Source organism: Pseudomonas sp. 8 R 14 (genome assembly GCF_900005955.1).
Classification (GTDB): domain Bacteria; phylum Pseudomonadota; class Gammaproteobacteria; order Pseudomonadales; family Pseudomonadaceae; genus Aquipseudomonas; species Aquipseudomonas marginalis.
In genome coordinates this window covers 223,554-305,828 of sequence record NZ_CVTH01000092.1, presented here as the reverse complement: position 1 = coordinate 305,828, position 82,275 = coordinate 223,554, and the positions used below count along the sequence as shown (strand labels likewise).

General features: G+C 61.4%; 80 protein-coding genes, 1 tRNA gene and 1 pseudogene (1 of these 82 cut by a window edge). 37 read left to right on the top strand and 45 right to left on the bottom strand.

The window, feature by feature from the left end; all coding sequences use genetic code 11:
• Positions 1-6: 6 nt before the first annotated feature.
• The 3 genes from BFQ01_RS31010 to BFQ01_RS31000 form a co-directional block, all read right to left on the bottom strand.
• Complete coding sequence (locus BFQ01_RS31010; RefSeq protein ID WP_065924102.1) at positions 7-1,212, bottom strand: ISL3 family transposase; 1,206 nt, start codon at positions 1,210-1,212, stop codon at positions 7-9.
• A 179-nt stretch (positions 1,213-1,391) separates the two neighbouring features.
• Positions 1,392-2,867, bottom strand: coding sequence for an inorganic phosphate transporter (locus BFQ01_RS31005; RefSeq protein ID WP_065928286.1), 1,476 nt, complete (start codon positions 2,865-2,867; stop codon positions 1,392-1,394).
• Between the two features lie 312 nt (positions 2,868-3,179).
• Complete coding sequence (locus tag BFQ01_RS31000; protein WP_003172389.1) at positions 3,180-3,380, bottom strand: hypothetical protein; 201 nt, start codon at positions 3,378-3,380, stop codon at positions 3,180-3,182.
• 558 nt (positions 3,381-3,938) lie between these two features.
• On the opposite strand from BFQ01_RS31000, the gene pcaR reads away from it, so the two are divergent.
• The 11 genes from pcaR to pcaC all read left to right on the top strand — a co-directional run bounded on the left by pcaR (position 3,939) and on the right by pcaC (position 14,835).
• Positions 3,939-4,781 (top strand): pca regulon transcriptional regulator PcaR, encoded by an 843-nt coding sequence (gene pcaR, locus BFQ01_RS30995; protein ID WP_025855315.1) that lies wholly within the window; start codon positions 3,939-3,941, stop codon positions 4,779-4,781.
• Between the two features lie 145 nt (positions 4,782-4,926).
• Positions 4,927-6,267 carry an MFS transporter gene (locus BFQ01_RS30990; protein ID WP_065928285.1) on the top strand — a complete coding sequence of 447 codons (1,341 nt, stop codon included), beginning with the start codon at positions 4,927-4,929 and terminating at the stop codon, positions 6,265-6,267.
• A gap of 146 nt (positions 6,268-6,413) precedes the next feature.
• Positions 6,414-7,271: a CoA transferase subunit A gene (locus BFQ01_RS30985; protein ID WP_065928284.1), complete on the top strand. Its 858-nt coding sequence runs from the start codon at positions 6,414-6,416 to the stop codon at positions 7,269-7,271.
• Positions 7,271-8,050, top strand: a complete 780-nt coding sequence (locus BFQ01_RS30980) for a CoA-transferase subunit beta (RefSeq protein ID WP_065928283.1) — start codon at positions 7,271-7,273, stop codon at positions 8,048-8,050. The genes BFQ01_RS30985 and BFQ01_RS30980 overlap by 1 nt, the downstream gene beginning before the upstream one ends.
• Positions 8,047-9,249, top strand: a complete 1,203-nt coding sequence (gene pcaF / locus BFQ01_RS30975) for a 3-oxoadipyl-CoA thiolase (RefSeq protein ID WP_176718774.1) — start codon at positions 8,047-8,049, stop codon at positions 9,247-9,249. The genes BFQ01_RS30980 and pcaF overlap by 4 nt, the downstream gene beginning before the upstream one ends.
• 17 nt (positions 9,250-9,266) lie before the next feature.
• Entirely contained in the window at positions 9,267-9,971 is a 705-nt protein-coding gene (pcaH, locus tag BFQ01_RS30970) for a protocatechuate 3,4-dioxygenase subunit beta (protein ID WP_065928281.1), read from the top strand.
• A gap of 1 nt (position 9,972) precedes the next feature.
• Positions 9,973-10,539 (top strand): protocatechuate 3,4-dioxygenase subunit alpha, encoded by a 567-nt coding sequence (gene pcaG / locus BFQ01_RS30965; RefSeq protein ID WP_065928280.1) that lies wholly within the window; start codon positions 9,973-9,975, stop codon positions 10,537-10,539.
• Between the two features lie 154 nt (positions 10,540-10,693).
• A complete protein-coding gene (locus BFQ01_RS30960) occupies positions 10,694-11,989 on the top strand; it encodes an MFS family transporter (protein WP_065928279.1) in 1,296 nt (431 codons plus the stop codon).
• Positions 11,990-11,999: 10 nt separating this feature from the next.
• Entirely contained in the window at positions 12,000-13,364 is a 1,365-nt protein-coding gene (locus BFQ01_RS30955; RefSeq protein WP_065928278.1) for a 3-carboxy-cis,cis-muconate cycloisomerase, read from the top strand.
• 10 nt (positions 13,365-13,374) lie between these two features.
• Positions 13,375-14,166 carry a 3-oxoadipate enol-lactonase gene (gene pcaD / locus BFQ01_RS30950; protein WP_065928277.1) on the top strand — a complete coding sequence of 264 codons (792 nt, stop codon included), beginning with the start codon at positions 13,375-13,377 and terminating at the stop codon, positions 14,164-14,166.
• Positions 14,167-14,436: 270 nt separating this feature from the next.
• Entirely contained in the window at positions 14,437-14,835 is a 399-nt protein-coding gene (gene pcaC, locus BFQ01_RS30945; protein ID WP_065928295.1) for a 4-carboxymuconolactone decarboxylase, read from the top strand.
• Positions 14,836-14,840: 5 nt separating this feature from the next.
• Here the strand turns inward: pcaC and BFQ01_RS30940 are convergent, their stop codons facing one another.
• The 5 genes from BFQ01_RS30940 to BFQ01_RS30920 all read right to left on the bottom strand — a co-directional run bounded on the left by BFQ01_RS30940 (position 14,841) and on the right by BFQ01_RS30920 (position 22,230).
• A complete protein-coding gene (locus tag BFQ01_RS30940) occupies positions 14,841-16,406 on the bottom strand; it encodes a M91 family zinc metallopeptidase (RefSeq protein ID WP_083244961.1) in 1,566 nt (521 codons plus the stop codon).
• 119 nt (positions 16,407-16,525) lie between these two features.
• On the bottom strand, positions 16,526-17,425 hold the full coding sequence (locus BFQ01_RS30935; protein WP_065928276.1) for a polysaccharide deacetylase family protein: 900 nt from the start codon (positions 17,423-17,425) through the stop codon (positions 16,526-16,528).
• An 84-nt stretch (positions 17,426-17,509) separates the two neighbouring features.
• Positions 17,510-18,760: an OprD family porin gene (locus BFQ01_RS30930; protein WP_065928275.1), complete on the bottom strand. Its 1,251-nt coding sequence runs from the start codon at positions 18,758-18,760 to the stop codon at positions 17,510-17,512.
• Between the two features lie 148 nt (positions 18,761-18,908).
• Positions 18,909-20,522, bottom strand: coding sequence for a J domain-containing protein (locus BFQ01_RS30925; RefSeq protein WP_065928274.1), 1,614 nt, complete (start codon positions 20,520-20,522; stop codon positions 18,909-18,911).
• Between the two features lie 10 nt (positions 20,523-20,532).
• Positions 20,533-22,230, bottom strand: a complete 1,698-nt coding sequence (locus BFQ01_RS30920) for a molecular chaperone HscC (protein ID WP_065928273.1) — start codon at positions 22,228-22,230, stop codon at positions 20,533-20,535.
• A 342-nt stretch (positions 22,231-22,572) separates the two neighbouring features.
• Here BFQ01_RS30920 and BFQ01_RS30915 point away from each other — a divergent pair, with 342 nt between their 5' ends.
• The gene (locus tag BFQ01_RS30915; RefSeq protein WP_065928272.1) at positions 22,573-23,556 is read left to right on the top strand and encodes a hypothetical protein; all 984 of its coding nucleotides are present in this window, start codon (positions 22,573-22,575) and stop codon (positions 23,554-23,556) included.
• Between the two features lie 85 nt (positions 23,557-23,641).
• Here BFQ01_RS30915 and adeC read toward each other — a convergent pair whose 3' ends face one another.
• Genes adeC through BFQ01_RS30900 form a run of 3 tightly spaced genes read right to left on the bottom strand, consistent with a single transcriptional unit; the run spans position 23,642 to position 29,409 of the window.
• The gene (gene adeC, locus BFQ01_RS30910; protein ID WP_065928271.1) at positions 23,642-25,099 is read right to left on the bottom strand and encodes an AdeC/AdeK/OprM family multidrug efflux complex outer membrane factor; all 1,458 of its coding nucleotides are present in this window, start codon (positions 25,097-25,099) and stop codon (positions 23,642-23,644) included.
• Positions 25,096-28,257 carry an efflux RND transporter permease subunit gene (locus BFQ01_RS30905; RefSeq protein ID WP_065928270.1) on the bottom strand — a complete coding sequence of 1,054 codons (3,162 nt, stop codon included), beginning with the start codon at positions 28,255-28,257 and terminating at the stop codon, positions 25,096-25,098. The genes adeC and BFQ01_RS30905 overlap by 4 nt, the downstream gene beginning before the upstream one ends.
• Before the next feature lie 3 nt (positions 28,258-28,260).
• Positions 28,261-29,409, bottom strand: a complete 1,149-nt coding sequence (locus tag BFQ01_RS30900) for an efflux RND transporter periplasmic adaptor subunit (protein ID WP_065928269.1) — start codon at positions 29,407-29,409, stop codon at positions 28,261-28,263.
• A gap of 285 nt (positions 29,410-29,694) precedes the next feature.
• On the opposite strand from BFQ01_RS30900, the gene BFQ01_RS30895 reads away from it, so the two are divergent.
• On the top strand, positions 29,695-30,327 hold the full coding sequence (locus tag BFQ01_RS30895; protein WP_027604391.1) for a TetR family transcriptional regulator: 633 nt from the start codon (positions 29,695-29,697) through the stop codon (positions 30,325-30,327).
• A gap of 294 nt (positions 30,328-30,621) precedes the next feature.
• Here the strand turns inward: BFQ01_RS30895 and BFQ01_RS30890 are convergent, their stop codons facing one another.
• From BFQ01_RS30890 to BFQ01_RS30880, 3 genes are read right to left on the bottom strand one after another with little or no spacing between them, the layout of a single operon-like run.
• Positions 30,622-31,677, bottom strand: a complete 1,056-nt coding sequence (locus tag BFQ01_RS30890) for an alkene reductase (RefSeq protein WP_027604390.1) — start codon at positions 31,675-31,677, stop codon at positions 30,622-30,624.
• Between the two features lie 28 nt (positions 31,678-31,705).
• The gene (locus BFQ01_RS30885) at positions 31,706-32,872 is read right to left on the bottom strand and encodes an MFS transporter (protein WP_065928268.1); all 1,167 of its coding nucleotides are present in this window, start codon (positions 32,870-32,872) and stop codon (positions 31,706-31,708) included.
• Between the two features lie 13 nt (positions 32,873-32,885).
• Entirely contained in the window at positions 32,886-33,212 is a 327-nt protein-coding gene (locus BFQ01_RS30880) for an ArsR/SmtB family transcription factor (RefSeq protein WP_027604388.1), read from the bottom strand.
• Between the two features lie 154 nt (positions 33,213-33,366).
• Here BFQ01_RS30880 and BFQ01_RS30875 point away from each other — a divergent pair, with 154 nt between their 5' ends.
• Positions 33,367-33,951: an acyl carrier protein phosphodiesterase gene (locus tag BFQ01_RS30875; RefSeq protein ID WP_065928267.1), complete on the top strand. Its 585-nt coding sequence runs from the start codon at positions 33,367-33,369 to the stop codon at positions 33,949-33,951.
• Positions 33,952-34,001: 50 nt separating this feature from the next.
• Here BFQ01_RS30875 and BFQ01_RS30870 read toward each other — a convergent pair whose 3' ends face one another.
• Together BFQ01_RS30870 and olsB are read right to left on the bottom strand one after the other, a co-directional pair.
• On the bottom strand, positions 34,002-34,793 hold the full coding sequence (locus BFQ01_RS30870; protein WP_065928266.1) for a lysophospholipid acyltransferase family protein: 792 nt from the start codon (positions 34,791-34,793) through the stop codon (positions 34,002-34,004).
• Positions 34,793-35,548 carry an L-ornithine N(alpha)-acyltransferase gene (gene olsB / locus BFQ01_RS30865; protein WP_027604385.1) on the bottom strand — a complete coding sequence of 252 codons (756 nt, stop codon included), beginning with the start codon at positions 35,546-35,548 and terminating at the stop codon, positions 34,793-34,795. Before olsB ends, BFQ01_RS30870 begins: the two co-directional genes overlap by 1 nt.
• A 184-nt stretch (positions 35,549-35,732) precedes the next feature.
• Between olsB and BFQ01_RS30860 the strand changes: the two genes are divergently transcribed.
• The 4 genes from BFQ01_RS30860 to BFQ01_RS30845 all read left to right on the top strand — a co-directional run bounded on the left by BFQ01_RS30860 (position 35,733) and on the right by BFQ01_RS30845 (position 38,957).
• Positions 35,733-36,806 carry a serine hydrolase domain-containing protein gene (locus BFQ01_RS30860; protein ID WP_065928265.1) on the top strand — a complete coding sequence of 358 codons (1,074 nt, stop codon included), beginning with the start codon at positions 35,733-35,735 and terminating at the stop codon, positions 36,804-36,806.
• Complete coding sequence (locus tag BFQ01_RS30855; protein ID WP_065928264.1) at positions 36,803-37,117, top strand: amidase; 315 nt, start codon at positions 36,803-36,805, stop codon at positions 37,115-37,117. Before BFQ01_RS30860 ends, BFQ01_RS30855 begins: the two co-directional genes overlap by 4 nt.
• A 90-nt stretch (positions 37,118-37,207) precedes the next feature.
• Positions 37,208-37,798, top strand: coding sequence for a YceI family protein (locus BFQ01_RS30850; RefSeq protein ID WP_065928263.1), 591 nt, complete (start codon positions 37,208-37,210; stop codon positions 37,796-37,798).
• Between the two features lies 1 nt (position 37,799).
• Positions 37,800-38,957 carry a phospholipase D-like domain-containing protein gene (locus BFQ01_RS30845; protein WP_065928262.1) on the top strand — a complete coding sequence of 386 codons (1,158 nt, stop codon included), beginning with the start codon at positions 37,800-37,802 and terminating at the stop codon, positions 38,955-38,957.
• Between the two features lie 83 nt (positions 38,958-39,040).
• Here BFQ01_RS30845 and bglX read toward each other — a convergent pair whose 3' ends face one another.
• Positions 39,041-41,332 (bottom strand): beta-glucosidase BglX, encoded by a 2,292-nt coding sequence (bglX, locus tag BFQ01_RS30840; RefSeq protein ID WP_065928261.1) that lies wholly within the window; start codon positions 41,330-41,332, stop codon positions 39,041-39,043.
• Positions 41,333-41,570: 238 nt separating this feature from the next.
• On the opposite strand from bglX, the gene BFQ01_RS30835 reads away from it, so the two are divergent.
• From BFQ01_RS30835 to BFQ01_RS30820, 4 genes are all read left to right on the top strand, one after another.
• Positions 41,571-42,182 (top strand): LemA family protein, encoded by a 612-nt coding sequence (locus BFQ01_RS30835; protein WP_065928260.1) that lies wholly within the window; start codon positions 41,571-41,573, stop codon positions 42,180-42,182.
• A gap of 18 nt (positions 42,183-42,200) precedes the next feature.
• On the top strand, positions 42,201-42,929 hold the full coding sequence (locus BFQ01_RS33225; protein ID WP_065928259.1) for a TPM domain-containing protein: 729 nt from the start codon (positions 42,201-42,203) through the stop codon (positions 42,927-42,929).
• A 28-nt stretch (positions 42,930-42,957) separates the two neighbouring features.
• Positions 42,958-43,575: a TPM domain-containing protein gene (locus BFQ01_RS30825; RefSeq protein ID WP_065928258.1), complete on the top strand. Its 618-nt coding sequence runs from the start codon at positions 42,958-42,960 to the stop codon at positions 43,573-43,575.
• A 210-nt stretch (positions 43,576-43,785) separates the two neighbouring features.
• A complete protein-coding gene (locus BFQ01_RS30820; RefSeq protein ID WP_065928257.1) occupies positions 43,786-45,003 on the top strand; it encodes a class I SAM-dependent methyltransferase in 1,218 nt (405 codons plus the stop codon).
• An 8-nt stretch (positions 45,004-45,011) separates the two neighbouring features.
• Here the strand turns inward: BFQ01_RS30820 and BFQ01_RS33155 are convergent.
• The 7 genes and pseudogenes from BFQ01_RS33155 to BFQ01_RS30790 all read right to left on the bottom strand — a co-directional run.
• Positions 45,012-45,101, bottom strand: a pseudogene (locus tag BFQ01_RS33155) (outer membrane lipoprotein carrier protein LolA); the annotation flags it as partial.
• On the bottom strand, positions 45,082-45,996 hold the full coding sequence (locus tag BFQ01_RS30815; protein ID WP_065928256.1) for a DMT family transporter: 915 nt from the start codon (positions 45,994-45,996) through the stop codon (positions 45,082-45,084). The pseudogene BFQ01_RS33155 and the gene BFQ01_RS30815, both read right to left, overlap by 20 nt.
• Positions 45,997-46,098: 102 nt before the next feature.
• Entirely contained in the window at positions 46,099-48,669 is a 2,571-nt protein-coding gene (locus tag BFQ01_RS30810) for a TonB-dependent receptor (RefSeq protein ID WP_065928255.1), read from the bottom strand.
• 127 nt (positions 48,670-48,796) lie between these two features.
• Positions 48,797-49,765, bottom strand: coding sequence for a FecR family protein (locus BFQ01_RS30805; RefSeq protein ID WP_065928254.1), 969 nt, complete (start codon positions 49,763-49,765; stop codon positions 48,797-48,799).
• The gene (locus tag BFQ01_RS30800; protein WP_027604372.1) at positions 49,762-50,301 is read right to left on the bottom strand and encodes an RNA polymerase sigma factor; all 540 of its coding nucleotides are present in this window, start codon (positions 50,299-50,301) and stop codon (positions 49,762-49,764) included. The genes BFQ01_RS30805 and BFQ01_RS30800 overlap by 4 nt, the downstream gene beginning before the upstream one ends.
• 137 nt (positions 50,302-50,438) lie before the next feature.
• Positions 50,439-51,311 (bottom strand): dihydrodipicolinate synthase family protein, encoded by an 873-nt coding sequence (locus BFQ01_RS30795; protein ID WP_065928253.1) that lies wholly within the window; start codon positions 51,309-51,311, stop codon positions 50,439-50,441.
• A 28-nt stretch (positions 51,312-51,339) separates the two neighbouring features.
• Positions 51,340-52,122, bottom strand: coding sequence for an aldolase (locus BFQ01_RS30790; RefSeq protein WP_065928252.1), 783 nt, complete (start codon positions 52,120-52,122; stop codon positions 51,340-51,342).
• Between the two features lie 158 nt (positions 52,123-52,280).
• Here BFQ01_RS30790 and BFQ01_RS30785 point away from each other — a divergent pair, with 158 nt between their 5' ends.
• Positions 52,281-52,808, top strand: coding sequence for a helix-turn-helix domain-containing protein (locus BFQ01_RS30785; protein WP_027604369.1), 528 nt, complete (start codon positions 52,281-52,283; stop codon positions 52,806-52,808).
• A 61-nt stretch (positions 52,809-52,869) separates the two neighbouring features.
• On the opposite strand, the gene BFQ01_RS30780 is transcribed toward BFQ01_RS30785, so the two are convergent.
• Positions 52,870-53,886 carry a DUF4917 family protein gene (locus tag BFQ01_RS30780; protein ID WP_065928251.1) on the bottom strand — a complete coding sequence of 339 codons (1,017 nt, stop codon included), beginning with the start codon at positions 53,884-53,886 and terminating at the stop codon, positions 52,870-52,872.
• 125 nt (positions 53,887-54,011) lie between these two features.
• Here BFQ01_RS30780 and yiaY point away from each other — a divergent pair, with 125 nt between their 5' ends.
• A complete protein-coding gene (gene yiaY, locus BFQ01_RS30775; protein WP_065928250.1) occupies positions 54,012-55,160 on the top strand; it encodes an L-threonine dehydrogenase in 1,149 nt (382 codons plus the stop codon).
• Here yiaY and BFQ01_RS30770 read toward each other — a convergent pair.
• A complete protein-coding gene (locus BFQ01_RS30770; protein ID WP_065928249.1) occupies positions 55,127-56,314 on the bottom strand; it encodes an MFS transporter in 1,188 nt (395 codons plus the stop codon). The two genes, yiaY and BFQ01_RS30770, sit on opposite strands and share 34 nt — an antisense overlap.
• A gap of 901 nt (positions 56,315-57,215) precedes the next feature.
• Here BFQ01_RS30770 and BFQ01_RS30765 point away from each other — a divergent pair.
• From BFQ01_RS30765 to BFQ01_RS30745, 5 genes are all read left to right on the top strand, one after another.
• Complete coding sequence (locus tag BFQ01_RS30765; protein ID WP_065928248.1) at positions 57,216-57,890, top strand: NAD(P)H-binding protein; 675 nt, start codon at positions 57,216-57,218, stop codon at positions 57,888-57,890.
• Positions 57,890-58,819 (top strand): LysR family transcriptional regulator, encoded by a 930-nt coding sequence (locus BFQ01_RS30760; RefSeq protein WP_065928247.1) that lies wholly within the window; start codon positions 57,890-57,892, stop codon positions 58,817-58,819. The genes BFQ01_RS30765 and BFQ01_RS30760 overlap by 1 nt, the downstream gene beginning before the upstream one ends.
• Positions 58,820-58,887: 68 nt before the next feature.
• Positions 58,888-60,081 carry a CaiB/BaiF CoA transferase family protein gene (locus BFQ01_RS30755; protein ID WP_065928246.1) on the top strand — a complete coding sequence of 398 codons (1,194 nt, stop codon included), beginning with the start codon at positions 58,888-58,890 and terminating at the stop codon, positions 60,079-60,081.
• A complete protein-coding gene (locus BFQ01_RS30750; protein ID WP_065928245.1) occupies positions 60,078-61,019 on the top strand; it encodes a hydroxymethylglutaryl-CoA lyase in 942 nt (313 codons plus the stop codon). Before BFQ01_RS30755 ends, BFQ01_RS30750 begins: the two co-directional genes overlap by 4 nt.
• 59 nt (positions 61,020-61,078) lie before the next feature.
• Positions 61,079-62,410, top strand: coding sequence for an MFS transporter (locus BFQ01_RS30745; RefSeq protein WP_065928244.1), 1,332 nt, complete (start codon positions 61,079-61,081; stop codon positions 62,408-62,410).
• Here BFQ01_RS30745 and BFQ01_RS30740 read toward each other — a convergent pair whose 3' ends face one another.
• Positions 62,411-62,899: a DMT family transporter gene (locus tag BFQ01_RS30740; RefSeq protein WP_065928243.1), complete on the bottom strand. Its 489-nt coding sequence runs from the start codon at positions 62,897-62,899 to the stop codon at positions 62,411-62,413.
• A gap of 77 nt (positions 62,900-62,976) precedes the next feature.
• On the opposite strand from BFQ01_RS30740, the gene BFQ01_RS30735 reads away from it, so the two are divergent.
• A complete protein-coding gene (locus tag BFQ01_RS30735) occupies positions 62,977-63,885 on the top strand; it encodes a LysR family transcriptional regulator (protein ID WP_256097803.1) in 909 nt (302 codons plus the stop codon).
• Between the two features lie 7 nt (positions 63,886-63,892).
• Here BFQ01_RS30735 and BFQ01_RS32040 read toward each other — a convergent pair whose 3' ends face one another.
• Positions 63,893-64,177: a type II toxin-antitoxin system RelE/ParE family toxin gene (locus BFQ01_RS32040; RefSeq protein WP_074844384.1), complete on the bottom strand. Its 285-nt coding sequence runs from the start codon at positions 64,175-64,177 to the stop codon at positions 63,893-63,895.
• On the bottom strand, positions 64,167-64,406 hold the full coding sequence (locus BFQ01_RS30730) for a CopG family ribbon-helix-helix protein (protein ID WP_065928241.1): 240 nt from the start codon (positions 64,404-64,406) through the stop codon (positions 64,167-64,169). The genes BFQ01_RS32040 and BFQ01_RS30730 overlap by 11 nt, the downstream gene beginning before the upstream one ends.
• Before the next feature lie 100 nt (positions 64,407-64,506).
• On the opposite strand from BFQ01_RS30730, the gene fos reads away from it, so the two are divergent.
• From fos to BFQ01_RS30715, 3 genes are all read left to right on the top strand, one after another.
• On the top strand, positions 64,507-64,917 hold the full coding sequence (gene fos, locus BFQ01_RS30725) for a fosfomycin resistance glutathione transferase (RefSeq protein ID WP_065928240.1): 411 nt from the start codon (positions 64,507-64,509) through the stop codon (positions 64,915-64,917).
• Positions 64,918-64,971: 54 nt separating this feature from the next.
• Positions 64,972-65,613, top strand: coding sequence for a LysE family translocator (locus BFQ01_RS30720; protein ID WP_065928239.1), 642 nt, complete (start codon positions 64,972-64,974; stop codon positions 65,611-65,613).
• 118 nt (positions 65,614-65,731) lie between these two features.
• The gene (locus tag BFQ01_RS30715; protein ID WP_064451275.1) at positions 65,732-66,259 is read left to right on the top strand and encodes a DUF4142 domain-containing protein; all 528 of its coding nucleotides are present in this window, start codon (positions 65,732-65,734) and stop codon (positions 66,257-66,259) included.
• A 54-nt stretch (positions 66,260-66,313) separates the two neighbouring features.
• On the opposite strand, the gene BFQ01_RS30710 is transcribed toward BFQ01_RS30715, so the two are convergent.
• Complete coding sequence (locus BFQ01_RS30710; protein WP_027604355.1) at positions 66,314-66,739, bottom strand: low affinity iron permease family protein; 426 nt, start codon at positions 66,737-66,739, stop codon at positions 66,314-66,316.
• A gap of 175 nt (positions 66,740-66,914) precedes the next feature.
• On the opposite strand from BFQ01_RS30710, the gene BFQ01_RS30705 reads away from it, so the two are divergent.
• On the top strand, positions 66,915-67,697 hold the full coding sequence (locus BFQ01_RS30705) for a GNAT family N-acetyltransferase (protein WP_065928238.1): 783 nt from the start codon (positions 66,915-66,917) through the stop codon (positions 67,695-67,697).
• Here the strand turns inward: BFQ01_RS30705 and BFQ01_RS30700 are convergent, their stop codons facing one another.
• The 5 genes from BFQ01_RS30700 to BFQ01_RS30680 all read right to left on the bottom strand — a co-directional run bounded on the left by BFQ01_RS30700 (position 67,698) and on the right by BFQ01_RS30680 (position 70,398).
• A complete protein-coding gene (locus BFQ01_RS30700) occupies positions 67,698-68,198 on the bottom strand; it encodes a methylated-DNA--[protein]-cysteine S-methyltransferase (RefSeq protein ID WP_065928237.1) in 501 nt (166 codons plus the stop codon).
• A gap of 93 nt (positions 68,199-68,291) precedes the next feature.
• Positions 68,292-68,633 carry a hypothetical protein gene (locus BFQ01_RS30695; RefSeq protein WP_065928236.1) on the bottom strand — a complete coding sequence of 114 codons (342 nt, stop codon included), beginning with the start codon at positions 68,631-68,633 and terminating at the stop codon, positions 68,292-68,294.
• Between the two features lie 88 nt (positions 68,634-68,721).
• Positions 68,722-69,132, bottom strand: coding sequence for a type II toxin-antitoxin system HicB family antitoxin (locus BFQ01_RS30690; RefSeq protein ID WP_027604351.1), 411 nt, complete (start codon positions 69,130-69,132; stop codon positions 68,722-68,724).
• A gap of 22 nt (positions 69,133-69,154) precedes the next feature.
• Positions 69,155-69,337 (bottom strand): type II toxin-antitoxin system HicA family toxin, encoded by a 183-nt coding sequence (locus BFQ01_RS30685; RefSeq protein ID WP_003189411.1) that lies wholly within the window; start codon positions 69,335-69,337, stop codon positions 69,155-69,157.
• A 164-nt stretch (positions 69,338-69,501) separates the two neighbouring features.
• Positions 69,502-70,398, bottom strand: a complete 897-nt coding sequence (locus BFQ01_RS30680; RefSeq protein ID WP_065928235.1) for a LysR family transcriptional regulator — start codon at positions 70,396-70,398, stop codon at positions 69,502-69,504.
• A 95-nt stretch (positions 70,399-70,493) separates the two neighbouring features.
• On the opposite strand from BFQ01_RS30680, the gene BFQ01_RS30675 reads away from it, so the two are divergent.
• The 3 genes from BFQ01_RS30675 to BFQ01_RS30665 all read left to right on the top strand — a co-directional run bounded on the left by BFQ01_RS30675 (position 70,494) and on the right by BFQ01_RS30665 (position 73,368).
• A complete protein-coding gene (locus tag BFQ01_RS30675; protein WP_065928234.1) occupies positions 70,494-71,657 on the top strand; it encodes an MFS transporter in 1,164 nt (387 codons plus the stop codon).
• On the top strand, positions 71,654-72,841 hold the full coding sequence (locus tag BFQ01_RS30670; protein ID WP_065928233.1) for an MFS transporter: 1,188 nt from the start codon (positions 71,654-71,656) through the stop codon (positions 72,839-72,841). The genes BFQ01_RS30675 and BFQ01_RS30670 overlap by 4 nt, the downstream gene beginning before the upstream one ends.
• Before the next feature lie 287 nt (positions 72,842-73,128).
• Positions 73,129-73,368: a DUF6124 family protein gene (locus tag BFQ01_RS30665; RefSeq protein ID WP_027604347.1), complete on the top strand. Its 240-nt coding sequence runs from the start codon at positions 73,129-73,131 to the stop codon at positions 73,366-73,368.
• A 68-nt stretch (positions 73,369-73,436) separates the two neighbouring features.
• Here the strand turns inward: BFQ01_RS30665 and BFQ01_RS30660 are convergent, their stop codons facing one another.
• The 10 genes from BFQ01_RS30660 to BFQ01_RS30615 all read right to left on the bottom strand — a co-directional run.
• A complete protein-coding gene (locus BFQ01_RS30660; protein WP_027604346.1) occupies positions 73,437-73,742 on the bottom strand; it encodes a DUF6482 family protein in 306 nt (101 codons plus the stop codon).
• Between the two features lie 20 nt (positions 73,743-73,762).
• On the bottom strand, positions 73,763-74,287 hold the full coding sequence (locus BFQ01_RS30655) for a DUF3833 domain-containing protein (protein WP_065928232.1): 525 nt from the start codon (positions 74,285-74,287) through the stop codon (positions 73,763-73,765).
• 197 nt (positions 74,288-74,484) lie between these two features.
• A tRNA-Gly gene (locus BFQ01_RS30650) sits at positions 74,485-74,558 on the bottom strand.
• A 110-nt stretch (positions 74,559-74,668) separates the two neighbouring features.
• The gene (locus BFQ01_RS30645) at positions 74,669-75,553 is read right to left on the bottom strand and encodes an alpha/beta fold hydrolase (RefSeq protein WP_065928231.1); all 885 of its coding nucleotides are present in this window, start codon (positions 75,551-75,553) and stop codon (positions 74,669-74,671) included.
• A gap of 304 nt (positions 75,554-75,857) precedes the next feature.
• Entirely contained in the window at positions 75,858-76,550 is a 693-nt protein-coding gene (locus tag BFQ01_RS30640; RefSeq protein ID WP_065928230.1) for a 16S rRNA pseudouridine(516) synthase, read from the bottom strand.
• Positions 76,540-76,746 carry a cysteine-rich CWC family protein gene (locus BFQ01_RS30635; RefSeq protein ID WP_065928229.1) on the bottom strand — a complete coding sequence of 69 codons (207 nt, stop codon included), beginning with the start codon at positions 76,744-76,746 and terminating at the stop codon, positions 76,540-76,542. The genes BFQ01_RS30640 and BFQ01_RS30635 overlap by 11 nt, the downstream gene beginning before the upstream one ends.
• A 47-nt stretch (positions 76,747-76,793) precedes the next feature.
• Positions 76,794-80,399, bottom strand: coding sequence for an urea carboxylase (uca, locus tag BFQ01_RS30630; protein ID WP_065928228.1), 3,606 nt, complete (start codon positions 80,397-80,399; stop codon positions 76,794-76,796).
• Positions 80,400-80,562: 163 nt separating this feature from the next.
• Positions 80,563-81,192, bottom strand: a complete 630-nt coding sequence (locus BFQ01_RS30625) for an urea amidolyase associated protein UAAP2 (RefSeq protein ID WP_065928227.1) — start codon at positions 81,190-81,192, stop codon at positions 80,563-80,565.
• A gap of 9 nt (positions 81,193-81,201) precedes the next feature.
• Complete coding sequence (locus BFQ01_RS30620) at positions 81,202-81,927, bottom strand: urea amidolyase associated protein UAAP1 (RefSeq protein WP_065928226.1); 726 nt, start codon at positions 81,925-81,927, stop codon at positions 81,202-81,204.
• Positions 81,924-82,275, bottom strand: the end of a protein-coding gene (locus BFQ01_RS30615; protein WP_065928225.1) for an ABC transporter ATP-binding protein. It continues 413 nt past the right edge of the window; only the last 352 of its 765 coding nucleotides appear in the window; its start codon lies beyond the right edge, outside the window; it ends in the stop codon at positions 81,924-81,926. Before BFQ01_RS30615 ends, BFQ01_RS30620 begins: the two co-directional genes overlap by 4 nt.

The following is an 82,275-nucleotide window of genomic DNA, read 5'->3' as shown; positions in this document are numbered from 1 at the left end:
GGTTCATCACGGATTACCGGGAAAGACGCTCTTGATCTTCATGAAGAAGAATTCGCTATCCCGGTAACCGTACGCCATCCGTTTGATGACCTTTATTCGATTGTTTATTCCTTCCAACTGACCGGTGTGCATCGGCCAGCGAACCCGACTGACGATGCCCCGCCAATAACCCTTTAGCCGTTTGGCAAACTGGATCAGAGCCGGTATTTCACTTTCATATGCATGGCGCAGCCATTGCTTCCAGGCCGATCTCCAGGTCCAGGCAGTGCTCGGTGTCCAGAGCGTTTTGAGTTCAGCCTTCATCAAATAAACTGTCATCAGCGATTGGTTGGCCTCCAATAAATCCTGCAAATGGACCTGTTGTTCCGGCGTTTTCAGGTTCTGTGGGTTACGCAGCAACAGCCATCGTGCCTGCTTGATGACCTTGCGAGCCGGCTTGTTATGACGCAGCCGATTAGCTTCGTCGACGCGGACCCGATCAATCACCTCTCGGCCATATTTGGCCACCACATGGAAAAGGTCGTAGACCACTCGCGCTTTCGGGCAATGCTGGCGAACCTCCAGATCAAAAGCAGTATTCATGTCCATCGCCACCGCTTCGATTCGAGCGCAGCCCTCCGGCCCCAGCTCCTCGAAGAACGGCCTGACTGCCGCTCGGCTACGGCCTTCACCGATCCACAGCACTCGTCGTGTATCGGCATCCAGCACAACGCTGGCGTAACGATGACCTTTGAATAACGCGAACTCGTCCATGATCAGGCGTCGTGGTTGCGCCTTCGGCAACTCACTCAACACCGCCTGCAAGGCTCGACGCTCCAGCAACCGAACAGTGTCCCAATGCAGTCCAAACATCTGGGCCACGTGCAGGGTGGGAAGGCGCTCGCAGGCCTGAATGACCGCCTCGGCCAAGCGGCGCGTCATGCGGGCATAGCGATCCAGCCAACTGACGGCCTCCATGCGTTTTCCACAGTCGCGGCAGCCAACACGCCTGAGCAAAATGCTGAGGCGCACCGCGCGACCGAGAATGGGCAGATCACGAACGGTTCGCTCGCAATACTCATGAGTGGTTGAACAAGGTTTTTGGCAGCCGCCGCAGGAAGGGAATCGGGTGGCGTGGGGAATCAGATCGATCTTTAGAACGTCACCATCGGGCTTGATCGTGACGACAGAAAAGCCCTCCCAAAAAGGAAGGAAAGTATTAATATCACGCATAAGAACGCCGGTTTTTTAGATGTGTTTGCTCGCACGAACATCATCAATCAAATCGGCGTTCTTGTTTCTGTGTTTCCCGGGATTCCGTGATGAACCTTTTTTTTGGGTGTTCATTTCAGGTTCATAAAAAAAGGTGCGGTCCTCACAGAGGCCGCACCTTTTTTGTCAGCGCCTGGCTATCAGTTGCCCAGTGCCTTGGAGGCCAGCCAGAACAAGCCGGCCGAGAGGCCTACGGTCGCAGGCAGGGTCAACACCCAAGCCATCAGGATGGTCTTGACCGTGCCACCTTGCAGGCCGCTCTTGTTGGCGACCATGGTGCCCGCCACGCCGGAAGACAGTACGTGGGTAGTGGAGACCGGCAGGGCGAAGATATTGGCAAAGCCAATCATCGTGGCGGTGGTGATCTGTGCCGACATGCCCTGGGCATAGGTCATGCCCTGCTTGCCGATCTTCTCACCGATCGTCAGTACCACACGCTTCCAGCCCACCATGGTGCCCAGGCCCAGGGCCAGTGCGACCGCGAGGATCACCCAGAACGGCGCGTACTCGGTGGTGGCGGTCAGGTCTTTGCGTAGCTTGTCGAGGTCGGACTTCTCACGCGCATCAAGGCCTGGCAGCTTGCCAACTTTCTTTGCGGTGTCGTCCAGGCACAGCAGGTAGCGGCGAACTTCGATACGTTGATCGGCGTTCAGGGAGTGGTAGTCGGAGACACCTTTCAAGGTGCTGACGAGCGCATTGATGGTGGGCTCGGTCTGCTGCGGGTTGCACTGAAACTTGCCTGGCAGATCGTCTTTCACGCTTTTGCCCAGTGCCAGGAATTCGCCGAGCGTGGCGTTGTTACGCTGGTAGAACTGGCTCAAATGCACGGTAGCGTCGCGAGTGCGCTCGATCTGGTAGGTGGTGCTGCCCAGGTCGAGTACGAACTGCGCCGGCACGATACCGATCAGCACCAGCATGATCAGGCCGATGCCCTTCTGGCCATCGTTGGAACCGTGCACAAAACTCACGGCCATGGCCGAAATCACCAGGACCAGGCGATTCCAGAACGGCGGGTGCTTCTTGTCGTCGAGCTTGCGGCGCTGGTCCGGGGTCTTGTGCATCTTCGACAACGGGCGCCACCATTTCAGGCCGATCAGCACCAGGGCTGCGACCAGGAAGCCGGCCATCGGCGAGAACACTAGGGACGCGCCGATATCGACGGCCTTCTGCCAGTTCACACCGTCAGCCAGGGGGATGTCGTTGATCAGGGCATTGGCCAGGCCGACACCGAGGATCGAACCGATCAGGGTGTGGGAGCTGGAGGCGGGGATACCGAAGTACCAGGTGCCCAGGTTCCAGGTGATCGCCGCGGCTAACAACGAGAAGACCATCGCCAAGCCATGGCCGGTGTTCACATTGATCAGCAACTCCACGGGCAGCAGGTGCACGATGGCGTAGGCGACACCGACACCACCGAGCAACACGCCGAGGAAGTTGAACACCCCGGAGAAGAACACGGCCAGATGCGGCGGCATGGCTTTGGTATAGATGACTGTGGCCACCGCGTTAGCGGTGTCATGAAAGCCATTGATGAACTCGAAGGCGAGGACAAAGGCCAGGGCGAGCAACAGGCTCACGAGAACCCAAGCATCCAGTCCGCTGAATAAATCGATCATGAAGGTTTTCTGACCCGGTCGTAAGGGGGCGCGATTATGCCAGAAAACCTCGGTAATCGATGCACTAGCTGCTCATCGGTATCAATCTTCATCGAATCGCCATGGGCGAAAGCTGGCGATCCCAGGGTTTTCGGGGCTTTGGCAAGTCTTTGATTTATAAAGCCCAGGGCTGAAAGGACAGGGTTTTGTCACCAAATCGTCATGCCTGAAACATTTGTATGAAATTTTACAGACGATGGTGGGATTCAGGTCGGCTGGAGGATGGCTAAATGGCATCGCTGCAGGCAGGGCCCTGGACTCGCTCCGAAGCGCTTATGGCTCTTCGGCCTTGAGTTCCTGTTCAATCTTTTGGATTTCCTGGGCAAATGCCTGGTCGAGCAGGCTGGCTCGCTTGCGCCATGGTTTGCGTTCAGGTTCAGGCTGGGCGGCATAGGTGGTGACTTCCCCGCCGTAAACGTCCTTGTAACGTTGCTCCTGGCGCTCAAGTTCCGCGCGCAGTTCATCTTTCGTCACGTTGTTACCTAATTGAGTTGGGTGTAAGTACATGGCAGTGTTTGGCCTGAATGTCGCCCTCGGGTTGTTCCAACTTGAACCCACGAAGTGTTCAAGTTTGAATGAAAACGGGAGGCCACTGTTGGGCGGTCATTCCAGGCAGGTAGTTGCGATCGTCCATGCACGACCTGTGCATGGTTTGGCGAGTTCCAGCCTCAATATGAAACCGGGCTCTCCTCCGCACAGGATGCATTATAGCGGCGCATTTGAATAACACTATCGGCATAAAGTTAAAAAGCGTCAACTTTGTGTGAGTGTTTTGTTACGTCGACGCGTCAGTATTTGCTGAAATTCTGGCGTCATAAACTCAACAAGGAAACAAGCTATTAAATTAACGGCTTAACATCGCCGGGGACGTGGTTGATAGATCGCCCTCAGGCGTAGCGCTAAATTGCGATAATCGCATGATTGTCCGATAATCGCCCAATGTTGCGGGGCCTGCCTTGTGCATCACGGCCGGCCCGGCTTGTAATAGCAGCCCAATCCCCTGCGGTTGACAATAAGAGAAAGGAACCTGGCATGAACGATCAATTGCGCAACTCTTTCGCGTCAGTGGCGCCGCCGATCGTTGCCTCGCCGGCCAAGCGTATCCAGGCGTTTACCGGTGACCCCGACTTCATGACCTCCCTGGCTCGCGGCCTGGCGGTGGTGCAGGCGTTCCAGGAGCGCAAGCGCCACCTGACCATCGCCCAGATCAGCCACCGCACCGAGATCCCCCGCGCCGCCGTACGCCGTTGCCTGCATACCTTGATCAAGCTCGGCTACGCCACCACCGATGGGCGCACCTATTCATTGCTGCCCAAAGTCCTGACCCTGGGGCATGCCTACCTGTCCTCCACGCCATTGGCGGTATCGGCCCAGCCTTATCTGGACCGTATGAGCGAGCAACTGCACGAAGCCTGCAACATGGCCACCCTCGAAGGCGACGACATCCTCTACATCGCCCGTTCAGCCACCACCCAGCGCCTGATTTCCGTGGACCTGTCGGTGGGCGGACGGTTGCCGGCCTATTGCACCTCCATGGGCCGCATCCTGCTCGCGGCATTGGATGACGCCTCGCTGCAGGACTACCTCGACCATGCCGACCTGCAAACCAAGACCAGCCGCACCCTGACCACCCCTGAAGCCTTGTTCGAATGCCTGCAACAAGTGCGTCAGCAGGGCTGGTGCATTGTCGACCAGGAACTGGAACAGGGCCTGCGCTCCATCGCCGTGCCGGTGTATGACGCGTCCGGCCAGGTGCTGGCGGCGCTCAATGTCAGTACTCACGCTGGACGGGTCAGCCGCAGCGAGCTGGAGCAGCGTTTCCTGCCGAGCATGCTCAGTGCCAGCCGTGAGTTGAGTGCGCAGTTGTTTGCCTAAGGTGTTCGGTGACCGCACAGATCCCCGCTTGATCAATTGACGATGTTTCCCCCGGCTTATTACTGTGCGGCAGCGCTCTTGAGGGCGCCCCAATAATAATGACGGCCCCAGGCCGTTGGCCCGCCATCGGTGTGGAATAAGAATAATGAATCAGCCTTCTGTCGGTACCACCCTGGACGTGCAGTCCTTTATCAACACCCAGCCACTGTCCCGTTACCAGTGGCGCGTGGTGATCCTGTGTTTCCTCATTGTTTTCCTCGATGGCCTCGACACCGCCGCCATGGGCTTTATCGCGCCCGCGCTGTCACAGGACTGGGGCATCGACCGCGCCAGCCTTGGCCCGGTGATGAGCGCTGCGTTGATCGGCATGGTATTCGGCGCCCTGGGTTCCGGACCGTTGGCTGACCGTTTCGGGCGCAAGGTTGTGCTGGTGGGCGCGGTGCTGGTGTTTGGTGCGTTCAGCCTGGCCTCGGCCTACAGCAGCAGCGTGGATCAATTGCTGGTGCTGCGTTTTCTCACCGGGCTGGGCCTGGGTGCCGGCATGCCGAACGCGACGACCCTGCTCTCCGAATACACCCCTGAACGCCACAAGTCGCTATTGGTGACCAGCATGTTCTGTGGTTTCAACCTGGGCATGGCCGGTGGCGGGTTTATCTCCGCCAAGCTGATCCCGGCGTTCGGCTGGCACGCCTTGTTGATGATCGGCGGCATCCTGCCGTTGATCCTGGTGGTGGTGCTGATGCTGTGGCTGCCGGAGTCGGCGCGTTTCCTGGTGGTGCGCAACCGAGGCACCGACAAGGTGCGCAAAACGCTGTCGCCCATCGAACCCTCTATTGTTGCCCAGGCCACCGCCTTCAGCGTGCCCGAACAAAAAACCGTCAAGGCGCGCAACGTGTTCGCGGTGATTTTCTCGGGCACCTACAGCGTCGGCACCTTGCTGCTGTGGCTGACGTACTTCATGGGCCTGGTGATCGTGTACCTGCTGACCAGTTGGCTGCCGACCCTGATGCGCGACAGCGGCGCCAGCATGGAGCAGGCTGCGTTTATCGGCGCGCTGTTCCAGTTTGGTGGCGTATTGAGTGCCGTCGGCGTGGGATGGGCGATGGACCGGTTCAATCCCCACAAGGTCATCGGCACTTTCTACCTGCTGGCCGGGGTGTTTGCCTACGCGGTCGGGCAGAGCCTGGGCAATATCACCCTATTGGCCACCTTGGTGCTGGTCGCCGGGATGTGCGTCAACGGTGCGCAATCGGCGATGCCGTCCCTGGCCGCGCGCTTCTACCCAACCCAAGGCCGCGCCACCGGCGTGTCGTGGATGCTCGGCATCGGCCGTTTCGGCGCGATCCTCGGCGCGTGGATGGGCGCCACCTTGCTCGGCCTGGGCTGGAACTTCGAGCAGGTGCTCACCGCCCTGGTCATTCCGGCCGCTTTGGCCACAACAGCCGTGGTCATCAAAGGCATGGTCAGCCATGCGGATGCGACCTGAGATCAATCGATAGCCTGCCAACAATCCGTTCGATAATCGAACGCGGAGTCGATTATCGGATTGTTTGGCCGATTTCCCCGGCTTAATCTTCAAGCACTTCGGCGCCACCTCAGCGCCTTTTCGATCCACACCGGGAGCCTAACCCCATGGCTGAAATTCTTGCGCTGCGTGACGCGGTGAAGCAATTCGTGAACGACGGCGACACTGTCGCACTGGAAGGCTTCACCCATCTGATCCCTACGGCAGCGGGTCATGAAATCATTCGTCAGGGCAAGAAAGACCTGACGCTGGTGCGTATGACGCCTGACCTGATCTACGACCAGTTGATCGGTGCCGGGTGTGCGCGCAAGCTGATTTTCTCCTGGGGCGGTAACCCGGGTGTAGGTTCCCTGCATCGCCTGCGTGACGCGGTCGAGAAGCAATGGCCGCAACCGTTGGAAATCGAAGAACACAGCCACGCCGACCTGGCCAATGCCTACGTCGCCGGCGCATCGGGCCTGCCGTTCGCGGTGCTGCGCGCCTACGCGGGTTCCGACTTGCCCAAGGTCAACCCGCTGATTAAGACCGTGACGTGCCCGTTCACCGGTGAAGTGCTGGCAGCGGTACCGTCGGTGCGTCCGGACGTCACCGTGATCCACGCGCAAAAGGCTGATCGCAAGGGCAACGTGTTGCTCTGGGGCATTCTTGGGGTGCAGAAGGAAGCGGCCCTGGCGGCCAAGCGCTGCATCGTCACCGTGGAAGAAATCGTCGATGACCTGAACGCGCCGATGAACAGCTGCGTGCTGCCGACCTGGGCCCTCACTGCGGTGTGCCACGTACCCGGTGGTGCCCATCCGTCCTACGCCCACGGCTACAACGAGCGTGACAATCGCTTCTACCAGGCGTGGGACCCCATCGCCCGCGACCGTGGGACCTTTACCGCCTGGATGGATGAATACATCCACGGCACTGCCGATTTCAGTGAATTCCAGGCCAAGCTGACCACGCAGCAGGAGGCCAAGTAATGGCTTACTCGACCAATGAAATGATGACCGTCGCCGCCGCGCGCCGCCTCAAGAACGGCTCCGTGTGCTTTGTGGGCATCGGCCTGCCGTCCAAGGCCGCCAACCTGGCACGCCTGACTTCGTCGCCGGATGTGGTGCTGATCTATGAGTCCGGCCCGATTGGCGCCAAGCCCAGCGTATTGCCACTGTCGATCGGTGATGGCGAGCTGGCGGAAACCGCCGACACCGTGGTGCCGACCGGCGAGATTTTTCGCTACTGGCTGCAGGGCGGGCGTATCGACGTGGGCTTCCTCGGTGCCGCGCAAGTCGACCGTTTCGGCAACATCAACACCACGGTGGTCGGTGATTATCATCAACCCAAGGTGCGCCTGCCGGGCGCTGGTGGCGCGCCGGAAATCGCCGGCTCGGCCAAGAGCGTGCTGATCATCCTCAAGCAGTCGTCCCGTTCGTTTGTCGACAAGCTGGACTTCATCACCTCGGTCGGCCACGGCGAAGGTGGGGATTCGCGTAAACGCCTGGGTCTGCCGGGTGCCGGTCCTGTCGGAATCATTACCGACCTGTGCATCATGGAACCGGAAGAGGGCACCCACGAATTCGTGGTCACCGCCCTGCACCCAGGGGTGACCCGCGAGCAAGTCGTAGCGGCCACCGGTTGGGCGGTTCGATTTGCCGAGCAGGTCAGCACCACCGCCGAGCCGACCGAGGTCGAGTTGACCGCCCTGCGTGACCTCGAAGCACGCACGGCCGCCGCCCACGGCCAAGCACCGGGAGAAGCCTGATGCGCGAGGTGTTTATCTGCGATGCGATTCGCACCCCCATCGGCCGCTTTGGCGGGGGCCTGTCCAGCGTGCGCGCCGATGACCTGGCAGCCGTGCCGATCAAGGCGCTGATCGAGCGCAACCCTTCCGTGGACTGGTCGGCCGTTGACGAGGTGTTCCTCGGCTGCGCCAACCAGGCCGGTGAAGACAACCGCAACGTCGCCCGCATGGCGCTGTTGCTGGCCGGCCTGCCGGAGAGTATTCCGGGGGTGACCCTCAACCGTTTGTGCGCCTCGGGCATGGATGCGATCGGCACCGCGTTTCGCGCTATCGCCAGCGGCGAAATGGAGCTGGCGATTGCCGGTGGCGTCGAGTCGATGTCCCGTGCGCCGTTCGTGATGGGCAAGGCTGATGCGGCGTTTTCGCGCAACATGAAGCTGGAAGACACCACCATCGGCTGGCGTTTTATCAATCCGTTGATGAAAGCCCAGTACGGCGTGGACGCCATGCCGCAGACCGCCGATAACGTCGCCGACGACTACCAGGTCTCCCGCGCCGACCAGGACGCCTTTGCCCTGCGCAGCCAGCAACGCACCGCCGCCGCCCAGGCGGCCGGATTCTTCGCCGAAGAAATCGTGCCGGTACGGGTCGCCCATAAAAAAGGCGAAACCGTGGTGGAGCACGATGAGCACCCCAGGGATACCACCCTTGAAGCCCTGGCCAAACTCAAACCGGTCAACGGCCCGGACAAGACCGTCACCGCCGGCAATTCCTCGGGTGTGAATGACGGCGCGGCCGCGCTGATTCTGGCGTCTGCCGAAGCGGTTAAAAAACACGGCCTGACTGCCCGCGCCCGCGTGCTGGGCATGGCCAGCGCCGCTGTCGCGCCACGGGTGATGGGCATGGGCCCGGTGCCGGCGGTGCGCAAGCTGGTGGAGCGCCTGGGCCTGGCCGTCACTGACTTCGATGTGATCGAACTCAACGAAGCCTTCGCCAGCCAAGGCCTGGCGGTGCTGCGTGAACTGGGCATCGCCGACGACGCACCCCAGGTCAACCCGAACGGTGGCGCCATCGCACTGGGCCACCCCTTGGGCATGAGCGGTGCGCGGCTGGTACTGACGGCCCTGCATCAGTTGGAAAAAACCGGCGGCCGTAAAGGCCTGGCGACCATGTGCGTGGGCGTCGGCCAAGGCCTGGCCCTGGCGATTGAACGCATCTAATAAGAGAGGACTGCTCCATGAGTGACAAGCCCGGTTACCGGCGCCCGCAAGCGGGCACTCAGCCTGATTACCTGCACCCGGCCTACCAGTCGACGAACCTGCGTTCGCCGTCCCAGCCGTTGGTGTTCCTGCCTCATTCCTTGTCGGAAATCACCGGCCCGACCATCGGCGCCGAACGCCTCAGCGAGAAGGACAACGACCTCACCGCCCAACACGACGGCGAGCCCCTGGGCGAACGCATCATCATTCACGGCCGCGTGCTGGATGAAAACGGCCTGCCGGTGCCGGGCATCCTCGTGGAGATCTGGCAGGCCAACGCCGCCGGTCGCTACAACCACAAACGTGACCTGCACGATGCGCCGCTGGACCCGAACTTCACCGGCACCGGGCGCACCGTCACCGACGCCGATGGCTGGTACCAGTTCCAGACCATCAAGCCCGGCGCCTACCCGTGGGGCAACCACCACAACGCGTGGCGCCCGGCGCATATCCATTTTTCGCTGTTTGGCCCGAGCGTACTGACGCGCCTGGTGACGCAGATGTATTTCCCCGGCGACCCGCTGCTGGAATACGACCCGATCTACAACTGCGTACCGGATACCAGCGCCAAGGAACGCCTGATCGCCCGTTTCGATCTGGAAAAGACCATTCCTTCCTATGCCCTCGGCTACCGCTGGGACATCGTCCTGCGCGGCCGCGACGCCACGCCGATGGAGAAATGAGATGACACTCAACGCGACCACGTCCCACACCGTCGGGCCGTACTACCACATCGGCCTGACCTGGCTGAACCGCGAAGACTTGACCGTCGCCGCCACCCTTGGCGAGCGCGTGGCGATCAGCGGGCAAGTGGTGGACGGCAACGGTGATGTTGTCAACGACGCCATGCTCGAAGTCTGGCAGGCCAACGCCGCCGGCAAGTACGACCACCCTGAAGATGAGCAGGACAAGGCGCTCGACCCGAACTTCGAAGGCTTTGGCCGGGTGCCGGTGGATGCCGAAGGGCGCTTCCGCTTTACCACGATCAAGCCGGGCAGCGTGCCGGGCCTGCAAGGCACGACCCAGGCGCCGCACCTGGTGGTGCTGGTGTTTGCCCGTGGGCTGGTGAAGCACCTGCTGACGCGGATTTATTTCGAGGGCGAGGCGTTGAACGGGGACGACCCGTTACTGGCCTGTGTGCCTGCCGAGCGGCGCGGCACGTTGATTGCCAAGCGGGATGCGGCGGGTGTACATCAGTGGAATGTGATTTTGCAGGGCACAGATAAGGAGACGGTGTTCTTCGATTATTGATCGGTAGCAGCGGTAAGTTTCAAGCTGCAAGCTACAAGGAAGAGCAGTGACCGCGTCGGTTTTTCTCTTGCAGCTTATAGCTTGCTGCTTGCAACTACCTCCGGTTGTTGCAAAGTATGTCTAGGCTATAACCGTTCCCACTGAGTGAAAAACCATGACAACAACCACCAGTCACTACACCGGAGAAGAGCGCAGCAAACGGATCTTTGCGATTGTCGGTGCCTCCTCCGGCAACCTGGTCGAATGGTTCGACTTCTACGTCTATGCCTTCTGCGCCATTTACTTCGCCCCGGCGTTTTTTCCGTCGGATGACCCCACGGTCCAACTGCTCAACACCGCTGGCGTGTTCGCTGCCGGCTTCCTGATGCGCCCCATCGGCGGCTGGCTGTTCGGCCGGGTCGCCGACAAGCACGGACGCAAGAATTCGATGATGATCTCGGTGCTGATGATGTGCGCCGGCTCCCTGGTCATCGCCTTTTTGCCCACCTACAAAGACATCGGCGCCTGGGCCCCGGCCCTGCTGCTGGTGGCGCGGCTGTTCCAGGGCCTGTCGGTGGGGGGCGAATATGGCACCACCGCCACCTACATGAGTGAAGTCGCGCTCAAGGGCCAGCGTGGGTTTTTTGCCTCGTTCCAGTACGTGACCCTGATCGGTGGCCAACTGTTGGCGGTGCTGGTGGTGGTGATCCTGCAACAGATCCTCACTGAGGAAGAACTGCGGGCCTGGGGTTGGCGGATTCCGTTCGTGATCGGCGCCATTGCCGCGGTGATCTCCTTGTTGCTGCGCCGTACCCTCAAGGAAACCACCAGCAAGGAAATACGTGAAGACAAGGACGCCGGCAGCATCGTCGCGCTGTTTCGCGACCACGGCAAAGCGTTCGTTACGGTGCTCGGCTACACCGCCGGCGGCTCGCTGATTTTCTACACCTTCACCACTTACATGCAAAAGTACCTGGTGAACACCGTGGGCATGCACGCCAAGACGTCGAGCTACATCATGACCGGCGCACTGTTCCTCTATATGTGCATGCAGCCGCTCTTCGGTATGTTGGCGGACAAGATCGGCCGACGTAATTCGATGCTCTGGTTCGCAGGCCTTGGCACCCTGTTCACCGTGCCGATCCTGCTGACCTTGAAAACCGTCACCAGCCCGTTCCTGGCGTTTGTACTGATCACCCTGGCCCTGGCGATTGTCAGCTTCTACACCTCCATCAGCGGGCTGGTCAAAGCGGAGATGTTCCCGCCTCAGGTGCGCGCTTTGGGCGTGGGGCTGGCGTATGCGGTTGCCAACGCGGTGTTTGGTGGTTCGGCGGAAGTCGTCGCGCTGAGCCTGAAATCCATCGGCATGGAAAACACCTTCTATTGGTACGTCACCGCGATGATGGCGGTGGCCTTCCTGTTCAGCTTGCGCCTGCCGAAACAGGCGGCGTACCTGCATCACGATTTGTAAGGGATGAGTTATGACACTGCGCACGAGCAATCAACTGTTCGACGCTTACTTCACTGCTGACAGCATGGCCGAGGTGTTCTGCGACCAGGGACGCCTGCAGGGCATGCTCGATTTCGAAGCCGCGCTCGCCCGGGCGCAGGCCCGGGTCGGGTTGATCCCGCAGGCGGCCGTGGCGCCGATTGCCCAGGCCTGCCTGGCGTCGCTGTACGACGTGGATGCCCTCGGTGTGGCGATTGCCACGGCGGGGAATTCGGCGATTCCGCTGGTGAAGGCGCTGGGCAAGTTGATTGCCAGCGGGGATGCCGGGGCCGAGCGCTACGTGCACTTGGGCGCGACCAGCCAGGATGTGATGGACACCGGGCTGGTGCTGCAACTGCGCCGGGCCCTGGGGTTGATCGAAACGGATCTGGCGCGTCTGGGCGATGTGCTGGCCGCCCAGGCCCAGCGTTATGCGACGACGCCGTTGGCCGGGCGTACTTGGTTACAACACGCGACGCCGGTCACCCTGGGGATGAAGATTGCCGGTTGGCTGGGCGCGGTGACGCGCAGTCGCCAGCGTTTGAAAGAACTGCAACCGCGTTTGCTGGTGCTGCAATTCGGCGGCGCGTCCGGGACGTTGGCGGCACTCGGTGAACACGCCATGCCGGTTGCCGAGGCGCTGGCGTCGGAGTTGCAACTGAGCTTGCCTGAACAACCCTGGCACACCCAACGGGATCGTCTGGTGGAGTTCGCCTCCGTCCTGGGCCTGATCGCCGGCAGCCTCGGCAAACTGGGTCGCGATATCAGCCTGCTGATGCAAACCGAAGCGGCCGAAGTGTTCGAGCCGTCGGCGCCCGGCAAGGGCGGTTCGTCGACCATGCCGCACAAACGCAACCCGGTGGGCGCCGCTGTGCTGATCAGCACCGCCACGCGCGTGCCCGGCCTGGTGGCGACGATGTTCAGCGCCATGCCCCAGGAACATGAACGCAGCCTGGGCCTGTGGCACGCCGAATGGGAAACCTTGCCGGAGATTTGCCGCCTGGTGTCCGGGGCCCTGAAACAAGCGCTGCTGGTGAGCGAAGGGTTGGAAGTCGACCCCGGACGCATGGCCCACAACCTCGACCTGACCCAAGGGCTGGTGCTGGCCGAAGCCGTCAGCATCGTGCTGGCTCAACGCCTGGGCCGGGAAACCGCGCACCACCTGCTGGAGCAATGCTGCAAACGCGCCGTCGCAGAAGGGCGCCACTTGCGCGCGGTGCTGGCGGACGAACCGCAGGTCACCGCCGAGTTGTCCGCCCCTGAGTTGGACCGCCTGCTCGACCCGGCCCACTACCTGGGCCAGGCGCACACCTGGGTCACTCGCGCTGTCACCGAACACTTTGCATTGACCGCCTAAGGAGAACGCTGTGGCTTTCGTACAACTCGCCGAGGGCGAACTGCATTACCAACTCGATGGCCCCCTGGACGCACCGGTGCTGGTGCTGTCCAACTCGCTGGGTACCGACCTGCATATGTGGGACATCCAGATCCCGGCGTTTACCGAGCATTTCCGGGTGTTGCGTTTCGACACCCGTGGCCACGGCAAATCCCTGGTGACCGAGGGACCGTACAGCATCGAGCAGTTGGGCCTCGACGTGATCGCACTGCTGGATGCGCTGGATATTCAGCGTGCACATTTTTGCGGGCTGTCCATGGGTGGCTTGATCGGCCAATGGCTGGGGATTAATGCCGGTGAGCGCCTGCAGCGCCTGGTGGTGTGCAACACCGCCGCCAAAATCGGCACGCCGGAGATCTGGAACCCACGGATCGAGATGGTCCAGCGTGATGGCGCGGCGGCCATGGTGGCCTTGCGCGATGCGTCGATTGCGCGTTGGTTCACCGCCGATTTTGCGGCAGCCAACCCGCACCAGGCCAAGCAGATCACCGACATGCTTGCCGCGACTTCGCCCCCAGGTTACGCGGCCAACTGCGCCGCCGTGCGTGATGCCGATTTCCGTGAGCAGTTGTCGAAGATCAAGGCGCCAACCCTGGTGATTGCCGGCACTGAAGATGCCGTCACGCCACCGGCCGGTGGTCACTTTATCCAGCACCATGTGCAGGGCGCCGAGTACGCCGAGTTCTACGCGGCGCACCTGTCCAATGTGCAGGCCGGTGCTGCGTTCAGTGATCGGGTTATCAAATTCCTGCTGGCCCGCTGAGGCCGCTGTTGTGGCAACTGGCTTGTTGTGGCAAGTGGGCTTCCTGTGGTGAGCGCGCTTCTTGTGGTGAGCGGGCTTCCTGTGGTGAGCGGGCTTGCCCCGCGTTGGGGCGCGAAGCGGCCCCAAATCAGGCGCCACGGTCTGTCTGAAATAATTCGGCGTCCGTATTGGGGCTGCTTCGCAGCCCAGCGCGGGGCAAGCCCGCTCACCACAAGAAGCCCGCTCGCCACAGGTCATCGAGTTGAAATCTTATTGAACCAGGAGTTTTTTGTGGACGAGAAACAACGTTATGCCGACGGCCTGCAGGTGCGCCGCGAAGTGCTGGGCGATGCCCATGTCGACCGCAGCCTCAACGCGCTGACCGAGTTCAACAGCGAGTTCCAGGACATGATCACCCGCCACGCCTGGGGTGACATCTGGACCCGCCCCGGGCTGCCTCGCCACACCCGCAGCCTGATCACCATCGCCATGCTGATCGGCATGAACCGCAGCGAAGAACTCAAGCTGCACCTGCGCGCCGCCGCCAGCAACGGCGTTACCCGTGCCGAGATCAAGGAAGTGCTGATGCAGAGCGCGATCTATTGCGGGATCCCGGCGGCGAATGCAACGTTCCACCTGGCTGAATCAGTGTGGGATGAACTGGGGGTAGAATCCCGCCCGCCGAAGTAACAGGCTCAGGCCAGCCTTGTCGTGTAGACCCTCTTGCGCAACGGAAGCCCCATCTCTTCTTTCAGGCCGTTTTCGGTAAATTCCCGTGGATTGGTGGTGGTTTTCGCGGTGCTGGGGTCGCCGTCGAAATCAACCGGGGGGACTGCCGTTTGCAGACCGATCGCCTGCCGCTCTATGTTGGGTTCGCGTTCCTGGTGAGTGTCGGGTGTTGCAGTTTCTCCCTTTAGATTTTGACCTGTGGCACCCGCGAATGCGTGTCCCCTCTCATGAGCGAGGCTGGTGATCGGGGGAGATCTGTCGTCATACATATACATCGGGTTGTAATTGATCGTGCCCAGGTCAGCCGTTTCTCCCGGTTCACCCTCCACGATGTAACCCAACTGTGAATCGGTCAGTGATTCGACGTCGCCGCCTGCTTGAAGATACCGTTGAATGGCTTGGGTGTTGAAGCCGTAGGTCATGTCATCACGGGTGTCCAGCTCGCGCAGGGTGACTGGCGCGTTGTTGCGTGCCGCCAATTCGTCCTCTTTCTTCAACGACTGCTGGCCTATGGGCGACATTCTCAATAGCTCCAGATCGTCTTCGACCCGCTGTCTGAACTCGGCGGAACCCTCGACCAGATAGGCTGTTTTGCCGGCGTCACTGGGCGTTACATCAAACCTGCGTGAGCTGAGTGAGCGGATCACATTATCCGAAGGTTTGGCGTAGATAACCGTGTTGTCATGGTGAGACCTCACGTTGTTATGACCTCTGCCGGTGTAAATGACCGAGCTGCCAAGACTGACCATCAGGTTGTCACCACCGCCACCGTGCATCACGGTGTGGCCATTTTTGGCGATCATGAAGTCATGACCACGACCTCCATCCATATGCACGATTCGACCGACAGGTCCTTCCAGGGCCTGCAGACGGTCATTACCATTGCCGCCATAAAGCGCACTGCTACCACTGCCCGCGACCAGCGTGTCGTTGCCTTCTCCGCCCGATGCGACTCCACGGCCCTTGCCCATTTCGATAAAGTCGTCGCCCGCGCCGCCCTTGATTTGGGTGGTACCACCACCGCCACGGGCGTAGTCGTCACCGTCTCCGAGGTCGATCCTGATGGGCGTCGTCACGTCCGGAGCCACCACCACACAGTCGTTGCCGCCGTGGGTCTTGATATACAGGGGCTGGACCATGCCCAGCTCGGGGCGATTGAGCAGCTCAAGGGTGTAGGCTTTATCGTTGACGGTAGCGAGCAGCTTTCCATCGGAGGTACGGGTGATGTTCACCCGGTCTGCACGGTTGCCGGTTTCCAATACGATTTGACTGAATATTGTGCCGACGTCGCCGTTTTGTGCGGCGCTGAATTCAACCTCCTGGGAGATTTTTACGTGTTTGTCCTGAAACAGGACCTCGCTGTTTACGTAGCTTTTGTGTCCCAGGGCGACTTCGGGAGACGGCCGGGAGGAGGGAGTCAGGGCATCGGAGTCAGGGCGTTTGTATTTGATGTGGACGGGGGGTTCTGGCGTTGCCGGTGATGGGCTGTTGGTGTAGTTCGTCAGCACGGGCATGGACGCAGAGATAGTCATGGTTGGACTCGATCGTGGTTGGCGGGCGTTCCTTTGAGTGGCGGGAGGGGAAATGCTGTTCCAAGGAAAAAGCAGTCAAACGCTGTCTTGATATTGCATGCCTTAAGAACGGCCTGGAGTTAATGGGAGTCGGCGTCCCACACCCAATTCCACACGCCCGGCAGATGCACTGCTTCATTCACGTCTTTGACCGTACGCGCCAATGCCGCGCGTTGCAGGGCGGCCGTATCGGTGTAGAACGGTTCGGTTGCGGTCTTCATGCCATTGACTCGTGCGCTGTCCAGCAGGATCTGCAGGTATTCCTGCATATGCCGCGCGGTATAGCGGTTGATATCGTGGAAGGTCACCACCACCGGAATCACACCGTCCACCGTCGGTAGCTCCCCCAGCGCGATGCGCTCGCGCACCACCGACAGTTGTCGATACAGGTTGGCGCGGCGCCTTGGGCTGCCATTGAAGCCCCAGATCTTGCCGTCATTGGCGCTCAGGTCGGTCAGCAGGACCTGCATGTCATGGCGCTGGTAGGCGGCGAAGGTGCGCCGGTCGTAGTTCCAGAACGGCGGGCGGACCAGCACGGGCGGCGCGCCGGTGATCGAGGCGATATCGCTCGCGCCCTGACTGAGGGTGCGTTCCAGCTCGGCATCATTCAGCCAGCGGTGGTTGGTATGAAAGGTCGTGGCAGTGTGAAAAGCCAGCACATGCCCGCCGGCGTATTCACGCTCCATCGTCTTGCGCCCCCGCGAGCTGCCGCCGGAACGCGACGATTCGGTCTGCAGGAAGAACACCGCCTTGATCCCCGGCAGCACCGGGTTGTGCGCCAGGTCGGCGATCACTGAACGGCTGGGGTTGTCGTAGCCCGAGGCGCTGGGGCCGTCATCGAAGGTCAGCAAAAAACGGATCGGCGCCTGGGCTTGCAGGCGTTGCTCGGTCTGCGCGGTCAGGGCAATGGGCGCGCCGATACAGCCGCTGAGGCTCAAGGCCAGGGCCAGCACGGCGGATGCGATGGCAAAGGATTTCATGGTGTGCGCAGGCTCGGATAAGAGGCCGCTGCTGGGCGGATCAGCAGCGGCAGGCGCGCACGATACAGTAAGTGCGGCGCCGGATTACAGCAGACTTATCGGGTAACTGACGATCAACCGGTTTTCATCGAACTCATTGTTGCTGTAGTCGCGGCGCATGCTCGAATTGCGCCAGCGCACCATAAGGTTTTTCACCACGCCGCTCTGTACGGTGTAGCCCAATTCGCTTTCGCGACCCCATTCCTTGCCGTCGGTGATGGTGCCGGTGTGCACGTTGCTGCCGCTGATATAGCGGTTCATCAGGGTCAGGCCCGGTACGCCGAGGGCGGCGAAGTTGTAGTCGTGGCGCACCTGCCAGGATTTTTCCTCGGCGTTGTCGTAACTCGAGTTGTAGCTGTCGTTGGCCAGGGTGCCGCCGCTGGTGCCGTTGACGCGCATCCACGCGCTGTTGCCGGTGAGTTTTTGCAGGCCGACGTAAAAGGTGTTGCCGCCATACTTGGCCGAGAACAGACCGGACCAGGTTTTGTTGTCCAGGTCGCCGGCGCGGGCGCTGCCGTCGTCCTTGCCGTAGAAGAACCCGAGGTTGGCGCCCAGGGTCCAGTCGCCCAGGGGCTGGCTGTGGATCAGGTTGACGAACTGCTGGCTGTAGATGTCCTTGAGCTGGGCGTTCCACACGCCGACCTGGGTGCGTTTGTCGTTGAAGGCGTACTCGCCGCCCTGGAAGTTGAAGCGGTCCGAGGTGAACGCGGTTTTGCCGACCATCGACATGTCCGACATGCTGCTGTCGTCGCGCGGGCTGTTGGCGCGGAACTGGCCGCCGTACAGGGTCAGGCCGTCGATTTCCTTCGAGGTGATCTGCCCGCCGCGCAGGGTTTGCGGCAGGGAGCGGCCATCGTCGGCACGCAGGATCGGCAGCACCGGCATCCATTCGCCGACCTTCACTTCGGTCTTGGAAATACGCGCCTTGAACGCCACGCCGAGACGGCCGAATTCATCTGCAGGGCGGCCATCGTGGTCCAGCGGCAGCAATTGGGTGCCACCGGTACCGCGCCCGCCATCGAGCTTCAACGAGTACAGCCCGAGCACATCCACACCGAAACCGACGGTGCCTTGGGTAAAGCCGGACTTGGCGTCGAGGATGAAACTCTGTGTCCACTCCTGCGCGCCACCCTGGGTTTTGGTGGGGTTGGTGAAATTGCGGTTGAAGAAGAAATTACGCAGGTTGAGGTTGGCGCTGGCGTCCTCCAGAAAACCGTGTTCTTCGGCGACGACGGGCATGGCAAGACTGGCGATAGCGGTGGCCAGCAGGAGCCGGCGCGGGTGAAAAGTGCTCATGGTGGTGGACCTGTTGTTATTGGGTTTATGCAGGTGGCGGCCATGGTGCGGGGCGGTGCGGGGGCGGTTCAATCGGGGCAGGGCGGGTTGTGGGCGATGATCGAACGCAAGTTGCCGGGCGCACAGGCCCGGCCTCGGCATTGCGGGGTTATCGCTTGGGCAGGTCGAAGTGGGTCCAGGGCACAGTCGGCAGGTAGTGTTGCGCAGCTACGATCAGCGCCACCATCACCACCAGGAACACCCCTTGCAGAGGGCTCCAGAAGGCCCAGTGCAGGCCGTTCAGCCAGGGGTAGCCTTCGGCGAACTTCTGGCTCATATGACCGATGCGTTTTTTGTGCAGCAGGTTGATCAGCAGCGCGCCGGCATAGGTCACCGCACCCAGTACACCGAGCATCAAGCCGCAGGCCACCAGCATGATCGCCTGCGGTACGCCGTGGCGAATCACCAGCCAGTAGTCGTTGGGGTTGATTCGCTTGGGGATCAGGTACTGGCTCAGCCACACATCCAGCACCCGATAGGTTGAACTCATCCCGGCCCACATTTGGGTGACGCGAAAGCCAACGGCCGCCGGCACGAACGCCATCAGCATGAAAATGACCAGCGACATCCCGTCCATTCTGTCTGGCTTATCGTGGGCGATGCTCAGGCCAAGCCCCAGGGCGAAGACGGCCCATAGCCGGATAAACACCTGGGTGTAGATCGGCCGGGGCACGAATTTGCGCCAAAAGAACAGGTCTGTTTGAGGCAGGCGCTCGACCAGTTGCGGATAGCGCCAGGTCAGTGTTTGCGCCAGGTGCTGGCAGGCGTTCCACTCGTTCTCGCCAAACCCATCGATCAGGCGTTTGTGTTGCGTGGCGGACATCGGCGTCAGCAGCAGGCGCGCGGCCAGGGCATCGGCTGATGTGCGCCGCGTGTCCTGGGCCTTGTCCTGCAAGTTGGCGTAGAAACTTTCCTGCTCGCAACGCGACACCAATTCGCGCCACATCCACGCCGGTTCCGGGTAGACGCCTTTCTGGTCGTCCCAGCCGAATGCCTGGCACACCCGCTCGAACAGCGGCACGCTCCACTGGGTGTCATGCAGCAGGTGCAGGACGATGCGCTGCCACTGCTGTTGCAGGTCGAACACCCGGAGCCAGGGTTGGTCGTTGTACTGCGTGAGCTGGGTGATGAACTCGCGCTCGGCCTTTTGCTCCAGCAGTTCCTGCAGGGTGCGGCGGTAGTCTTGCAGCAGCTCGCCGGTCAGCGCTTCGTATTGCCAGGACGTCATCGCCACCTGCTGCCAGGGGGTCAGCCATTCCAGGTGTTGCGCGGCCCAAGCGGCGATGGCGCTGCGTTCGCCCGGTGCTTCGAAACAATGGCGCAACAGGCCGGCCTGGAACGCATCGGTGCAGCCCTGTTGCCGAGCCTGGGCCCAGCGCTCGTCGAGGTTACGCGCGTTAAGGCCGTCGAGCAGTGCCTGGGCCGGGTCCGGTGTGGGGGCGTCGAAGGGCGCCGGGCTGACGGGGCTGATGTCCAGCAGTTCGGCCAGGTCATTCAGGTTGGCGTAGGCCGCTTCGGCCACGGGCGCCTGGACGGGTTCTGCCTCTTCGTTATCCGCTCGCCAGCGTGCTTCATTCAGCGCGTGTTCATAGGCCTCGCGCAGGCGTTGGAAGCCTTGGGCGTCGTCGTCCGGGCGGCAGTTTTTCAGCAGACGCGCATAGCTGCGCTTGATGGTGCGCTCGTCGGCGTCCTCCGGCAGTTGCAGTACGGTCCAGCAATCCATCGGTGTGCCCTCAGCGCCAGAACCCGTTGTCGAGTTGCTCAAGTTGACGGCTCAGTTCGCTGCGGGCGTCGCGGATGCGGCGTTCGTCCTGGGTGTCGAGTACCTGCTGGAACTGCGCCGCCCAATGGCCGAGCTGTTCGCGCAGCTCGCCGAGGTTTTCCTGGTAGAGCCGTTCGAGGCGGGCGACGAGCACGGTATTGACCTGCTGGTCGCGTGGGTGGACCTTCAATTGCGCCAGGGCCTGCAGGCGTTGCTGGATCTCCTGCGGGTTGAGCACGCCGGGGTTGTTCTCGATCACCAGCGAATGCTGCTCGCCGGTCAGCGGGATATTCACCTGGGCTTCCAGCAGGCCGTTGTTGTCGTAGGTGAAACGCACGTCCAGGGAGACTTCACCGGCCTTGCGCTTGGGCACCGGAATATCCAGTTGGCCCAGCTCGATGTTGTCTTTGACCAGGCGGCTTTCGCCCTGGTAGATCTTCAGCAGTACGTGGGCCTGGTCGTCGTGCAGGGTGACCACGCTTTTGACCCGGCTGACCGGCACGCTGCTGTTGCGTTCGATCAACGGCAGGTAATGGCCGCTTTCGATATGGCCGCCGTATTGGTTGGAGGTTTCGATGCCCAGGGTGTAGGGGCAGACGTCGGTCAGCACCACTTCTTCGAGGGCCGCGGAACGGGCCTTGAGGGCGGCCTGGATCGCCGCACCGTGGGCGACCACCTGGTCGGGATCGAGGCTGATGGAGGGAAAGCGCCCGAACAGGCCGGCGGCGAGTTTGCGCACCAGCGGCATGCGTGTGGTACCGCCCACCAGCAGGATTTCATCCAGGTCGCCGACCCGAATCCGTGCATCGCGCAGGGCGCGTTCGATCGGCGCGCGCAGGCGTTCCAGCAGCGGCGTGTAGAGCTTGGCCAGTTCCTGTTGGGTGATGGTTTTCAGCCATTGCTGGCCGTCGACACGCAGGGCGAACTCGGCGCTGTCGTCCTGGCCCAGGGCTTTGCGTACGCGCTCGGCTTCGCGGCGCAGGGCTTGCAGCACCGTGCTGGTGGGCGGGAAACCCGTGGCGTTACGTTGGCTGTCGACAAAGTGTTCGAGCAACAGGGTGTCGAAGTCTTCGCCACCGAGAAAGTTGTCGCCGGCGCTGGCACGCACTTCCATTACCCCATCGAACAGCTCGATGATCGACACGTCGAAGGTGCCGCCGCCAAGGTCGAAGACCAGGAATGAGGTTTCTTTATCCCGCTGATGCAGGCCGTAGGCCAAGGCCGCGGCGGTCGGTTCGTTGATCAGTTTCTCAACGCTGAGCCCCGCCAGTTCACCGGCGATGCGTGTGGCCTTGCGTTGGCCGTCGCTGAAATAGGCGGGCACGCTGATCACCGCGTCGGTGACGGTTTGACCGTAGGTACGCTCGATGTCCTCCTTGAGGCTCTTGAGCACCAGGGCAGAGAGTTCTTCGGGGCGGAACGAGCGGTCGCCCAGGCGCACTTCGGTGGCGCTGCCCATGTAGCGCTTGAACAGCGAGGTGGTCAGGTGCGGGTGGGTGTGCAGGCGCTCCTTGGCGGCCTGGCCTACCAGGACACGGCCTTGGTCATCCAGCCCGACCACGCTGGGGGTCAGCAACTGGCCCAGGGCATTGGGCACCATTTCGGCGGCATCGCCGCGCCAGACGGCTGCGAGACTGTTGGTGGTCCCCAGGTCGATTCCTACGATCATTACGACAAGCTCCCTCTGTGGTCTGTAAGAATCTGTTACCAATTTTACCCTGAAAGCTTGAGCGGAAAGCAAGGCGGGAGACTGTTCTTACAAGCGGGCTTATTGTAGTTGGCAGGCTTGTTGTGGTGAGCGGGCTTGCCCCGCGCTGGGGCGCGAAGCGGCCCCAAATCCTGCCAATGCGTTCTGCCTGAAAGAACGTGGCGCCTGCATCAGGGCCGCTTCGCGCCCCAGCGCGGGGCAAGCCCGCTCACCACGGAGAGTGTCCAACCTGTCAGCCTTATGCTTAACCGCTTCTGCGTCTACTGTCAGGGTTGACAGTAGATGACCCGTTTTTGAAAGCCTATGTTCAAGGCGGTGGCAGTATTTTTGCTGGTGCTCAAGGGAGAAGTGCTCATGAGCTTTGGAACAGAAATGGGTGAGTTTTCAACCTCGTCGAATACGTTCAACGCGGACCTGATCTTTGGGAATAAAAAGAAGATCCCGATTACATTCGACACATTCGAGTTGATCTATATCGAGGGTTCTCAGTTTTTCATTCGTTTAGGGTTTGAGGGCAATCCGGGGTCCAGAAATGAACTGACTCTTGAGGCTAAAGAGTTGAAAGCAGGCCAGACCTACCCGATCCGGCCGCAAGACCCTGGAATCAGGGCAACCTTTGCCTTCGGAGCACGCATCGAGTATTTCCCGGCGGAATATTCGGGGTTCCTGACCGTTGACCGTCTTGAATACAAGGACGGCCATCTGGCGCTGAGCATGCAGTTCTCCATCTACTTCGAGCCACAGGGCAAGGGCGATATGGAAGTTGTTTGCCATGCCCTTCAAATCACCTGCGCGTTAGCAAACCACCGCGCAACGGGTAAGTTTGTACCCAAGCACCGAGCGCAAGCGAAGGTTCCAGTTTTTTGTGAGATCGACGCCAGTGTCGATGGTAGTTATGACCCCATCGACCTGGGTGATGTATTTTTCGTGATCTACTCAGACTCGAGTTATTTTATTCAGTGCTTGCCCCGTCATGGAGGTGATCGTGCGTCCCTTGAGTTTGCAGGGAGTGCCTTGAAAACCTTTACTGATTATCCAATCACAGCGCCTGGGGGGGCGCCAGAAAGTGTTGATACGCTTCTTATTATGCGGCCTGAATTCTCATACGGGTTTTCTGATCCGACGGGTACATTCCGCGTAAGGCGCACTGAAGATTCAGAGGAAGGGTTCTGGTTTATCGCTGAGTTTAATTTCTCACTCACTGCCCGCAACGCCGATGGAAGAGAAATCGAATATAAAATTACGAGCCTTAGGTTTCAGGTGCAAGTCAGTGAATTGAGAACTTAACCTTGGCACCCAGCCTTTAAAATATCGCGGGCCATAAAAAACCGCCTCCTGATAAGGGAGGCGGTTTTTGTTTATTGCGGCGCTATCAGAACAACTTCAACGCCGGTGCTTCTTCTTTCAACGGCTCGTTCTTCGCGGTCTGCTCGTTCCAGCCGCCGCCGAGGGCCTTGTACAGGTTGACCTCGCTGGTCAGCTGCGCCAGGCGGTCGGTGATCAGCGATTGCTGGGCACTGAACAGTTGGCGCTGGGCGTCGAGGAAGGTCAGGTTGCTGTCGACACCGATGCGGTAGCGACGCTCGGCCAGGCGGTAGTAATCCTGGTTGGCCGCGACGAAGCCACGCTGGGCCTCCAACTGCTGCTTGTAGGTCTCACGCGCGGCGAGGCCGTCGGAGACTTCCTGGAAGCCGGTCTGGATCGCCTTCTCGTAGTTCGCCACGTTGATCTCTTTCTGGATCTTCGAATAGTCCAGGCTGGCGCGCAGGCTGCCGGCGTTGAAGATCGGGATGTTGATCTGCGGGGCGAACGACCAGGTGCCCGAACCGCCTTTGAACAGGCCGCCCAGGGTAGGGCTGGCGGTACCGGCGCTGGCGGTCAGGCTGATGCTCGGGAAGAACGCTGCACGGGCCGCACCGATGTTGGCGTTCGCGGCCTTGAGGTTGTACTCGGCCTGCACGATGTCTGGACGACGTTGCAGCAGGTCGGAGGGCAACCCGGCTGGTACGTCGCTGAGCAGGTCATCCGACAGCGGCTTGCTGGCGATATTCGCCGGCAGGCCGGTGCCCAGCAGCAGGGTCAGGCTGTTTTCGTCCTGGGCCACCTGGCGGGTGTAGCGTGCCAGTGCCACGCGGGCATTTTCCACCGAGGTGCGCGCCTGGCTGAGGTCGAGGGCCGAAGCCACGCCGACTTCATTGCTGCGCGAGGTCAGCTTGAAGCTCTGCTCGTACGCGCCGAGGGTGTCCTGGGTCAGCTTGAGCAGTTCCTTGTCGGCCTGCCAGGTCAGGTAGGCATTCGCCACGCTGGCCACCAGGCTGATCTGGGTGCTGCGCCGTGCTTCTTCAGTGGCGAAGTACTTTTGCAGCGCTTCTTCACTCAGGCTGCGCACACGACCGAACAGGTCCAGTTCATAAGAACTGATCCCGAGGCCGGCCGAGTACTGGCTGGTGATGGTCGATTCGCCGGTCTGTGACAGCTTGGCCGGGGTGCGCGAACGGCTGCCGCTGCCCGTGGCCGATACGGCCGGGAACAGGTCGGCACGCTGGATCTGGTACTGCGCCGCATACGCGTCGATGTTCAGCGCCGCGACACGCAGGTCACGGTTGTTCACCAGCGCGGTCTGGATCAGCTGTTGCAGGGCAGGGTCATGGAAAAACTGCTTCCAGCCCTGCTCGGCAGCGGCCTGGCCCGGCGCCTGGGCCGACGAATACGCCGGCCCCTGTGGGAACTGAGCTGCCACCGGCGCTTCAGGGCGCTGGTAGTCAGGGATCAGCGAGCAGCCACTGAGCACGAATGCGGTGACGGCTAAGGAAAGTAGCGACTTGCTCATTGGCCAGCCTCTTGAGGAGTTTGCTTAGGTTCAGTCTTGTTACGTTCGCCCATGGCGGACACGCTCGCGAAGAACAGTGGCACCCAGAAGATCGCCAGCACCGTGGCCGTGATCATACCGCCAATTACACCGGTACCGATTGCGTGCTGGCTGCCTGAGCCGGCGCCCGAGGAGATCGCCAGCGGCAACACGCCGAGGACGAACGCCATGGAGGTCATGATGATTGGCCGCAGGCGCATCCGCGAGGCCTCGATGGCCGCCTCGACGATGCCTTTGCCTTGCTCGTGGAGTTCCTTGGCGAACTCCACGATCAGGATGGCGTTCTTCGCCGCCAGGCCCACCGTCACCAGCAAGCCCACCTGGAAGAACACGTCGTTGGACAAGCCGCGCATGCTGGTGGCGATCAACGCACCCACCACGCCCAGTGGAACCACCAGGATCACTGCGATCGGGATCGACCAGCTTTCGTACAGCGCCGCGAGGCACAGGAACACCACCAGCAGCGACAGCGCATACAGTGCCGGCGCCTGGGAGCCGGACAGGCGTTCTTCATACGACAGGCCCGTCCAGGCGTAGCCCACACCCGCCGGCAGCTCCTTGGCGATGCGTTCGACTTCGGCCATGGCGTCACCGGTACTGTAGCCCGGTGCCGGGGTACCGAGGATTTCCATCGCCGCTACACCGTTATAACGCGAGAGCTTCGGCGAGCCATAGATCCACTTGCCCGAGGCGATGGCCGACAACGGCACCATCTTCCCGGAGTCGCTGCGCACGTACCATTTGTTCAGGTCTTCCGGGGACATCCGGCTGGCGGCTTCACCCTGCACGTAGACTTTCTTCACCCGACCACGGTCGATGAAGTCGTTGACGTAGCTGCCACCCAAGGCAATCGCCAGGGTCTGGTTGATGTTGGACAGCGTGATGCCCTGGGCGCTGGCCTTCTCGTCGTCGACGGTGAGCTCGTATTGCGGCTCATCGTTCACGCCGTTGGGGCGCACACCGGCCAGGATCTTGCTCTGGGCAGCCATGCCCAGGAACTGGTTACGCGCCGCCATCAGCTTTTCATGACCGACACCGCCCTGGTCTTGCAGGAACACGTCGAAACCGGTGGCGTTACCGAGTTCCAGTACAGACGGCGGCACAATGGCAAACACCATGGCGTCCTGGAAGGTCTGCATGAAGTAACCCTGGGCACGCTTGGCAATCTCGAACACCGAGGTGGACGAGTCGCGCTCATCCCACGGCTTGAGCATCACGAAGGCCAGGCCCGAACTCTGGCCACGACCGGCGAAGTTGAAGCCGTTCACGGTAAACACCGATTTCACGCCTTTGCCTTCGCCTGGTTCGCCTTCCTTGTCATTGAGCAGATAGGCGCGCATGTCGTCGATGACTTTTTGCGTGCGTTCAGCCGAAGAACCTACCGGGGTCTGCACCTGGGCAAAGATCACGCCCTGGTCTTCATCGGGCAGGAACGCAGCCGGGATGCGCATGAACAGCCAGATCATGCCGGCGATGATCAGGGCGTACACCAGGAACGCCGGGATCTTGTGCTTGATCATGTTACCCACGCCGCGCTCGTAGCTCAGTACGCCACGGTCGAAGGTGCGGTTGAACCAGCCGAAGAAACCACGCTTGGGTTGGCCGTGTTTTTCCGGGTCGATCGGCTTGAGCATGGTGGCGCACAGGGCCGGGGTGAAGATCAGGGCAACCAGTACCGACAACGCCATGGCCGAAACGATGGTGATGGAGAACTGTTTGTAGATCACACCGGTGGAGCCGCCGAAGAACGCCATCGGCAACAGTACCGCCGACAGTACCAGGGCAATACCCACCAGGGCGCCCTGGATCTGGCCCATGGACTTGACCGTCGCCTCTTTCGGCGACAGGTGCTCCTCGGCCATTACCCGCTCGACGTTTTCCACCACGACGATGGCGTCATCCACCAGCAGGCCGATGGCGAGGATCATGCCGAACATGGTCAATGTGTTGATGGTGAAACCGAACGCCGCGAGGATCCCGAAGGTACCCAGCAGTACCACCGGTACGGTCATGGTGGTGATGATGGTGGCGCGGAAGTTCTGCAGGAACAGGAACATCACCAGGAACACCAGCACGATCGCTTCGATCAGGGTGTGCACCACACCGGAGATCGATTCGGTCACGACCGGGGTGGTGTCATACGGCACCACCGCCTTCATGCCAGGCGGGAAGAACGGTTCCAGGGACGCCACGGTGGCACGGATGGCCTTGGCGGTGTCCAGGGCGTTGGCGCCCGACGCGAGCTTGATCGCCATGCCGGAAGCCGGGTTGCCGTTGAACTGCGCGCTGATGCTGTAGTTCTGGCCGCCGAGTTCGATACGCGCCACGTCACGCAGGCGAACCTGGGAACCGTCGGCATTGACCTTCATCAGGATGTTGCCGAACTGCTCAGCCGTCTGCAGGCGGGTCTTGCCGATGATGGTGGCGTTCAGCTGGTTGCCGGGCAGGGCAGGCAGGCCGCCCAATTGACCGGTGGCCACCTGGACGTTCTGTGCCGAGATGGCCGTGCTGACATCCACCGGCGTGAGCTGGAAGTTGTTCAGCTTGGCCGGGTCCAGCCAGATACGCATAGCGTACTGCGAACCGAACACCTGGAAGTCACCCACACCTGCGGTCCGGGAAATCGGGTCCTGGATGTTGGAAACGATGTAGTTGGACAAGTCATCCTTGGTCATGCTGCCGTCTTCCGACACCAGGCCGATCACCATCAGGAAGTTCTTTACCGACTTGGTTACGCGGATACCCTGTTGCTGCACTTCCTGCGGCAGCAGTGGGGTCGCCAGGTTTAGCTTGTTCTGCACCTGCACCTGGGCGATGTCCGGGTTGGTACCTTGGTTGAACGTCGCGGTGATGGTCATGCTGCCGTCGGAGTTACTGTCCGAGGCCACATAACGCAGGTTGTCGATACCGTTGAGCTGTTGCTCGATGACCTGCACCACGGTGTCCTGCACGGTTTGTGCGGACGCGCCTGGGTAGGTTACCTGGATGTCGATGGCGGTTGGCGCGATGGCCGGGTATTGGTTGATGGGCAACTTCAGGATCGACAGTGCCCCGACCAGCATGATCACCAGGGCAATTACCCAGGCGAAAATGGGACGGTCGATAAAAAATTTCGACATGGATTACTCCCCTTGGCCAGGCGCGGCAGCAGGAGCAGCGGCGGAACCGGCGGGCTTGGCGTTGTCAGCCTCCTTGACCTTGACCTCCACACCCGGCTTGACGTACTGCAGGCCTTCGGTGATCACGCGGTCACCGGCGTTCAGGCCTTTCTCCACCAGCCAATAGGCGCCAGCGGTGCGGTTGGCCACCAGTACACGCTGCTCGACCTTGTTGTCGGCGTTGACCACCAGCGCCGTCGGGATGCCCTTGAGGTCGCGGGTCACGCCTTGCTGTGGCGCGAGGATCGCCTTGCTGTTCACGCCGGCTTGCAGTTGGGCGTGTACGAACATGCCCGGCAGCAGGGTGTGGTCAGGGTTGGGGAACACTGCGCGCAGGGTCACGGAGCCGGTGGTCTGGTCGACCGAGACTTCGGAGAATTCCAGCTTGCCGTCCTGGCCGTAGTCGCTGCCGTCTTCCAGGGTCAGCTTGACCTTGGCGGCATTGGCGCCGGCTTTTTCCAGTTGGCCGCTTTCCAGGTCGCGGCGCAGTTTCAGCATTTCAGCCGAAGACTGCGTGACGTCGACGTAGATCGGGTCCAGTTGCTGGATTACCGCCATGGCATCGGTCTGGCCATTGCTGACCAGCGCGCCTTCGGTCACCGAAGAACGACCGATACGCCCGGAGATCGGCGCGAACACCTTGGTGTAGCGCACGTTGATCTGGGCGGTTTGCACGTTTGCTTCCGCAGTCATGCGGTTGGCCACGGCGGTGTCGTATTCCTGGCGGCTGACGGCTTGCTCATCGACCAACTGCTTGTAGCGGTCGGAGATGGACTTGGTCTGGGTCAGGCTGGCTTGTGCGCTTTTCAGCGTGGCTTCATAGACCGACGGATCGATCTGATAGAGCTGCTGGCCTTCCTTCACATCCGCGCCTTCCTTGAACAGGCGCTTGAGGATGATGCCGTTGACCTGCGGGCGAACTTCCGCGATGCGGTAGGCGGTGGTGCGGCCTGGCAGCTCGGACGTCAGGGTATAGGCTTGCGGTTGAATGGTGACCACGCCGACCTGAGGGGCTTGAGCGGGCGGAGCCGCTTCTTCCTTTTTACATCCGCTGAGCAGCGATGCCAGGGCGACGGCAGTGACCAGAGCGGTAACAGCTGGCTTAAGTTGCATGAAGATCCTCGGGTCAGGCGCGCAGGGTGCGCACAAGAAGTGTGGAAGGGTAAAAAACAAGCTGTGAGTGGATAAGTAGCTTGCTACGCAATATACTTACGTTCATGGTTGTTTGTAAACTCTTGACAGGCTTCGCGGATTGTTGACAACGCAGGCCAAAAGTCTCGATTCCATTACGTTCGGCGCCCATGACGGTGTCGTCCCACAAATATTCGGATGATCGTTAACATCTATTAACACTGCGTTAACGATAGTCTCAGGTGTCCTGATTGAGGTTGTACTGCCATGGTTCGTCGCACTAAAGAGGAAGCTCAGGAAACGCGCAGCCAAATTCTCGAAGCCGCCGAGCAAGCCTTTTATGAGCGCGGCGTTGCACGGACGACGCTGGCGGATATCGCTGCGCTGGCCGGTGTCACGCGGGGCGCGATTTATTGGCACTTCAGTAATAAATCCGATCTGTTGCAGGCCCTGCTGGACACGCTGCATGAGCCACTGGACGAATTGGCCAGGGCCAGTGAAAGCGAGGACGAGGTCGACCCGTTGGGGTGCATGCGCAAGCTGCTGATTCATTTGTTTCATCAGGTGGCCCTGGACCCGAAAACCCGGCGCATCAATGAGATTTTGTTTCATAAGTGCGAATTCACCGATGAAATGTGCGACATGCGCCGTCAGCGCCAGACCCACAGCCTGGAATGCAACCTGCGCATCGGCCTGACACTGCGCAACGCGGTCCATCGCGGGCAACTTCCGGAAAACCTCGACACCACCCGTGGCGCAGTGTGCATCCATGCCTACATCAACGGGCTGATTGGCCAGTGGCTGCTGGTACCCGACAGCTTCCAGCTACATCAGGAAGCCGAACGCTGGGTGGATGCAGGGCTCGATATGCTGCGCCTGAGCCCCAGCCTGCGCAATTGAGACAAAATGCGTAATTGCATCAGGTTGTGTCAACAGTAAAGCCTAAGGACCGTCAATCGTCCTTCTGCCTGATGGGTGGGGTGACTTTATATACGGGCTGGCGGGCGGTTGATACATAGCCGCCTAAGTATTTTGTAGGGATTTTGTTGCAAGGCTGTTAAGGAGTGTTTCCCAGGGCAACAATGTGGGAGGGGGCTTGCCCCGATGGCAGTGGTTCAGTCAACACATACAGTGACTGACGCACCGCCATCGGGAGCAAGCCCCCTCCCACATTTGGTTTCGCGTGTCGGGCGATTACAGCGGCAGCGTCGGGTAATCGATGTAGCCCACCGGGCCCTGGCCGTAGAAGGTTTCCGGATGCGCTTCGTTCAGTGGCGCATCGGCTTTCAGGCGTGCTGGCAGGTCCGGGTTGGCAATGAACGGCACACCCCAGGCCACGGCGTCCGCTTTGCCTTCGGCCAGCCAGGCATTGGCGCTGTCCTTGGTGAAACGTTCGTTGGCGATGTACACGCCGCCAAAGGCTTTTTTCAATTGAGGACCGAGGCTGTCCGCACCTGCCTTTTCACGGGAGCAGATGAAGGCGATACCACGCTTGCCCAGCTCGCTGGCGACGTAGGTGAAGGTCTCCTTCAGGTTGTCGTCGCCCATGTCGTGGGCATCGGCGCGCGGTGCCAAATGCACACCCACACGGCCAGGGCCCCAGACCTCGATGGCCGCATCGGTCACTTCCAACAGCAGGCGTGCACGGTTTTCCAGGGAGCCACCATAGTTGTCGGTGCGCTTATTGGTGCTGCTTTGCAGGAACTGGTCGAGCAGGTAGCCGTTGGCGCCGTGGATCTCCACGCCATCAAAGCCTGCGGCCTTGGCGTTCTCGGCACCGGTGCGGTAAGCGTCGACGATGTCGGCGATTTCAGCGGTTTCCAGGGCGCGCGGCGTCGGGTAGTCGGCCAATGGGCGCACCAGGCTGACGTGGCCTTTAGCCTGGATCGCGCTCGGCGCCACCGGGGTTTCGCCGTTCAGGTAGGACGCGTGGGAAATGCGGCCGACGTGCCACAGTTGCAGGAAGATCTTGCCCCCTGCGCCATGCACGGCCTTGGTGATATTGGCCCAGCCGCGCACCTGGTCGTTGGACCAGATGCCCGGCGTGTCCGGGTAGCCCACGCCCAGCGGTGTCACCGAAGTGGCTTCGCTGAGGATCAGCCCGGCGGAAGCGCGTTGCACGTAGTACTCGGCCATCAGCGCGTTGGGTACGCGGCCGGCATCGGCACGGCAGCGGGTCAGCGGTGCCATGATGATGCGGTTCGACAGCTCCAGGTCGCCCAGTTTGATCGGATCGAAAATAGTCGTCATGGGAAAACACCCTTCTCTTTGAAGTTGATCAGTGGGTCGCAGGGGCCAGGTCGGCATCGCCGCCCTGACGGAAAGTAATCAGGGTTACCAGCAGCGCCAGGATCGCCAGGGCCGCTGCCGCCAGAGGCACGCTGCTCAGGCCGAAACCGTGGGCAATCACGCTGCCGCCCACCCAGGCGCCGAGGGCGTTGCCGATGTTGAAGGCGCCGATGTTCAGGGTGGACACCAGGTTCGGTGCAGCCTTGCCGAAGGTCACCACGTTGATCTGCAGCGCGGGTACGGCGGCAAATGAAGCGGTGGCCCAGAGGAACAGGGTGATCTCGGTCGGGATCACGGCGATGCTGGTCCAGGTCAGCGCGGTGGACACCACCGCCATACTGATAAACACGCCGATCAGGGTGGCTGCCAGGCGTTTGTCCGCCAGCTTGCCGCCGATGATATTGCCCACGGTGAGGCCCAGGCCGATCAGCAGCAGGGTCCAGGTCACGCCTTTGGGCGACACGCCGGTGACATCGCCGAGCAGCGGCGCAACATAGGTGAAGAGGGTGAACATGGATGCGGCGAACAGCGCGGTCATGCTCAGCGACAACCAGATGCCGGCACCCTTGAGGGCGGCCAGTTCGGCGCGCATGTCGAGTTTTTCTTCGTCACGCTTGGCCGGCAGGAAGCGGATCAGGCCGATCAACGCCACCACCCCAATCACCGTCACTGCCCAGAAGGTCGAGCGCCAGCCGGCTTCCTGGCCCAGCGCGGTGCCCAGTGGCACACCAAGCACGTTGGCCAGGGTCAAACCGGTGAACATCAGGGCCACGGCCGAAGCGCGCTTGTTGGCCGGCACCAGGTTGGCGGCGACCACCGAACCGATGCCGAAGAACGCGCCGTGGCACAACGCGGTGACCACACGGGCAAGCATCAGCACGTTGTAGTCACTGGCCAGGGCGCAGAGCAGATTGCCGATAATGAAGATGCCCATCAACGCTACCAGGGCCGCCTTGCGGGGCAACCTGGCGGTGGCCAGTGCCATAAATGGCGCACCGATGGCCACGCCCAGGGCATAGCCGGTGACCAGCCAGCCGGCGCCGGGAATCGACACGGCGAGGTCCGCCGCCACATCGGGCAGCAGGCCCATGATCACGAACTCGGTAGTGCCGATGGCGAAGGCGCTCAGGGCCAGGATGAGTAGCGAGAGGGGCATTATCGTTTCCTTGTTACAACGTCGCGCTGATTTCAGCGCTGAGTTCAGTGGTAAGCGCCGCGAGGAAGGCTTGGATCACTTCCTCATTGCGCTTGAAAAAGTGCCACTGCCCGGCCTTCTGGCTGCTGATCAATCCCGCCCGTTGCAAGGTGGCCAGGTGGGCCGACACGGTCGACTGGGACAAGCCGCAGCGCTGGTCGATCTGCCCGGCACAGATGCCGTATTCGTGGTTGTGCACTTGCTCGGGGAACTGCACTTTCGGGTCTTTCAGCCAGGTGAGGATGTCTCGTCGTACTGGGTGCGCCAGGGCTTTTATTATTTCGTCGAGGTCGATGGACATGGCAGGTGCTCGGTGTCGTAAAGCGTTATATCGCGATGAGGCGAACTTTAAATCGTTATATCCCGATATACCAATATGAATTTGCTCTGAGCTCAGGCTGAATCGGTATATCGGGTTATAACGATACGTTGGCGCCAGTGCTAGACTGCGCGGCATGAATTATCTCGCACATCTGCACCTGGGCGGCCAACTTCCTGCGCAACTGCTGGGCAGCCTGTACGGCGACTTTGTCAAAGGCCGCCTGCTGGGCCAGTTCAGCCCGCCAATCGAAGCGGCGATCCAGTTGCATCGCTCGATCGACCGCTTCACCGACAGCCACCCGTTGGTGGGCAAGGCGTTGTCGCGCTTCAGCCTGACCCGCCGGCGCTATGCCGGGATTGTCCTTGATGTGTTCTTCGATCACTGCCTGGCGCGGGATTGGGCGCTGTACGCCGACCAGCCCCTGGAGCACTTCACCTCGCAGGTGTACCGCGTGCTGGCGGCCGAACCACAGTTGCCGGGGCGGCTGGCGCAGATAGCGCCGTATATGGCGGCGGATGACTGGTTGGGGTCGTACCGCGAGTTTGCGGTGATGGAGCCGGTGTTGCGCGGGATTTCGCGGCGGCTGACGCAGCCTGAGGCATTGGGGTATGCGATGCAGGAGTTGCGGGTGTTGTATGAGCCGCTGAGTGAGGACTTCCGGATCTTCTACCCCGAACTGCAAGCCTTCGCGCATAACCACCTGACAACACAAAGCTAAAATGTGGGAGGGGCGGTGCGACCCTCCCACATTTGAACTGTGTTCACATCTCAGGCTGCAAAAGCCGGTCGAGCATGCACTTGTTCAGTCTCCGGCACCGGCCCAAACAACGCCTTCTGCACCGCCTGCTGCGCCTGGAACGCCAGCGCCGCACGCTCCTGCCCGGCGCAGGCAATCGGCTTGAGCACATGGATTTCCACATCGCCCTGGTCATTGCCGAACAGGCGCATCAGGTGCGAGAGCAAATCGTCATCGCCAATGAACGGTGCCAGCGGGTCGACCTGCCCATTGCGCAGATAACGGATGGCCACCGGTTGCAGCGACACATCCGCGTCAATCGCACTGGCCAGCAAGCGCCCGTGGAAGGTGCGCAGGCTGCGGCCGTCGGTGGTGGTGCCTTCGGGGAACATCAGCAGCGGGTGCTGTTGTTCCAGGTGGCGGGTCATCTGCTTGCGGATCAACTGACTGTCGCCCGAACCGCGACGGATAAACAAGCTACCGGCCTTGGCCGCCAACCAGCCGGCCACCGGCCAGGTGCGCACTTCGGCCTTGGACAAAAACGACATCGGCGCCACTGCGCCCAGCAACGGAATATCGGTCCAGGACACGTGGTTGCTCACCCACAGCATGGGCTGGGTCGGCAACTCGCCGTGCACTGTCACGCGAAAGGGCAGGGCGTTGGTCAGCCGCGCCATGAAAAACCGCGACCAGCGTTGGCGCCGCACCATCGAGTTGGCCACGCCCAAGCGTTCGAACACGCCAAACACACTGGCCATGCTCAAGCCCAGCGCCACTACCACCAGCACCCGGGCGATGCGCCCGTACACGCGCAGGCGGCTCATCACATGGCCGCCTTGAAGTGGCGCGCATAGCGCGGGCATAGCTCATCGCGCTTAAGCAGGATGAACACGTCGGCGACCTGGAAATCCTCATCCCAGCACGGTTCGCCGCAGATCTTCGCACCCAGGCGCATATAGGCCTTGAGCAGTGGCGGCATCTCGGCGATTACGTTGGTCGGCAGGTCCAGCGCCGGCAGCGGTTTTTTCGGTTCGGCGCGCAGGTGTTCGTTGCACAGGTAGCGTTCGCGCAGGCGCTGCATGATCGCGTGGGCCTGGATGCCGCCGTCGTGCATCGGGATGCTCGCGCAGCCCATCAGGTAGCTGTAGCCGCCCTGGTTGAGCACTTCGGCCAACTCGCCCCACAACACGGCGATGGTGCCGCCGTTGCGGTAGGCCGGGTCGACGCAGGTGCGGCCGATTTCCAGGATCGGGCCCTGCAGATGCAGCAGGCCATGCAGGCTGAATTCTTCTTCGCTGTAGAACCGGCCCAGGGTGCTGGCGGCCTGGTGGTCGAGCAAACGGGTGGTGGCGACGAGTCGACCGCTGTTCAAGTCCCGCACGCCGATGTGGCTGCAGTGAACATCATAGTCATCCATGTCCAGGCCGTGTTCCGCGCCTTTCAGCTTGGCGTTGAACTCGCCGCTGAAGACGTTGAAACGCAGGGCCTGGGCTTCCTGCAAAGCCTTGGCGCCAACCAGGCGTTCGGCTTGCAGACGGCGTTCATTGCCGGTGTCGCTGATGCGGGCGATCTGAGTCATGGCGAATCTCCGAGTGCCAGCCACGTTTCGGCCGGTCGACTTTGTTGTCCAAAGTCAGGCTATGTAGCCCCGGTGTCATCTCCATGAAGTTATGGTGACGCTTGGATGACAGGGTCTCTGTAGCAAATCTGTCATTGCCCTCGGCTAGGCTCGCGGGCTTGAATGCTCCCTTGAGTGTGTGTCCATGGTCAGAGGCCTGCTGTGCGTTTCCCTGCTGTTCGTCACCGTTACCGCCTGCGCTGAAACCTGGCCCGACAAGGAGTGGGCCAAGGGCCCGCCACTCGCAGGGCCCGCCGTCGAAGCCCTTGACGCCTATGCATTCCCGCCCCGTGACGACACTGCCCGCCAAGGCATTCGCACCGACGCGCTGCTGGTGATCCGCGACGGTGTGGTCATCTATGAACGCTACGCCGCACCGACCACGGCCAGCACGCCACACTTGACCTGGTCCATCAGCAAAAGCCTGATGGCCACGGTGCTCGGCGTGGCCTACGGCGAAAACCGTTTCAAACTGACCGACCCCGCAGCACGCTTTTATCCGCCGATGAAACAACACCCCAAGGTGACCATGGCCGACCTGCTGCACTGGGCCTCGGGCCTGGACTGGCAGGAAGACTATGAATACGCGCCGCTGAAGTCCTCGGTGGTGGCGATGCTTTACACCCGTGGTCGCGCCGATATGGCCGAGTTCGCCGCCAGCACTGAGTCCTTCAGCGCACCGGGCCAGGCCTTTCGTTATTCCAGCGGCGACAGCAATATCCTGTCCGCCGCGCTCAAGGGCATGCTCGGGCACAAGGCGTACATGAGTTACCCCTGGGACGCGCTGTTCAAGCCGCTGGGCATTCACAACGCCACCTGGGAAACCGATGCCGACGAAACCTTTGTCGCCTCGTCCTATGCGTTCCTCACCGCGCGTGACCTGGCGCGTGTCGGCCTGCTGATGGCCCGCGACGGGCGCTGGGGGGATCAACAATTGCTGCCCAAGGACTGGGTCGTGTTCAACCGCCAACCCTTCGACAAATACACCGCCGGCCAGGACGAAGCGGTCCCCGGTGGCCAATGGTGGCTCAACCAAGGCGCCCCGAGGCCCTGGCCCGACGCCCCCGCCGACACCTTCGCCGCCCTCGGTCATTGGGGACAGGCGCTGTACGTGATGCCCGACGAACACCTGGTGATCGTGCGCTATGGCGATGACCGCGACGGCAGCTACCGCCACAACGAACTGCTCAAGCGCGTGCTTGCGGCGGTGCAACCATGATGCGTCGTCGGCCGTTTACCAGCCTTTTTCTGGTGCTGTTGCTCGCCCTGTCAGGCTGGGTTTGGCACGAGCGCGTCAACCTGCAAGCCTTCCCCGACATCATCGCGGCGTACACGGCCAAGGAGTATTGCTCGTGCCGCTATGTGGCGAACAATCCAGCCGAGTATTGCCGGGGGTATGTGAAGCAGTACGTGCCCACCAGTGGGTTCAGCGATAACCCGGAACGCAGTGAAGTGACGGCGAGTGGCTTGGGGCGTACGCACAGCGCGCGGTGGTTGGGGGATCGACAGGGCTGTCGTCTGAATCCCTGACACAGCGCCAGCCACCCCGCACATTGGATTTGCGCCGTTCGTGACATTGCGCTTAAGGTTCGTGCAGGTTTTTCGCCCCACGAGTCCTTAATGTTCAACGCGTCTGTTATCAAACCCCTGGCCTTCGCCCTGCTGGCCGCTGCCGTGGTGCCCGCCCATGCTGACTGGTACCTGGACAACGAGTCCTCGCGCCTGTCGTTCGTTACCACCAAAAACACCGAGATCGCTGAAGTCCATCGCTTCCTGGTGCTGCACGGCAAGGTCGACAGCAAGGGCGCGGCGCAATTGGAAGTAGAGCTGGAGTCGGTCAACAGCGGCATCCCGCTGCGCGACGAGCGCATGCGCAACCAGCTGTTCGAGATCAAGACCTTCCCCGAGGCGCTGATCAGCGCACAGATCAACCTGCAACCCATCAATGACCTGGCTCCTGGCGCGCAACTGGAACTGCGCTTGCCCCTGAGCGTCACCCTGCATGGCAAGACCCAGACCTACAGCGCCGAGTTGTTGGCCACGCGCCTGGATGACCGGCGTTTCCAGGTGGTGACCCTGGAACCGGTGGTTTTGCATGCCGAGGATTTCGACGTGGCGCCGGGGGTGGCGATGTTGCGCAAAGCGGCCGGGCTCAAGTCGATCAGTTTGTCGGTGCCGGTGGGTGCGGTGCTGATCTTTACGGCGCGTTGACGTGAGCGGCGCAGTGTTCCCGTGGCGCAGCGCCAACCGTTTCGAGTTGTTGATCGACGGCCCGCAATTTTTTCCGCAGATGCTGGTGGGCATTGCCCGGGCCGAGCGGCAAGTGGAGTTGGAATTGTATCTGGTGGAGGCTGGTGCCTGCGCCGAAGCGATGGTGCAGGCGCTGGTGCTGGCCGCCGAGCGCGGCGTGCGGGTGCGTTGTCTGTTTGATGACTACGGTAGCCTGGCATTTACCCTGGGGCTGCGTAAGCGCCTGACCGACGCCGGTGTGGAGCTGCGTTTCTACAATCGCCTCAGCTGGCGCCGCTGGATGCGCAACCTGTACCGCGACCACCGCAAGCTGTTGCTGATCGATCAGGAAATCGCCGTGGTCGGCGGCACGGGCGTCACCGATGAGTTCTGGACGCCGGGGCAAGACACCGCTGAGTGGCATGAGGTGATGGTGCAGATCCGCGGCCCGCTGGTGCTGGACTGGCAGGCGCTGTTCGAACGGCAATGGCACGCCAATGTCGCGCGCCGGGCGTGGAAGCCCGCCACCCATTTCGGTTTGCCGCGTTTGCCCAAGGTGCCGGCGACGGGGCCAGGCCTGGGCCGAGTGGCCTATGCAGACGCCCGACAGCACCGCGATATCCTGCAATCGCTGATCCGCGCGCTGAACAGCAGCCAGCAACGTATCTGGTTTGCCACGCCGTATTTCCTGCCCACCTGGGGCGTGCGCCGCGCATTGCGTCGGGCCGCAGGGCGTGGGGTGGATGTGCGACTGCTGCTCACCGGCCCGCGCACCGATCACCCGTCCGTGCGCTACGCCGGGCACCGTTATTACCCGCGCTTGCTGCGCGCAGGCGTGCAGATCTTTGAATACCAGCCGTGCTTTTTGCACCTGAAGATGGCGCTGGTGGACGATTGGGTGAGTATCGGCTCGTGCAACTTCGATCACTGGAATCTGCGCTTCAACCTGGAAGCCAACCTGGAAGCGTTGGACCCCGGGCTGACGCAGGCGGTGGCGGCGAGCTTTACCGCGGATTTTGCCCAGAGCCTGGTGGTCAGCCTGGAAGCGTGGAAGGCGCGGCCGTTGTGGCGACGGGTGAAGCAGCGGGTGTGGGGATGGATTGATCGGTTGGTGGTGAACCTTCTTGACAGAAGGAGCTAGGAACAGCTGCAAGCTGCAAGCTGCAAGTTAAAAGCAGAACTGCTCTTCCTTGCCGCTTGTAGCTTGCAACTTGAAGCTGCCTCCTATAGCAATTCGAACGTCTGCTGCTGTACGTCCTGGGAGTCCAGCCCGATCTGCACATTGAACTCACCCGGTTCGGCGGCGAACTTGAGCTGGGTGTTGTAGAACTTCAAGTCGTCCTCGGTGATGGTGAAGTGCAGCGTGCGCTCTTCGCCAGCCTTGAGCATGACCTTCTGGAAGTTCTTCAGCTCCTTGATCGGACGGATCATCGAACCCGCCACGTCCTGGATATACAACTGCACCACGGTTTCGCCATCGACCTTGCCGGTGTTCTGCACCGTGACGCTGGCGTCGAGCTTGCCGGTCTTGTTCAGGGTGGTGGACGACAGCGCCATGTCCGACAGGCTGAACGTGGTGTAGCTCAGGCCATAGCCAAACGGGAACAGCGGCCCGGTGGTGTCATCGAAGTACTGTGAGGTGTAGTTGCCCGGCTTGCCTGGGGTGAATGGCCGGCCGATGGTCAGGTGGTTGTAGTAGGTCGGAATCTGCCCCACGGAGCGTGGGAAGGTGATCGGCAGCTTGCCCGATGGGTTGTAGTCACCGAACAGCACGTCGGCGATGGCGTTGCCGCCTTCGGTACCGGCGAACCAGGTTTCCAGGATCGCGTCGGCTTGTTGTTTCTCTTCCAGGATCGACAGCGGGCGGCCGTTCATCAGTACCAGCACCAGCGGTTTGCCGGTGGCTTTCAGGGCCTTGATCAGGTCGCGCTGGCTTTGCGGGATATTCAGGTCGGTGCGGCTGGAGGATTCGTGGGACATGCCACGGGATTCACCCACGGCGGCCACCACCACGTCGGCATCCTTGGCGGCCTTGACCGCTTCATCGATCATCACCTGGGCCGGGCGGGTGTCATCCACCACTTCCGGGGCATCGAAGTTGAGGAAGTTGAGGTAGTCGACCACCGCCTTGTCGTTGGTGATGTTGGCGCCACGGGCGTAGATGATCTTGCCTTTTTCGCCGATAACCGCGTTCATGCCGTCAAGCAGCGTGACCGATTGTTCCGGCTTGCCGGCCGCCGCCCAACTGCCCATCATGTCGATCGGCGCCTTGGCCAGTGGGCCCACGAGCGCGATGGTCGCGGACTTTTTCAGCGGCAGGGCGTCGTTCTGGTTCTTCAGCAGCACCAGGCTGCGGCGCGCCACATCACGGGCCTCGGCACGGTGCAGACGGCTTTCGGCGTAAGTGTCGGCCGGGTCATCCCCGGCCTTGCCGATGCGCAGGTACGGATCTTTGAACAGGCCCATGTCGTACTTGGCGCCGAGCACTTCACGCACGGCGTTGTCGATGTCGCTCTGTTCGATCTCGCCGGACTTGAGCAGCCCCGGCAATTCCTTGCCGTACAACGAGTCGTTCATGCTCATGTCGATGCCGGCCTTGATCGCCAGCTTGGCGGCCTCGCGCCCGTCCTTGGCCACGCCGTGCTTGATCAGCTCGAAGATCGCGCCGTGGTCGCTGACGGCCAGGCCCTTGAAGCCCCAGTCCTTGCGCAAGAGGTCGTTCATCAGCCAGGTGTTGGCGGTGGCGGGCACGCCATTGATCGAGTTGAGCGCCACCATCACGCCGCCGGAACCGGCCTTGATCGCCGCGTGGTACGGCGGCAGGTAGTCCTGGTACATCTTGACCGGGCTCATGTCGACCACGTTGTAGTCACGCCCGCCTTCCACTGCGCCGTAGAGGGCGAAGTGCTTGACGCTGGCCATGATGCTGTCGGCATTCGCGGGGCTGGCGCCCTGGAAGGCCTTGACCATCACCTCGGCAATGCGCGAGACCAGATAGGTGTCTTCACCGAAGCCTTCGGACGTGCGACCCCAGCGCGGGTCGCGGGAGATATCGACCATCGGTGCAAAGGTGATGTCGAGGCTGTCGGCGGCGGCTTCGTGGGCGGCGATGCGTCCGGAGCGGCCGATGGCGTCCATGTCCCAGCTGGAGGCCAGGGCCAGGCTGATCGGGAAGATCGTGCGGTGGCCGTGGATCACGTCATAGGCGAAGAACATCGGGATCTTCAAGCGGCTGCGCATGGCCGCGTCCTGCATCGGACGGTTTTCCGGGCGGGTGATGGAATTGAACGTGCCACCGATGCGGCCAGCGGCGATTTCCTTGCGGATCAGCTCACGGGGCATTTCCGGGCCGATGCTGATCAGGCGCAACTGGCCGATCTTTTCGTCCAGGGTCATCTGCTTGAGCAGGTCGCTGACGAAAGCGTCCTTGTCCTTAAGCGCAGCAGGCTTTGTTTCTGCCCAGACGGGGTGGGTGGCCAGCGTGGCAACAAGGCCGAGCAAACACAGCTTCTTCATGAATATCCTTTTTCGGCTCACTGCACAGCGCTTGGGCTGATCGGCCAAAATGTGGGGAGCGTCTATTGTTGTTCGGGTGTTGTTCAGATAAATGCAGCACACTCTGAACTCTTTATCGCGCTGGGCATCTTTGTAGCTGATTGGCTCGATGCATTCCAGTGGTGGCGGATTATGCCCCAAGCGTGTGGTTTTTAGGGTTAGTCGTCATATTCCATCCAGTTTGGGCAGGAGAAACACCATGCAAGCAGCACAACATTCCCGCTGGGGCCTCAAGGCCGCGGCTTTGCTATTGATCAGCACAGTATTGAGCGGCTGCGGCATCAATAACATCCCGACCCTGGACGAACAGGCCAAGGCGGCCTGGGGCCAGGTGCAGAACCAGTACCAGCGCCGCGCCGACCTGATCCCCAACCTGGTGGAAGTGGTCAAGGGTTACGCCGCCCATGAGCAAGACACCCTGACCGCCGTGATCGAGGCGCGTGCCAAGGCCACCTCGATCCAGGTGGATGCCAGCACCCTGGACAACCCGGAAAAACTCAAGCAGTTCCAGCAGGCCCAAGACGGTTTGAGCGGTGCCCTCAGCCGCTTGATGGTGGTGTCCGAGCGCTACCCGGACCTGAAGGCCAACCAGAACTTCCTGGCCCTGCAATCCCAGCTCGAGGGCACCGAAAATCGCATCGCCGTGGCCCGTCGCGATTTCATCCAGGCCGTGCAGGCGTACAACACCGAGATCCGCACCTTCCCTGGTCGCCTGTGGCACAGCGTGATGTACAGCGACCTGCCGATCCGCGCCACCTTTGAAGCCACCAGTGCCGATGCCGATAAAGCGCCGCAAGTGAAGTTCAAATAAGGCTGCACTGAGGTGTCGATGCGTTTATTACGGATAGGCCTGGCGCTATGGATGCTGGCCTGCGTGGGTGTGGCCCAGGCGGCGCTGACGTTCCCGGCGTTGAGCGGACGGGTGGTGGACACCGCCCAGATGATCGACCCGGCCACGCGCGAGCACATCACTCAGCAGTTGCAGGCGCTGGAGCAGAGCCGTGGCGACCAGATCGTGGTGGTCACGGTGCCCGACCTGCAGGGCGTGCCCATCGAGGACTACGGTTACCAGCTGGGTCGCCAGTGGGGCATCGGCCAGAAGGGCAAGGACAACGGCGCGTTGCTGATCGTCGCCCGTGACGAGCGCACGTTGCGCATCGAAGTCGGCTATGGCCTTGAAGGCGTGCTTACCGATGCGCAGTCCTGGGTGATCATCAACCAGGTGATTGCCCCCAAGTTCAAGGCCGGCAATTTCAGCCAGGGCATCAGCGACGGCGTGGCGGCGATGGTGCAGGTGGTCGGCGGTGAACCGCTGGCGGTGCCGGCGCATGTGGCGGATGCCAACTTTGCCAAGGATAATCCCGGCTTTTCCATCGGCCTGTTCATCCTGCTGATCGGCGTGTTGTGGCTGTGCAATCGCATGGGCCTGCCGGTGGGCGCGATCCTTTTGGCGATCCTCAGCAGCAGTGGACGCGGCGGCGGTGGCGGGGGAGGTGGCGGCGGTTTCCGAGGCGGCGGTGGTGGCTTCGGCGGCGGCGGCGCGTCGGGCGGCTGGTAATGACAATAACTAGAGAGCAACTACAACCATGGCATTACTGACTGAACACGAGCAGCGCCAAGTCGCCGAAGCGATTGCCCGGGTCGAAAAAACCACCGACGCCGAACTGGTCACCGTGCTGGCGGCCCGCGCCGACGATTACGCCTACATCCCCCTGCTGTGGGCCAGCCTGATCGCCTTGGTGGTACCGGGCGTGGTGCATTACCTGTCGGGCTACCTGACCATGTATACCTTGCTGCTGGCGCAATGGGCGACGTTCATCGTGTTGTGCCTGCTGTTTCGCCTGCCCAAGGTGACCACCCGCCTGATCCCACGCTCGGTACGCCATTGGCGCGCCTCCAACCTGGCGCGCCGGCAGTTCCTGGAGCAGAACCTGCACCACACCCTGGGCAGCACCGGGGTGCTGATTTTTGTCAGCGAGGCGGAGCGTTATGTGGAAATCCTGGTGGACGATGGCATCTCCAGTCGCGTGGATGACAACAGTTGGGATGGGATCGTCAAGGCGTTTACCCAGCAGGTGAAACAGGGGCAGACGCTGGCTGGGTTTATTGCTTGTATCGAGGCGTGTGGTGAGTTGTTGAAGGTGCATGTACCGTTGACACAAACCCGCAATGAATTGCCAAACCGCCTGGTCGTACTCGAATAATCCAGACACCACTGAGCAAAAAATGTGGGAGGGGGCTTACATCCCGATGGCAGTGGGTCAGTCACGGATGGATTAGCTGACACGCCCTCATCGGGAGCAAGCCCCCTCCCACATTTGGATCGGTGTTGACCATTGGTCAAATAACTCCGTGCCCTGGTGGGCTATCCCCCCTAAAATGCCCGGCATTCACTGCCCGAGGCGTTTTTGTTCATGTCCGTTACCGCTCAACCTGCCAGCCCCGCGCCGGATCATCACGCCCAGTTCATCGAACTGTTGAGCACAAGCCTTGCGCAGAACGCCTTTATCAAGCTGGTGCTGGCCAAATACGTCGGCGACGAAGCCGAGTTGCAGCGGCTGATCATCAAGGCGGTGACCGTCAAGGAGCAGCCGTGCCTGTCCTTCGTCTACCGCTACAAGACCCGCGACATCACCAAGAACTTGGCGCTGGCCGACGGCGTGGCGGCGATTGCCGCGTTGCTGCCGGGCTCGTTCAAGAACGCGCACCTGCTGTCGCTGACCGACGAAGCCCAATTGGAATACAGCAAGAAGAACAAAAGCTCGCTGTTCAGGAGCAAGACTCAGCAACTGCGCGAGGCGCCATCGGCTGAGCATAACCGTGAGAAGCATCGCTTCCTCGACCTGAGCCGGCCATTCCTCGCCGACCTGGGCGTGACCGACGCCAAGCAGGCGCTGATCCCGTCGATGTCGCGCAAGTGGAAGCAGATCAACAAATTCATCGAAGTGTTCAGCCATGCGCTGACCTCCTCACCGCTGAGGCTGGACCAACCGGTGCGCGTCGCCGATTTCGGTTCGGGCAAGGGCTACCTCACGTTTGCGATCCACGACTACCTGCGCAACACCCTCAAGGCCGAAGGCGAAGTCACCGGCGTCGAGTTGCGCGAAGACATGGTGACCCTGTGCAACACCGCCGCGGCCCGCCTGGAGCACCCCGGGCTGGTGTTCAAATGTGGTGATGTGCGCAGCGTGGCGCCCAGCGAACTGGACGTGATGATCGCCCTGCATGCCTGTGACGTCGCCACCGATTACGCGATCCACACCGGCATTCGTTCCGGCGCATCGATCATCATGTGCTCGCCGTGCTGCCATAAGCAGATTCGCCTGCAGATCCAGAGCCCGGCGCTGCTCAAGCCGATGCTGCAATATGGCCTGCACCTGGGCCAGCAGGCGGAAATGGTCACCGACAGCTTGCGTGCGTTGTTCCTCGAAGCCTGCGGCTACGAGACCAAGGTGTTCGAGTTCATCTCCCTGGAGCACACCAACAAGAACAAGATGATCCTGGCGGTCAAGCGTGCGGAGCCGGTGGACAACGCGCAGTTGCTGGAGAGAATCCAGGAGTTGAAGGCGTTCTATCACATCTGCGAACACTGCCTGGAAACCCTGCTGCGCGCGGATGGCTACTTGATCTGACCGCCGCCCACTGTAGGAGCGAGCTTGCTCGCGAAAAGCCTGAGAGCACCGCAGGCTTTCAGGTTTCCCGCGTTATCGTTAGCGACCTTCGCGAGCAAGCTCGCTCCTACAGGGAGCTGGTGCCGGCTGCACCGCGGTCTTGCGCCCGAGCATCACCGTGACGATGACCCCACAGGCAAACACCCAGGTAATCGGCTCGATATGTTCACCAAAGAACAGCGCCGAAAACGCGATGGTGAAGAAGATCTGCAACAGCTGAATCTGGCTGACCCGCGCAATGCCGCCCATGGCCAACCCCGCGTACCAGGCGAAGAAGCCCAGGAACTGCGAGAACAGCGACACATAACCAAAGGCCCACCAGGCGCGCATCGAGACCGCGCCTTGGTGCTGCGCCGCCAGGTACCACACCGGGCCGATCAACACCGGCGTGGACAGCACCAGCGCCCAGCAGATCACCTGCCAGCCGCCCATCTCCTTGGCCAACCGGCCGCCTTCGGCATAGCCCAGGCCACCCACGGCTATCGCGCCGAGCATCAATAAATCGCCGGCCTGGATACTGCCGGCGCCGGTGATCAATGCATAACTCAACACCAACCCGCTGCCGAGCGCCGCGCAGGCCCAGAAGGCTTTGGACGGCCGCTCATGGGACAGCCACGCCGCATACAGCGCCACGCACAGCGGTTGCAGGCCATTGACCAGTGCGCCATGGGAGGCCGGCAAGGTTTGCATGGCCCACGCCGACAGCACCGGGAAGCCCAGAATCACCCCCGCAATGACCAGGCACAAACCCCGTACCTGGCGCCAGGTCGGCCAGCGCTCGCGGCGCCACAGCAACAGCGCCGCCGCCGGGACTGCCGCGAACAAGGCACGGCCCAGGCCGTTGAGCAACGGGTGGATCTCCTGCACCACGATACGGGTGAAGGGCAGGGTCAGGCTGAAGATGATGACACCCAGCAGGCCGAGGGCCATGCCGGTGTTTTCGCGCGAGCTCATGGGCGGGATCCGAAATCCAGAGGGCTTCAAGGGAAGCCCATCTAGCCACAACCCCCGCCGATTGCGGGCCTACAGCTGGGTGCGGATTTATCCGTACAGTTTTCAGAAGAAGCGCGTAATGCTGATCTTGGCGTTGCGGCCTTCGCTGTAGACACCTTCCCCGCTGAGCGCCGGCTGGTAGCTGCGGTTGAACAGGTTGTCGACAGTGAAGTTGACCTCGGTGCCCTTTAGGCCGGCCTGCTGCGGTTTCCAGTTGGCGAACAGGCCTTGGGTGTCATAGCTGGCGTTCTCAGTCTGGTCGTAGATAAAGTCACCAATGGTCGAATTCAAGCCGCCAGCGTAGATGTCTGTAGGCACGCGGTCGGTCTTGCGCACGAACTGGCCCTGCCAGCCCACCTGTGCATCCCAGCTCGGGATCTTGGTGCCCAGCACCACCACCCATTTGGCCGGTGGAATGTCCCGCGCCCACACGTGTCGGTCGGTTGCCCACGGGTTGGTATAGGGGTTATCGCGTTTGCCCGTAGCCCAGGAGTAAGTCAGGGAGCCGAACACGTACGTTGAGTCGTAGTAGCTTTCCAGCTCCACGCCCTTGATGGTCATGCCGCCCACATTGCGATAGTTGGTCCTGGAGGCCGTGTCGTTGCACACCGTATCGATATTGCCCGGCACCGTCATTTGCCGTTCACAGCCGATGCCGGTGGCCTTCATGATCTCGTCTTCGATGCGGTTGTGAAACAGCGTGGTGCGCAACTGCAGGTCATCGCCGTGGGTTAAGACGCCGGAGAAGTGAGTCACGTTGCCCGCCGTAATCGCAGTGATGCGCTCTGGGTCGAGGTTGAGGCTTGTGGCGCTGCGGGTGCTGGCGGCGCCCTGGACTTCGTACTGTTCATCGATGACCGGCGCACGCCATGTGCGATTCCAGCTGGCGAAGAAGGCCACATCCGGGGTCAGGTTCCAGAACGCGGCCAGGCGCGGCGACCAGCCGGTGTAGGTGCGGTCGCTGTAGTCATGGCCGACGCTCGGGTCCGGGTTGCTGTAGTACGGCGCATCGTTGGCTTCGCCGCGATTGCGCACGTGGTCATAGCGCAGGGACGGGGTGATGGTCAGATCGCCGAGGGTCACGGCGTCCTGGAGGTAAAACGAGTGGGTATCGGCCTTGCCGTGGGGCATGAAATACGGCTGGAAATGCCCGTAGTTGTATCTTGCGGTGTTGTAGGTAGCGCCCGGCATCCAGCTTTCGGTTTCTCGATTGTGCTTGCGAATCTGCACGCCGGCGGTCACCGCATGTTCCAGTGGGCCGGTGGTCAGCAGACTGATATTACGCAGTTCAAGGAGGCGATCGGAGTATGAAGTTTCCATCTTGCGCCCACCGGTGCTCAGGCCAATGACTGCGTTTTCGCCCCGCTCGTCGGTCTGGTCGGTCTTGGACGTCGAGTAGCTAAGCTTCAGGTCAATCAGCGGGTTGTCCAGCGGCTGGTATTCGTACTTGCCCGACCAGGTGGTGTCCACCGTTTCGCGGTCGGCCAGAAAACGTTTCAGTGCGCCTTCGTAGCCATATCGGTTGATGGCCGATTGGTTCGGCGGCGACGGGTAGGATTTCGCTGAGAAGGGCGCCATGCGCTCACTTTTTGCACTGGAGTAGGACAGGCCCATGCTGTGCTCATCCGTAAAATACGCGTTGAATTTGAACAGCTTGCCTTCTACGTCCTGGGCACTGTTGGGCAGGCGCTTGGGGTTGATCGGGTATTCATTGCGCGGGTCGGGCGGTGTGCCGGCGAGCTTCAAGTCGCCGCCGTCGCGCTGTGTGAGGTAGATCAGGCCATTCATGCGACCGTCGTTGGTGCGGCCATACACGGCGCCGCTGTACACCTGTTCATGGGTGTTGCTGGAGTAACCGTATTTGGTCATGGCCCCGGTGTTACGCCCGTCCTTGAGCAGGTCGGGCGCATCCTTGGTGACCATGTTGACCGTGCCACCGAAACCGCCGTTTCCGGTGAAGGGCGAGTAAGGACCTTTCTCCACCTCAATGCTTTTGATCAGTTCAGGCTCGATGAAAACCGTGCCTTGCTGGTAGCGCTCAAATCCACTTTTGGTCGCGCCATCCACGGTCATCGGCACATCTTCGGCGTCGCCCATGCCGCGAATATTCATGGTCTGCCCCCCCGGCTTGGGAGAGCCGCCCATGAATACCCCCGGCAGCGTCTGCAGCAGCGAAGGAATGTTGTCGGGCTGGTAGCGATCAATATCCGCCTGGCTCAGGGTGGAGCGGCCGACGGTGCTGGAGTCGACCTGATTGCCGGTGCCGATCACGCTCAGGGCGTCCAGCTGGATCGCGCCGCTCTGGGTGGTCTTGGCCTCTTCGGGCTTTACCACGTACGTGCTGCCGACCTTGATCAGGGTGAACGCGCCGTTTTTCAGCAGGCTGCGAATCGCAACTTCCGGTGTGAAGTCACCGTTGAGTGCAGGTGCCTGCACGTTCTTGAGCAGCTCCTCATCGAACAACAGCTGGATCTTCGCCTGCTGCGCTACTTGGCTCAGGGACGTGGCCAGCGCCTGGGCGGGCAGTTGCAAGGTGAATGACTCGGCCTGGGCGCTGAGGCTGAACGTCAGGCAGGTGGCGATGAGGGTCGGTCGAAGATACAGGTGCGAAGCGTGGCAAGGCGCGCGAAACATGGAATCCCCCGGAGCGGCCAAATGGCCAAAAAGGTGTGCTGATCAGATGCAGACCGGAGGAAGACGGGGCAGGCAAAAAAATCCACACCTGCGAATGCAAAATATTCTCAAATAAGATTTTCGCAGGTTATTTGCTCGGTTCAATCCGCACGATGCCATCGGCCGAGACCACGGTTTTCACCGGCAACAGGGCGGGCAGGGCGTTGAGCAGGGCATCCGGATCATTCACGTCCAGATTGCCCGAGACTTTCAGGTGCGCCACCGCGTTGCTGACCTGCAACGTTGCCTGCGGGCGATACAGGCCCAGTTCATCGATCAGGCTGGCCAGTTCACGGTTGCGGAATGACAAGTGCCCGCTGCGCCAATCGGCCACTTCTTCGGCCGTGAGGGTTTGCTGTTGCAAGGTGCCCTTGGCGTAGCTGTAGATGGCGCGTTGCTGGGCGCCGAGCAGGGAAACGGGGCTTTTGGCGGATGGCTCGAAAGCGACCTGGCCGTGGGCGACGCTGACCACCAGTTGCTGCTGGCTGCGGCGCACATCGAAGCCGGTGCCGACCACCCGCACATTTGCTTCGCCGGCTTGAACGAACAACGGCCGCTCTTTGTCGGCCGCCACTTCGATATACACCTGGCCCTTGTCCAGGTGCACGATGCGCTGGTGGGCGCTGAAGTCCACGCGCAGGCGGGTGTTGGCATTCACCGACAGGGTGCTGCCATCGGGCAGGTTCAGGGTGCGCACGCCCTTGGCATGGGCCGCCACCTGGCTGTGATACAACTCGCGGGGCGCACCGATGTGGGGGGCCAATACGGCGCATAGCACGGCGGCGGCTACGGCCAGGGCCGGGCGCAATACCGATGCTTTGCGCTTGGGCAGCGCCACGGGGTTGTTCAGTTGCTGCAACTGGGCCAGGTCGGCCCACAGTTGCTCGAATTCGGCATAGGCGCGGGCATGGGCGGGCGTGGCCTGCCAGGCGGCAAAGGCCTTGCGGTCGGCACGGCCTGTGTCGTTACGGTTGCGCGCAAACCAACTGGCGGCTTGGGCATCGATGGCGTCACTGGCTTCGATATCCAGGCCGTCGGTGTCGCTCAGGCGGTTCATTCTGGCTGCTCCGTGCCGGGGTCGTTTTGAAGGCGTCGCTTGCAATGCAGCAGGGCAAAAGCGATGTGCTTTTCCACCATGCTCGTCGAAATACCCATGCGCTCGGCGATCTGCGCCTGGCTCAGGCCTTCGAAGCGGTGCAGCATAAGGGCTTCTCGCCGGCGGGGCGAGAGTTCGGCGAGGACTTCTTTCAACTGTTCCAGGCGTTGCAAGCGCTGGGCGGCGGCCATGGGGTCGTTTTGCTCGTCGGTGATCGGTTCCGCGTCCCTGTCGGCCTGATCTGGGTGGACGGTCTGCCGTACCTTCTGTTTGCGCCAGTGATCACGCAGCAGGTTGCGTGCCATCTGGAACAAAAATGCCCGTGGCTGTTCGACCTTGGCCCGGTCGCGGTAGTCCAGCCACTGGGTAAAGACGTCCTGGGTCATGTCCGCCGCGTCGCTGGCGTTGTCCGTGCGTCTGCGCAGGAAATACAGAATATCTGCATAGAACCCGCGAAAGGCATCGGCCGACACCGGGTCGGGCTTGGGACGAGACATGGATATCCTTCTTGACGAAGCACGACGTGGAAAAGTCGCGAATGATATCGAGAACTATTGTCATTTGTCTCTATTTTAGACGGGCCCGGATTAAAATATAGGGAGGAGGCAAACCCCTCCCACATAAGGTCGCAGTTTTACCGCAGCAAGGTCTTCAGTTGTTCGATCCCTGCTTCACCCAATGGAAACACCGGCAAGCGAGGCTCGCCCGCCTCCAACCCGGTCAGGCGCAGCCCGGCCTTGATCGTCGCCGGCAACCCGCCCTTGAGGATGAACTCCAGCAACGGCAACTGCTGATAAAACAGCTCGCGCGCCTTGTCCAGGTCATTGGCCAGCACTGCCGCATACAATGCCAGGTTCAGGTGCGGGATCAGGTTGGGCGCCGCCGTGCACCAACCCTTGGCTCCGGCCGCAAAGGCTTCCAGGGCCAGCGGGTTGCAGCCGTTGTAGAACGGCACGTCGCTGTGGCGCCGCAGTTGATGCATGCGTTGAACGTCCCCGGTGCTCTCCTTGACCATCGTCACATTTGCCACCTGCTTGACGATACGCAGGATCAGATCCACCGACATGTCCGTACCGCTGGTGGCCGGGTTGTTGTAGAGCATGATCGGCACGCCGATGCTGTCGCCGATCGCAGCGTAGTGGGCGAGGATTTCCGCCTCGCTGAGCTTCCAATACGAGGCCGGCAGCACCATCACCACATCCGCGCCATTGGCTTCGGCGTAGCGGGCGCGGCGCACGGCCTTGGCGGTGGTCAGGTCGGAGACGCTGACCACCGTGGGCACGCGCCGGGCGATTTTTGCCAGGCTGTAGGCGCTGACTTCGTCCCACTCGGCATCGCTCAAATACGCACCTTCACCGGTGCTGCCCAGGGGCGCGATGGCGTGCACGCCGCTGTCGATCAAACGGTCGATGGAACGACCGAGGGCGTCGAGGTCGATGCGCTGGCCGTCAGCGCTGAACGGGGTGATGGTGTAGCCGATGATGCCGTGAATAGTTGGGCTGGACATGGAAAGTCTCCGGTAGAAAAAGGGCGGGTCAGTTCAGGCAATCGGCGTGCTGGCGCAGGTTCTGCCGCACGTAGTAATTGAACGCGGCGCCGTGGCGCTTGGGGCGGGAAATCCAGGCATGGGCTTCGCGCCCCAGTTGCGGCAGGATCGGCTTGATCGCACCGGCTGCCATGGCGAGCAACTGCAACTTGGCCGCGCGTTCGATCAACTGCGCGATCACGCAGGCTTCCTCGACACTCGCCCCGGTCGACAACTGGCCGTGGTGCGACAGCAGGATCGCGCGCTTGTCGCCCAGGGCCTCGGTGATGATTTCCCCCTCTTCATTGCCCACCGGCACACCCGGCCAGGCCTCCAGGAACGCGCAGTCTTCGTACAACGGGCAAAGGTCCATGTGGGACACCTGCAACGGCACTTCCAACATCGACAGCGCAGCGATATGGGTCGGGTGCGTATGAATAATGCAATTCACATCCGCTCGCCCGCGGTACACCCAGCTGTGAAAGCGGTTGGCCGGGTTGGGGATGCCGTGACCTTCCAGCACCTCAAGATCCTCGTTTACCAGCAACAGGTTGCTGGCCGTGATTTCATCAAAACCCAGGCCCAGTTGCTGGGTGTAGTAGGTGCCCTGTTCAGGCCCGCGCGCGGTGATCTGGCCGGCGAGGCCGGAGTCGTGGCCGTGTTCGAACAGGATTCGGCAAGTGAGCGCCAGCTTTTGCCGGACGGTCCACGTATTATCCGCCAGGGTGTTTTGCATCTGGACCAGCGCTTGCTTGACCAGTTGGTCTTTGGGGAGTGCTAATGTCTTGGCCATATCGGTGTCCTTTGGATGGTTCAATGGACGTGGGATTTGCTGGTCTCCCTCTGCTCGCAAGGTCGTTGGGTGAGGCAAATGACACTAATGATGCTATATGACACAAAGTGTCATTGGCAAGCGCAGCTTATCGCTTCTGCATGGATTAACCGCAGCACATGTCTATCCGTTTGAAATTATTGAGGAAAAAACTTGGCGTAACCTTGGAGGCCCTGGCTGAAAAATCCGGGATGACCAAGAGTTACCTGTCCAAGGTCGAGCGCGGGCTCAACACGCCGTCGATTGCCGCTGCGTTGAAACTGGCCAAGGCGTTGAACGTGAAGGTCGAAGAGCTGTTCAGCGAAGACCGCGTCAGCCTCGACAGCTACAGCCTGGTGCGCAGCCATGAGCGGCCCGACACCGCGCCGGGTTACGCAGTACTGGCCCATCAGGTCAGTGAGCGCAGCTTGTTGCCGTTCATCATCTACCCGCCGGCGCAATTCTCCGACAAAACCTTCAAGGAGCACCTTGGAGAGGAGTTCTTGTTCGTGCATGAAGGGGCGGTAGAAGTGGATTTCATGAACGAGCGGGTGATTCTGGAGCGCGGCGATGCGCTGCATTTCAATGCCCAGAAGCCGCATCGGCTGCGTTCGGTAGGGCCTGTGCAGGCGCAGCTATTGGTGGTTGTACACAGCTCGCAAGAATGACCGCGCTGACGGTTTGAAATGCGATCGGTATGGGCGGGAACAAGTCCCTCCCACCGGTGGCTCAACGTTCGACAGGTACCGACAGGGCCGGATCACCCAACGGATGCGTGCGCGCGGCAAAAAACTTCAACTGCGCGCCACTGCCATCAAACAACTGCGAATACCGCCGCTTCTGCTGGCGAATAAACCCGTCGCTGCGGCCCGATACCGAGATCGCCAGGGTCGCGGGGCGGGCCTGGCGAATTGCATCCACCACGTGTTGGTCCTGCGGCCCCAGGTCATGGCCAAAGATGCACAGCGCGCCCTCATGGCTCAGCAACTGTTCATAGCAGAACGACAGGTAATCCGAGCTGCGGATGGTCTTGAGCTTCTCTTGCACCGTGCCTTCGTTGATAAACAGCGGCACATCGTCCAGGGTCTTGATCGTGTTGTTGATCGCAAAGCTGCTGAGCAAGGTGCTGTCGGTGCTCGGCAATTTGCGTGCGGTGCCGTCAAGGTTGCGCACCAGGTGCAGGCCGCCGTGCAGGTAGAGGACGCGCGTGGTATCGGTGTGGGTGTTGCGCAGGTCGAAGCTCGAGTCAGCGCTGCGGAACAGGTCGTCGATGCCCGGCGTGTGCAGGATCGCCCAATAGTTGAGCAGGTCGTAATTGGTGGTGAACACGCTGGTGTAGTTCGCCAGTTCGCGGTTGATCGTCGCCAGCGTCGACGGCTGCACCAGCCGCCACGGAATGTGCACGGCGTGGATGGTATTGATCAGCGCTTCCTTGATCGCGTAGTAGCGATTACGCGGTGCCGCCGAGCTGACCGCCAGGGCCTTGTTGACTCGGCTGGTGGTTTTCAATGCCCCCAGGGTCTGCTCGAAGCTGCGGGTCTGTAGGGCGTCGAACACGCTGAGCTCGGATGGGCCGAGGGGTTTTTCTTCGACGGTGCGTGCGTTTTCGAACAGCGAGTCGTAGGCAAAGTCTTCCCAAATCGTGCGGCTCGCGCCATTGCCGATCAGAATCCCACTGAAGGTGGTGCTGCTGCGCAGGGTGCTCCAGTCTTCAAGGTGGGCGTCAATATCCTGGAAATCCTTCATTGCTGTGGGTCTACTCGAAATCGGCTGGATGGCGACTTTATCACGAGCCGGCGTTGATCCTGGTCAAGATGCCGCAGGCAAGTGAGGTTGATGCTGTAGGCATACACGTCATCCGAGGATTCGCCATGAGCAGCACCTTCTTCATTCCCGCCGTCAACATCATGGGCACCGACTGCCTCGACGAAGCCATGAACGCCATTCGCAACTACGGTTTTCGCAAAGCGCTGATCGTCACCGACGCAGGCCTGGCCAAGGCGGGCGTGGCCAGCATGATCGCCGAGAAGTTGGCGATGCAGGACATCGATTCGGTGGTCTACGACGGCGCCAAGCCCAACCCCAATGTGGAAAACGTCGAGAAAGGCCTGGCGTTGCTGCAGCAGAGCGCCTGCGATTTCGTAGTGTCCCTGGGCGGCGGTTCGCCCCATGACTGTGCCAAGGGCATCGCCCTGTGCGCCACCAACGGCGGGCATATCAGCGACTACGAAGGCGTCGACCAATCCAGCAAGCCGCAGATGCCCTTGGTGGCGATCAACACCACCGCCGGCACCGCCAGCGAGATGACGCGTTTCTGCATCATCACCGACGAAACCCGCCACGTGAAAATGGCTATCGTCGACCGCAACGTCACGCCACTGCTGTCGGTCAACGACCCGAGTCTGATGGTCGGCATGCCCAAGGGCCTCACCGCCGCCACCGGCATGGACGCCCTGACCCACGCCATCGAAGCCTACGTGTCCACGGCGGCCACTCCGATCACTGACGCCTGCGCGATCAAGGCCATCGAACTGATCAGCGCCAACCTGCGCCTGGCCGTACGCGACGGCAGCGACAAGGCCGCGCGGGAAAACATGGCCTATGCCCAGTTCCTCGCAGGCATGGCGTTCAACAATGCCTCCCTGGGTTTCGTGCATGCCATGGCCCACCAACTCGGCGGTCTCTACGACCTGCCTCACGGCGTGTGCAACGCGGTGCTGCTGCCCCATGTGCAAAGCTTCAATGCCAGCGTCAGTGCCAAGCGCTTGAGCGATGTCGGCCGCGCGCTGGGCGCGGACACCCAGGGTATTACTGTGGAAGAGGGGGCTCAGGCGGCCATCGCGGCTATTCGAGCGTTGTCCCAGGACGTTGAAATCCCCGCCGGCCTGCGCGAACTGGGGGCCAAGTTGCAGGACATTCCGCTGCTGGCTACCAATGCATTGAAGGACGCGTGCGGGCTGACCAACCCACGGCGCGCCGATCAGCGTCAGATTGAGGAGATCTTTCGCAGCGCGTTCTGATCTGTCCGGCAACTGGCGGCACATATAAATGCGCCGCCAGCCAACGCCACGCACAAGAGCGCCAATGGCCATGCCTGCTGACTCACCAGCAGGCTTGCTACGCCGCCGATCAACGCCGCCATCAACTGATGCATGAAGCCGCTCAAGGCGATGGCATAGGAACCGCCGACCGACGACTGATCATTAGCCAGTGACAAACTGATGGGGTAACTCATCGATTGCCCAAATATCGCCAGGCAATAGGGCAGCCACAACAACAGCGCGATCCCGCTGGCAAACACACTGCCCAACAGCATCAGCGCCGCTCCCGTTAACGCCAGCCCCACGCCCCAGCTCATCATCGTCAACCGCCCCATCCGCGCGACGAAGCGGTTGACCATCAACGCCCCCGCCAGATAGGCCCCGCTGATCGGCCACCCCAGCCAGCCGTACTGCGCCGCGCTCCACTCGAAACGCCCTTGCAGTATCAGCGGTGCACAGGTGTTGAAGGCAATGATCACCCCATAGCCCAGCCCACCGGCCAATGCTGCGTGTAGAAAGGGGGGATGACGCACAATCGTGGTGTAGATCCGCCAGGCTGAGTCTGGCGAATCAGCCTTCTTCGCTGACGGAAACACCACGCTTTGCAACACAGCAATCAACGTGACAGCACTTATTGCCAACCCATAGAAAATGGCCTTCCAGCCGAAGGCTGCCTGCAACAGCGACCCCATGAACTGGCCGATACCTAGCGCGATCACAAACGTCATCCCCAGCCACGACAACCCCCTGGCCAAAAGCGCCCCGCTGAAACTGTCCCGCACCAACACCCTGGCCATGACCGCGACTCCACCCGCCCCCAAACCCTGAATCAGCCGTAATGACAAAAAAGATTCGACGTTAAATGCCGATGGAATCGCCGCGCTTGCCGAGGCATATATCGCCAGCGCCGCCAACAGGACCGGCTTTCTGCCAAAACGCTCCCCCAGGCTGCCCCAGAGCAACATCGGCAGCGCCATGCCCATCAGGTACACCGCCAGGGCCAGTGCGACGTAGTCCTCGGCGGCGAGCAGGGACTGGGCGATGACCGGCACAGCGGGCAAATAGCTGCTAATGCCGACTTGGGCGAGGAAGGCGGCGCAGCAAGCGAGGGCGAGACGGGTGGTGTTTTTCAAGGGGCGGCGTCCTGCGCCTTAAGTTCTGCGTACGTCATCGTAAATGGCTTCCTCTGTATAGATACGAACAATGATTAAAACTTATGCTCACTGAGATGTAAGAGTGCGTATGTGGCGGTTGGGTATAGTTGATGCGCAATTTATTTTGCGTCTTTGTGTTCCTGTATTAAGTCTTTCAACTTTGAATAAAGCAATGATCTCCAAATGCTGACAGGTCGTGGCAGTTATCCTGATAAAGGAAGAGTCCGTAACCCGCTTTCAAATAGAGCAGGCTATCAATGTCTGCTAATCCCTTATGCTGTATGCGCCGTCTGCGAAGTAAGCGAAATTTTTACGTTTTTTGCCTAAGTCTTCGATCCGGCACGTGTCATTGTGAGGCGCTATTTTTACTTCTATTTCATCTGCGCACGAGGCTTTAACAGGCCGAGATATGACGTCGTGCAGAAGTGATAGGGTTTTCGCTCATGTTTATCGATAAGTTGGTTGTTGTCTTGAGCTTTTACATTGAGTTCGCAAATTCGACCTGACTGTGATGTCGGCCTGATCTATTGGTTTCTTGTAGTTTGTTGACTGGGTTTTTGATTGCATATTCCTCACTTGCTTTACCTGTCCTTGGGTAAGGCAGGAACAGTAAATGGAAGTTTTTGATAGGGTAAGTCAGATATTTCCCATGCGGGCTACTCTGGATGGACATTTTGTTGTGAGTAAGTTCCTACATTTTGTAAGTTCCAATGGACATCCAGCCGATGGGTGAATGAAAGCAGTGGGGGGCGTTCGCGTTTTGTTGAGGTCGTATCCCGCAGGATTGAGTAAGGTGTCCACTTACCGGCCGGATGTGACGATGGCCTTCAAGGACCTGTCTCTTGGGTAGTCGAAACCAAATGGATGAAGGGAGTACTTGATGAGAGTTCTGTTATTCGGTGCCACCGGCATGGTCGGCCAGGGCGTCCTGCGCGAGTGCCTGCTGGCCGCTGACGTACAGGAAGTCGTCGCCGTCGGCCGCACGCCCCTGACCCGGGAACACGGCAAGTTGCATCAGGTGTTGCACAGCGACATGCTGGATTTCCAACCCCTGGAAAACCTGCTGCAAGGGTTTGACGCGTGTTTCTTCTGCCTCGGCGTCTCCTCGGCGGGCCTGAATGAAATCAAGTACACCCACCTCACTTATGACCTGACCCTCGTCGCCGCCAGCACCCTGGCGCGGCTTAATCCGCAAATGACGTTCATCTACGTGTCCGGCGCCGGTACCGACAGCTCCGAGGCGGGCAAGTCGATGTGGGCGCGGGTCAAGGGCAAGACCGAGAATGCCCTGCTGCGCCTGCCGTTCAAGGCGGTGTACCTGTTCCGGCCGGGGATCATTCAGCCGCTGCACGGTGTGCGCTCGAAGACGCCGTTGTATCAAGCCTTCTATTCCGTGCTCGGGCCAGTGCTGTCGTTGGTGCGTCGGGTCAAGCCGGGCTGGGTGGTGAGCACGGAGACTGTCGGCCGGGCGATGCTCGCGGCGGTGCGCCATGGCGCGCCGCAATCGGTTGTGGAACAGGCCGAGATCAATCGCCTGGCGTCCGAGCGCGCCTGATGTTGCACAAGAGCCTGGTGCGTCGCCTTGACTTGATCACCCTGCAGCTGTTCGTCGCGGTGTTCGAAGAGGGCACCCTGACCCGCGCCGCCGCCCGCGAAGCCATCGCCGTGTCGGCAGCCAGCAAGCGTTTGATGGAGCTGGAGCAGGTGCTGGGGGTGAGCCTGTTCGTGCGACGGGCCAAGGGCATGGACCTCACCGCCGCCGGCGAAACCCTGCTGCATCATGCCCGGCAGATGCTGTTCAACGTGGAAAAAATGGGCCTGGAGCTTGGCGAGCACAGCCACGGCGTGCGCGGTTACGTGCGGATGCTGGCCAATCTCTCGGCGATTATTCAGTTTCTTCCAGAAGACTTGCGGGATTTTTCCGAGCTGCACCCTGAAGTGAAAACCGACCTTGAAGAGCGCCCCAGCAATGGCGTGGTGCAAGGTGTGCTGGATGGGGTGGCGGACCTGGGGATCTGCTCCAGTGATACCGACACCAAGGGCCTGCCCAGCGTGACCTATCGCCACGACAAACTGGTGGTATTGATGCCGGCGGATCACCCGTTGGCGCCGCGCGAAAGCCTGGCCTTCGCCGAGACCCTGGACAGTGACTACGTGGGCCTGCACGCCGCCAGCTCGATCAACATGCGCACCCACGCCGCCGCGCGCGAGGCCGGCAAGACACTGCGCCTGCGTATTCATGTGCCGGGCTTTGATGCGATGTGCCGGATGGTCCAGGCGAACATGGGCATCGGCATCCTGCCGCTGAAGGCCTATGAGTTGTTTGGCCGTGCCCTGGGCCTGCATGCCGTGCCACTGACCGATGCCTGGTCGGACCGCAGTTTGATCCTGGTGGTGCGCGATGAGGCGCAGTTGTCACCCGTGAGCCGGCTGCTGTTCGATTACCTGAGCGTTCGCATTCAGCGAACGCTCCTTGCCAACTGACGGTTGGATTTTTCCTGTCCCTGTCCTCTAGCCTTGGCTGCACATTCCAAGAATAAGAGGTACACCCCATGACGGCTCCCTTGAGCGGTATCAAGGTGATCGAGATCGGCACGCTGATTGCCGCGCCGTTCGCCGCCCGGCTGATGGCCGAGTTCGGTGCCGAGGTGATCAAGATCGAAGCCCTGGGGCAGGGCGATCCACTTCGTAAATGGCGAAAGCTGCATGAAGGCACCTCGCTGTGGTGGTACCTGCAATCGCGCAACAAGAAATCCCTGGCGCTGGACCTCAAGTCCGCTGAAGGCCTGGACCTGATCAAGCAGCTGCTCGGCGACGCCGATGTGCTGATCGAAAACCTGCGCCCCGGTGGCCTGGAAAAACTCGGCCTGGGCTGGGACGTACTGCACGCGCTCAACCCCAAGCTGACCCTGGTGCGTATCTCCGGCTACGGCCAGACCGGCCCGTACCGCGACCGCCCTGGTTTCGGTGCCATCGGCGAAGCCATGGGCGGGATTCGCTACACCACCGGCAACCCCGATTCGCCCCCGGCTCGGGTCGGCGTCAGCCTCGGCGACTCCCTGGCGTCGTTGCATGGCGTGATCGGCGCGCTGATGGCGTTGTTACGGGTCAAGACCGGCCAGGGCGACGGGCAGATTGTCGATGTGTCCCTGGCGGAAAGCGTGTTCAACCTGATGGAAAGCCTGGTGCCCGAATACGACATGCTCGGCCACGTGCGTGAGCGCAGCGGCGGTGCCTTGCCCGGTATCGCACCTTCGAATACCTACCTGACCGCCGACGGTGCCTATGTGGTGATCGCCGGTAACAGCGACCCGATCTACAAGCGCCTGATGACCACCATCGGCCGTGCCGACCTGGCCGAAGCCGCCGAATTCGCCCACAACGATGGTCGTGCGGCGAAAAGCGCTTTGCTCGATGCCGCCATCACCCACTGGACCAGCAGCCTGCCTATCGAGCAGGTGCTCAGCGCCCTGGAAGCCGCCGAAGTGCCGGCCGGGCGCATCTACTCCGTGGCCGATATCGTCAGCGACCCGCACTACCAGGCGCGCGACATGTTGCTCAATGCCGAGCTGCCGGGCGGTGTGTCGGTGAAGATGCCCGGCATCGTGCCCAAGCTCTCGGAAACCCCCGGCGCCGTGAACTGGCAGGGCCCGAGCCTGGGCCAGCACACTGATGACATCCTCGGCAGCCTGGGCCTTACGGTTGCCGACATTCAACGCCTGAAAACCTCGGGAGTGGTGCAATGATCACTGACTATTGCGACCCGCTGATCGTGCAGGAAGTGTCCCCGCGCGATGGCCTGCAAATCGAACCGACCTGGGTTGAAACCGCTGACAAGATCGCCCTGATCGACCAGCTTTCCCTGGCCGGGTTTTCGCGGATCGAAGCCGGTTCTTTCGTGTCGCCCAAGGCCATCCCTGCATTGCGCGATGGCGAACACGTGTTCCAGGGCATCGAGCGTAAAGCCGGTGTGATCTACGTTGCGCTGATCCCTAACCTCAAGGGCGCCCAGCGCGCCGTCGAGTCGCGCGCCGATGAACTGAATCTGGTGATGTCGGCCAGCCAGACCCACAACCTGGCGAATATGCGCATGCGGTGCGAGGCGTCGTTGGCGGCATTCGGCGAGATCGTCAGCTTTGCCGCCGGGCACCCGGTACGCCTCAACGGCAGCATCGCCACCACCTTTGGCTGCCCGTTCGAAGGCAGGATCGATGAAGACCGCGTACTGCAACTGGTCGACGCCTATCTGCAACTGGGCATCCAGGGCATCAGCCTTGCCGACACCACCGGCATGGCCAACCCGCGCCAGGTGGAACGCCTGGTCAAGCGCGTGTTGCAACGCGTGCCCGCCAGCGACCTGACCCTGCATTTTCATAACACCCGCGGCCTGGGCCTGTGCAATGTGCTGGCCGCCTACGAAGCCGGGGCACGGCGTTTTGACGCGGCGTTGGGTGGCCTGGGTGGGTGCCCGTTTGCGCCGGGGGCGTCGGGCAATATCTGCACCGAAGACCTGGTCAACCTGTGTGAAGAGGTCGGCATTCACACCGGAGTCGACCTGCCGCACCTGCTGAGCCTGTCCCGCCGCTTGCCGGCCTTGCTGGGCCATGAATTACCCGGCCAGGTGGCCAAGGCCGGGCGCAATTGCGACCTGCATCCGCCGCCGGACTACATCGCCGCCTTGTAACGCCATACCAGACAACAAAAACAATCGGACGCCTGTGAGCAGTCCGCTGGAGAGAAACCATGAGCACTAATACGTTGGAGGCCGGCGCGCGCCCGGCCGCTGAAATCGATGCCGAAAAAGCCCTGGTCAGCAAGGTCGCCTGGCGCCTGATGCCGCTGATCATGGTGTGTTACCTGTTCGCGTTTTTTGACCGCATAAACATCAGCTTTGCCAAGTTCCAGCTGCAGGCCGACCTCAGCCTGAGCGATACCGCCTACGGCCTGGGCGCCGGGTTGTTCGTGGTGGGGTATGTGATCTTTGAAGTGCCGAGCAACATGATGCTGTACAAGGTCGGCGCGCGGCGCTGGATCGCGCGGATCATGATGTCGTGGGGCCTGGCCACGGCGGCCATGGTGTTTGTCACCGCCGAATGGCAGTTCTATGGCCTGCGTTTCATCATCGGTGCGATGGAGGCGGGCTTCGCGCCCGGTGTGCTGTATTACCTGACGTTGTGGTTCCCGCAGCACTTCCGCGGGCGCATTACCTCGATGCTGTTCCTGGCGTCCGCCTTTGCCGGCCTGGTAGGTGCGCCGTTCTCCGGCCTGGTGCTGGAACACCTCGACGGCGTGCTGCAGATGCGCGGCTGGCACTGGCTGTTCCTGCTCGGCGGCTTGCCCTGCATCGGCTTGGGCTTCCTGGTGCTGACCTTGCTCAAGGACCGTATCGAAGATGCGCACTGGCTGACGCCGGCGGAGAAGACCCTGCTATCGAGCCGTATTGCCCGGCATGAGCCGAACACACATGGCGGCTCACTGCTGTCGGCGATCCGCATCCCCGGCTTCCTGATGCTTGGGTTTATCTACTTCCTGATCCAGGTGGCGTCTTACGGCCTCAACTTCTGGGCGCCGCAGCTGATCCGCAGCGCCGGCACCCAAAGCCCGGTGATGATCGGCCTGCTCACCGCGATTCCCTATGTGTGCGGCGCGATCAGCATGGTGGTGATCGGGCGGCTGTCGGACGCGACTGGCGAGCGCCGCAAGTTTGTCTGCGGCTTGGTGGTGCTGGGCGCGGTGGGCTTCTTCAGTGCCGGGATCTTTGCCGATCACACCACCTTCCTGATCATCGCCCTGGGCATGTTGGGCGCCGGCATCATCGCGTCGATCCCGACCTTCTGGACCCTGCCGCCCAAGTTGCTGGCCGGTGCCGGCGCAGGCGCGGCGGGCGGGATTGCGGTGATCAATACCCTCGGGCAGTTCGGTGGGATTGTCAGCCCGGTGATGGTGGGGCGGATCAAGGACCTTACCGGCAGCACCACCCCGGCACTCTATGTGATCGGCGTGTGCGCGTTGTTGGCGGCGGCGCTGCTGCTGTGGGGCCTGCCGCAAAAGCTGCGCACCCTCGACAAGGCCTGATCAGCCGGCGTTTGTCAGCGCTCGGGCCGGTGTGGCGCTGAACTGAATCAACGCCACGCCGCCCATCAACAACAACGCGCCAAGGATTCGGGGCGTTGTCAGTGAGCGCTCGGCCAAGCCAAACAGGCCGAAGTGATCCAGCAGCAGCGACGCGAGAATTTGCCCGGCCATGGCCAGGGCGATAAATCCCGACGCGCCCAGCTTGGGCAGCAGCGTCAACGCCAGCGCGATAAAGCACACGCCAAACGCGCCCCCGGCCCACATCCACAGCGGCGCCTTGGTGATAAATGCGAGGCCGGGCAGCGGCAGGCGCAGCGCCACGATCACCGGCAGCAGCACGAGGATGCTCACCAGCAGCGACGCCAGGGTGGCCCACAACGGATGCCCAAGGCCGCGTCCGAGGTTGGCATTGATCGAACTTTGAAACGGCACTACCGCCCCGGCGATCACCGCCAATAACAAAAAACCGGCCCAATGCAACGTCGTCATGGCGAATCTCCCAGAGGTTTTGCTGGACTCTAGGCTATTCGTCACGCAAATTTAAATTCCAAGTTTTTATACAGAACATGCAGCTGATGAATGATCTGCGCCGCATCGACCTTAACCTGTTGGTGGTCCTTGACGCCTTGCTCAGTGAGCAACACGTCACCCGCGCCGCCGAGCGTTTGCACCTCAGCCAGCCGGCAGTGAGCCACGCGCTGGCGCGCTTGCGCGATTTATTGGGTGACCCGTTGCTGGTACGCCAGGGCGGCATGTTAGTGCCCACGGCCCGTGCCCTGGAGTTGGCGGCGCCATTGGCTGAAGCCCTGGCCCAGGTGCAGGCGCTGCTGGCGCCGAATCGCTTTGACCCGGCATCGGCCAAGCGCCGGTTTCGCGTGGCGATGTCGGACTACAGTGCGGCGATTTTCCTGCCGGGTCTGGTCCGCGTCCTGCGGCGTGAGGCGCCCGGTATCGACCTGCAAATCATCCAGGCCAGCCGCGAAGGCATGGTCGACGGTGTGCTCAATGGTGATCTGGACCTGGCTGCCGGTGTCTTCCCCGACATGCCCGCCGAGCTGCGCACTGCGCCGTTGTTCGAAGAGCATTACACCTGCCTGCTGGACCGCAACAGCCTGCCGCACAACGGTGTGCTCGACCTGCCCACGTATCTGTCGCGTCCCCACGTACTGCTGGAAATGCGCGGCAGCGGCGCGCCGGAAATCGAACGGGCGCTGACGGCGATTCGTGAACGACGGCACGTGGCGATCAGCCTGCCGCACTGGGGCGTGGCGCCGCAGTTGATTGAGGGCACGGACTTGATTCTCACCGTATCGTCGCGAGGCTTGCTGAATATTGATCACCCGCATCTGGTCGCCGTGGCGCCGCCGTTTCATATTCCGTCGTTTACCTTTGAACTGGCGTGGCATGCGCGACGAGGCGGGGATTCGGGGTTGCAGTGGTTGATTGGGCGAGTGCAGGGAGGGTTACAGGGCTGAATGGTTGCTACCAGGATGTCGGTGGCTGGCGACGTGTATGAAAAATTCGCATCACTTGTAATCGTCCATCTCGAATCCGGTAGGGAACGATGTAAGGCCATCGAGGCACTACCCACTCCCGCGTTCCTGGCACTCGACCTTCCTTTCCCACTGCAGGAAATTCAGCGACATGTCCTAGCCCAACCATGATGGCCTGGACGAACTCATGGGCGGCTTTGGGATTTTCCTGCGCAATGTACGCGGCTTCATCATCAAGGTTCTTGAGGGCTGTCCTCAGCCACTCAACCTGCATTGGTGCGCCATTTATCGGCGACGGCTTTTACTTCCGCAGCCGTTGCGAACTCGCCTGCGTCTGCTTCTTTCAATGCTTTTTGAATTTCTTCGATTTGCCACGCTTCGCGCGTCAAATATTCGCGTAATGCATCGACTGCGAGAAAGGATTTGCTGCGCCCGGTCGCCTTGGCGAGACTGGCAAGCGTGGCGGCGATGTCTTCGGGTATGCGTAGGGACATAACAGACATGGGGAGCCTCGATGTAGTGATATGTAGTGCAACATACTACATTGTCATCTCTTCACGATTTACCCCCGTTCGTCAGGGGGATCCGATAAGGAAAATGCTCATGCTCTCAGGCCTCAATCACTTGACCCTGTCGGTCACCGATTTGCAGCGCAGCGTCGGGTTTTACCATGAGTTGTTGCAACTCAAGCTCGAGGCTACTTGGGACTCCGGCGCCTATTTGTCATTGCCGGGCCTATGGCTATGCCTGTCGCTGGATCCGCTGCGCGAGTCGAAGCCAGGGGCCGATTACACCCACTATGCGTTTACAGTCGCAACGAGTGAGTTCGCTGCGCTGGTCTCGCGTCTGCGCGCCGCCAAGGTGCAAGAGTGGCGCGACAATCGCAGCGAAGGTGCCTCGTTCTATTTCCTCGATCTCGACGGCCATAAGCTCGAAGCCCATGTCGGCGACCTGGCTTCGCGTCTGTTGGCTTGCCGCGACAATCCCTATGCGGGAATGAAGTTTTACCCATAGCGCAGGAACGTGCAGAATCCGTCCACCTTCCTACGTTTTGTCAGAGTCGCGCCCATGACCCCCTCCTTGCTGCTCGCCGTCCTCGCTTCGGGTTTTATCTACGGTATTACGTCTGGCCCCGGCGTATTGGCGGTGTTTGGCATCGGCGCCGCCCGGGGGCGTCGTGCCGGGGCGGGGTTTCTGTGCGGGCACTTGCTCGGCGATGTGCTGTGGTGCAGTACGGCGCTGATCGCGATTGTGGGCGCGCGGGAAGTCGGCAGCAGCGCGTTCGATGTGCTCGGCGTGCTCAGTGGGCTGTACCTGTTCTGGCTCGGCTGGCGCGCGATTCGTACCCAGCGTCGCAGCAGTGAAGCCCCCCAGGGCGCGGCGCGGCATCCGTTCTGGCACGGCATCCTGTTCGGCTTGACCAACCCCAAGGCGTATCCGGTGGCCGTGGCGACATTTACTGCATTGCTGTCCAGCCGCGCCGAATTGCTGACCTGGTCGATGCTGCCGGCGTTGATCTTCCTGAGCTTCGTCGGTGGCCTGTTGGCCTACGCGATCCTGATCGGCGTGGTCGGTGCCCAGCGGGTGCGCACCGTGTATCAGCGCCATGAAATCCTCATCACCAGGCTCTGCGGCGTGATGTTTATCGGCTTCGCCATCAATGCCCTGGCCCATGCGCTGCCAGGCCTGTTCGGCAGCAAACCCGCCTGACGGGCCACGACCGTTCGTCGCACGGGTAAGTTTTTTCTAAACCTTTGCCGCCCGGAAAATTCGAATTCAGGGCGAGGTGTCTTTCCCCGCACCTATTTTTGCCCTGGAGGAACCCATCATGAGCCGCATGGCTATCCGGTTACGCACCGCCAGTTTCGCGATGCTGCTGGGCCTCGGCGCCAGCAATGCTTTCGCCCAGTCGCCTGCTGAATTCATCGAGCAGGCTTCGGCCAAAGGCATGGCCGATATCGAAACCAGTCGCATGGCCCACGCCAAGACCTCGTCCCAGGAAATCAAGGACTACACCATCGAGGTGATCAACGAGCGCACCCTGGCCAACCAGCATTTGGCGGCGATCGCCAAGAAGCTCGACCTGCCAGTGGCCCCACGGGAGAAGATCGTCGACAAGGCCGAAACCCTGATGCCCGAACTCAAGGACGGCGACTCCTTCGACGCGGCCTACACCGCGCAGCAAGTGAAGGAAAACGAAGACGCCATTGCCCTGTTCAAGCGCGAAGGGGCGGCCTCGGATGTGCCGGAAATCAAGGCACTGGTGGATGAGACGCTGCCCAGGCTGGAAGAACGTCTGCAAAAGGCCCGAGCCCTGGCCTCGACCTACGGTAAGGGCCATCAAGGCGACGGTTGAGCCCTTCGCTTGATATGAAAAACGGCGGTTGGATCATGTCCAACCGCCGTTTTTTTACGCCTGGTTCAGGTCGGTTTTGTTCGGGGCCGCGTCATCGGCCGCGTGGCCGCAACTGCTGTTCAGGCTTACGGTGCCGGTGTTGCCGATGCTGCGGTATTCCTGGCGCAGTTTTTCCAGCTCCTTGCGGTCCAGGCCATCCAGGCTCAGCACGGCGTTCTGCGCATCCTTGGAGACCCGCAGCAGTTCATCGATCTTGATGTGCAGGATGTCGTTATCGCGGTTTTGCGTGTTCTGGATCAGGAACACCATCAGGAAGGTGATGATGGTGGTCGAAGTGTTGATGATCAACTGCCAGGTGTCGTTGTAGTGGAAGTACGGACCGCTCAAGCTCCACAGGAAAATCAACGCGACCGCCGCATAGAACGTCCGGGCACTGCCTGCCCAACGGGACAGGGATTGTGAGACTGCAGAGAATTTCATGACCGTTTTCCTTAAAGGTGAGTGATGAAAATACTGACCACAGGCACGCTCTGAAATTTCTTTTTACAACTTAGGGTGTGAACAACATTGTGCGTTTTCTGCAGGGTTCTTAGGAGTGAGCCTACGGCGCTCTGCAGCGATAGGCGCAAGACTGGGTTTTTATGCGGAAATTCCCATGCACGCTGATACCGCCTGCGACCTGCCTACGTTTTATCACCAGACCGAAGATCATTATTTCGCCGCGACGTGCTCGCAGCATCGCCACTACAACGCTTGTATCAACGCTTACTTTACCGGCGAATATTTCGACCCGTGGAACCTGCTGTTTATCCGAGTCGGCAGTGCCCCGATGGGGGGGGCTATGGCAGCGCCCCTGGACTTGCTTCGTCGTATCTTTCTGGATACGCGCGTCGTGATTCATGAGGAAAAGGTCGGTGCGGTAGCCGAGGCCCTCATCGGGCTGGGTTTTCAGCCTGCCGAAAAGACCACTGCGATGGTCCTCGATCTGTCGGGCTTTGTTTCATCTACGGATGACCGCTCGGTGCAGATCAGCTTGACTCGGAACCTGGCCCACTGGGCAGTTCCCCTTGGCAATGCGTTTTCGATGGCGCCCGAGGGTGTTGCACGTTATCAAGCCCGGCACCAGCGGGCTCTTGAAGCGGGCCAATCGCTTCACCACTTCATCCTTTCCACCGAGGGGCAGGTGAGGTGTTCGTTGACTTTATCCATGTGGAATGGGGAGGCACGGCTTAGCGATTTCGGCACGCTCGTGGATTTTCGCGCAAGAGGTTATGGCACACGATTGCTTCAAGCCGCCCTTCTTCACGCTGCAAGCCTGGGGGCCCGGCGCTGTTTTCTTGAAGCGACGATGGAGGGGATCTCGCTGTATCGCAAGCTGGGTTTCGAAGGCTTATTCGATTACCAGGCTTTTACTCGGGGGCCGGTTGCAATCGCCTGATCAGAAGCTCATTTTCACCTGGCTGCGGTCCTCAAGCGTCAACAGATACTGCTTGGCGTCGAGTCCTCCGGCAAACCCGGTCAAGGTGCCGGAGGCACCAATCACTCGATGGCACGGCGCAATGATCGAGATAGGATTGCGCCCATTGGCAGCGCCCACGGCACGTACGGCTTTCGGGTTGCCGATCTGCCGGGCGATCTGGCTGTAGCTGCGGGTTTCGCCAAAAGGAATAGTCAGCAGCGCCTGCCAGACCTGCTTCTGAAAGGCGGTACCGGTGAAATCCAGTTCCAGGTCGAATGTGTGGCGAGTCCCCGCAAAGTACTCCTTCAACTGGCGCTCGGTTTCCAACAGCACCGGGCTGTCGTTGGCTTCGTGCAATTGACCCAGGCGCACACGGTTGGCGCGCTCGACTTCCCACAGGATGGCACTGAGCTTGCCATCGCGCGCCACCAGGGTGAGCTCACCGACAGGGGAAGGCATGAGCTTGTATTCGTAAGGCATGAGCGGGCTCCTCGAGGGGCAGTTGTTAAACGCTACAGGCCTACGGTATTGCCATCCGCCGGACTGAACACTACGTTTCTTGCGGTGGAATTCTTACTGGCCTTGGACATTCCAGTAAACCCAGTTGGAATAGTACGGGTACCAGTAGAACCAGGAAATCCTGTAGAGCCCCATGATGACTGAGGCCTCCCCGATGGCGACCAGGGAAATCAGATTGAACAGCGTGACGATTGCAGCGAATACGGTCACGCCTCGGCTGGCATGGCGCCTGGCAAACCCTACGCCGTAGACGGACGCGGCGATTGATCCGAGCGCCAGCCCCAGCCCCAAGGGATACGGAAGCCGCACCAGCGCGACCAGCAGTGGCAACACCAGCACCCAGCCGAGCACTTGGCGCAGTACAGGTGTGGATGTGGGTTGTTTGGGTTCAATCATGGCAATAACCCTGGGGTCGCAAGCTCAATGAAGCGACATCATCACGCTATGGATGCAGTGCCGCATTCAGACTTTGCTCCCGTTGCAGCTACCGATCCTGTTGCAGCACCTTGAGCGCCGCCGACGCGAGGAAGCCGGAGCGGCTTTTTTCCTCCGGGTGGTGCAGTACATATTCATCGATGCGGTTGAGCAGGTAGCCCGGCAATGTGATGTTGAGTTTTTGCGCCTTGCCCAGGTACTTGGTGACATCGATGTCTACAACCGCCCAAGTGCAGCCGGCGTACTGAGGGTTGGCGGCATGCACGGTGACCTTCTGGGCGCTCGGGATCGGCGCGCCGTCTTCCGCGAGGATTTCGAAGTGCCCTTCGATGGCTTCGCGCGCCATGGCCATGGCGTCGTCCAGATCGTCACCGGCAGAGTAGCAACCGGGAATATCCGGGACTTCCACGCCCCAGGCGTGATCGTGGTCACCAGTTGAAATTGCGATGGGGTACAGCATGTTCGTTGTTCTCCAGGGACGATTAACTCAACAGAGCTTGTTTCAAAATGCTCTTGGCGGTCTTGTCCAACAGGTCTTTCTTTGGATGGGGGATCGTCACCAAGCCAGGCTTCGTCGGGTGCTTGAAGTGGTGATGACTGCCTCTGATGCGCACCAGATACCAGCCGTCTGCGACGATGTGACCTATCAAGTATCGGCTATCCACAGCACCTCCTTGTGGTGTGTGTTGGTGGTGACTATAACCACTGAAAATAAATTATCAACACTCTACCTACCGGTCTTCGATGACCGGCATTTCGGCAGATGGTGAATGCAGTGTAAGAGCGAGTGGGATCGGCGCAGCGGGGAGATATTGCGGGGTTTTTCGGGTCATTGCCGGATGTGTAATGCCTCTTCGATAACGGCAAGAAACGCGTCAATCAACACACTGTGTCTTTCGGTCGGCGTCAACACCAACAACTGCGCACACGCATCCGCCTCCACCAAAGGCCGATAAGTCACGCCCTTGTTCATCAAACTCCGGGTACAGGCCGGTACCAGCGCCACCCCTTGCCCGGCGGCCACCAGTGCAATGATCGAAGTGATCTGCCGTCCGGTCGGCCCGGCATGCAGGGGCACGCCATGGTGGCGGTAAAGCTGCTCGATGGACTGGTTCAGCCCCGAGCCGTAATCGGCTGGAAACAGAATCAAAGGATAGGCACTGAGCTGCGCCAGGCTGATGTCGGCCAGGCTGGCCAACGGGCTGTCACTCGACACCGCTGCCACCAAGGGTTCCTCGCCCAACGACAGCGCTTGCACTGCGTCGTTTTGTGGCAACAGCCGGCTCAACCCAATATCCAGCCGTCCATCGGCCACTTGCGCACCGAGACTGCCGGAGGCGCATTCCACCAGGGTCAGTTGCACATCGGGAAAGCGTTGGGCGAAGGCCTGGATCGATTGGCTGAACAGGTCCGACAGGGCAATCGAGCTGACGTAGCCCAAGGCCAGTTGACCCGCTGTCCCTGCTGCCAACTTCCCGGCAATCACCTGAGCCAACTCCACCTGTTCCAACACGCCACGTGCATAGGGCAAGAACGAGCGTCCCTGTGCGGTGAGGGTCACGGTGCGGCTGGTGCGATCGAACAGCTTGAAACCCAACTCTGCCTCCAGCGCTGAAATATGCCGGGTCAAAGGCGGCTGGGCCAGGTGCAGGCGCAGGGCGGCGCGACCGAAATGCAATTCTTCGGCGACGGTCAGAAAGTAACGCAGCTTGCGTAGGTCGAGCATCCTGATCCTTGGGTATCAATCGGTCGGAATTCGGTATTGGTTCAAGACCTGCCGGCCATTCTATAAAGACCTTTCAAAATAAAACGAGAGGTTTCATGAAACTGCGCCTGCATTGTGCCCGCCTTGCCCTGTTCCTGTGTGGCTGCGCGGCGTTTCTCAACCTCTATGCGACCCAAAGCATCCTCCAGACGTTCGCTGCGCACTTTCATATCAGTGCCAAGGAGGCGGGCTGGAGCATCACCGTCACCACCCTGGCGGTGGCGATCACGGCACCTTTCGTCAGTCGCCTGACCGGACGTTTTGCACAACGCACGGTGATCTCGGTGGCCGCTGTGCTGCTGGCGGTGCCGGCATTGATGACCGCTTATGCCGACAGCTTTGCCGAAGTGCTGGTGTGGCGCTTTGTCGAGGGCATGCTGATCCCGGTGCTGTTCGCCACCAGTGTGGCCTACATCGGCGACCGCTGGAGCGGCGGCACGGTCACGGAGGTGACGAGTCTCTACGTCGCGGGCACCGTGTTGGGCGGGTTCGCCGGGCGCTTCGTCACCGGAGTCATGACCGAGTATGTGGGCTGGCGTGAGGCCTTTGAAGTGCTCGCGGTGCTGAGCTTGATGGTCGGCGGATTCATCCAGTTTCTGTTGCCGGCCAACCGCCCGCGGACCGTGCAGGTTAAAGCCTCCTCGTCAGGTGTATTTCGCAGGCCGCTGTTGGCGGCATACGCCGTAGGTTTCTGCGTGTTGTTTTCGCAAGTCGCGGCGTTTACCTACGCAGGTTTGTACTTGGGCCTGCCGCCGTTCAACCTTGGGCCTGCAGCGTTGGGGACGCTCTATATGGTGTTCCTGTTGGCGTTGATCGTGATCCCCATCGCTGGACGCCTCAGCAAAGCCCGGCCCCATGCCCAACTGCTGGGTGTCGCCGCCGTGCTGGGCGTCAGTGGTTCGGCGTTGACCCTGATGCCCTCCCTCTGGTGCATCGTAGTCGGCCTGGCGTTCAGTTCCACCGGTGTGTTCCTCGCCCAGGCGGCCGCCAATGGGTTTATCACCGCTACCGCGGGCGATAACAAGACGGGTGCTGTCGGGGTGTATCTCACCTGTTATTACCTGGGCGGCAGTGGCGGCGCCATTGTCCCGGCGCTGATCTGGGAGCGCTGGGGCTGGGTCGGGTGCGTGGTGCTGATCATCGGTTTCCAGCTGCTGACCTTGTTGATCGCCTTGACCGGCTGGAAGCCCCTTAAACCTGAGCTGATTCCTGCACCATGAACGACACCGTCGCTGTGCCTTCGCCCGAATCATCGACGCGCCGTCGCGCCTTGTTCGCCGGTTGCAGCGCCCATGCCGTGCATGATGGGCTCACTGATGTGATCTACGTTTTGCTGCCTGTCTGGCAGGCTCAGTTCGGCTTGTCCTACGCCCAGATCGGCCTTCTGCGGGGTGCCTATTCCGGGATGATGGCTGTGTTCCAATTGCTGGCCAGCCGCGCCGCCAGACGCTGGGGCCGCACACCGATGCTGGTGGGCGGCACGGCGTTGGCGGGTGTCGCCTACCTGTTGGTGGGCCAGGCGACAGGGCTGAGCGTGTTGCTGGTGGCGCTGCTGCTCGGCGGCCTGGGCGCCAGCACCCAGCACCCATTGGCCTCGTCGATGATCACCGACGCTTACGAGGACGGCGGTGGGATCAAGCAGGCGCTGTCCCAGTACAACTTCTCCGGCGATATCGGCAAAACCCTGATTCCTGGTCTGGTCGGGCTGCTGCTAACCGTCATCAGTTGGCGGGCCAGTGCCACGTTGCTGGGCCTGCTTGGCCTGGCGGCGGCGGGGCTGTTGTGGTGGCTGATTCCTGCTCAAGCATCCGAATCCACCGCCACAAAAAAAGCCGAGTTCCTCAGGGGTAGCGGCTCCGCCACGGGCCTGCGCGCGCTGATCCTCACCGGCACCCTCGACAGCGCCGTGCGCATGGGATTTCTTACTTTCCTGCCGTTCCTGCTGCAAGCCAAAGGCGCCGGTACTGCTGGCATCGGCCTCGCCCTGACCTTGCTGTTCATCGGTGGTGCCTTCGGCAAACTGTTCTGCGGCTACCTCGGCGCACGCATCGGCATGATGAAGACCGTGTGGATCACGGAAACCAGCACTGCAGTGCTGATCGTCGCGGCGGTGTACCTGCCGCTCAGCGGGTTGATGGTGATGCTGCCGCTGTTGGGGCTGGTACTGAATGGCACCTCCTCGGTGCTGTACGGCGCCGTGCCCGACCTTGCCGGCGCGGGCAAGCGCGAGCAGGCGTTTGCGCTGTTCTACACCGGCACGATTGGCGGTGGCGCGTTGGCGCCGGTGGTGTTTGGTGCAGTGGGGGATGTGCTGGGCGTGCCGGTGGCGGTGATGGTGTTGGCGGGGATGTTGGGTGTGACGTTGCCGTTGGCGTGGGTGGTGCAGAGGGGGGAGGAAAAGTGAGGTGTCAGAACGTAGAGTTGAACCTTGCGGCATTGCCTACACAACGATCAGACTCGTCCGAGTTGTGCGTCTTGGGCGACCTCTTTAAGGTTCGTCAGCCGCTGCCCATCAGCGGTCGGGTTTAGTAGCCCGATACGATCAACGGCGTACAGCTGCTCTTATGGTGGCTGCACGCAGGGCGTCTTCGGGCGCGCCGGTTTCGTTGATTCGCCGGTCTACTAACCTGCGTACAGCCGCCACCCATTGTTTAGTAGCTCTGGTATGCGGTCCCTAACGAGGATCAACAGATGTGTACTGACTCATGCAATCCATCCGTAAAACTGTTCAGCGTCCGTCCCGAAATCGACACTCAAGCGCTGCTCGCCAACGCCTACGAAACCATCGCCGGTGCAGGTGCCATGACCCACGAGTTCGTCGAAAGCCTGCCCTCTCAACAGCGCTACCTGGCCCTGGCCATTCAGCAAATGATTGAACTGGGCCTGCTGCTGGTCGAGGCTGTTCAGGACCGCGTGGACCGAGCCGCATAGGTCACCCGTACGGTGTAAACGGCTTGCCTTCCCAGGCCGCCCATACCACGGGGGAGGGGAGCCAGGATTTACAGTGTCGCCGCCAGCGAAAACGGAATGCGCAACGCACCGATAGGCCCTTCACGCGTACCGCACATTTCATCGTGAACGCAGTGTTGCACCAGTACGCAAGGAAACGGCGGAACCCGCTGCAACAGGTCGCGTAAATGCGTGGTGGACCCGATGCGCATCGGCTTGCCGTGATCGTCCAGTAACGTCGCCTCGACGTGCTCCAGCCTGACGCGAGCGATATAGAAACCGCCCTCCAGGGACAGCAACTCCAGCTCACGTATTTCGCCTTTCCCGGCCAGCTCGGCCAGCATTTGCATATTCATGATTGACCCTCGCTTGGGGCTCATTGGCGACGAAAGAACAGCGTGACCTGACCCCACTCGACACCGAACTTGGACATGCTCGAGCGGTTGATCAAGGTGTCCTCGTCCATCAGGTACATCCAATCGTCAAAGCTGACTTCGTACACCGAGCCATCCACCGGCAGATTGAGCCGGTAGCGCCAACGCAGCGCATTACCCGCCACTTCGCCGATCGCCTCGCCCACCACATCCCCGGCTCGTCCGCGCCAGCGCCCTGGGCCGTCCGGCGTCAGTGTCCACACCCGTTGCTGACGCGTGCCATCGCTGTACAAGAAACGCTCATCCAGAATCAACGCGTCGCCCTCGCGCCGGCTGGCGATATCGACCTCAAAGCGCTTGGCCACTTCCCCCGAACGCTTCTGGAAGATGCCCCAGGCTTTCACGGGTTTACTGAAGAAGCGCTCCAGGTCCAGTTTCGGTTGCTGGTCGGCGTAGTGGTCGACCTCAACGTTGCTGCAACTGGCCAAGCTCACGACCAGCAACAGTGAAAACAGTAGACGTGTCATGGCTTGGCTCTTCGAAGGTGCGGGGCGAAGTGCCGCCGCTCGAAGCATGATACTTGTACAAGAAGTAAAATTTGTACAGGTTTGTGCGCACTCTATTTTTGAATCTCAAATCCCACCCATAAAAAAACCGGCCACCAAGGACCGGTTTTTTATGCACCCCCCGCCAAAACCCTGCCGGCGTGGAATCTATGTCTGAGTGGAGCGGGTGAAGGGAATCGAACCCTCGTTATCAGCTTGGGAAGCTGGAGTAATGCCATTATACGACACCCGCTCAGAGCGGCTGACTTTGTACCAGATGTGCGCCGGGATTTGAAGTTTTTCTTCGGAATTTGTGCAGCTTGCCGTGGCGAGCAGGTCCGTTCGCCACGGCAAGCCTTCATTTCAGATGGCGAATGCATGCTGCGTCTGGCCCTGGTGATAACGCAATCGGCTGGACTGCCGTTCCGGTTTCAAAAAGCCCACCACCGCGTCCCGGCTGTCCCGGCAGGCGGCCTTGTGCTCCATATCCAGGAAATGCCCCGTCGCCTGGATGGTGCTGAAGCTGCTCTTCGTCACGTACTGCCCGAACTGCCTGGCGTCTTCGGCGCTGGTGTATTCGTCCCATTCGCCGTTCAGAAACAGCACCGGCACATCGATCTGCCGCGCGGCCTTGAGGTAGCACAGGCGGTCGTTGTGCAGTACCTGGCTGATGTGAAAATGCATCTGCCCGTATTCGTGCTCGGCCAGGCTGCTCACATGCTTGTAGTTGAAACGCTTGAACAGCGACGGCAGGTGTTTGCCGATGGTGCTGTTGATCAAGTGCCCGACGCGGTCGCGGTCGAGGTTGCCGAGGTAGTCGACGCCACGCTCGAGGTAGTCGCGCATTGGCGCGTTGATCACTGGCGAGAACGAGCTGATCACCGCCTTTTCCACACGCCGTGGCCGCTGGGCGAGGGCCACCAGGGTGGCGGCGCCGCCCCAGGAGAAGGACAGCACGTGCTCGGCGGCGAAGTGGTCGATCAGCTCCAGGAGGATCTGGCCTTCGACTTCCTTCGTCAGCATTTGCTCATGACGGTTATGGATTTTGGAGCGACCGGCGTAGGGCTGGTCGTACAAAACCACATTGAATTGCGGGTACAGGCTTTTCACGGTTTGGGCGAAGGAGGCCGTGGTGGCTAGCGAGCCGTTGACCAGGATGATGGTCTTTTCAGCAGCATCCGCGCGGTAGAACTCCGTGTAAACCCGATACTGACCCTGTATATCCAACACAGCGATTTCTGGCCTCATGTCGTAAGACTCCTGGCAAGCGGGTAGGGCGCGCAGATCACTCTGCACGAGCTTTGTGACAGGTAGGCATACGCCTGGAAGATGAGAGCCCATGTCGGTCCGATGACGGCTGGCCGACGGCTGTTGTTAGGGCGGGCTGTTTGCCTGGGAGGCCCGTGGATCAAGCGCGGGCGGGGCAAGGTGTTTCTTGGAGGTTATAGGCGACTCGTCAGTCATAATTTGGCTGACGGTTTGATTCAAGCAGTAGACCGGGGATGCCGCAAGTCACACAAATGGGTTTTTGCCATCACCGGCCGAACGGTCGTCAGACCTGTCGGATTTCTTCCTCGGACAGCGCCCGGTACTTGCCGGGCGCCAGGGCCGCATCCAAGCCCAATGGGCCCATTCGCTCACGGTGCAGGCCGATCACTTTGTTGTTGAAGTGCCCGAACATGCGCTTCACCTGGTGATAGCGGCCTTCGGTGATGCTCAGTCGTGCCAGGCGTGGCCCCAGCAGCTCCAGCTCGGCCGGTTGCGTGGTCAGGTCTTCAAAGGCGAAATAAAGGCCCGCTGCAAAGGTTGCCGCGTATTCGGGGCCGATGTCCTGCTCCGTCTCTACCCGATAGACCTTGGGCAACTTGGTCTGCGGTTGCGTCAGGCGCCGCGACCACTGGCCGTCGTTGGTGATCAGCATCAGGCCGGTGGTGTTGAAATCCAGGCGGCCGGCGATATGCAGCTCGCCTTTGTCCGGCTCATCCAGCAGGTCCAGGACAGTCGGGTGTTGTGGGTCCGAGGTCGCGCTGACGCAGCCCTGGGGTTTGTGCAGCATGAAATAGCGCGCCGCTTTACCCACCTGCAGCACGTCATCGTCCACGCACACTCGGCTGAATTCGCGCACTTCATGATGCGGGTCGTTGACTGCCACGCCATCCACCGTCACCCGCCGCTCCACCAGCAACACGCGCACTTGTTGGCGATTGAAACGCGGCAGGTTGCTGAGGAAACGGTCAACGCGCATTGCGAAGCTGCTCATCCGCCTGAGCACAGCGCGGGCACAGGCAGGCTGTGTTGCGCAATGCATCGGGCAGCGCTTCAAGCACCGCCGGGTCGATGGTGACGCTGTAGCACCAGCACGGCTGGTCGGCGGTGCGTGGGTCGGCCAGGGTGCAATCGTTGCGGGCACCGCAGGCGGGGCAAAGGGTTGGCGTGGTCATGGTCGCTGGGGCAGGGTCTCGGAAGTCCCTGCACGATACAGCGCCGGTCAGTCCCGTTCCAGCACCACGACCCGTTGGCCGGCGCCAATGCCGCTGCCCGGCTGCACCGGGATTTCCCGCACCACCCCGGCAAAGGGCGCCAGCACCGGGATCTCCATTTTCATCGACTCCAGAATCACCAGCACATCCCCGGCGGCAACACGTGCACCCACGGCCACCGGCACCTGCCAGAGGTTGCCGGCGATAGGGCTGTCGATGCTGTATTCATTGGCCTTGAGCAGCGTGTCTTGCGCCGCTGGCGCCGCGAGCTCTTCGCTGTCGAAATGCGCCTGGCCGCTGGCGATCCAGCGTTCGCGCTCGGCATTGAAGGCCTGTTGCTGTTGTTCACGAAAAGCACTGATCCCCGAGGCTTCCCGCGCAAGAAATGCCTGGTAATCCGCCAGGTTCAGGGTGCTCTCCTCGATATCCAGCTCGAAGCGTCCCAGGGGGAAATCCCGACGAATCCGTACCAGCTCATTCGCGCTCACGGGATAGAACCGAATCTGATCGAAGAAGCGCAGCAGCCACGGCTTGCCGTCAAACGCCGCCACTTCGCGATAGCGGTTCCACATCTGCAAGGTGCGCCCGACAAACTGATAACCGCCGGGCCCTTCCATGCCGTACACGCACAAATACGCGCCGCCGATGCCCACCGAATTTTCGGCGGTCCAGGTGCGGGCCGGGTTGTATTTGGTGGTCACCAGCCGATGACGCGGGTCCAGCGGCGTGGCCACCGGCGCGCCGAGGTAGACGTCGCCCAGGCCCATTACCAGGTAGCTGGCGTCGAACACGGTGTGGCGCACTTCATCGAGGTTGGCCAGGTCGTTGATGCGACGGATGAACTCCAGGTTGCTCGGGCACCACGGGGCGTCCTTGCGCACGGTGGTCATGTATTTTTCGATGGCCAGCTGGCATGCCGGGTCGTCCCAGGACAGCGGCAGGTGCACGATGCGCGAGGGCACTTGCAGGTTTTGCCGGGTGCACACGGCGGTCCACTCGTGGCTGATCAGTGCCAGCAGGTCGGCCAGGGGCAGTTGTTCGGGCTGGTAGTGGATCTGCAGCGAGCGGGTCCCGGGCGTCAGGTCGATCACGCCCTTCAATGCTCGGGTTTCCAGGGCCTGCATCAGGGCATGGGCGCGAAAGCGCAGCACCAGGTCCAGCTCCGGCGCGCCGATTTCCAGCAGCAGGTGGGTGTCGCCGGCGAGGCGCGCGACCAGGCGGGTGTCGGCGTGGCCGATGTCCAGGATGATGGGGGATGCCAATTGCTCGATGCCGGCGACGGACCGAGTTGGTCCCATCGCGAGCAAGCTCTGCTCCCACAGGGTTTCGGCATTCTTTTGATCCCAGTTCAGGGCAAGGTCGCGGGCGGTCTTGAGGTCCACCGGTTCAAAGCGAATCTTGTCACCGGCCTTGAGCTGGCCGAGTTGCCAAAGGTCTGCCTCGATCACCGTCACCGGGCACACAAAACCGCCCAGGCTTGGCCCATCCGGCCCGAGGATCACTGGCATGTCCCCGGTGAAATCCACCGCGCCGATGGCATAGGGGTTGTCATGGATGTTCGATGGATGCAACCCCGCTTCACCGCCATCGGTACGCGCCCACAATGGCTTCGGCCCGATCAGCCGAACACCGGTGCGGCTGGAGTTGAAATGCACTTCCCACTGCGTGGCGAAGAACGTGTCGATATACGCCGGCAGGAAGTATTCCGGCGCGCCGTGGGGGCCATAAATCACCCGCAGTGTGCGGACCTCCGGCAGCGGTTCAGCGACTGATCGTTGCCCGGCGTTCCGGTCTTCCAACGGCAACAGATGCAACACATCGCCCGCCCGCAAGGCGCGCCCGCCATGCCCGCCAAACTGGCCGAGGGTGAAGGTGCTTTTGCTGCCCAGGTAGTCCGGCACTTGCAGCCCGCCACGCAGGCACAGGTAACTGCGCGCCCCGGCGCCGGCGAGGGTGCCCAGGCTCAGGACCGACCCGGCCTCAATCAATAGCGCGGTGTTCATCGGCACGGCTCGATCATTCAACCGCAGCGGGATTTCAGCACCGGTCACGGCGACCACCGCCGCGCAATTGAAGCGTAGCAGCGGCCCGCTCAGGGTGATTTCCAGCGCCGCTGCTCCCTCGTCGTTGCCCAGCAGGCGATTGCCCAGGCGCAGCGAGCGGCTGTCCATCGGCCCCGACGGCGGCACACCCACGGCCCAGTAGCCGAGGCGGCCGGGATAGTCCTGCACACTGGTTTGCGTGCCCGCGCTGATCACTTCAAACGTGTCGGCCACGTAGACCAGGTCTTCCAGGCACCGCGTCCACGGCCGGCCATTGGCAAAGGGCGCGGCCAGCAGGATTTGGCGCAGGTAATCGCGGTTGGTTTCCACGCCGTACAACCGACTGTCACTCAACGCCCGGTGCAGATCCAGGCGCGCCTGTTCGCGGGTGGGCGCCCACGTGATGAGCTTGGCGATCATCGGGTCGAAGTACGGCGGGATCTCGCAACCGGCTTCCACCCAGGTGTCGATCCGCAGGCCTTCGGCCAGCGGGAAATCCACACAGGTCAGCAAGCCGGGACTCGGCTGGAAATCGCGGCCCGGGTCTTCGGCATACAAGCGCGCCTGGATCGCGTGGCCCCGGGGGGTTAACTCGAGTGTGTTCAGCGGCGGCATTTCCCCGGCCGCCAGTTGCACCATCCAGCGCACCAGGTCCACGCCCCATACCTGTTCGGTGACGCCGTGTTCCACCTGCAAGCGCGTGTTCACTTCGAGGAAGTAGAAGCGCCCGCCAGCACTGTCATAGATAAATTCCACGGTGCCGGCGCTGCGGTAGTTCACGGCCTTGGCCAAGGTGATGGCGGCGGCGCACAGGGCCTCGGCCATGCCTTCGGGCAGGTTCGGCGCCGGGGTTTCTTCGAGGACTTTCTGGTTGCGCCGTTGCACCGAGCAGTCGCGCACGCCGAGGGCGATCACTTCACCGGCGCCGTCGCCGAACACCTGCACTTCCAGGTGGCGCGCGTGCTCGATGTACTTCTCGATAAACACGCCGGCATCGCTGAAATTGTTCTGCCCCAGGCGTTTGACGGTCTCGAAGGACTCGCTCAACTCCACGCTGCTGCGGCACACGCGCATGCCGATACCGCCGCCACCGGCGGTGCTTTTGAGCATCACCGGGTAGCCCACGACGTCGGCGGCCAGCAACGCGCAGGCGAGGCTGTCGAGCAGTTCGGTGCCCTCCAGCAGCGCAAGCCCGTGTTGCTTGGCCAGGGCGCGGGCGGTGTGCTTGAGGCCAAATACCCGCAGTTGTTGCGGCGTCGGCCCGACAAAGGCGATGCCCGCGTTTTCACAGGCTTCGGCAAACGCTGCGTTCTCCGACAGGAAACCGTAGCCGGGGTGGATCGCCTTGGCCCCACAGGCCTTGGCGGTGGCGAGGATTTTGTCCACCGCCAGGTACGTACCGGCCGCTGCGCCTTCACCGAGGCTGTAGGCCTCGTCGGCTTGCTGGATATGCAGGCTCGCCGCATCGGCCTCGGCGTACACGGCGATGCCCTTGACCTGCAGCTCGCGCAAGGTGCGCAGGATGCGGCAGGCGATGGCGCCACGGTTGGCGATCAACAGTTTTTCGAACATGGCAAAACCCTGCGGGCCGTCCCGCAAAGTGGGGGAGCACTGCGGTCGTCCGCAGTGCGTGCAGTCAGTGTGGATCCCACATTGGCGCGCTATTGTTTGCGGATGCACTGCCCGGCTCGGGATTGGCACAGGGCAAACAGCCAACGGCGCAGGCGCTTGAGTTTCAGTTCCATACCAGCAGCTCCGCAGGGGTGGGGTTGTAGGCGTTGCATGGGTTGTTCAACTGCGGGCAGTTGGAGATCAGCACGACCACATCCATCTCCGCCCGCAGGTCGACGTACTTGCCGGGGGCGGAAATGCCGTCTTCGAAGGTCAGCCCGCCGTCGGCCGTCACCGGCACATTCATGAAGAAATTGATGTTCGGCCCGATGTCGCCTTTGCCCAGGCGGCCGTCGTGGGCACAGGCGCGCAGGTAGTTGTCGCGGCAGCTGTGCATGTAGCGTTTTTCCAGGGCGTAGCGCACGGTGTTGCTCTCTTGGGCGCAGGCGCCGCCGAGGGTATCGTGGCGCCCGCAGGTGTCATCGACGATGGTCAGCATCGGCTGGCCGAGGTTGGAATACAGCACGCTGCCGGTGCCCAGGTACACGCTGTTCTGCCGGCGCAACGTGCGCTGCACGTCGTAGCGTTCACGCGGGTTTTTCACGCTGTAGAACAACGTGTCGACGGCCTGGTTGCCCTCCAGGTCGAGGATGCGCAGGGTCTGCCCGGCCTTGACCTCCATCAGCCACGGTTCGCCGGCGGGGATGGTTGCGCGGTACACGGCCGCGTCCGGTTGTTTCAGTGCGATAGACATGGCAGCTCCTCAGGCGAACAGGCGGTCGGTGTTGATAAAGCCGCGCTCGTTTTCCGGGCGCGAGGTGCGGCAGTGTTCGGCGACGCTTTTGTCGGCGTTCATCCAGCTCAGTTTCAGCGGTTGCGGCGCGTAGTGCGGGTTCGGGTCCATGGGGTGTTGCAGAGCGGTGAGCACCACCAGGGTGTCCATCGGCGCGTAGAGCTCGATGTAGTCGCCAGCCTTGGAATGGCCCGCTACAAAGTGCAGGCCACCGTCGCCATCCACCGCGACTTTGCTGAACAGGTTGAGGGTCATCAGCAGGTCGGACAGGCCCAGCCCCCACTTGCCCAACTCCACAAGCAGGTTGTCGGTGCCGTTGCGGAAGAAGCCGTTGCGCAGCTCCTGATAGCGGCCCTGGCCGTACTTCTCGGCGACTTCGGCGGCGCACAGCACACCGCCGATGCTGTCGCTCCAGCCGCAGGTGTCGGCGGTGATCGCGGCCAGTACGCGGCCCATGTCCGAGTACAGGCAATGGCCGGTGGTGAGCTTGGCGGTGTGTTGGCATTTGAGGCTGTCGGGCAGGTTCAGGCGCTCGGTTTTTTCGTTGGCGTTGAGCAGAGTCAGGCTGACGTTGGCGCCGCCGCGCAGGTCGGTCAGGCGCAGCAGTTGGCCGCGCTTGAGCACGAACGAGCGGTGGCCGCCGCCGGGCAGCATTTCTTCGGCGAAGGGTGGGAACAGTTGGGTGGAATCGGTCATTTGGACGTGGCTCCAAGTTCGGCGGCGAGCGCCTTGCGGCGTTCGCTGTTCAAAGGGATGTCGTAGGTGATGCGCGCGCCATAGGCGCCGGGGGCGTGGGGATCGACGCGGACCTTGTCGAACACCAGCAGGCGCGTGCCGAGGCTGAAGCCTTCGCTCAGGTCATGGGTGACCATGAACACCGTCAGCCGGGTTTCGCGCCACAGTTCCAGCAGCAGCTGGTGCATGTCCTTGCGAATGCCCGGGTCGAGGGCGCCGAAGGGTTCGTCCAGCAGCAACACGCGGGGTTTCATGATCAGGGCCTGGGCGATGGCCAGGCGTTGTTGCATGCCGCCGGAGAGCTGCGCG

Excerpts from the sequence above, each read along its gene's own strand:
- BFQ01_RS31010 (WP_065924102.1), bottom strand. The coding sequence starts at position 1,212 with ATGCGTGATATTAATACTTTCCTTCCTTTTTGGGAGGGCTTTTCTGTC.
- BFQ01_RS31005 (WP_065928286.1), bottom strand. The coding sequence starts at position 2,867 with ATGATCGATTTATTCAGCGGACTGGATGCTTGGGTTCTCGTGAGCCTG.
- pcaR (WP_025855315.1), top strand. The coding sequence starts at position 3,939 with ATGAACGATCAATTGCGCAACTCTTTCGCGTCAGTGGCGCCGCCGATC.
- BFQ01_RS30990 (WP_065928285.1), top strand. The coding sequence starts at position 4,927 with ATGAATCAGCCTTCTGTCGGTACCACCCTGGACGTGCAGTCCTTTATC.
- BFQ01_RS30985 (WP_065928284.1), top strand. The coding sequence starts at position 6,414 with ATGGCTGAAATTCTTGCGCTGCGTGACGCGGTGAAGCAATTCGTGAAC.
- BFQ01_RS30980 (WP_065928283.1), top strand. The coding sequence starts at position 7,271 with ATGGCTTACTCGACCAATGAAATGATGACCGTCGCCGCCGCGCGCCGC.
- pcaH (WP_065928281.1), top strand. The coding sequence starts at position 9,267 with ATGAGTGACAAGCCCGGTTACCGGCGCCCGCAAGCGGGCACTCAGCCT.
- pcaG (WP_065928280.1), top strand. The coding sequence starts at position 9,973 with ATGACACTCAACGCGACCACGTCCCACACCGTCGGGCCGTACTACCAC.
- BFQ01_RS30960 (WP_065928279.1), top strand. The coding sequence starts at position 10,694 with ATGACAACAACCACCAGTCACTACACCGGAGAAGAGCGCAGCAAACGG.
- BFQ01_RS30955 (WP_065928278.1), top strand. The coding sequence starts at position 12,000 with ATGACACTGCGCACGAGCAATCAACTGTTCGACGCTTACTTCACTGCT.
- BFQ01_RS30940 (WP_083244961.1), bottom strand. The coding sequence starts at position 16,406 with ATGACTATCTCTGCGTCCATGCCCGTGCTGACGAACTACACCAACAGC.
- BFQ01_RS30935 (WP_065928276.1), bottom strand. The coding sequence starts at position 17,425 with ATGAAATCCTTTGCCATCGCATCCGCCGTGCTGGCCCTGGCCTTGAGC.
- BFQ01_RS30930 (WP_065928275.1), bottom strand. The coding sequence starts at position 18,760 with ATGAGCACTTTTCACCCGCGCCGGCTCCTGCTGGCCACCGCTATCGCC.
- BFQ01_RS30925 (WP_065928274.1), bottom strand. The coding sequence starts at position 20,522 with ATGGATTGCTGGACCGTACTGCAACTGCCGGAGGACGCCGACGAGCGC.
- BFQ01_RS30920 (WP_065928273.1), bottom strand. The coding sequence starts at position 22,230 with ATGATCGTAGGAATCGACCTGGGGACCACCAACAGTCTCGCAGCCGTC.
- BFQ01_RS30915 (WP_065928272.1), top strand. The coding sequence starts at position 22,573 with ATGTTCAAGGCGGTGGCAGTATTTTTGCTGGTGCTCAAGGGAGAAGTG.
- adeC (WP_065928271.1), bottom strand. The coding sequence starts at position 25,099 with ATGAGCAAGTCGCTACTTTCCTTAGCCGTCACCGCATTCGTGCTCAGT.
- BFQ01_RS30905 (WP_065928270.1), bottom strand. The coding sequence starts at position 28,257 with ATGTCGAAATTTTTTATCGACCGTCCCATTTTCGCCTGGGTAATTGCC.
- BFQ01_RS30900 (WP_065928269.1), bottom strand. The coding sequence starts at position 29,409 with ATGCAACTTAAGCCAGCTGTTACCGCTCTGGTCACTGCCGTCGCCCTG.
- BFQ01_RS30895 (WP_027604391.1), top strand. The coding sequence starts at position 29,695 with ATGGTTCGTCGCACTAAAGAGGAAGCTCAGGAAACGCGCAGCCAAATT.
- BFQ01_RS30890 (WP_027604390.1), bottom strand. The coding sequence starts at position 31,677 with ATGACGACTATTTTCGATCCGATCAAACTGGGCGACCTGGAGCTGTCG.
- BFQ01_RS30885 (WP_065928268.1), bottom strand. The coding sequence starts at position 32,872 with ATGCCCCTCTCGCTACTCATCCTGGCCCTGAGCGCCTTCGCCATCGGC.
- BFQ01_RS30880 (WP_027604388.1), bottom strand. The coding sequence starts at position 33,212 with ATGTCCATCGACCTCGACGAAATAATAAAAGCCCTGGCGCACCCAGTA.
- BFQ01_RS30875 (WP_065928267.1), top strand. The coding sequence starts at position 33,367 with ATGAATTATCTCGCACATCTGCACCTGGGCGGCCAACTTCCTGCGCAA.
- BFQ01_RS30870 (WP_065928266.1), bottom strand. The coding sequence starts at position 34,793 with ATGAGCCGCCTGCGCGTGTACGGGCGCATCGCCCGGGTGCTGGTGGTA.
- olsB (WP_027604385.1), bottom strand. The coding sequence starts at position 35,548 with ATGACTCAGATCGCCCGCATCAGCGACACCGGCAATGAACGCCGTCTG.
- BFQ01_RS30860 (WP_065928265.1), top strand. The coding sequence starts at position 35,733 with ATGGTCAGAGGCCTGCTGTGCGTTTCCCTGCTGTTCGTCACCGTTACC.
- BFQ01_RS30855 (WP_065928264.1), top strand. The coding sequence starts at position 36,803 with ATGATGCGTCGTCGGCCGTTTACCAGCCTTTTTCTGGTGCTGTTGCTC.
- BFQ01_RS30850 (WP_065928263.1), top strand. The coding sequence starts at position 37,208 with ATGTTCAACGCGTCTGTTATCAAACCCCTGGCCTTCGCCCTGCTGGCC.
- bglX (WP_065928261.1), bottom strand. The coding sequence starts at position 41,332 with ATGAAGAAGCTGTGTTTGCTCGGCCTTGTTGCCACGCTGGCCACCCAC.
- BFQ01_RS30835 (WP_065928260.1), top strand. The coding sequence starts at position 41,571 with ATGCAAGCAGCACAACATTCCCGCTGGGGCCTCAAGGCCGCGGCTTTG.
- BFQ01_RS33225 (WP_065928259.1), top strand. The coding sequence starts at position 42,201 with ATGCGTTTATTACGGATAGGCCTGGCGCTATGGATGCTGGCCTGCGTG.
- BFQ01_RS30825 (WP_065928258.1), top strand. The coding sequence starts at position 42,958 with ATGGCATTACTGACTGAACACGAGCAGCGCCAAGTCGCCGAAGCGATT.
- BFQ01_RS30820 (WP_065928257.1), top strand. The coding sequence starts at position 43,786 with ATGTCCGTTACCGCTCAACCTGCCAGCCCCGCGCCGGATCATCACGCC.
- BFQ01_RS30815 (WP_065928256.1), bottom strand. The coding sequence starts at position 45,996 with ATGAGCTCGCGCGAAAACACCGGCATGGCCCTCGGCCTGCTGGGTGTC.
- BFQ01_RS30810 (WP_065928255.1), bottom strand. The coding sequence starts at position 48,669 with ATGTTTCGCGCGCCTTGCCACGCTTCGCACCTGTATCTTCGACCGACC.
- BFQ01_RS30805 (WP_065928254.1), bottom strand. The coding sequence starts at position 49,765 with ATGAACCGCCTGAGCGACACCGACGGCCTGGATATCGAAGCCAGTGAC.
- BFQ01_RS30800 (WP_027604372.1), bottom strand. The coding sequence starts at position 50,301 with ATGTCTCGTCCCAAGCCCGACCCGGTGTCGGCCGATGCCTTTCGCGGG.
- BFQ01_RS30795 (WP_065928253.1), bottom strand. The coding sequence starts at position 51,311 with ATGTCCAGCCCAACTATTCACGGCATCATCGGCTACACCATCACCCCG.
- BFQ01_RS30790 (WP_065928252.1), bottom strand. The coding sequence starts at position 52,122 with ATGGCCAAGACATTAGCACTCCCCAAAGACCAACTGGTCAAGCAAGCG.
- BFQ01_RS30785 (WP_027604369.1), top strand. The coding sequence starts at position 52,281 with ATGTCTATCCGTTTGAAATTATTGAGGAAAAAACTTGGCGTAACCTTG.
- BFQ01_RS30780 (WP_065928251.1), bottom strand. The coding sequence starts at position 53,886 with ATGAAGGATTTCCAGGATATTGACGCCCACCTTGAAGACTGGAGCACC.
- yiaY (WP_065928250.1), top strand. The coding sequence starts at position 54,012 with ATGAGCAGCACCTTCTTCATTCCCGCCGTCAACATCATGGGCACCGAC.
- BFQ01_RS30765 (WP_065928248.1), top strand. The coding sequence starts at position 57,216 with ATGAGAGTTCTGTTATTCGGTGCCACCGGCATGGTCGGCCAGGGCGTC.
- BFQ01_RS30760 (WP_065928247.1), top strand. The coding sequence starts at position 57,890 with ATGTTGCACAAGAGCCTGGTGCGTCGCCTTGACTTGATCACCCTGCAG.
- BFQ01_RS30755 (WP_065928246.1), top strand. The coding sequence starts at position 58,888 with ATGACGGCTCCCTTGAGCGGTATCAAGGTGATCGAGATCGGCACGCTG.
- BFQ01_RS30750 (WP_065928245.1), top strand. The coding sequence starts at position 60,078 with ATGATCACTGACTATTGCGACCCGCTGATCGTGCAGGAAGTGTCCCCG.
- BFQ01_RS30745 (WP_065928244.1), top strand. The coding sequence starts at position 61,079 with ATGAGCACTAATACGTTGGAGGCCGGCGCGCGCCCGGCCGCTGAAATC.
- BFQ01_RS30740 (WP_065928243.1), bottom strand. The coding sequence starts at position 62,899 with ATGACGACGTTGCATTGGGCCGGTTTTTTGTTATTGGCGGTGATCGCC.
- BFQ01_RS30735 (WP_256097803.1), top strand. The coding sequence starts at position 62,977 with ATGCAGCTGATGAATGATCTGCGCCGCATCGACCTTAACCTGTTGGTG.
- BFQ01_RS32040 (WP_074844384.1), bottom strand. The coding sequence starts at position 64,177 with ATGCAGGTTGAGTGGCTGAGGACAGCCCTCAAGAACCTTGATGATGAA.
- BFQ01_RS30730 (WP_065928241.1), bottom strand. The coding sequence starts at position 64,406 with ATGTCTGTTATGTCCCTACGCATACCCGAAGACATCGCCGCCACGCTT.
- fos (WP_065928240.1), top strand. The coding sequence starts at position 64,507 with ATGCTCTCAGGCCTCAATCACTTGACCCTGTCGGTCACCGATTTGCAG.
- BFQ01_RS30720 (WP_065928239.1), top strand. The coding sequence starts at position 64,972 with ATGACCCCCTCCTTGCTGCTCGCCGTCCTCGCTTCGGGTTTTATCTAC.
- BFQ01_RS30715 (WP_064451275.1), top strand. The coding sequence starts at position 65,732 with ATGAGCCGCATGGCTATCCGGTTACGCACCGCCAGTTTCGCGATGCTG.
- BFQ01_RS30710 (WP_027604355.1), bottom strand. The coding sequence starts at position 66,739 with ATGAAATTCTCTGCAGTCTCACAATCCCTGTCCCGTTGGGCAGGCAGT.
- BFQ01_RS30705 (WP_065928238.1), top strand. The coding sequence starts at position 66,915 with ATGCACGCTGATACCGCCTGCGACCTGCCTACGTTTTATCACCAGACC.
- BFQ01_RS30700 (WP_065928237.1), bottom strand. The coding sequence starts at position 68,198 with ATGCCTTACGAATACAAGCTCATGCCTTCCCCTGTCGGTGAGCTCACC.
- BFQ01_RS30695 (WP_065928236.1), bottom strand. The coding sequence starts at position 68,633 with ATGATTGAACCCAAACAACCCACATCCACACCTGTACTGCGCCAAGTG.
- BFQ01_RS30690 (WP_027604351.1), bottom strand. The coding sequence starts at position 69,132 with ATGCTGTACCCCATCGCAATTTCAACTGGTGACCACGATCACGCCTGG.
- BFQ01_RS30680 (WP_065928235.1), bottom strand. The coding sequence starts at position 70,398 with ATGCTCGACCTACGCAAGCTGCGTTACTTTCTGACCGTCGCCGAAGAA.
- BFQ01_RS30675 (WP_065928234.1), top strand. The coding sequence starts at position 70,494 with ATGAAACTGCGCCTGCATTGTGCCCGCCTTGCCCTGTTCCTGTGTGGC.
- BFQ01_RS30670 (WP_065928233.1), top strand. The coding sequence starts at position 71,654 with ATGAACGACACCGTCGCTGTGCCTTCGCCCGAATCATCGACGCGCCGT.
- BFQ01_RS30665 (WP_027604347.1), top strand. The coding sequence starts at position 73,129 with ATGTGTACTGACTCATGCAATCCATCCGTAAAACTGTTCAGCGTCCGT.
- BFQ01_RS30660 (WP_027604346.1), bottom strand. The coding sequence starts at position 73,742 with ATGAATATGCAAATGCTGGCCGAGCTGGCCGGGAAAGGCGAAATACGT.
- BFQ01_RS30655 (WP_065928232.1), bottom strand. The coding sequence starts at position 74,287 with ATGACACGTCTACTGTTTTCACTGTTGCTGGTCGTGAGCTTGGCCAGT.
- BFQ01_RS30645 (WP_065928231.1), bottom strand. The coding sequence starts at position 75,553 with ATGAGGCCAGAAATCGCTGTGTTGGATATACAGGGTCAGTATCGGGTT.
- BFQ01_RS30640 (WP_065928230.1), bottom strand. The coding sequence starts at position 76,550 with ATGCGCGTTGACCGTTTCCTCAGCAACCTGCCGCGTTTCAATCGCCAA.
- BFQ01_RS30635 (WP_065928229.1), bottom strand. The coding sequence starts at position 76,746 with ATGACCACGCCAACCCTTTGCCCCGCCTGCGGTGCCCGCAACGATTGC.
- uca (WP_065928228.1), bottom strand. The coding sequence starts at position 80,399 with ATGTTCGAAAAACTGTTGATCGCCAACCGTGGCGCCATCGCCTGCCGC.
- BFQ01_RS30625 (WP_065928227.1), bottom strand. The coding sequence starts at position 81,192 with ATGTCTATCGCACTGAAACAACCGGACGCGGCCGTGTACCGCGCAACC.
- BFQ01_RS30620 (WP_065928226.1), bottom strand. The coding sequence starts at position 81,927 with ATGACCGATTCCACCCAACTGTTCCCACCCTTCGCCGAAGAAATGCTG.